Genomic DNA, 111,595 nt, shown 5'->3' with positions numbered 1-111,595 from the left:
CCCAGGGCCCGTGGACATCAGTAGGAGAAGTCGAGCTAGCCACCCTGCGGTGGGTGCACTGGTGGAACACCAAACGTCTTCACGAGGCGTTGGACTACGCCACCCCACAAGAAGTAGAAACCGAGTATTATCTCACCGAGCCCATCAACACAGGGCCGTAAAAGAAGCGGAACCAAACCCAGGACGCTTCAGAGGCGACTGCGGTGAAGCCGGAGCTGATTCTTGATCCGACCCCGGGCGAGTCCGGTCTGGACGAGGGCACCTACAACTTCGCACGGGACAAGAGCTAGTACGTCGACTTGAGCCGCGACATATGGGGAAAGACCCGTGTGCCGCGGTTTTGCCGTGCGTAGATCGATCTGAGTGTGTGCGATTGTCGGGAACTGGATTGTGGGAGTGACCCTGCGATAATGGGCAGAACCCTTCCGATCCAGAGGAGTGAGTATGAGCCAAGAAGCAGTCCTGGGGTTTGACGTCGGTACCTCGAGCTCGAAGGCGGTGCTCGTAGCGTCGGACGGCACCGTCCTGGCCAGCGAGACCTGCGAGCACGCGGTGTCGCGCACCCCGGACGGGATCGTGTCCATGGACGCGCGCATCTGGTTCAAGGAGTTCGGCTCCCTGGCCGCGAAGCTGCTGGGCAGCGTCGATGTGCACCTCGCCGGCATCGGGGTCTCCGGCATGGGCCCGTGCGTCGCGCTCACGGATTCCAGCGATGTCCCGGTTGCGGAGGCCGCGCTCTACGGCGTCGACGCGCGCGCGAGGACGGACATCCAGGAGCTGACCCAGCGGTTCGGCGCCGACTCGCTGCTTGAGGCCCGCGACTCGTGCCTGACCACCCAGGCGGCCGGCCCCAAGTTCGCGTGGTTCTACCGCCATTTCCCGCAGCTGCGGGAGCGGGAGTCGCTGTTCTATATGCCGGCGAGCTACGTCGTTAAGCAACTGACCGGCGAATACGTGCTTGACCGCCAGTCTGCCAGCCAGTGCACCCCGCTGTATGACCCGCAAACCCGCGAGTGGGACAAGGCGGTGTGGGCCGAAATCGCGCCGAACACGCTCCCGCCGACACTGCTGTGGAGTAGCGAGATCGCCGGCACCACCCGCGCCGACCTGGGAATTCCCGGCATCGAGGCCGGGGTGCCGGTCATCGCAGGGACTATCGACGCCTGGGCCGAGCAGGAATCAGTCGGCGCAGTCAACGCCGACGAACTGTTCCTGATGTACGGCACCACGCTCTTCCTCGTGGGCAACGCGGACCACCGCGTCCGCCACGCGTCTATGTGGGGGACGACGGGCACGCGCCCGGGCATCTACAACATGGCCGGGGGCCTGGCCACCTCCGGCTCGCTCACGGACTGGATGCGCCAGCTCACCGGCGAGACGGACTACAGCGTGCTGACCAAGGAGGCGGCGGCCGTGCCCGCGGGCTCAGAAGGCCTGCTGGTCCTGCCCTACTTCGAGGGCGAGCGCACGCCCATCCAGGACCCGGACGCGCGCGGCGTCATCGCGGGCCTGCGGCTGCACCACACCCGCGGGCACCTGTACCGCGCGGCGCTCGAGGGAACAGCGCTGGCGGTGCGCCACAACATCGAGGTGATGGAGCAGTCCGGCCTGCGCATTGACCGCATCGCCTGCGCCGGCGGCGGGCTCACCGCGGACCTGTGGCCGCAAATTGTCACCGACGTGACGGGGCGAGTGCAGACGCGCCGGAAGTACCACATTGGGGCGTCGCTAGGCGATGCCTTCATGGTCGCCCAAACCATCGGGATGGCGGACAGCATCGATGCGTGGAACCCGGTGAGCAAGGAGTTCGTGCCGTCCGCGGACTTCGACTTCGATGCGCTGTACCAGGACTACAAAAAGCTATACCCGAGCACGGCAGGCATCATGCACAACCTGGCGGCTCGGGGGTAGGGGCGAAGCCGGTTTAGCAGCCAGCCTCAAAGTCGGTAATGACCTGGACCTTCTTGGCGGACGGGGAATTGACGTCAAAGACGTAGCCGATCCACTCGCCCACCAGACGCTTCGCCAACTCAATACCCACAACGCGCTGCCCCATGCACAGCACCTGCGCGTTGTTGGACAGGATGGAGCGCTCCACGGAGAAGGAGTCGTGCGCGGTGACCGCACGGATTCCCTTGACCTTGTTGGCGGAGATTGCCACGCCAAGGCCGGTTCCGCAGATGAGCACCGCGCGGTCAGCATCGCCCTTCGCAATCCGCTCGCCGGCCTCGATAGCTACGGACGGGTACGGCGTGTGCTCGTCTTCGTTCACTCCGATGTCCGTCACAGACTCGACGCGCTCATCAGCCTCGAGGAGCTTCCTGATCTCCTCCTTGTACTGCAATCCAGCGTCGTCGCATCCGACGATCATGCGCAGCTTTTCTGTCATCGTTCGCTCCTATCAGTTTGCTTCTTGGGTGAATTCTTCAGCAAGACGCTGCGCGATCATGGAGAATGAGATCGCACCTGCGTCGGGGTGTCCAACGGACTTTTCGGCAAGGGGCGCGGCGCGGCCCTTGCGCGGCACCAGATCAGAGGTCGCCTCCGCGGCCTTCACCGCGACATCCGCAGCATCGCTGAATGACGATCCAGCGGCAAGCGCATCGCGGAACGGGATGAGTGCGTCAAGCAGCGTCTTGTCACCGACCTGCGCCCCGCCAAGCTGCTGGACCGTGTCTGCAAACGCGGCGACTCCTTCTGTCACGGTGGAGGTACCGGCGGCGGCCTCCAAACCAGCGCCCCACAGGACGCCAGACGTGCCTCCGGCTTCGAGAGCCCACGCAGCACCGGCGGTACGGAGCTGGTCCGACGAGGAAGGGGTGAAGCCGGCTTTTGCCACCAGCTTGTCCACCGCGTTCTGTGCCGCGGAAGTGCCGCGCACCATGCCGCGGCCGTGGTCGCCGTCACCGGCGATGGCGTCGATCTTGCCCAGGTGAGACTCCTGATCCTTCATCAGCTGGGCGACGATGCCGATGCCGCGCCGTACCTGCTCGGCCACCGCGACAGCATCGCCCTCCGGTTCGGTGAGCTCCACCTCAGCCTCATTGGTCGCGGTACTGACGGCAGTCGGATCGAGCGTCTTCAGCGGTGCGTGGCTCTTGCGGTAACCGCAGGCGTATGCCTCCGCGTGCCACGCTGCTTCAAGCTCATCGTCGAGCCACATGAGCGTCAGCGAGATTCCACCCATGTCCAGGCTGGTCACAAGCTCGCCCACCTCCGGCTCGACGATGGAAAAACCCGCGGCGCGAAGCTTGGCCGCGACCTTGCCGTACGTGAGGAACAACTCTTCGTACTTCGTCGCGCCCAACCCGTTGAGGATCACCGCGACGCGGTCAGACGCAGCGTCGCTCGGCTCAGCGTCGAGGACGTGGCTGACCAGCAGATCAGCGATCTCCTCAGCGTCTCCGATCGTTTCGTCCTTGATTCCCGGCTCGCCGTGAATGCCTAGACCGACTCCCATTTTTCCCTGTGGGACGTCGAAAAGCGGTTCAGTGGCGCCAGGCATCGTGCACCCGGAGAACGCCACACCCATCGTTCGGGTCATGTCGTTGGCGTGGCGGCCAATTCGCTCTACCTCGTCGAGGGACTTGCCGGCCGCGGCAGCTGCACTCATGGCCTTGAAAACAGTGAAGTCACCGGCGATACCGCGTCGGTCTTCGGGCGTGGAGGCAGAGGCGACGTCATCAGTGACAACGACAATGCGGGTATCAATCCCCTCTGCGTTGAGACGCTTGGCCGCGATGCCAAAGTTCATGTTGTCGCCTGCGTAATTGCCAAACGTAAGGATGACGCCCTTGCCTTGGTTCGCAGCCTTTGCCACGGAATAAACGTGCGCAGCAGACGGTGAGGTAAAGATGTTTCCCACCACAGCGCCGGATGCAAACCCCGGCCCAACTAGGCCTGCGAAGGCCGGGTAGTGGCCAGAGCCACCGCCCACGACCACCGCGACTTGAGGTTCCTTCGGCGGATGCGTGACAACTCCGCCAGTGACGCGCGTGAGCCGGTCTGAATACAGGTCAACAAACCCGTCGAGTTGGTCCTCCGAGAACTCGGCAGGGTCCAGGAAAAGCTTGGTCATTGGAACCTACTTCTGCGGCAGAATGGACACCTTCACCGATGCCCCGCTGGAGTCGCCGACCAGATCAAGCGCGTCCTGGAACTGTTCCAGGCCGAATTGGTCGGTGCAGATGTCGTCGAGTGGCAGCGTGCCAGACTCGATGAGCTTGATCGCGGCGGGCCAGGTGTGGGGGCCGAGGTGCGCGCCGTAGACGTCGAGCTCCTTGTCATCAGAGATGATCGACCAGTCCACGGAGGTCTCGGAGCCAAAGACGGAGTACTCCACAAAGCGGCCCAGCTTGCGCAGCATCTCCAGGCCCTGCACCACACCGGACGGGTGGCCGGTGGCCTCGATGTAGACATCGGCGCCGTAGCCGTCGGTAAGCTCCTTGACCTTCGCAACAGCGTCCTCGTTACGGATGTTGATGGTCAGGTCCGCACCGCAACGCTTCGCCAGCTCAAGCTTCTTGTCGTCCATATCCAGGGCGATGATGCGCAGCGGGTTCTTCTGGCGGGCACCTGCGATGACGCCGAGGCCAATCGGGCCTGCACCAGCGATGACCAGGGTGTCCTCGAACTGGAGCTGCGCGCGCTCAACAGCGTGCAGCGCGCACGAAAGCGGCTCTGTGAAGGCGGCGTGATGGGCCGGGATCTCATTGGAGATCTTATGCACGAGGCCTCGGGTTGGGATCAGCATGTATTCAGCCATGCCGCCGTCGAAGTTGCGGAAGCCGAACATGTCGTGGGGACCGCACATCCAGTACTCGCCACGGTTGCAGTAGCGGCACTCGCCACACGGAACGATCTGCTCGACGACCACGCGGTCACCAACCTCGACACCGTGGAAGTTCAGCCCCGACTCGGAGCCCTTGACCACAGTGCCGGTGATCTCGTGGCCAGAGATGACGTTTTCCTGGGCCCACTGCTCGCGTCCATCTCCGCCCCAGAACTTGGCGGCGCCGTGGTAGCACTTCAGATCCGATGCGCAGACGCCCACGGCCTCGACCTGAATCAGAATGTCGTCTTCCCCGAGGGTAGGCACCGGGCGGGTTTCCAACCGGTAGTCCTCCGGGCCGTGGCAGACCACGGCGCGCATTTCAGAAGGTAGGTTCATTGCGAGGCCTCTCATTTGAGATGAAAAAGTGTTGCAGATAACACACTATGACCTGCTTGAACGCATGTCAAGCACTTTTGTGCGTGCGCTTTCGCTGTGTCCGAAGACCCCATAGAATCCCAGGCATGGAAGACGCAGATGAGGGCAAACTCTATGAGGCGGCACGGCTCTACTACGAGGTTGGATTGGGGCAATCCCAGGTCGCGGCTGCATTAGGTGTCTCTCGCCCAACCGTGTCGCGCTTGCTGTCACGCGCCCGTGAAGCCGGAATTGTGCAGATCCGGGTGGTGCGTCCCAGCGCGACGACCATGACTCCACTGGCGCGCGAGCTGGCGGATGCGCTTGGGCTGCGTTGCGTCTACCTGGCTCCAGGTTCGCAGTCTCCCGCGTTTGATTACGGCATGGAGCCTGCGGTGCAGACTGCGCTGAAAGAGATGAACCTACGTCCGGGCGATTCCGTCGTGGTTGCGTCAGGAATGGCAACAGCGGGGATAGCAAACATGCAATGTAGCGGCCTGGATTACACCAAACTCGTCCCCGCGGTGGGAGGGGCCCACGAACCCGAGGTGTGGTACCAGACCAACGAAACGGTGCGACGCCTCGCCTTGAATTCCAACGCGGAATACACGGCGCTCTTCGCGGAGGCGATCCCGTCTGCGCCGGTGTTTGAAGCGCTGCAAAAAGACGAGTCTTTCCTGAATGTCCGAGCACAGTGGGAGCGAGCGCGTGGAGCCATCGTTGGCATTGGTTCCCGCACGACGGGCCGCGTGTCCATCTCTCAGGCCATTCCGAAGGATGCGCTCCCCTCGGCCGTCGGGGACGTGTGCCTCCACTTCTTTGATTCCCAGGGGCGCGAACTGAGCTTCCCAAACTCGGAACGCACGGTGCACATTTCGCGCGAGCAATTGATGGCCATCCCGGAGACACTGGGCTGCGCAGTCGGCCCCAAGAAAGTGGAAAGCATCATCGTGGCCGCCCGAGCGGGCTTCTTTAAAAAGCTAGTGACCGACGTGGCCACCGCAGAGTTGATCCTTCGCAGGATGTAGCGGTAACCAGTCGGCCACTATCGTGTGCAGGACTTCGCCCGGCTAGGCGGCATCGACTAGAGCGGCGTCCTTGCGCTTCAATTCTTTCCGGTACTCGGGGTCGTCCTGTCGCGTGCGCAGGCGTCCCACCAAGATGAAGGCGACGGCGTACAGTGCCACGAAAGCCCAGACAACGGCTGTGTTTTGTGCGTAGCTGCCGAGGTTGAACCAGCCGGTCACGTTGAGTACCACGGCGACTACAAGCGAACCAAGGAAGGTCGCGCCACCGGCGGCGGTAGTGTACATCGCCATGGCGCCGCCCTCCTGGCCAGGCGCGTTCGCGGCGACGATTGCTCCCATCGGGACAAACCCCGCCAAGAAGATGCCGTACGCGGTACCGGCAATGACGGCAAGGACGTAGCCGGAGGTGGAGCCGGGCTCAACCCAGTGCGGAACGTACCACCAGGCCAGGAGTGCAATGGACGAGGCCAAGATGCCAAAGTAGCGGACCGTGGACACCCAACCGTGCTTATCTCCAATAGCGCCGAACACTGCGTTGAACAGGATATTGCCGGCGTAGACGATCACCGTCATCATCAGCCAGCGGGATTGGCCCCATCCGAGCTCATCGGAGATCACGGCGGGGAGGATGATGAACATGCCGAACTGCGGTGCCGTGTTGATCATGCGGACAAGGAAGCCGTCGCGGACCTTGCTGTTGGACACTAGCAGCTGCAGGCCAGACATGAGTACCTCGGAATTGGACATGGCAGGCTCTGCGAGTCGGCGCAATCCTGTCTGGTCCCGGCACCCGAACCACGCGAGGGCTGTGCCGACGGCAGCGAGCGCGATGGACATGTAGAGGGCAGCAGTCTCACCGACAAAGCCACCCCCAAAGGCCGGAATAACACCGAAGGCGACCAGCGAGCCGAGCGTGGGGAGCCCGCCCGTGAACATGACGTAAAACCAGCCAATCGCCGTGCCCAGCTTTGATGGTCGGGCAAGGTGGTTGATCCAGACGAGGAACGCGAAGGCGAACAGGGGGAACCCGAAGCCGCGGATGAAGTACGTCAGGCCGACCAAGTGGAGGTTGCCGGTGCTGATAGCAAAAATGAATGCGAATTGGAAGACGATGAACACTGCCGCTCCGGCGAGCATGACTCGCTTCGGGCCGAAGAGGTCGGCCAGCGCACCGGACAAGTAACTCGCGACGAGAACGGTCAAGGAGTAGCCGGTGATAACCCAGGAGACCGTGGCTTCAGAGGTGTTCAGACCGGCGACGAGGTGGGGTGTGAGGAAGTTGGATTCCACACCCACCGCCGTCATGAAGAGTAGGACAGCTGGGAAGCCCCACTTAATTGGATCTGGAATGCCGGCCAGGTCCCATTTAGTGACTGGCCTCTCTTCGTGTTGTGTGGCTTCCACTGTCACTCCTTTGCAATGCATGTGATGCACGTAACTATGGGGTGGAAGTATAGGGCAGTCGGAAGTTCATGCACAAGCGTTTGTGACATTCGTTCACGCTTGGGGGTAGTCGGCAGGCCCGGAGGATACCGCCGACCTCATCCTCCGGCGCCTCTAGGACTCCTGGCCGAACTCGTCGAAGTGCTCGGTGGCGTCGCGAAGCGCTTCGTACTGCGCAACGGCCTGCTCGGAGTAGGTCCCCTCGTAGGTCTGTGCATCATGCACGCCCCATTGCGGCGGCTCCGCCTCGTCCGAGAGCGCCCACGCTGCCTGGCGGGCCGCGCCGAGCGCGACGAACTCGGACGCCTTGGGCACCACCACCGGGGCACCGAAGATGGTCGGGGCGATCTTTTGCACCGCCTCGCTCTTCGCGCCGCCGCCGATGAGCAGGACGCGCTCCGTGGTCACGCCGGTGGCGCGCTGCAGCGCCTCGATCGCGTCGCGCATGGAGCACAGCAGGCCCTCCACCACGGCGCGCGCGATGTCCTCGCGGCTGGTGGTTGTGGTGATGCCGTAGAACTGGCCCTTCGCGTTGGGCCGGTTCGGGGTGCGCTCGCCATCCAGGTACGGCAGGAGCGTCACACCGTGCGCGCCGGGCGTGCCTGCCAGCGCCAGCTCCGCCAGCTGTTGGTGGTCCACGCCCAGCATGGTCGCGGCGAAGTCCAGCACCTTCGCGCCGTTGAGGGTGCAGGCCAGCGGCAGGTAGTTGCCGGTGGCGTCGCAAAAGCCCGTCACGCCGCCGGTCTTGTCGTGCACGCTCTTGGTGGAGACCGCGCTGGCCACCCCTGAGGTGCCGATGGACACGCACACGTCGCCGGGCTCCAGGCTCATCCCCAGCGCGGCTGCCATGTTGTCGCCGGTGCCGGCCGCGACCTTGGCGCCGCTCGCGGTGGTGCCCACGATCTCGCTCGGCTCCGCAATCCGCGGCAGCGCCACCTGGGAGCCGAGGTACCGCTCCGCCAGCTCGGGGAGGAAGACGCGGTCGCGGGTGGAGTAGTAGCCGGTGCCGGAGGCGTCGCCGTGGTCCGTCGTCAAGCACTCGCGCCCGCCCAAATGCCAGGTGAGGTAGTCGTGCGGCAGGCAGACCGAGGCCGTGCGCTGGGCGTTGTCCGGCTCGTGGTCGCGCATCCAGCGCAGCTTCGTGCCGGTGAAGGATGCGACCAGCACGCTGCCCACCTTCTCGGCGGAGGCCCGGGGTCCGCCGAGCTCGTCGATAAGCGTGCGTGCCTGCGGCGCCGACGAGGTGTCGTTCCACAACATGGCCTTGCGCACCACCTGGTTGTCGCGGTCGAGCGCGACCATGCCGTGCTGCTGGCCGCCCACGGGCACGGCGTCGGCGCGCTCGAGCAGGCCCGCGGTGGCCTCGCGCATCGCGTCCAGCCAGGCGGTCGGATCCACCTGCGTGCCCGTGGGGTGGGCGGCGCGGCGCTGGTTGATGACCTCGCCCGAGGCGGCATCCACAAGCAGCGCCTTCGTCGACTGGGTGGACGAATCAATTCCGAGTACAAATGACATAGTGGCTCCTAGCTTGCGGTTGTGGTGGCGCGCGCGGGCTCGTCGGTGCGCACGACGTGGATCGTGGCGCCGGACTCCTCCAGGACGCGGTTGTGTTGGTCGGTGGTGTGTTGGTCAATGACGATGTCGTCGAAGGCAGAGAGCTTTGCGACGAAGTGCATCCCCTCCACCGCGAACTTGGAAGAATCCACCACGAGGACCTTGCGCTGGCCCAACCCGATGAGCGCCGTCTTGGTCACCGCGGCGTCCTCGTCCGGGTGGCAGAGCGCGTCGCCGTTGATGGCGGTGGTGGAGACAAAGGACATCGACGCGGTCAGCGTGTCCATCGCCCGGCACGTGGAGGCGCCGAGGAAGGAGTCGGTGGCGGCGACGTAGCGCCCGCCCAGCCCGGTGAGCACCAGGCCCTCCTGCGGGCGGGCGGTGGTGGCGATGTGGCTGAGCACCGACAACGAGTGGGTGATCAGGCCGGCCGGGTGGGCGTCCAGCGCCGCGTCGACCATCGCGCCGACGGTGGTCGAGTCGTCGAGGGCGATGACCATGCCGGGCTCAATGAGCGCCGCGGCCCGGGTGGCCAGCGCCTGCTTGACCTGCGTGTTGGTGGCGCGGCGGATGGCCACGTCGCGTTCGCGGAACTCGCCGTGTTTCAGGCGCGCGCCGCCGCGGAAGAGCTCCACCTTGCCCACCGAGGCCAGGGCCCGGAGGTCGCGGTGGACCGTCATCGAGCTCACGCCCAGCGTGTCGGCGAGGTCAACCGTCTTTGTGTCGCCCCGCAGGCGGAGCTCGTCCATTAGCGCCGCCTGGCGGAGTGTTTGTTGGCTCATGTGCGTACTTTCGTCCTGGGGTGGGTCCGCAGCTGCCACAAAATCTAACATTGGCGTGTTACGCAATGTTGCTTTCGGTGTGGCAATACCCCTGTGCGGGGGCGGATATTTACAAAATATTTCACAGGATGTTGCATTAAATGTGAAAGCGGTGCTACCTGTTGATCTAGGTCACACACATCCGCAGTCATGTGATCTACACCATTCACATTCTTACTGCAGGCTGGAGCAAATCTTGCAAACACAAGCAACACGGCCCAAAGACTGGGCCGATCGGCTTGGCTTCCCCCGACCGCTGCTGTGGGGCTTTGTTGGCCTCACCATCTTCATGATCGGCGACGGGGTAGAAACCAACATCCTGGAACCGTTCCTCTCCGGCGAGCACGGCTTCAACGTCTCCCTCGTGGGCACCCTGGTCACCGTGTACGGCGTGAGCGTGGCCATCGCCGCGTTCTCCGCCGCCGCCCTGTCGGACCTGTGGGGGCCGCGCAAGGTGATGATCATCGGCGCCGCCATCTGGGTAGTGCTGGAGGTGCTACTGCTTACCGTCGCACTGCCGATGAACAGCAAGTTCCTCATCTTCGCGCTGTATGGACTGCGCGGGTTCGGCTACCCGCTCTTCGCCTACGCCTTCCTGGTGTGGATCACCGCCGTCTCCGCGCCGGAGCACCGCGGCGCGGGCACCGGCTGGTTCTACGTCGGCTTCTCCGCGGGCCTGCCCACGCTGGGCGCGCTCGTGGCCACCGTCTCCATCGGCGTCTTCCACCTCTCCTTCTATCAGACGCTGTGGATTTCGCTGGCTCTCGTCGTTATTGGCGCGCTCATCGCGCTGCTGGGCGTGAAGGAAGCGCGCGGCCGCAAGCCGCTGGTGGAGAACCCGGACGACATCCGCGACACGCTTGGCGAGTCCTTCCGTCTCCTCGCCCGCGACAAGCGCGCCATCTACGTCGCCGTCATCCGCACCATCAACTCCATCCCCACCTACGCCATGGCGGTGTTCTTCCCGGCGTACTTCTCCGAGCGGCTGGACTGGCCGCTTGAGTGGTTCCTCATCATGACCACGGTGATCTACCTGGTCAACCTGCCGTTCAACCCGCTGTTTGGCATCGTCGGCGACAAGATCGGCTGGTCCAAGACCGTCGTCTGGGCCGGCGCCATCTCCTGCTGCATCGCGCTCGCGCTGGTGTACTTCGTCCCGATGCTCTCCGTGGACGCGGGCCTGCCCGACGGCGTCGGCTTCGCCCTCTCGCTGGTCGCGGCCTGCCTCCTCGGCGTGGCCCTGGCCGGGTTCGTCCCGCTCTCCCCCATCGCCGTCTCGCTCAACCCGGAGCGCCCCGGTGCCGCCATGGCCGCCTACAACTTGGGCGTCGGCGGGGCGGTCGCGGCCGGCCCGCTGCTGGTGGCCGTGTTCTACCCGCTCGTGGGCGCCACCGGCCTGATCCTCATCTTCTGCGCCCTGTTCCTCCTCGCCGCCTGGATGGGCACCCAGCTCAAGGGCACGCAGCCCGGTTTCGACGGCGTCCCCCACACCACCTCACTTGCTTAAGGAAGCACCATGACCATCCACCTCTCCAACGACACCCTGCAGCAGATCGCTGAAAGCACCGACGTCGCCGTCCCCACCTACGACCGCTCCGCCGTCACCCCCGGCATCGTCCACTTCGGCGTCGGCGGCTTCCACCGCGCCCACCAGGCTCTCTACCTGGACAAGCTCCTCTCCCAGGGCCTGAACACCGACTGGGGCATCGTCGGCATGGGCGTCATGCCTGGCGATTCCCGCATGCGCGACGCCCTGAAGTCCCAGGACTGCCTCTACACCGTCACCGAGAAGGCGCCGGACGGCTCGGAGCACGCGCGCGTGGTCGGCTCCATCATTGATTACGTCTTTGCGCCGGACGACCCGCAGGTGGCCGTCGATAAGCTTGCGGATGAGCAGATCAAGATCGTCTCGCTCACGGTCACCGAGGGCGGCTACAACTTCGACCACGTCCGCGGCGAGTTTGACCTGCACAACCCGCACATCGCGGCCGACATCGAGGCGCTGCAGGCAGGCGACTTCGCCTCCCTGACCACCTTCTACGGCCTGATCACCGCGGCGATACTCACCCGCAAGGAGCGCGGCACCCGCCCGTTCACCATCATGTCCTGCGACAACATCCAGGGCAACGGCCACATGGCGCAGCGCATGTTCCACGCCTTCGCCACCGCCGTCTCCCCGGGGCTCGCCGAGTGGATCGAGGACAACGTGACCTTCCCCAACTCCATGGTGGACCGCATCACCCCGGAGACGACGGACGGCGACCGCGCCGACATCACCCAGAAGTTCAGCTACGTCGACGAGTGGCCCGTGGTGTGCGAGGACTTTACCCAGTGGGTGCTGGAGGACAATTTCGTCGCCGGCCGCCCCGACTACGGCAAGGTGGGCGTTGAGCTTGTCCAAGATGTCGTGCCCTACGAGCTGATGAAGCTCCGCCTCCTCAACGCCTCCCACCAGGGCCTGTGCTACTTCGGCCACCTCGCCGGCCACGAGTTTGTCCACGATGTGATGGCGGACAAGCGCTTCCGCGACTTCCTGCTTGCCTACATGGAGCGCGAGGGCACCCCGTCGCTGCGGCCGCTGCCGGGCGTGGACCTGGACGCCTACCGCCACCAGCTCATCGCCCGCTTCGGCAACGCCGCGGTGAAGGACACCGTCGCGCGCCTGTGCGCGGAGTCCTCGGACCGTATCCCGAAGTGGCTGCTCCCGGTCGTGCGCGAGAACCTGGAATCCGGCGCGGCTCCCGTGACGCTGTCGGCCGCGATCGTTGCGTCCTGGGCCCGCTACGCCGAGGGTGTGGACGAGCAGGGCAACCCGATCAAGGTGGTCGACCGCATGGCGGATCGCCTGCAGGAAACCGCGCAGGGCACCCGCGAGGATGTCCTCGCCTTCCTGCGCGACCGCGAGGTCTTCGGCGACCTTGTCGACGACGAGCGTTTCACCGAGCCCTACGCCCGCGTGTTGAAGTCGCTCCACGAGGTTGGCGCTGAGGCGACGCTGGATGCGTTGCTGGCTGAGTTGGATTAGGCAGGGAATTTTGGGGGTTGGGGCCCTTGGGGCTTCGGGCCTTTGGGGCCTTGGGGAGTGACAGATTTCCCCGGGCCCTCGCTTGAGCCCTGGGAACCCCCAGGTGGGAGGGTCTAGTAGTTCCCTGTTGTCTGCAAGAATCGAAGCGTTGTCCAAGAATCTAGCGTAAGATGTAGCCATTAATCTAGTTGGAATTTGAAGTTGACGCCTGCATTTTGAGGACATGAGGTGGTTTAAGAGTGCCGATTACACACACACCACTGCGCTATCCGGGTGGAAAATCGCAGGTATATGAACAGATCGCTTCGATTCTCCGCGTTAACGAAATGTCGGATCGGACATATGTAGAGCCTTTCGCTGGTGGTGCGGGATTGGCACTCAAGTTTCTCTTCGAAGGAGATGTGCCTTCGATTATTTTGAATGATGTTGATCCCGCCATTGCGAATTTTTGGCGAACGGTACTTGCAGAGCCTGGTTACCTTTGTGATCGCCTATTTGATACGCCCGTCGACATGGAATCATGGGTTATGCAACGTGCTATCTATGAAGACGAGTCTAAGCAATGGACTCCAGAGCATGCGTTCGCAACCTTATTCCTTAACCGTACAAACCGCGCAGGAATTTTGCGTGGCGGGCCAGTTGGGGGGAAGTCGCAAAGTGGTGTGACGAAACTTGATGCGCGTCTGACGCCCACAACAATTGACAATCTGTGTAAAAAAATCGAAAAAATCTATCAACATCGTGAGCAAATCCAGGTATTTTCTGATGATGCCGGCATCTTGCTGGAGAAATTAAGGTTGGTATCGGATCAGCATTTTGTTTACGCTGACCCTCCGTACATTGGCAAAGGCTCCGCCCTTTACCACAATAGTTTCTCCCAAAAAGACCATTGTGTCTTTAGCAGGCAGATTGTAGACAGCGGATGCGCGTTTATCGTCTCTTACGACGAACACCCATTGGCCCGAGAAATCTATCGTGAATTGCGCATGCGCTACCTGACACTTCGCTACTCCTTGAACAGTAGGCAAAGCAAGAGGGAGTACCTCTTTTTTTCAAAAGATTTAAGAATTCCATCGGAATTGGAGAAAGCATGACTGAGACCTCGAATAGTGAAAACGCTAGTTCTGAACAAGCAACTCCAAATTCTAAAGAACCCTGGTCCGGACACGTTGAGTCAATAAAAATAGTTTCATACAGAAGCTTCACGGACATCGAGATCCCTTTTTCTCCCGGACTAAACATCATTAGTGGAGCTAACGGCATCGGGAAAAGCAGCATTTTATATTTGCTTAGCAATGCTTTTCAACGGCCAGTGGGTAGTCTGCCCTGGATGGAGGAGGTAGCACGGAATAAGCTATTGTCGGGATTCTCGAAAGTACTTAATCTTAAAGTCGAACAACTGATCCGAGACTCAAAATATAGCGACCCCTCGCTAGGTACTGTCGGCACGCTTTTTACTGTCCGTTATGAAGGCGGAAGGAGTTTGGATTTCAGAAGGCACAACTCCAAACAGGACGCGCGACATCGCCTTATTCCCTACTACAGTCAATCTAAGCCGTGGGGCCTTCCGTCGGTGCCTGCGATCTACTTAGGGCTTTCGAGGCTGTCAGCGCCAGGGGAAATTGATGATCAAATTAGGTTCAAGAAACGGCATGTTCTATCTGACGAGTCGATGGAAGAACTTAAGAAAGCGTACAGCCGTATTGCGAGACTAAAATTGCTGCAAACTGAGACGGGTTCGTGGGATGGGGGAAAGCTAGCAGGTAGTTTTGACACCACGACGGATGGTGTTGATTCAAACACAGTTTCAGCAGGCCAAGATAATGTATTCGTAATACTATATGCGTTTCAAGCTCTGAAAGAGTACGCGACGAAAACCGAGAAAAGTCCATCAGTTCTGTTAATTGATGAATTTGACGCAACATTGCATCCGGCGATGCAAATAGATCTCATGAGCAAGCTTCGTAAAGAGTCCAAAGATTGGAATATCAGAGTCTTCTTTACGTCACACAGCTTTAACGTGTTAGAGGAAGGCTTGCGTCATAAAGATAATATTCTGTACTTTAGGTCGCTTGCGAATGGAAGCGCAGAGTTGGAACAAGAGCCGTCGATGGCTAGTTTTAGAATGGATTTAAGTACTTTAACTAGAGAAGCTCTCCTAAGTAACAACGAGATTTTTGTACTGATGGAGGATGCTGAGGCGCGGACTGTATTCAATGAACTCGTTAGAATTCTGTCGCAGGTTGATCCAGGATTCACTCAAATTGCCGCCAAGTTGAGATTGGTGGAAGTTAACATGGGGGCATCTATTCTGAAGCAGTTGTTTGCTGTGAGAGACCTCTGGGCTGAAACGCCCGCCTTCGGTGTGCTTGACGGAGACCAAAGCAACTCAGCCAATAAATCAAATAAATTGATATTTCTTCCTGGGGGGGATTCGCCGGAGAAGTTTCTTGTAGAATACGGGAAAAAGATTAAGGAAGATGAGCGAAGCTTCTGGGATAGCCGTCAAATGCGTCACGAGGGCTATTCCTATAGCGTGTTTGAAAAAGTGGTTCTCGACTACCTATCGGATAATTTAAATAAACCCAAAGGTCGTGCGAAGCGTGAGGTCTATAAGCAGGTTTGGAAGAGATTTGAAAGTGGGTTTACTCGGCTAGCACGCGCTTGGGTTTCCGATTTGAGGAATCGGAAGGAAGTAATTGAGTTTTATAAGCAACTTGAAGTAATGCTGAAGAAGAATAATTCATTGATTGGTCTGGCTAGTGAAACGTGGGAATTTGACGAGTCATTGCTTGTCAACCTGCCGAATGAAGGATGTTGAGTCTGATTTAGAGTTGGCTGCAACCCAGATAGCGAAGATTGAGCATGTCAGTGATGAATTGCAGAGAACATCTTCATTGAATTGTCTAATCAAAGGTGTTCTGGCTTGGGTTTTTCGCGCTAGCGGACACAGGACAGGCACTCGAGCCACAATTGCAGGCGAGCGATTGGATTGCTCGATCTTGTAATTATTCAACGAATTCCTGTTCCCCATTAATGCACGGTCTTTAGTTGGCCAATACAGTAGGAAGACGTGTCTACTCTTCTTCCCGTCCACGCGTCCGCGCACGTCCTTGAGGGCGTCACTGAGTACCTCACCACGACGTTCTCGCTGGCCAACCCGGATACTGCGAAGGCGCTGAGGTCGTTTCTGGACGACACCGAGACCGGCATGTTCCGCGGCCCCTACGTGCGCACCCGCCTGCCGTATGCGCGCGCCACGCAGTGGGAGGGGCTGCTGGGGTGGCTCCCCGCCTGGTTTACTCCCTATCACCACCAGGCAGAAGCTTTTCAGCGCCTGCGCAGCCGCACCCAGGCGGGCGAGCGTCGCCCAGAGCCCACCCTGGTGATCACGGGCACGGGCTCGGGTAAGACGGAGGCCTTCCTCTACCCCATCCTCGCGCACGCGAAGCGGATGCGGGAGAAGGGCCAGCGCGGCGTCAAAGCGCTGTTGCTCTACCCCATGAATGCGCTGGCCAACGACCAGGCCAGCCGCCTGGCCGCCCTCCTCACCTCGGAGGCGGGGCTGGAGGGCGTGGACGCCGGCATCTACGTCGGCGACCAGAACACGGGCGTGACCAAGGTGACGGAGGACTCGCTGATCACGGACCGCGACACCCTGCGCAAGAACCCGCCGGACATCCTGCTCACCAACTACAAGATGCTGGATGAGCTGCTCCTGCGCCCCGCCGACCGCGACATCTGGCGTGCGAGCGCCACCTCCCTGCAGTACCTGGTGCTCGATGAGTTCCACACCTACGACGGCGCGCAGGGCACCGACGTCGCGCTCCTCCTGCGCCGCCTGGGGCTCATGCTGAAGTCGCACCAGCCGGACGGGTTCCTGGGCGAGTACGCGGACAACCCGCTGGGCCGGGTCACGCCGGTGGCCACGTCGGCCACGCTGGGCGGCGAGGGCGATACGGGCCGCATCCTGGAGTTCGCGCGCACCATCTTCGGCGAGCCCTTCCCCGCCGACGCGCTGATCGGAGAAACCGCGCTGACCTTCGACCAGTGGCAGGCGGAGATGGCGGGGACGTATGGGGGGAATGAGGGGGCGTCGATAGGCGAAATGCCCAGCGTAGACGCCATCCGTGAGGTGCTGGGCGCGATCGCGGGGGACGCGACGGGGCGCGAGCACGCCGAGGTGGTGCTGGACGTGTTTCGCAGGCGCGTGTGGGGCTGCGGCGAGGCGCTCGAGGCGACGATCGCCGCGTACGCGCAACACCCGCTGACCAGGGCGATCATCGAGGCAGCGGCGCAGGCGCGGCCGATGGTGGCGCGCGCGGGCGAGGCGACCGCCCTGCCGGAGGCGGTGCTGGGGCAGGCAGTGGTGCGCCAGCTCAGGGGCGACGAGGCCGCCGAGTTTGTCACGCACCTGCTCACGGCGGTGGCGCACCTGCGCGCGCTCGCGGGCGAGAAGTACGGGTTTGAGGGCAAGCGACTGCCGGGTGTGGATACGCACCTGTGGGTGCGCGAGGTATCGCGCATCGACCGCGCCGTGACCCCCACCGCGGACGGCAAGGAGTTCCGCTGGTACGACGACGGCGTGGTCGGCGAGGGCGCCGACGTCACCGCCGAAGCCACGGACGAGCAAGCCCCCGCCGTGTGGCTGCCCGCCTGCTACTGCCGTGCCTGCGGGCGCGCCGGGTGGATGACCAGCCTGGAGCCGGGCACCGAGGCGCCGATGCTGGACCCGGCGGAGATCCGCACGCAGTCCATCGAGCACATCGAGCGCCAGCGCCCCCTGATCACCGCCATCAACGAGCTGCGCCAGGCCACCACCGACGGTGTGGACTTCACCGCCACCCGCGACCCCGAGGGCAAGCGCACCCCCATGTGGCTGCACACGGAGACCCGCGCGCTGTCCACCGCCGCCCCCAGCGCGGAGGAGCTCTTGCGCGGCACCTCCGTGCCCGTGCTCACCTACTCGGGCCAAGACGCCGCCGACTACGCCAAGGACCAGGTCTGCCCGTCGTGCGGCGAGCCGGACACCATCCGCTTCATCGGTTCGCGCGTGGCCACGCTGCTGTCCGTGGGGCTGTCCAACCTCTTCGGCATGGGCGAGCTGGATCAGGACGAGAAGAAGACGCTCGTCTTCGCCGACTCCGTGCAGGACGCCGCCCACCGCGCCGGCTTTGTCCAGTCCCGTTCCCACGCGTTCGCGCTGCGCACCTTCACCTACGCGGTCGTGGGCGATGAGACGGTGAGCCTCGCCGAGATGCCGCAGCGCATTATCGACGCCGCCGTGTACCACTCCCCCGACAACGACCCCGCCCGCGCACGCTACGAGCTCCTGCCCCCGGAGCTGGCCGACACGGTGAACTACCGCCCGTTCTGGGACTTCAGCGCGGATGCCCAGGCCCGCCGCAGCGCCACCCGTGAGGCGAAGCAGCGCCTCGCCTTCGACGTCGCCCTGGAGTTCGGCCAGCGCGCTGACCTGGCCCGCTCGCTGACGCTCACCGGCGCGCTGAACGTGGGCGTGGACATCCCGGACGCCGTGCTTGCCTCCGCCGCCCGCGAGGCCGTATCTCACGCCGCCGAGCAGTCCACCATCAGCGGCGACGCCGACGTGCAGCTGCGCTGGGCGCGCGGCCTGGTCGAGCAGGTCCGCGAGCGCGGCGGGATCAACCACCCGTGGCTGAAGTCCTACCTGCGCGACGACGGCAACAGCTGGCACCTGCACAACCGGCTGGCCAAGTCCAAGGGCGTGCCCGCCTTCCCCCGCGGCGGTGCGCCCGAGTTCCCGCGTGTGGGCGAATCCTTAAACGACAAGGACCGCGGCATTACTCCCCTGTCCAGCCCGCGCGGCCGCTACGCCCGCTGGACCTCCACCATGCTGGGGCTGTCCCCCCACGATGCCGCAGCCGTCCTCCGCGACTTCTTCAAGGCCCTGGCCAGCAGGAATGCGGTCACACCCGTGCAGACCAAGACCGGCGGGACCATCTACGCGCTCGAGCCGGAGCAGGTCGTGGTCTCCAGTGAGGCCGCACCGAAGCTGTTGCGGTGTGGGATCTGCCACGCGCAGTTGGGCGTCGATAAGCATGCGCGAAACCTTATGCAAGACCAGCCCTGCGCAACCCCCGGCTGCTCCGGCACCTACGAGGAACTGCCCGTCGAACCCAACTACTACTGGAGCCTCTACACCTCCGCCCAACCGCGCACCGTCGTGGCCAAGGAGCACACGAGCCTGGTCCCGCCCGAGGAACGGCTCGCGCTCGAACACGCCTTCCGCGGCGGCGCGAACCCCGCCGCCGACGCCCCAAACGTGCTGGTAGCCACCCCAACCTTGGAGATGGGTATTGACATCGGCGACCTGTCCACCGTCATGCTCGCCTCGCTGCCCACCACCGTGGCCAACTACGTGCAGCGCGTCGGGCGCGCCGGGCGACTGACCGGCAACTCGCTCGTCCTCGCCTTCGTCCAAGGCCGCGGGCCCACTCTGTCCAAGCTCAACGAGCCGCTCAGCGTGATCGCCGGCGCCGTCGCCCCGCCCGCCGCCTTCCTCTCCGCCACCGAGATCCTGCACCGCCAGCTCGCCGCCTACCTCATCGACGCCACCGACCTGGAGTCCCTCGGCGTCGACCCCACCGACGCGAAGTCGGTCTTCGGCTACGCCGATCGGCCCCTGGTCTCCGTGTTGCAGGAGGTCATCGCCGCGGGCGTGGAAGACAAGGTGGACCAGTTCCTGGACTCGCTGTCTGGCGAGGAGCTCGACCCGGAGCTGTTGGAACGCGTCCGCGCCTGGGCTACCGGACAAGGCCCAGAGACGCTTACCGCGGCGCTGACCGCCGCGCGCGAGCAGTGGAACGCCGAGGTACGAGTGCTGCAAGATCGCGCCGCCGCGCTGCGCGACGTGGAGGCCGAGCTGAAGAAGCGCGATGCCAACGCCGCCGCATCTCTGGACACCGAATTTGTCGACGAGGACCTCGAGCGTGAAAAGCGCAGCGTCAGCGCCGCGCTCAAGCGCACCCAGCGCGACCTGCACGAGCTCGCGCTCCGCGAGCGCTGGGTCTCCGCCCTGGAACGCTACGGGCTGCTGCCCAACTTCACGCTTATCGACGACTCCGTAGAACTCGCCGTGGCCATCTCCTACCTCAACCCCACCACCATGGAGTTCATGCCGGAAAGCTTCGAGCTCCAACGCGGCGTGTCCTCTGCGTTGCAAGAACTCGCACCGGGCGCGACCTTCTACGCCCGCGGCATCGCCGCGACCATCGACTCGGTGGAGATGGGCTTCGACGGCCAGAACGTGGAGCAGTGGCGCCTGTGCCCCGCCTGCTCCTACGGTGAGCGCGTCGCCGTCGGCGGGGCGAGCGCTGCCGCTACGGGTGGCGCTGGCGTTGTGGGCGCGTGCCCGCGGTGTGGTGCGGCAGCGTTCGCCGATAAGGGCCAGCTCATGGACGTGATCCAGATGCGCAAGGTGGCCGCCGAGGTGGACCGCAGCAACGCCACCATCGACGCCTCCGCCGAGGAGCGCCGCACCACCTTCTTCCACACCGCCATGTCCTTCGCGGTGCCCGAGCACGCCCCCGACGGCGGGCACTGGTACTTAAGCGGCGGCTTCGGCGCAGAGTACCTGCCGCAGGCGGACCTGAGCTGGTTCAACCTGGGCAAGGGCCAGGCGCAGCCGCGCATGCTCGCCGGGCGCGAGGTGGACGCTCCCCTGTTCACGCTGTGCCGGATCTGCGGCCACGTGGACTCCGCCCGCGGCGAGAACAGCAAGTGGGACCACCGCCCCTGGTGCCCGCAGCGCAAGGAGCGCGACGAGGACACGGTCACCACCGCGCTCGGCCGTTCGCTGCGCACCCAGGGCGTGCTGCTGCACATCCCGCGCACGCTCACCGCCGGCGACAAGGCCACCGTGCCCAGCCTCACCGCGGCACTGCGCCTGGGCTTCAAGGAGGTGCTCGGCGGCGACCCGGAGCACCTCAAGGTGGACACGGTGACAGTGCCCAACCCGGCGGGCGGCGGCGTGATCGAGGCGCTGCTCCTGCACGACAGCGTGCCGGGCGGCACCGGCTACCTCTCCCAGTTCGCGTCCCCGGCGCAGGTCCGCGGCCTGTTCGAGCAGGCCTACCGGCGCGTGGCGGCGTGCGAGTGCCACAGCGACGAGCGCCTCGCCTGCGCGCACTGCCTGCTCCCCTACACCGAGTTCCGCCACAAGGACGTGACCTCGCGCGGCGCGGCCGAGCGCGCCATCCGCGCCATCCTGCGCAACGAGGCCCACCCGGCCGACGGCGCGGACGCGCTCGCGGTGCCGTGGGAGCCGCAGACCACCCCGCCCGCGCCCGACGAGGGTTCCACCCTGGAGCTGCGCTTCCGCGAGGTGCTGCGCGCCGCGCTCGAGGCGCGAAACGTCACAGTGGCGGATCGCCCGAACGCCGGACGCATGGAGCTGGAGATCACCTTCCCCGGCGCCAGCGGCGAGCAGTGGGTGATGAAGGAGCAGGTGAACAAGGGGCACACGGTCCCCGACTTCCTGTTCACCCACCGGCGCCGCGGCGACGTCCGCCCCGTCGCCGTGTACACGGACGGCTACGCCTACCACGCCAGCCAGGCGCACTTCCGCTTCCCACAGGACATGATCAAGCGCGCCACCCTGCACTACGAGGACGACACGATCCCGTGGAACCTCACCGACGCCGACCTGGACAGATTCGAGCGCGAGGGCGCCGACGCCGCCGCCCCCTGGTGGGTCACCGCGGAGCTGCGACGGACGATCTCGGGCCTGCCCAAGCTGGACAGCGACGCCGTGGACTTCCTCCTCGCCTCCCCCATGGAGCAGCTGCTGCGCTACCTCAAGGCGCCGCGCACCGCCACCTTCCCCGCGCTGGGACGCGGGCTGGCCGAACTGCTGCTGGGCGCGCCGGGCAGGCAGCAGAGCGTGGTCGATTCCATGGTCCGCGTTGCCCTGCCGAGCGGGGCGTGCCTGGACCTGCGCCCACTTTCGCCAACCGAGTTCGCGCCCGAGCGCCTGTTCATGGACACCTCCGCGGGCGTGCTGGAGGCCGACGCGTGGAACGAGTACCTGCGCATGGCCAATGTGCTCTGGCTTGCGGGTCAGGGTGTGCGTGTGGAGACGAGTGCGGGGGGCGTCGAGAAGCGAACCCTGCCCGCGGAGCCCGCGCCGCAGGTCGCTGGGGCCTGGGCCGAGGCGATCGAGGAATTCGAGGACGAGGAGGCCGTGGTGGCGGCGCTGCGCACGCTTGCCGCTCAGCACGCGGCGCCGGCGAGCGAGATCGGCGAGGAGCTGGGCAGCCTGCCCACCGCGCTGATCTGGCGCGAGGCGAAGGTGGCGCTGCTGCTGGAGGCGGACCCGTCGTACGCGGAGGCCGAGGCGGACCTCGTGCGCGGCGGGTGGACCATTGTGCATCCGGAGGGGCTGACCCCGGACGCGATTCCGCAGGCACTGCTGGGCAACTAGCATCGGACCAGGACATGAAGGAGTAGCAGCATGGTGACCTTTTCGCTGTACGGCGGGTTGAAGCTGGACGGCAGTTTGATGAAGCCCACGATGGACTTCCTGCAGACGCTCGCCGCGGATCCGACGAACCCGTCGCTGAACATCAAGACCATTAAGAACTCGGTGGACAAGCGCGTGCGCACCGGGCGCATCAATGACCAGTTCCGCGCCGTGCTCTTTGAGCTTCGCGACGGCGACGTGCACCACTTCGTCCTCGTCCACGTCGACTCGCACGACGAGGGCATCGAGTCCGCGCGCCGCTTCGACCCGGCCCGGCTGGAGCTGCGCGCCAACGCGGTCAACGGCATCACGGAGCTGATCGAGCGGACGGCGCCGGATGGTGCGGACGATTCGGGCGCCCATGAGCCGGAGGTGTCGGACTCGCAGCGCAAGGCCGAGGAGGCGGCCCGCGAGGCCGAGGAGCTGGCCAAGGCGCAGGCGGCTGTCACGCCGGTGGAGCTGAAGCCGGAGGAGGTGCCGCCGCGCACCGAGCTGGAGAAGCACGGGTACACGCCGGCGCTGCTGCACGACGAGCTCGGCGTGGACGAGACGATCGCGGAGATGCTCTTCGTGCTCACCCGGGAATCCCAGCTGGTGGCGCTCATGCAGGGCCGCCCGAAGTGGGAGACGGAGGCCGTGGAGGGGCTCGTCGCCGGCTACACGATTGACGACGTCAAGGAGATGCTCAACCTCACCACCGACGCTGCGGGCAAGGCCGCTGACCAGCCGGGTTCCGAGGACGCGCGCATCCTCGCCGGCCTCAAGCAGGACGCCGCCCAGCTGGAGTTCGCCTACGTAGACGACGTGGACACCGACTCGCTGCGCGCGGTCATCGAGTCCGGCAGCTTCGACCAGTGGCGCGTGTACATCCACCCGGAGCAGCGCCGCATCGTCGAGGGCGACCACAAGGGTTCGGCCCGCGTCTTCGGCGGCGCCGGCACCGGCAAGACGGTCGTGGACGTCCACCGCGCGAATCACCTGCTCAAGCGGGGTCAACCCCGCGTGCTGCTCACCACCTTCACGGACGGTTTGGCGGGCGGCCTGCGCCAGCAGATGGCCGCGCTCAACCCCAACTACCCCGCCGCGGAGCCCGGCGAGCCCGGCCTGTGCGTCACCAACATTGATAAGCTGGTCCGCCACGTGATCACCGCCGCCGCGCCCGCCGACGTCGAGGAGGCCACCCGCCGCGTCCTCGGCACCGGCACCTCGCGCGTGCGCCCGTACAGCAACGACGAGGCCGCCCGCGTCTGGGGAGGGCTCTTGCTTATCGACGCCACCGTCGCCGATTCCCTCCCCGCCGGCACCACCAACGAGACTTTCCTCCAGCGCGAGTACGAGGGCGTTGTGCTGGCCAACTCCATCACCACCAAGGCGGAGTACCTCAAGGTGGCCCGTACCGGCCGAGGCACGCCGTTGAGTAGGGCTCAACGAAAGGTGGTGTGGACGCTCCTGCAGTCCGCGATGCAGACCCAGGCGGTGGACGGCAAGCTGTTCTGGCCCACCATGTCCGCCGTGGGCGCCGAGCTCCTGCGCATCCAGCGCGACCGCACCGACCGCGCCCTATTCGACCACGTCGTGGTTGACGAGGCCCAGGACTTCAACGCCGGCCACTGGCGCTTCCTCCGCGCCTGCGTGGACCCGGGCCCCAACGACATCTTCCTCGCCGAGGACTCCCACCAGCGCATCTACGGCCAGCCCCTGGTGCTCAGCCGTTTCGGCATCTTCACGCGCGGCAAGGCGTCGCGCAAGCTCACGCTGAACTACCGCACCACCAAGGAGAACCTGGACTACGCCGTGCGCATCCTCAACGCGGCGGGGGAGTTCACCGACTCCGCGGGAGAGACCGATGACACCCGCGGCTACCGATCCGCCCGCTCCGGCCCGAACCCCCAGCTCCTGCGCTGCGCCACACCGGACGAGGAGTTCGACGCAGCGGCCGCCTACATCAACTACTGGCTGGATGCCGACGAGGTCCACGAGCCCCGCATCGGCGTGATGTGCCGCACCCGCGGGCAGCTGAGCCGCATTGTCAGCGGGCTGGCCGACCACGGCATCGACGCCGTGCAGACCAAGGACGCGGCGCACGCGTCGGGGGAGCAGGTGGCCGTGATGACCATGCACGGCGCCAAGGGTATGGAGTTCACGCACGTCATCCTGATGAGCGTGGGCCGCGACATCCTCCCGCAGCCCTTCCGCCTCGCCGGGCTGTCCGGCGAGGACTACGCCGCTGCTTTGCAGCAGGAGCGCTCCCTGCTTTACGTCGCCGCCTCGCGCGCCCGCGACGCGCTGGTGATCACGACGGTGGGCGAGCAGTCGGAGCTGCTGCCGGAGGTGTAGGGGAGACCGCCCCTAAACAAGGTCCTGCGGGAACGGAAAGCCGACCGACTACCGAGTTACGCGGGACCTTTGTTCTTTCAGTACATGGATCGATGCTTGTTTGACCCTTTCTTCTTCCTTGTGAAGGTGATAACACCCGCCCGAAGAGCGAGCTACCTCACTGTGGTGTTTAAAGTAATCGTGTTCACAAATGATGAAAGAGGGTGACATATGCAAATTGAGATAGGACTGATCAGCTCGGCAGCGATCACACTGCTTTTGCTGTTGTTTGGCGCTTGGGCGGCGAGAAGCTGGAAGGTATTCAGCATGTTTGCCATTCCGGGGCCCGTGGTTGGGGGTTTTCTCTTTGCCCTTGTGGTGCTTGGGCTGCGGGAGTGGGGATCGGTTGAGCTCACGGTTGACACCACGCTGCAGTCGCCCGCAATGTTGGCGTTCTTCACCACGATTGGTCTGGGAGCATCGCTCAGCCTGATTAAGACTGGCGGGCGTTTTCTCATGGTGTACCTGCTGGCGTGTTGGTCGGTAGCGATTCTCCAGAATCTCGTTGGAATTGGCCTCGCCAAGGTCTTGGGGCTCAACGAGCTTCTGGGCATCATGGCAGGAGCTGTTTCACTCGAAGGTGGCCACGGCGCTGCTGCGGCGTTCGGTCCAACGGCAGAAGAGCTTGGCGCGCAAGGTGCTACCGCTGTCGCTATTGCGGCGGCAACATTTGGGTTGATCGCCGGATCGCTCATTGGCGGCCCCTTGGCAACCTGGCTCATCAAGCGAAACAACCTCGCGGTGGAGACCCACGATATCGGCAACGTCGAAGAGCGCGGAGTGGACAACGACTCAGACATCAGCGAAGGGTCCGTCACCGCGACTGCGGCCGTTATCGGCGTAGTGGTCGCGATCGGTGTCTACCTGGGCGAACTCTTCGGTGAATGGACCGGGTACTCGCTGCCGGGATACGTCGGGGCCATGCTCATTGCGATTGTCTTGCGCAACGTTAACGACGCCCTTGGGTGGGTGAAGATTCACGGGAAAACCCTCAAGCTGATTTCTGACGTCTCCTTAGGCTATTTCCTCACCCAAGCCATGATGAGTCTCAAGATTTGGGACCTCTACGATCTCGCACTGCCGCTCCTGGTCATCTTGCTTGTACAGGTTGCTGTACTTGCTGCTTTGGTCGTGTTTGTCGTTTTTCGGGTTCTGGGCAGAAACTACGATGCCGCAGTCATTTGCGGAGGCATGATGGGGCACGGCCTTGGCGGCACTCCGAACGCGGTTGCCAACATGGATGCGGTTGGCCGCAAGCACGGATTGCAGTCAAAGGTAGCAATGGTGGTTGTCCCACTTTCGGGTGCCGTGCTGATTGACATTGTTGCGCTGCCATGGATCGTCTTCTGCCTCAACTGGGTAGCGTAACCACCGGGGATGGGGGGGGGATTCGCTTTGGCTCCATTGATACGGAGAGGCGGGGTTCCCGCCCAACACCCAGGGCGCGGTGGCGTCGATAAGCGAGACCGCCCTGGTTTAGGGTAGGGGAATGCGGATTGAAGAGGGGCCGGTGGCGTCGGCAAGCGAAGTGGAGCGGGAGGCGCTGCTGCCTCGGCACGAGGACGCGGTGGTGCGCACGATGCTGGGGCTGCTGCCCAAGGATGCGGCGGACTGGCAGCTGGTGGGGATCGTGAACAAGGACGGGGACGTGTTCACGTTTGGGAATGACTCGAAGATCGTGGGGCGCGCGTTTGAGGTGGTGGCGACGGCGTACGTGAAGCAGCTTGCCGATGCGCTGGGGTACACCTTCCGCGAAAGCGAGGTGCAGACCCAGTACCCGGACTTCGTGCTGGAGAAGCCGAATGGGCGGCTCATTGCCATTGACGTCAAATCCACCTACCGCAGCGTGGGCAAGCGCGGGGCGACGCGCGCGTTCAGCTTCACCCTGGGCAGTTTCACCAGCTACCTGCGCAACGACGGGACGAAGAACATTTACCGCACGTACGACGATTACGACGCGCACTACGTGCTGGCGTTCCTGTATTCGCGGACGAACCGCTTCGAGACGACCCGCGTTCCCGTCGCCGACATCGACAGCATCCGCCCCGCTTACGAGGACGTCGAGGTGGCGTTCATGGAGAAGTACCGCTTGGCCGGGGACAAGACCGGCAGCGGCAACACCGACAATCTGGCCACGTTCAAGGCGACGTCGATGGAGCCGTTCCAATACGGCGCCGGCCCGTTCGCCCTGCTCGGCCACGACGTGTTCGAGCACTACTGGCGCAACCACCCCAGAAACGCCGACTCCGCCGAGGTCAAACGCGCGAAGTTCAAGAACCTGCCCGCGTACTTCGACTGGCTGGAACGCCAGGACAGCGCCCCGTTCGACCCCGCGCAGCTGCGCGCGTCCTACGCGCAGTACAAGGACTTCGTGGCCGATCGCGGCTGGGCGATTCGGCTGAACTAAAACAGCGTTGCCAGGCTCGCTTCGGGGCTTGCTTTGGCGCTTGTCGACGCCACTTCATCCCCCGGCACCGCGTGCCCGGGCGAAATGACCAACGCCTCCGTCATCGCCTTGCGGTTCTGCACCGACGCGCCGACGTGGTAGAAGTGCTCGGTGGTGCGCAGCTCGCCCTCCCAGGCGCGCAAATGCGTGTTCTCGCGGTGGATGTTGGAGTGCCACATGCTCAGCGCGTACCCGGCGGGGGAGTCCTGTACCTGGCGGGCCAGCTGGTCGGCGAGGTCCTGGCTCCAGGTGCAGAAGTACTCGTCATGCCTATCGATGTACGGCGGATCCAAGTACAGAAAGTCCTGCTCCGTGAGCTGGCCGATGATGTCGGTGAAGTTGGCGTGGCGGAACTCCCACTCGGGGCGCTGGGCGAGGAGCGTTTCCACCCAGTGGACCTGGTTCACGATCTTGGTAATCAGCGCAGGCTGGAAGCGCTGCGGCTTCCGGCAGAAGGGGACGTTGTACCTGCCCTTGGCGTTGAACCGCATCATGCCGTTGAAGTTGCTGCGCTGCAGGAAGAGGAAGTCGAAGGGGCTGCCGGTCTCATTGAAGCGGTCGCGGACCTCGTAGTAGTAGGAGTGCTTGTCCGCCGGGGTTGCGGCCAGCTTCGGCGCCGCCTGCTCCAGGTAGTCGCGGACCTTCCAGGCGGTGAGCTCCCCGGATTGGATGCTGCGGTAGAAGTTGACCAGGTGCGGATTGATGTCCACAAACACCGCGCGCTGGGGCGCGAGGTTGAACCCCACGACGCCCGAACCCATAAACGGTTCGTAATAGGTTCCTGATCCGTCCCACCGAACGTTCGCCGCGATGAAGGGGACAAGTTTGGTCTTGATCCCTTGGATCTTCAGCGGCGGCACGTTCACGTGACCTATCTGCTGTGGCAGGAGCATGGCGGGGCCTTTCGGGCGAGTGGCGGTTGTGTGGTGAGTGTAGCAACCGCGCCGAACACGCCCGTGCGCTGCGGAAAGGGGGATCCTGTAGCATGACATGCACCCGACGGCCGTCACGTTTTGCCATGGTGGCGCCGGTGAGACCAGGAGCACTTGAGTGACAACTTCACACGGAATTGATGAAAAGCTCACCAACGAGCACAAGCGCGTCCTCGGCGGCGCGCTGGTTGGTACCACGATTGAATGGTTCGACTTCTTCATCTACGCACAGGCGGCGGGCCTGATCTTTGCCACGCAGTTCTTCAACCCGGTGGCCCAGGAGTCGCCGGGGCTGGCCCAGATTATCGCGTGGGCGTCGATAGGCATCTCGTTCCTGTTCCGCCCCTTTGGGGCGATTCTTGCGGGCCACCTGGGCGATCGCCTTGGGAGGAAGCCTGTGCTCGTGCTCACGCTGGTGGGCATGGGCTTTGCGACGTTCCTCATGGGGCTGCTGCCCAACTACGAGTCCTGGGGGATTGCCGCGCCGATCCTGCTCGTGGTGCTGCGGATCGTGCAGGGCATGTCTGCGGGCGGTGAGTGGGGTGGCGCCGCGCTCATCGCTGTCGAGCACGCGCCCGGCCTTCGCAGGGGCTACTTCGGCGCGTTTCCGCAGATCGGCGTGCCGCTGGGGATGATGCTGGTGACCATCATGATGCTCACGCTCACCGCCGCGATGACGCCTGAACAATTCGAGGCGTGGGGCTGGCGCATCCCATTTTTGTCCTCGCTGGCACTCATCCTGGTCGGTGTATTCATCCGCCGCTCCGTCGAGGAATCGCCCGTGTTCACCGAGATGGAGCAGCTGTGCGAGCGCTCGTCCGCGCCGCTGAAGGACCTGTTCGCGGGCCACTCCAAGCTGGTCGGGCAGTGCGCGCTCATCTTCGCCGGCAATAACGCCGCCGGCTACCTGCTCATCGCGTTCTTCGTCTCCTACGGGTCCAAAACGCTCGGCTTCCCTCGGCCGGTGGTGCTGGGGATCATGCTGCTGGGCAGCGGCGCGTGGTTCATCTCCACCCTGGTCAGCGGGCATATTTCCGACGTCATCGGTCGCCGCGCCGTCTTCATCTGGGGCTACGCCGCGCTCATCCTCTGGTCGCTACCGCAGTGGGTGCTTGTTGACTCCGGCGAGATCTTCCTCTTCGCCCTAGCCACCATCGTCCTCGGCATCCTGCTCGGCGTGACCTACGGGCCGCAATCCGCCCTCTACGCAGAGATCTTCCCGGCCTCCGTCCGCCTGTCTGGCCTGAACATCAGCTACGCGCTCGGCTCCATCATCGGCGGCGCGTTCGCTCCGATGATCTCGCAATTGATCCTGGAACGCACCGGGAACGCCATCTACATCGGTGCGTACATCGCCGCACTGTGCGTGTGCTCGATGCTGGCCGTGGTGGCCGTGCCGAAGGGGATCCAGGGGCGCGCGCTGGGGGAGTAGGCGGTGGCAAGCGGAGCTAGCAGGAGCGTGCTAGTAGAGGCGGGAACAGGATGCCGGCATCCACTGCCGTCCCAAACAGCGTGAGCACCCAACTCTAGGCCGTTCCTTCGGATTTGGTGGCTGCACTGCTTATCGACGCCGCCCCGGCATCACTATCGTCGCTTCCATTTGTGTGGGGCTTGGAAGTAGCCATCAACTTTGCTTCCTAACGCTCCACCCCGTTGCGGAAATCGAGTAGGTCAGAAAGAGGCTGTGCTATGGTCGCAAAGCTCTGGCGAGAAGGAATAAAACCTCCTATTAACTAGCAGACAATTTGGAAAGCGGAACCAAGTCATCGACATCTTCCAAGGCCCAGAACTCTTCGCCCTTGAGGTTCGTTACGCCGAGGGAGTGCGCGGCTTCATCCAACGAGTCAAAAACATTGACGCCATCGATGACAAGATGGCCGTCCTCATTAACGACGGCATCAACAATCCAATCTGGATCAACCGGATCGAGAAGGTCGCCAGGTTTCAACAGTCCGGCCTCAAAGAACTCCTGCAGGGTTCTAGACCAGGAACGTTCTTCAACGTCAGACGTAGAAATCACCGGTGCAGAGTCAGCTGTGATGTGGGCGAAAGCATCACGGATAACCTGGGAAATGAGCCTACGGCGGTTGGAAAGGAACTCGTCGTAGGACATGTTTTCCCAACCTTCTGGAATGGCATGCCAGTACATCTGTTGCTTCAGCCATTCCTCGCCTTGCGAGCGCTTCTCGACGAGTTCTTGCCAATAGTCCTTCGGGGCGCGATCTGAAATATGGATGTTGGTAGCCCAATCAGTGGGAGCGAAGTTAGCCACCTGGTTGATGCGCTTGAAGTCCGTAATCCCCAAAACCTTTTCCTGGTATTTGCGTGGAAAAAGATGGTGGCCTTCGGTGCCCTTAGCCGCGGGCTGGTTGGGATCCATCCAATCACGCACGCGCTCGTTGAGCATGAACATCTTTGCATCCAGGATGTTCAGCGCAGCGAGGTAGCACTGGTAATGCGGCGATAGGGCAGCGCCGGAAGTAACCAAGTTCTGGGGCAGATTGAAACGCCAGTAGTCTTCGGTGAGTTGAGTGCTAATCGTACGGTTAAGCAGCTCTTCGAAGCCATCCGCGTCGCCTTTGTCCAGCGCAGCAATCTGGTCGAGGTCCTTCTGGATTTGGGATTCCGATGAGCCCGTGTAGCGGGCAGTGAGTTGCGACATGAAGAGCCAGCGGGCAACCAGCGCGCGAAGGCGAGCGAGCTCGACGCCGAAATCATTGCGTCCAAGCAAGAAGATCACGTAAGAGTAGATGATGTTCATGTGCGAGGTGACGTTCCGGTTGGTTCGGAATCCAGCCGCCTGAATCGAACGAATGAATTCCGTCCAGTTCGTGGGATCCAGGACGACCGGAAGAGCATCTTTGAGGAGCCCTAGTTCGCGTTCTTGACGCTCAGAGTTCACGCGGCCGGTGTGCCGTTCCTTTGCTTGAAGGGCGGCGTACGCATCTTGCAGTCGGCCTCGTCGCTGCCCGACAGCAACCATTGCACGAACAAGGTGGCCGTTCTCAACTTCAATATAGGGGTTGTGAGCCGTCCACCGGATTTCTTTCCTCAGTGCGGAGCTCGCGTGGGCTGGGGACATACGGGAGTTGCGTGAAAACTCCTCGATTTGTTCACGGCCTTCAGGCCAAAAGACGCTGAGCCACGTCAGAATATAGTCGTATGCCTTCAGCCGAACTCCTTCTGAGTTGATGCGCACGAAGACGTCAGCAACGAGGCGCTTGTCCGCTTCGCTCTGAAGGTGGACGACGTTGAACTGATATTTCTCTAGCCCAGACAGTTTGCTAAAGACATCATGAATTGCCTCTTCTTCTTCATCGCTAAGAGTTCCGCCGGATTCTTCATACCTCTTGAAGAATGCTTTTGTTGCCTTGAAGGGGCTGGCGAAATAGGTCGAAATGTCTTCGATCCACTCCGGGGATTTGGCAATAGGTGGTGTACGAACCTCAAACTTCTCACTAAATGGATTGAACGCAATACGGATCTGTTTCTCGTTATAGTTAACGTCCCGGACAGGAAAGCCTTTTATTGCGGCATAAAGACTGGTCAAGCGCTGCTGGCCGTCGATAATTTGGTGCTGGCCGATGAAATTCGCGTCACCTGAAATTGATCGAGACTCACCATCGGCAGCAACGTCCCAAAACATAAGTTCGCCTACTGGGTAGCCGCGGTACATCGAATCAAAAAGGTCACGAACCTTCGACGTGGGCCAGACAAATGGCCTCTGGAGATCTGGAAGTTGAATCTTTCCAGAGTGAACATCATTGACAAGTTGCTGCACTTCCCACGAGACAGTGCGGAAAATGGAGGCCATGGAGAGAGACCTTTCTAGAGTGACGAGAGAGAATTGATACCTCTTTAGAGTATCGCGCGCTTCTGACACCTCTGCATGCGATTGCGCTGATGTGTTCGAGTGACGAAACTGCACCTGAAAAAGGCTCCGAACTTTGGGAAAAGCTCGTTAGAGTTTCCGCCTCAGGATGGAAAGCCGAATCACCGCAGGATCATCACAGTAGAACACGCTTTGCCACAAACCCCGAGTCCGGGTGGCTGGCAGGGACAACGATCAGGGTGCGACGTTTACGCTCCGCCCAATACTGCGTAATAACAATGCCCGCCTCGATCGTCTTACCGAGGCCGACCTCATCCGCCAACACGACGCCCCTTGCCGCGTTGCCCTTCAGTGCGAATAGTGTTGCCTCAATCTGGTGAGGTTTGGGTTCCACCTGGGCGTCGAAAAGCAGTCCTGTAAGCTTGCCGACATGGTCATTAGCGTAACTTCGCTCAAGCTCATGCGCGAAATACTTCGCTTGATGGTTGGAGAGGTGCATCCCGAAGGAGAGGGCCCTTGTCCTACACATCGCCGACGCTGAGTTGCAGCTGCGCCCTGAAACGCTTGCAGCCGTGGATCGAGCGACCATCGCGGTGGCACGTTTCGACGCTTCTGCTGTCACCAGCATCCCGCTCTTGCAGCGCGGTGAATCCGTCGAATCGAGTCGGATTGAGCAGCTGACTTCCTTGTCAAGGAAAATTTTTGAGGCGGAACTTTCTGGTGTCGGGTCGGCGAATACCAAGTTGATCGTGGCGAACGTTCGACAGATGCAGCGGGCAATTGAAGTTGATGCGGCGACGACTGAAACGTTGCTCGCAATGCATGGCGTTCTGCTGCGAGACTCCGTGCCAGAGTCGCTGGCCAGTTGCGCGACCAAGCAGTGTGGATCGGTGGGCCGGATGACCACCATCCGGGAGGTGCGCTGTTCGTTCCACCGCACCATGCGCATGTGCCGGTACCGTTGGCGGACTTGGAAGCATTTATGCGCCGCGAAGACGTTCCGGTGCTAGCACAGGCAGCTATCGCACATGCCCAGCTTGAAACCATCCACCCCTTCGCTGATGGTAACGGTTGAACGGGCCGTGTGCTGATGCATGTGCTGCTGAAGTCGCGAGGGCTCAGCGTGAACGGCCCAGTGTCAATTTCTGCAGGGCTCCTATCGCGGGTCCGATGATTACTTCGCGGCCTTAGATACGTATAGGCAAGGTGACGTGGACCAGATGGTGGCACTGTTCGCAGAGAGCGTTGTCGAGGCAATCGCGCACGGAACATGGATCGCAGAGGAGCTGGACTCACTGCTAGGGGAGAGGCGACAGCGGTTGACAGCCCGCTCCGACGCCTTGGCTTGGAAAGTCCTTCCCCTGCTGCTGCAGCGTCCTGTACTCACGACGCGCATCGTCGTCGACGAACTGAGGGCTTTCGTGGTGTCAGCAGGAACTGCCTTGGAGGCGCTAGAACGAGCCGACATCGTTGCTGGGGCGCAGCTGGATAAGCGGACCCGCGCCTGGCGAGCGCCTGACGTATTGGCGATATTGGACGAGTTCGCCGAGAGGAGACGGTGCCTATGACCAAACGGCGCTAGCTCCGTTTACACCGGCCGCGAGGACAAAACCCCAGGTCGCGAGAAACCAGAAACCCTAAACGGAGCTAGCTCGCCCGCTTCCTTACCCACCCCGCAACCGCTCTACGGCGTAGTCGAAAACGATGCGTTCCTGTTCGATACGCAGGCACCCGCCTGCGGAGTGGCTGCGTAGGTAGTCCAGGGCGTCGGCCTCCCCAGAAGTAAGTCGCGCTGGGGTGAAGCGGCTGGGGTTTGGCTCTTCGACGGCGAGGGCGTCGTGGTCGCGGGCGGTGTCGATGTCCATGAGTACGGACCGTGTATGCGGCAGGTGTGCGCGTACGAGGTTAAGGATGTAGAAGCCGTAGGAGTCCAGGTCTTCCCAGTACAGCACCACTTTCGAGGCAAGCCACCGATGCGAAGGGGGCAAGCTTCCCGCAAACTATCATGGCTTTCGCCTGTGGAGACACATGGACCAACCAGATTCAGCCGTTCTGGGCGCTTCCGCTGCTCGGGGTTGCTGGCCTGAACGCGCGGGGCATAGTGGGGTACCGCATCTTGAGGCTCCTAATTGCCGGCGTGATCATCTGCGCCGGGTTTGTGCTCCTGACGTTGTTTTAGCAGGGCGTTTTGGTTGAGTGAGCGCAGTCCGCCTGGAGCGAAAAGCTCCGGGTACGGCCCCAAAACTTTTGGGGTCGAAGAAACTTAACGAACTTAGGAGCCCAAACTTCAACCTCTCAGCGAGTTCAACGACTTAAACGCCGAAGCTGAGTGCTTGAATGACCGCTACTTATATGCCTCGGCGAACCGGCCGTTCGGATTGTACGGGCTGTTCCAGCCGATTGACCACAGCATGAAACCGAGGAAAATGACAAAGGCGATGAAACCGCCGACCTTGCTGCTCAAGTCGGTGCTCTCGCCCTTGCTCTCGCGCTTCGCAAGTGGGATTACCGATGGTTCCTGTTCTGCCGCCGTCGTGAAATCTGTGGTTGCGGAGTTCCCGGTGGTCTGCGCATGGGCGGTGGCGGGATTCGCTGCTGCAGCGAAAGAAACCGTAGTGACAGGGGAAAGCGCAACCGCAGCAGCGGTCGCGATACCGACGAACTTCTTTTTCACGGGAGTGGATCCCTTCCTGTTGACCACCTCCACTTTAGCTCGAGGAAAGCGTAGATCGATGTGCTTTGACCAATAGCTAGTGAGCAAGCTTTAGGATGCTGTCGGAGGGTAGCGGATTAAGCTTTAGGGTTTTTGCAGACGTCAAAACTTAGGCATATAAACTTTAGCGTCGAATAAAATCATAAAGCTTCGCGTGCTAACTTTGCTTCATGAGTTGGCCAAGTATCTCTTTTGAGACATTGCCGTGGCGTGCTGTGGCTGAGAACCTGTCGCGGCGCGCTCAGCTGCGCACGCCCAGCCAATACGAGAGCGCTATCGTGCCGCATATCGCTGGCGAAAAAATGCAGCTTCGTCCTGAGACACTTGCCGCAGCGGATAAAGCGACTATCGCAGTGACGCGCTATGACGCTACGCATGCCACAGATCTTTTTCCCTTCATTCCATTATTGCTGCGCGGTGAATCCGTCGCATCGAGCAGAATCGAACAGCTGACCTCCTCGTCCAGGAAAATTTTTGAAGCTGAACTTTCCGGCGCCGGGTCTGCGAACGCCAAGTTGATCGTGGCGAATGTTCGGCAGATGCAGCGCGCGATTGAGGTCGATTCAGCCACGACTAAGACGCTTTTGGCAATGCACAGCGTGCTTCTGCAGGACTCCGCGCCGGAGATCGCGGGTAAGTTGCGCGAGCAAGCGGTGTGGATCGGTGGGCCGGATGATCACCATCCGGGTGGTGCACTTTTTGTGCCGCCACACCAAAAGCATGTTCCAGCACTGTTGGAGGATTTAGAAGCCTTCATGACTCGCCGTGATGTCCCAGCGTTGGCGCAGGCGGCGATCGCGCACGCCCAGCTTGAAACGATCCACCCCTTTGCAGATGGCAACGGGCGCACGGGGCGTGCGCTGGTACACGTGTTGCTGAAGTCGCGAGGGCTTAGCGTGAACGGGCCGGTGCCGATCTCTGCGGGGTTGTTGTCCAGAGTCGATGACTACTTCGCCGCCCTTGATGCGTATAGGCAAGGCGATATTGATCAGATCGTGGCACTGTTCGCAGCAAGTGCGCTCGAAGCCGTTGAACATGGGACGTGGATTGCGCATGAGTTGGACTCGGTGCTGGGGGAGTGGCGGCAGAAGCTGACTGTCCGCTCCGACGCCCTGGCGTGGAAGGTCTTGCCGTTGCTTTTGCAGCGTCCAGTGCTTACGACACGGATCGTGGTCGACGAGCTTGGAGCGTCTCTGGTCTCGGCAGGAAATGCGCTGGAAACACTCGAGCGGGCTGGCATTGTTGTCGGAGCACAGCTGGATAAGCGGACGCGCGCCTGGCGAGCCCCCGACGTGTTGGATCTGCTCGACGAGTTCGCCGAGCGGCGGCGGCGCACTTAGCGCGCGGAGTTCAGCGCCGCGATATCCTCCGCCAGGATCGCTTGGTCGACCTTGACGCCCACAGTCGCGCCGGCGCCCATCGCTTGCGAAACCTGGTCAGGGGAGCTCACCACGTTGCCAGCTGCCCAGAGGCCGCTTATCGACGTCCCACCGTCCTCCACCCGCACCCAGCCGTCAGCCGTGCCGTCGACGGTAGCGCAGCCGGCCTGCTTGAGCAGCGCGTCGTTGGGGAGGAAGTCGGGCCCGGTGAAGCAGGCGTCGAACGCGGTGGCGTCGTCGCCGGCGCGCACGACCACGCCGGTTGCGGAGGCGGCGTCGGGGTCCACGCGGGTGACCGGGGCGTCGCTGATGGTGGCGCCGAGGGCGTTGAGGATGCCGCGCTCTGCATCGTCGAGAAGAAGCCCGTTGGGGTAGAAGGTGAGCTGATCCGTCCACTTGGACAGCAACTTGGCAATGTTCGTGGTGAACGGCGGGTTGGCGCCGCCAACCAGCGCGACCTTCTGGCCACGGACCTCGTATCCATGGCAGTACGGGCAGTGGAAAACGCGCGTGCCCCACAGATCTTGCAGGCCGGGTACGTCGGGGAGACGGTCGGTGATGCCGGTGGCGACGACGACGTGGCGGGAGCGAAGCGTCTCGCCCGTGGAGAGCGTGGTGAGCCAGCCGCCGTCGATGGCGGAAAGCGCGTCCGCAGTCGCGCGCACGAGGGAGCCACCGAAGGACGCGAACTCGGCGTGGCCCCTTTCCAGGAGCTCCATCGGCGAAACACCGTCCATGCCGAGAATGCCGTGTGCGTGCTCGCTGAAACGATTACGAGGCTGGCCAGCGTCGACGAGTACTACTTGGCGGTTAGCGCGCACGAGTGTGATCGCAGCGGCAGTGCCGGCGAAGCCACCGCCGATGACGATGACGTCGGGGTGAGCGTAACTGTTTGGATACGGGTTGGGTCGGTTGTGCGGCATACGGTTCCTCGTGGAGCGTGTTTGATGTGGTGCCTTCGTCACGATAATGATTCGGGATGCCAGCGCAAACGGAGCTAGCTCCATTTGCGCCGACTTCGGCAGTAAAACCCCAGTTCGCGCGAAGCTGGAAACCCCAAATGGAGCTAGCTCTGTTTAGCCCCCGCCTGTTATGTCCATAGAGTTTTTGGACAAGGAGTCCAATGACTTTTTGGACAAAACGCAGCTAGCTCGCCCGCTTCCTTACACACCCCGCAGTCGCTCCACCGCGTAGTCGAACACGATGCGTTCCTGCTCGATGCGCAGGCACCCGGTGGAGGAGTGGCTGCGCAGGTAGTCCAGGGCGTCGGCTTCGGCGGCGGTAAGTCGCGCCGGCGTAAAGCGGCTAGGACTCGGCTCTTCAACGGCGAGCGCGTCGTGGTCGCGCGCGGTATCCAGATCCATGAGCACGGACCGTGTATGCGGTAGGTGCGCGCGCACCAGGTCCAGGATGTAGAAGCCGTAGGAGTCCAAGTCTCCCCAGTACAACACCTCTTTTGAAGCAAGCCAAGGCAGCTGCTTCGCCAGCACTTGCGCCAGCAGGCCGCCACCGAAGATCGCGACGGTGTCCGGCAGCTCCGGCAGCGCAAGGAACGTCTGGTGGTTTTCCACGAACAACACGCGGCCCCCGGGCAGTGCCTTCAGCTCGGAAAGAGGGCAGGACCAGTGCCGCACCCCGCAGAACGCCACGCTTGCGTCAAGGCAACGCAGCTCCATCAGGACCGGCTTGTCGCGAAACGTCAACTCGCCGACTACGGCAGTCAGTACTGCGCGGTGGGCCTCCACCCACTTAGAATCCACGCCGAAGATCGGGAGTTCACGGACGTAGTAGTCAGACGCGTCGTGGGTGCGCAGCCACCGCACCACGCTGACAAAACGGGCGACGGTGGCATCATCCCACGCCTCCCACGCAGCGAGCTTGCTTATCAAGGGGCTACGGACGTCGTCGCCAAGCGAGGCGCACAGTCCGTCGAGCAGCGAGTTGATGCGCAGCCAATGCTCAGCGCGGCCGGCGACCCGCGCGGCGGTGTCCGGGCTGTCCAGCACTACGCGCGCCGGGAGTGCGTAGGTGCCCAGGTAGCCGAGCTTCTTCTCCTCCCACTCCGCGGTGATGCGGCTGCACTTCCATTCCTGGATCCAGGCCTGCACCGCGCGGCCGCTATCAAGCTCGGCAGCACGGCCCGTCGGTGGCTGCAGGTTCACCGTGAGCGGCGAGAAATCGCCGGCAAGCCAGGCCCGGTGGTTGCGGGCATAAAACGTGGCAGCGCGTGTGCGTACCTGGTCACAGGTCTTCATCGAGGGCCTCCTCGATGGTGAGTGTGCTGGTCTGCGAGTGCTTGCGGTCCGGGCACTCCACCATCAGCACGCCGCCGATGTAGTCCTGCACCGTCTGCAAAAGCTTCTCGGGCGTGGCGAGGATCATGTGGAATCCGAACTTGCGGAATGCTCCCATGGCCGCGCGCGTGAACTCGGCGTCGGCGCGGTCGAAGGCTTCATCCAGCACGATGGTGCCAAAGCGGGGGTACATCGCATCCTCAACCTCGACCACGGATTTGTTCGCTTGCGACGGGTTCGCGCCCATCCCCGTGAGCCGGTAGCGCAGCGCGGCGGCGAGGCAGAAGGAGGAGAGCTTCTGGGCCTGGCCGCCGGAGAGTCCTTCGGCAGAGTCGTATACCGCGCCGCGGACGCCGTCGGTGCCGTACTCCACGCCCAGGAACTTCACGTGCTGACGCGTGTCCAGGCGCAGCTTCTGTTCGCGGGCGCTCGTGGTGTCGGAGATCGTGACCGCCTCGATCACCTCGCGGATTGTGTGGAAGCGGCGCTCGCTGTCCTCTAGATCGGCCTCGTTGATCATGCCGTCGAGCGTGGCGTCGATAAGCTCGATGAACTTGCGGGCGATCTGCGGCTGCGCCTCGCGGACCTCAATTTGCAGGTGCGTGTCGGGGTAGAACTCGACCTGTGCCAGGGAATCGTTGATGGTTTGGATGGACTTGCGCGTATTGCTCGCGGCCTCGCGGATGAGGCGGCGGAGGCGGCCGAAGTGCGTGCGCGTCTGCTCCTGGAGGAGGTCCTTGAATTCCTGCTCAAAGCTCGGCAGGTTCTCGGTTTCGAGGCGGTCCAACTCGGACAGGAACGTCTGCTGGTAGCTCTTGTCCGCCTGCAGGTCGCCCTTGCGGCTCTCCCACTTGTGCAGGTAGCGGTGCATTGCGTCGAGCATCCGGCTCTCGCACTTGAGGTCGCGGCGGTTGAGTTCGTCGAGCTCGGCGGTGATGGCCTTGCGCAGCTGCTCGTGCACGCGGTCGATATTCTTCTCGTCGATGGTGCCGGCACGCTTGGACAGCCTGCCGTGGACCTCCTCCGGTGGGGCTCCGCGCTCGAGGCGCGCCTGAGCCTCGGCAAGCGCCTGTTCCGCCTGCTCGAGCTTTTGGCGCAGCCCGCCGCGCTGTTCAATCAGCCCGTTGAGGTGGCCTTGGGCCTGGCCCAGTCGCTTCTCGCGGACTTTGAATTGCTTCTTCAATTCGGCGACCTCCGCGTTGCCGTCGGTGAGCCGGTCCACCAGCTCCTGCGACTCTGCGAGCAGGCGGGCCGCGGTCGCGGTGTCGATCTCGCTGAAATCTGTTGTCTCTTGGAGACGCTCCACCGTGGAAATCTGGTCGCGGGCCGTCTTCATACGGCGCTTTGCGGTATCGCGCGCCTGCTCCGCCTGCGCTAGCTCCTTGCCCACGCGTTGCAGCTCTACGTGCAGTGCGTCGATCTTGTCGTCCAGGTTGCCCCACAACACCCACGTGCTCGTGTCGTCGATGCGCCGGCGGTCGTCCTTCACGTGGTCCGCTTCGCTGTGCTTGACCTGGCCATTGCGGGTTACCGCGCGACGGGCGCGCCGGAACTCATCCAGGGACTCGCAGCACTGGTGGTCGAACCGGCGGGCGAGCTGCGACTGCACCCAGTTGTAAAAGCGCCCGTCGGCCACGTCGATCTTCGTGCCGAGCGTGCCGTGTTGAAAGCTCCGGGGCGCCGCGAACTCCTGCTCCGGTGTGATGCGGGTGTACTGCAGCTTTGCGCCAAGGTGCGTGGCATCAATAGCTGTCGAGACTGCGCGGTAGTGCTCTTCGGGTACCAAGAGTGTGCGGGCGAACCCGCCCATGACGCGCTCGGCCGCGCCCTGCCAGGCGCCTTCGCCTTGACTGACAGAGATGAGGTCGGCCACAAACGGCAGGTCTTTCTCGCGGATGCCGGCCGCGTCGGCGATTATGGCGCGAGCTCGCAGCAGCCGAGAATCCATCGCTGAACTGTACTTGTGCAGCGTTTGCAGCTCGGTCTTGAAGGCTGTCTGGGTCTCCTGCAGCTTGCCCACGAGCTGGATCGCGGTGGTAGCTTTGGCGTCTTCTGCGTCGTGCTGCGCGCACAGGTTGTGCAGGTCCTTTCCCAGCTGGTGTGAAATGCGCGCAAATTCCTCCGCTGAGCCAGGTGGCGTGAGTTGGAGCACCTGCAGCCGGGAGGCGAAGGCTTCCGCGGCCTTGTTGACCTGGTCGAGGCGTGTGCGGCGGCTGTCGCGGGTCATTTCGGCCTTCGCCAGGCCGGTGTCCTGTTTGCCGTCGATAAGCTGGCGCAGCTCCTCGCGCTCGCTGCGAAGCGTTTCTACTTCAGCCTCGCCGGCCGTGATCGCGCCGCCCAGCGCTTCGAGGTCGTTGCGGTGCCGCTCGCAGGCGCGCTCGGCGAATTGCGCCTTCCAGCCGAAGACGAAGGGGTCGAGCCACGCCTGTTCCTCGGCCACAACCGCGGTGGCACGGGCGATCTCCTCGCGAGCATGCGCGGCTTCGCGGACGGGAACGAGGTGCTCGATCTGCTCACGCGCGTTTACCACTGCGGTGTAGGCGCCGTGCAGCGCGGTGAAGTTCTCGGCCGCCTGTTTGGCCACGGCAAACGTGTCGGGCTCCGGAAGCATGAAGGTGCGCATGAGGTGGTTGAGATCCCCCAGCGTCTTCGCTGATTGCGTGCGGTGCAGGAGCTCGAGCGCGCCACTGTCGGCGATGCCCAGCGCTCGCTGCAGCGCGGCGATGAACTGCGGGTGCTTGCGCCCCACGTTCAGCGCATCGCCGTAGTCCTGCTTCGCCTGCGTGATCGGCAGGTTCTTCACCGCAAGCGTTTCAAACTCCGTGAGATCCGCATCGCGCGGCAGTAGCAGATACAGGTCCGTGATGTCCTGGTCAGCGTGCGCGTTGGCGGCGAGGAACATGAGCCTGCAGGCGGTGATCGTCTCGCCCGTGCCGTTTTCGTAGCGAAGGAGCACGCCGCTCCAGGTGGCGCCGTTGCGGAGGTACGAGCGGGTGAGCTCATCCAAGTCCTCGGAGTGTTCGCGGCGCCACGCTCCGCGGCAGTACGTGATCATGGTGCGCCCGGAGCGCTTTTGGTTGTCCGCAGCGGCGTTGAACGAGCGCTTGCTCGGCGGGACCAGGATGGCGGAGATGGCGTCGATGAGCGTGGACTTGCCGGAGCCGGAGGGGCCGGTGATGAGGTAGCCTTCGCGGGCAATGTCGACGCTGTGCAGGCCGTTGAAGGTGCCCCAGTTGTAGACCTGGACACGGGAGAGGCGGAATTGGCCGGGGATGGTGGTCATGGCTGCTGCTCCAGAAGGGTGCGGAAGGATTCGGTGATTGCGGCGATTTCCTCGCCGGAGAAGATGATGCGCAGGACGGGGGAGACTTCGTATCGGCCTTCGGTTGGGGTGTCGATGACGATGGAGTTCCGCTTCATCTTGTTCCACGACGCCGTAAACTGCTTGCGTGGATTCGACTTATCGGTTGTGGATTTCCCCTGGTAGGGCATAGTGGCCTCGAAGACCTCGTCTTCGTTGACAATCGTGCGCTCGGTGGGGCTGGTGGAGACGAGCTCGCGCCGCAGGTGCAGAATTATGACCGTATCCATGAAGGTCAGCGAGGTCTTGCGCAGCATCGCGCGCTTGTCGGGGACGTCCACCTCCCACGCTTTGGTGTAGGCCACGCCCGCGTCATCGTCCACGATGAGCGTGAGGAAGAGGTTGTCCAGCTGCTGCGCGAGCACTTCGCGAGACCCGGACACGGTCTGAAACACCTCCGGCGTCTTGATGCTGGACACGTACGGGCCGCGGATGAGCTCCGCGAGCGCCCTGCGCTGCGGGCCGGTGAGCGTACCGGTGTCGCCGTCGTAGAGTGTGTTGTGCATTTATGGCCGTCCAATCGTTGTGTCGAATTCAAACCGTTCGTATCGCGCGCGCAGCCTCGTGCCGTCCGCGCGCGTCCAGTGCAGCAGCTCGGTGCCGTCCCTTCGCTCGCCGTGCCTGCGCGCAAGTTTGATCAGCCCCACCACGCTCGCAAGCCCCTGGGTCGCAGGGTGCGCGGAGAGCACATCGCTTATCGACGCCCTGCCATCCCGCTCCACCACGTCGTTCACCGCCCCGCGCAGCTCCTCCCAGTCGATCTCGTTCTCCCGGATGCGCTGGCGCATCGCCTCCATATCGATCGACCCCTGCTCATTGATCTCCATGCCGCGGTCGATCTTGTACTCCATCGGGTCGTGCAGCTTCCAGCTGGACAGTGACGTCGGCTGCATCGTTGTTAACTCCAACTCAACACCGACCGGGCTGTGGGTGCCGATGCCCTCCTGCGCGAGCTGCAGCGCCATCTGCTGCGCGGCGTTGATCGACTTGATCAGTGCCTGCTGGGACTCGGCTTCACGGGATTGCACAAAGCGTCGTAAAGAGCGCGAAAGGTTGGTCATGGAATCGTGGACTTGGCCCGACGACACGTCCAGCGTGTCCACGAATTGGCCCAGCTCAGCGCGCTCCATCGGCGAGAGCTTGCGCACGAAGTCGCGCGACAGGACGGTACTCACGGTGGCGTCGAGCTGCTTCGACTGCTCCGGATCCAAGAAGACCTCGTAGAAGCCGCTAAACGCTTTGCCAGCCTCGGACTGCGTGATGAGGTCCACGCCACGGAACACGTTTTCCAGCACGTCGCGCGCGTGAAGCTTCTCCTCGACGATGGACTCACGAAGCGCCCGGTCCACGTCCTCGATCTCCTCGCGCACCCGCGAAAAATCGGTGGGAAGGTCGCTGACCAGCGACAGGATCTCTCGCGCCTTCTCCACCGCTTCCTCGTCCGAGATGGAGACAACGCCGTTCATACGAACCTGGTCGATCCGGTGTTGGATCGCATCGCGCTGCGCCTCCAACCTGCGGATCGCGTTCGCCTCGTCTTCGTCGGTTTCGGCGGCGAGGTCGCGCAAGCCAGTAATGAGGGTGCTCAGCCGCGACTTTGTCACCGACCGCTGCGGATTGGTGAGCTGCTGCACGTAATCGATCGCCACGTGGGCGTCGGTGGACAACTCGTACAGTTCCTCGCGGGTGCCCTGCGGGCTGCGGCGCACCAAGTACCCATCCTTGACCCAGTCATTGATGTAGGCGACACCGGTCTTCGGCAGCTCCATGTCGGTCTGCTCCCGGATGTCCACCAGCATGGCGTCGACGGCGAGCGCGAAATCGGAGCCGGCGACCTGGCGATTATCCCCTTCAAACACCGACCGCAGGATGGCTAGGACGGCGGGGGCATTCTTCGCGCGAAGTATCACCCAGGCCGGGTTCGAGGTGGATAGCCTGAGCTGCTCAAGCGTCGTGGCAACCACTGAGATGCTGTTCATGCCTTCAACTTAGCAACGGCACCGGACATGACCTGCGGTTTTCTCGAACGGGTGGGCGGTTGGCCTCGATGGAGCTAGCTCCATCTACAACAGCGCCGCCCGGAAAACCCCAGGTCGCGGTCCGGCTGTTCGGCCAAATGGAGCTAGCTCCGTTTGCACCAGCGCCGCCCCTGTCGCCTGGCCTGGTGAAACGCCCGCGAAGCGCCAGCCAAGCCAGCCAGCTACCCGCCCATCCCAGACTTCCACGCTGCGAGCGTCGTGTGCAGCGGGCGCGGCGCGAAGTTCACCGTGTACGCCCCCGGCTCCGCCTCCGCCTTGAAGCACAGCACCCCGCTGTTGGTTTGCCCGTGCTCAAACGTCAGGTTCAAGTGGTTGAAACCGGGCGCGTAGCTGGGCTCCACGGTCTTCCCGCTCGGCATCGTGAGCATGAAGTCGCTCTTGGAAATCCACTGCTCGTCGTTGGTCATGTTGAGGATCGACACGTCGTTGCAAAGGAAGCTGTCCTCGCCGTATTTCCCCATGTCGCGCACTGGCCCGACGCCGATGCGCAGGCCCCCGACGTTCGCCACCTCGCCGGCCTCGAGTGGCGTGAGCTCGAAGGCGCTTTTCGACGGAGCCTCCATCCCCCTCGGACTCACCGGAACCGGATCCTGCACCCCGGATCTTGGGTCGTAATCGTCCGGGCGGTACATGGCGGGCTCCTCGCCCGCCTCCTTGGCTTGTGAAATCCGCTCATCCACCGCCCCGAAATTCGGGAACTCAGCCTCTGCCGTCGGCGACTGTTCCCGACCCTCCGTAGTCTCCGCCCCGCTGGGGCCATTGGTCATCGAGGTGTAGATCAACCCGATCGCCCCGGCCACCGCCAGCGCCAGCACGATGACGACCCACCAGTTCTTGAACTCAAACAGCGTTCTTTCCTCCGGGTCGGAAGGGACGTCGTCGCGCCAGTGCTGCCCCGACCCGAACTCGCCCGGCCCAAACACACCGGACCCGCCGGCCCCAGGCTCGTTCGAACTCGGCTGGTACGAGAAGTTCTTGTACGGATTCGGGTTCTTGCTGCTCATGTGCTGGTCCTTTCGGGAGGGCCGGCGAGGCCGCGCCGGGCGCGGCAACGCTTCGAACACCCCTTACGATACCGGCCGGCGCGCCCCCGCACGCGCCCATGACAATTGTCATGCCCACCTCATGACAAAAACCAGTGCGCGCCGAGTCGCCCATACATAGGCTGCGAATCATGTCCACCGCAGCAGTCGCTTCCAGCTCCCGCCCCGTCGCCATCCACGTCGCGGACGTGACGAAGACGTTCACTCCGCGTGGCAAGCATCCGGTCCACGCGCTGCGTGGCGTTTCCTTCGACATCCGTGTCGGCGAGATCGTCGCTCTGCTAGGGACGAACGGCGCGGGCAAGTCCACGCTCATCGACATCATCCTGGGGCTCACCACGGCCACGTCGGGCCAGGTGAGCGTCCTTGGCGGCACGCCCAAGCAGGCTACGGGGAACGCGCGCATCGGCGCAGTGATGCAAACGGGAGGCCTGCTCACGGACATCACCGTCAAGGACACGCTCAACCTGGTCGCCGCAGCGTTCCCCACGCACCGGCCGCTGGATAGCGTCGTCGAGCGGGCGAATCTGGAACCGATTCTGAGGCGTCGCGTCGGCAAGTGCTCTGGCGGCGAGCGCCAGCGACTCCGGTTCGCGCTCGCCTTGCTGGGCGACCCGGACATCATCATCCTGGACGAGCCCACCGCCGGGATGGACACCGGCGCGCGCCACGCATTTTGGGACGCGATGCGACTCGAGGCCGCCGCTGGACGCACCATCATTTTCGCCACCCACTACCTCGAAGAAGCCGACCAGTTCAGCGAGCGCGTCATCCTCCTCGACCAGGGCCAAGTGCTTATCGACGCCCCCTCGCACACCCTCGTGGCCACCTCCCCCACCCGCCTGCTCACCGCCGAGTTCCCCGCGGGCATCCCCGACGACCTCCACCTACCGGCCGACGCGGAGCTGGAGCGCGAAGGCAACATCCTGCGCGTGCGCACCGCCGACGCCGACTCGCTCGCTCGCGCCCTGCTTACCTGCACCGACGCCTGCAATCTCACCATCGCCGCCCACACCCTCGAGGACACGTTCCTCGAGCTCACGCGCAAGAACGCCAACCACACGGAGTGACCCATGACCACCACGCACACCCCGACGTTGTCCAACACCCTGTCCTACATCGGCCACGACCTGCTTCGCCTGCGCCGAGAGCTCACCGTCCTGGTATTCAGCGTAGTTCTACCCATCTTCTTCTATCTCTTGTTCGGCGCGATGGACGATTACGCCGACGAGCCGGTCAACGGCGGAAACATCTCCGCCCTGGTCATGCTGGGGATGGCGGTCTACGCGGGCGTGACCGGCGCGGTCGGCGCCGCGGGGTCCACGATCACCGAGGCGGAGAGTGGCTGGTCCCGGCAGCTGGCGCTCACCCCGCTGCGCCCGTGGCAGCTCACGCTGTCCAACATGTGCAACGTGGCGTTGCGCGCCGTCTTGCCCATCGCCTCCGTCTTTATCGTCGGGGCGCTGACCAGGGCGGAGATGCAGCCGCACCTGTGGCTCCTCGCGTTCATCACCTGCGTACTGGTGTGCATCCCCTTCGGGTTCTATGGGATGGCCTGCGCGATGGCGGTGCCGGGGAGTAATACGGTGGCGATAGCGTCAACGTCGATAGTCTTGCTCAGTTTTGCCGGCAACCTGTTCATTCCGCTGAAGGAGCCACTGCTGGAAATTGGCCGCTTCACCCCGATGTATGGCGCGGCGTCACTGGCGCGTTGGCCTGTCTCGCGCGGCACGCAGCAGCTGGCCAGCGGTACAACCACCGACCCAATGTGGTGGGCCTGGGCTAACATCGCGGTATGGACAACGGTGTTCGTCACCGCGGTGTTGCTCCTCCGGCGCCGCGACAAGAACCGGAAGTAGCCGGGGTGTTGTCTGCGCCGTTGCGTGGCTTCAACACCAGCAACACCCTGTTTGCTGGCGTGTGGCTGGTGTTCCTCGCGCCCGCCATCATCGCCGTGACCGCGGATCATGCGCACGCGCCAGGGTTCCTCTCGGCAGAGGCCGGCGTCGTCCTCATCTTCTGTGTCGCCTACCTGTTCAGTTTCGGCTCCGCCTCCTACTTCCCGCGCGGCTGGTCTAGCCGCAGTCGCGTGGCTGCGCGCTGGGCTCTCCTGGTGCTTGTTGCGCTGGCGTCGATCCCCGTGTTCGGCGTGCAGGCAGTGATCTTCGTGCCGTACTTGGGCGCCCTACTGGCGTATCTCGCGCCCGTCCGCGCCGCGCTGCCCGCGATCCTGGCCACCGGTACCATCGTCCTCGCGGTGGTGTGGCGTACTTCGCCTGCCGACGCCCCCGATACCGCCATCATCGCATTCGGACTACCACTCCTGGTGCTGGTCCTCGGCGTGCTCACGCACCGCAAGGAAGCCACCACCGAGCTCGAGCGTGACCTGGACCTGGCTCGCCAGCGCGAGGACATCGCTACCGACGTCCACGATCTCCTCGGTCACACACTCACCGTGATCAACCTGAAATCGGAGGTGGCTCGCCGGGCCGTCGATAATGACCCCGAACAGGCAAAACACGAACTCGCGGAGATTGCGCAGCTGTCCCGCCAATCCCTCGCTGAGGTCCGCGCTACCGTCACCCGCATGCGCACGCCCACCCTCGCCGGCGAGCTGGAGGCTGCGCGCCGGGCGCTGTCCACTAGCGGGATAGCCGCCCACCTGCCCGAGTGCGCGCCCACGAACCACGACGCCCTCTTCTCCTGGGCGCTGCGCGAGCTGACCACGAACGTGATCCGCCACTCTGGAGCCCGCAACTGCTGGGTCACGCTGACCCCCGATACGCTCACGGTTGCCGACGACGGCGCCGGCTTCACTTCCACCACCGCCGACCACGCCGGCGGTCTGGCCGGCCTGCAATCCCGCGTCACCGAAGGCGCGCTCCTCATCACCCGCGAGCCGGGGCGCACTACAGTCACCCTGTCGATGGGCCGCCCATGATCCGCGTCCTCATCGCCGAAGACCAGGCGCTCGTCCGCGGCGCACTCGTCGCGCTCCTCGGCGCCGAACCGGACATCGAGGTCGTCTCCCAATGCGCCACCGGCACCGAAGTCGCGGGGTTGCTAGAACAATCGCCTATCGACGTCGCACTCCTGGACATCGAACTCCCCGGCCGCAACGGCCTCGACGTCGCCGCTGACCTCGCCAGTCACCCCTGTCGCACGCTCATCGTCACCACCTTCGGCCGCCCCGGCTACGTGAAGCGGGCCTTGGACGCGGGCGTTGACGGGTTCGTGGTGAAGGACACCCCGCCTGAGGAACTGGCCTGCGCCATCCGCCGCGTCCACGCCGGCTACCGAGTCATCGACCCCCAACTCGCCAGCGAAAGCCTCTTCGCGCCGAACAATCCACTCACAGACCGCGAACAAGACGTCACCCGCCTCCTGCTCCGAGGCCTCGGTGCCTCCGACGTCGCCGCCACGCTGCACCTTTCCTCCGGCACGGTGCGCAACCACGTGTCCAGCATCATTGCTAAGACGGGTGCCGGAAACCGTTTCGAGGCGGCCCGGCTTGCTGAGGACAACGGCTGGGTGTGACGTCTCGCCGGCAGCCGGGGCCGCCGCCCAAACGGCGCTAGCTCCATTTGGCGACAACGCACCTGCAAAACCCCAGGTCGCCGCTCGGCCGCTGATCCAAACGGCGCTAGCTCCATTTGAGTGATGCGCACCTGTAAAAACCCAGGTCGCGACCCGGCCGCCGCCCCAAACGGCGCTAGCTCTATTGGCGGCCAGCCACAGCCAGCCCCACCACCCACGCACCCCCAGATATTCCACGCCCCGCCCCGGTAAAATTGCCCACAACAACCAGAGCAACCCCCAGAAACCACCCCAGGAGCAGCGATGAACCAGGATCTCCCCGTCAATCGCCCGGAAGTGTTCGGCGACGCCGACTCCACCGACGACGCCGACCGCGCAACGCGCATCGATACCGTGAACGCCGTGGAACCGAAGCCGGGCGGCGCGCGCCCCGCGGTCAAGCGCATGTTGCAGGGCGACGGCGCGAACCTCATCGTGTTCAACTTCTGCCCTGGGCAGGCGCTTCCGGACCACAAGGCGGCGCACCCGATCACGGTGCAGTGCGTCAGCGGATCGCTCGAGTTCGAGTGCGGCGGCGACCGCTTTCCGCTGCAGCCGGGCGAGGTCGTTCACCTGCGCGCATACGTGCCGCACGCGGTGTATTGCCCGGATGACGCCCCGGAGGAGGGCAACGTGCTCCTGCTCAGCATGCTCACCGGAGAACGCCACTAAATTACAGGTGCACGACCTCCACGTCGTCCCACGCCTCCGCGAGGTACTCGGCGGCGACGAGCCGGTGGCAGGTGCTGGGGTCGGCTTCGGAGCAGAGGAGTACGGCGTCGCTGAAAAGCGAGCGATCGAGCGACGAGACCTCGCCGTCGTCGTACTCCGCGCGGAGCTTGCGCGCGAACTCGTCGAACTCGATCTCATCATGCCGGTAGGCGTGCATGAGGTCGGCGCTGGGCGCGAGCGACACCTCGTGCGTGTACGGCATATCCAGGATGACCTTCAGGAAGTAGCGCAGGTCGTCCTTCTTAGTAAAGCCGGCGAGTTGGTTCGTGTTGGAGCGGCGGATGTCCACCACGCGCCGCGCGCCGGACTCGCGGAGGATGTCAAAGAACTCCTCCGCGCTCTTGTGGGAAAATCCAAGTGTGTACAGGCGCATTAGATGATGAATCCTTGCCAGCGGGCGGCCTGCAACGATTCGTCGAGAAGCTCGCGCTTGGGCGTGAGCTGCTTGACCACCTGGTTGATGTAGCTGTCCACGCGCTGGTTGGCGTTGCGGAGGTCGTAGTACGTGGTCATCTCCTGGTCATAGTCCGCGAGCGCCTCGGACCAGCTCGTGCGGTGCTGGTAGCCGTTCTCCATGACGCGGAACTCCGGCGCCATGCGCGGCTTGAGCTGCGGGTTTTGCCCCGGCCAGCCGAGCGTGAGGCCGACGACGGGGAACGTGTAACGCGGCAGCTTCAGCGTCTCGATCACCGCGGCCGTGTCGTTGTGGATATTGCCCAGGAAGTTCGCGCCGAGCCCGAGCGATTCGGCGGCGTTGACCACGTTTTGCGCCATGAGGCACGCGTCGGTAAACCCCTCCACGAACACCTTCGTCTTGCCCGCGCCGGTCGGGTCGTAGCCCTGTTCGCGCAGGATGGCGGCGTTGCGCGCGGAATCCACGATGAACAGCAGGTACACCGGCGCGCGCTTCACGTACTCCTGATTCCCGATCTCCGCGAGCCGCTCCCGCAACGCCGGATCCGTCACCCGAATAATGCTCGCGTGCTGCATCCCACGCGAGCTCGCCGTGCGCATGGCCACGCGGTACAGCGTCTCCAGCGTCTCGTCGCTCACGGGCTGGTCGGTGAATTCGCGGATCGTGCGGTGCGTCAGCTGCGCGCGCACCGCCGGCGGCGCGTCAAGAGAGAGGTCTTCGGGCTTAGGCGCGAGTGCATCAGTCATGCAGCCCACGCTACCGCAGGGCCAATCGCTTATCGACGCCCCGTTGTCCCCACCTCACGCTTTTTAGAGCAAGACGGATCTTCTCAGCCTCCAGGCTCTTGGGCCCACTTGTGCAGACGTTCGTTAGAAGCAAGAGCAAAATAAAGGATGATTGGGTAAATTAAGGATGCAATGGAGATGCCATCGTTAAAGTACCCAATAACGCTAGGTATGTGGGCCACGAACAATATCGGAAAAGAGTTGTTCATGAATTTTTTCGGAGTTCTCCGATTGTATTTTGGAACAAAGTAAATCAATGCCCCAAAAACCAGTGCATCGGTGAGGATGCCGAGTGCATAGCCAACGCTTGATTCTGCGTTAACTATGCATGAATAGGACAAACCTAGAGCAGGTATTGACAGTGCCAGGAGCCATATAAGGTTGAGGATTTTCTCTCTACTGGTCATTCCTGCAAAACTCCCTGTTGAAGCGTCTTCTTTACGCACAACCCTCTGTATAGTGCTCAGGGGTTACACCTACTGACGGAGGGGTAACTGATCCTGTGGCACCGACCTTAAGTGCAAGACATTTATCTTGTGCTGTTGCCGCCGTTGCCCAGACTGTAACATTTACCATGTTATTTGCCCACCAAGTACCGAGTACTTCTCCGAACGGTGGGGGTACCAGAACCCAAAATGGGGTGATAGCAGCACCTGCAGCGGAACCCGACCGGCCCACGACCAAATGACCTCCTGATTCCCGATCTCCGCGAGCCGTTCCCGCAGCGCCGGATCCGTCACCCGGATAATGCTCGCGTGCTGCATCCCGCGCGAGCTCGCCGTGCGCATGGCCACGCGGTACAGCGTCTCCAGCGTCTCGTCGCTGACGGGCTGGTCGGTGAACTCGCGGATCGTGCGGTGCGTCAGCTGCGCGCGCACCGCCGGCGGCGCGTCGATGGAGAGGTCTTCGGGCTTAGGCGCGAGTGCATCAGTCATGCAGCCCACGCTACCGCAGGGCCAATCGCTTATCGACGCCCCGTTGTCCTCCAAGAAGCACGACCCTGGAGCTGCGGCGGCAGTCACCAGGATGATTCATGCCACTGCCTTCAATGAGTGGCAGTCCCGTAAAAGACGGTGTTGTCCATACCTCTCATGCGTCGACACCACCACTGGCTATGATCACCCCCAATGAAAGGCCGCCCCCCTAAGGGACGGCGACCGCGCACGGGCGCAGATGGGAGATCGGCTCTCCTTCCTCCCTCAATGAAAGGCCGTCCCGTAAAGGACGGCGACTCCACAGCGCCATACGACTGTTCGGCCTCGGCAGCCCCTCAATGAAAGGCCGTCCCGTAAAGGACGGCGACCTTTGGAGACAGTCATCTCCCACGAACTCGCTTGCACCCCTCAATGAAAGGCCGTCCCGTAAAGGACGGCGACCCCAAGTCGAAAGCGCACGCGTACCCGCCCCTCGCCCTCCCCTCAATGAAAGGCCGTCCCGTAAAGGACGGCGACTTCGATTTGTATTTGCGGGACTACCGCGCGCTAGAGACCCCTCAATGAAAGGCCGTCCCGTAAAGGACGGCGACCGTGCGCCGAGACGGCATAATCGTCGAATACGCCACAACCCTCAATGGAAGGCCGTCCCGTAAAGGACGGCGATGTCACCGTCCTTACCGGGCACAGGACAGGCAGGACGTTTCCCTCAATGAAAGGCCGTCCCGTAAAGGACGGCGACCACGCGCCGAGTAGTCGTTGTCGTTCGCGGCGCATCCCTCAATGAAAGGCCGTCCCGTAAAGGACGGCGACCCGGTGTGGACGGCGTTTAGCGACGGGCTGCAATGGCTCCCTCAATGAAAGGCCGTCCCGTAAAGGACGGCGACCTCTGCGAGCTCCTGGCCACGGTTCAGCTCCTCCTCCCTCAATGAAAGGCCGTCCCGTAAAGGACGGCGACCGGCACACCAGGAAACCGTGCGATCTGCCACGCTGCCCCCTCAATGAAAGGCCGTCCCATAAAGGACGGCGACTCTACGACCAGGCGCATGTACTCGTCTTCGAGCAGCCCTCAATGAAAGGCCGTCCCGTAAAGGACGGCGACACGCTTCCGCAGCTGCTGTCTGGGTTCCCGAACGGGACCCTCAATGAAAGGCCGTCCCGTAAAGGACGGCGACCTTGTGATCATTGAGCGAATCGTAGGTGGCGGCGCGCCCTCAATGAAAGGCCGTCCCGTAAAGGACGGCGACGCCACGTTCGGCCCTGGCGTTCACGACCATCCCTTGGTGCCCTCAATGAAAGGCCGTCCCGTAAAGGACGGCGACGTGCCGTTTTTCAGCCGGAACCGTTCAACGTTGGTCCCTCAATGAAAGGCCGTCCCGTAAAGGACGGCGACACCTCCGCAGACGCGGTGCCACCTTCGTTAATCGGACCCTCAATGAAAGGCCGTCCCGTAAAGGACGGCGACTCACGCTCGGCGGCTTTCACCGCATTATCGCGCTCAACCCCTCAATGAAAGGCCGTCCCGTAAAGGACGGCGACACCAAGCGCATCACCATCGACGCAGAGACGTATGAACCCTCAATGAAAGGCCGTCCCGTAAAGGACGGCGACCCATCTTGCCGCCGAAGCCGTCAGCGCCACGGGCCCCTCAATGAAAGGCCGTCCCGTAAAGGACGGCGACCTCATGCCGCACCTCCGAAAATCGCCCATACGGCGACCCCTCAATGAAAGGCCGTCCCGTAAAGGACGGCGACGCCATCCGGTCTTTGGGAGATGCGAGCGACTGGTGGTCCCTCAATGAAAGGCCGTCCCGTAAAGGACGGCGACTCACACCAGTCCGACCACTCATCGTTGTAGGCGTACCCTCAATGAAAGGCCGTCCCGTAAAGGACGGCGACTCACACCAGTCCGACCACTCATCGTTGTAGGCGTACCCTCAATGAAAGGCCGTCCCGTAAAGGACGGCGACTCCCCAGCCTTAAGCGGGGCCGCGCCGGGCAGGTACCCTCAATGAAAGGCCGTCCCGTAAAGGACGGCGACTGTTCGATGAGTGCTTTGACCTCCCAAATGAGGTCCCTCAATGAAAGGCCGTCCCGTAAAGGACGGCGACTCCCAGACCGACATGACCACCAACCAACCTTTCCTTACCCTCAATGAAAGGCCGTCCCGTAAAGGACGGCGACCGGCATGTCAAGTGTCCTTTCGGTGCGGTGCGGTGACCCTCAATGAAAGGCCGTCCCGTAAAGGACGGCGACTTTTCGTCGGGGTGCTTTGGTGGCTTCTTCATTTTTTCCCTCAATGAAAGGCCGTCCCGTAAAGGACGGCGACCTACGGCGTTCATGACCCCGTCGATGCCGCGGAAGTTCCCTCAATGAAAGGCCGTCCCGTAAAGGACGGCGACAGCTCATCACGCTCGCCGCAGACCTCTCGAGCATCCCTCAATGAAAGGCCGTCCCGTAAAGGACGGCGACGATTGCTTCTTGCTTCGCCTCGCGCACCCATTGGGCCCTCAATGAAAGGCCGTCCCGTAAAGGACGGCGACACAAGCTCTAGGCGTTCACCAATGACCGCTAGGCTATCCCTCAATGAAAGGCCGTCCCGTAAAGAACGGCGACCCGCCGCTTCGAGATTGCCCGGAGCACTTTGTACAACCCTCAATGAAAGGCCGTCCCGTAAAGGACGGCGACGCCCTGCAAAATGTTGATAAGCGTGGACTTCGATTTCCCTCAATGAAAGGCCGTCCCGTAAAGGACGGCGACCCCGTGTCTCGCGATCACGGGGAGCACCTGGCGGCTCGTCCCTCAATGAAAGGCCGTCCCGTAAAGGACGGCGACACCGCTGGCGCGCTCGCTTGGCCAAAGTGCGACACACACCCTCAATGAAAGGCCGTCCCGTAAAGGACGGCGACACCCGCGCCTACATGCGCGCGAAAGCCCCGTGGATCAGACCCTCAATGAAAGGCCGTCCCGTAAAGGACGGCGACGGATAAGACCAAGCTGTACTCGGGGGAAGTTAAATTTCCCTCAATGAAAGGCCGTCCCGTAAAGGACGGCGACACGCGGGAGAAACGCGGATCCATCAGCAGCGCAGACCCTCAATGAAAGGCCGTCCCGTAAAGGACGGCGACACTGACCTGCTCGCCGCTTGGCAGCGATGCCAAGTGGCCCTCAATGAAAGGCCGTCCCGTAAAGGACGGCGACTGCGCAGAACAGCAGGCAGAACCATGTCCCGTTTCGGCCCCTCAATGAAAGGCCGTCCCGTAAAGGACGGCGACTCACCAGTTATGCGTGTCATGCGGTTCTCCTTTTTGGGCCCTCAATGAAAGGCCGTCCCGTAAAGGACGGCGACTACCTCCGCCAGAACGGGCCGGGACGTGGCATGTCCCCTCAATGAAAGGCCGTCCCGTAAAGGACGGCGACATAGGCTCACGTGCTTGCTCGCGCAGTTGATCTTCGCCCTCAATGAAAGGCCGTCCCGTAAAGGACGGCGACGCAAGGTCGCTGCGGTCGCTGACCCGGATGCCTGCTATCCCTCAATGAAAGGCCGTCCCGTAAAGGACGGCGACATTTAGCACTCCTGACCTGCTGTTTCTCAATTTCTGCGCCCTCAATGAAAGGCCGTCCCGTAAAGGACGGCGACCCTCCCCAAAGGACGCAACCGTTCTTCATTCGAGCCCTCAATGAAAGGCCGTCCCGTAAAGGACGGCGACAGGGGCTGAAAGACAGCACCCGTGAACAGGGCAAATCCAGCGCTTTGCGAGCGCGAAGACAATGCTACAGTACGTTGCGCTTTAAAAGTCATCCACTGTTGAGTTCTCGATGCTGAGCAGGCAATTCACTGCGCGAGCGCAAACCGGGTTTTGCGTGACACCGGCGTGCTCGCAACTTTGCCGCCAATTTTGCTAGAGAATCAGTGCGTCATTGTCTGTGACCTCCCGTGACTTTCCAAGATACCCAAACTTTGTTTCGCTCAGTTCAGCTACTCGGCCTAGGTCGCAGAAAAGAATGGAATCTTCGCCTGGTTCGATAATCGTGTTCAGTCGGGACTTCGCTTGTAGGAGTCGGGCGGGTGAGATGTCCACTACAAAGACGCTGTACTGCACCCGGTCTCCGAATTCTGCCAAAGTATCCGCGACGCGTGTGCGTCGACGATCATTGATGATGTCGTAGCAGATAAGAGTTCTACGTGTATCGTCCCGACTCATCGAATCTTCACTCCTTCGTAGTACGGCTGGGAGCCAGTGATCACGCCGAGTACCATCCTGGCCTGGATTTCTATTACCCGCCGCCAAGTCGCGTCGTAGCCAAAAAGAGGATGGCGAATGCTTGTCTGTACCCGCCTTTCGAAGGCTGCAATCACTTTTCTTCTTGCCTTGTCACGAAGGCGAGCAGCCCCGTTGACATAGGTGAAATCGCTAGTCTTAATCTCCCGCCGATTCACAAGGGAAAGCACTACAGAGTCAGCTAGCGGGGCTCGAAACTCCTCCATGAGATCCAGCGCAAGCGCGGGCTTGTTACGGCCGCTGCTATGCAAGAAACCGGCGTGCGGGTCTAAACCACAGCTGAGAATTGCTCGGAGCACTTCCGCCCTGAGCAACCCATAGCAGTAATTCAGCAAGATATTGAGCGGATCGCTTGCGCCACGACCATGGCGGCCTTCCCACTGCCAACCAAGAGCTTCCATTTGTGCTGGACGCAACATCGACACGAATTCATGGAAATAGCGTGCAGCGGCATCTCCTTCGATCCCAAACAACTCTGGTATATCCGCGGCTTTTGCTGCGCGCTCTGCTTCGGCATGCAGATATCTGACAGCGTCAGGTGCCTCGCCGTTCCTCCGCAGGAGAGTCGCTTGGTTCCAAATCTTCGCTTGGACCATTCCACGCGCAATCGGCAGACAACCCCGGCTACTCAAGACGTGTTGCTCCACCCGAGCTGCGCCATTGGGTCCGTCAGCCGGTTTTGAGAAACCGTAGACTCGCCCCGTCGAAGAACACCATACAACTGGCACGTTGTCCCAGAGTAGGTTTCGGTGCAAAGCGCTAGAAAGATCGATGTTGCCATGGACAACAACTCCATGAACTCGCGCGAGCGGCGCGTCTGCGAGTCGCTCACCAGATTTTTCTACGATGACTCTTCCCCTGCGAATGCTAGCGCGAGATCCCTGCACAGTGAGGTGTAGCACTTGACCATCAGGGTCAGCAGCATGGATTCGACGTCTCGCGTTCCCGCCGTGGTGCTCATCGGGTAGGCAGATAGAAAAGTGGGAGCAACGGGAGCACCGTTCATCGTCGAGAAGCGGAACAGGCGCAATCGCAGAATCAACGATCTCTCGAGTGCGCGCGATCGTCTCAGCGGCGGCTTGGCTGTCGTCGTCGGTAAGCTCCACCACGACCCGTCGACGGTGATCGGTGAAATATATCGTCTGCTCGATCACATCAAAGCCTGCATCACGCAAGCACTCGCGTTGCAGCGCCAGCTGCAGGCGATTCGCCGGGGTCACCTGCGCCTTGCGCCGAACCGGTGTTGCCTTATGCTCGACCAGTCCAACTTCGTTTCCCTCGAACACCTCGACTACGTCAGCTTTACCAACGATGCCGAGACGCTCTGAACGCAAGGGATAAGACGTCAAACGGTGCGTGCGTGAGTGAGCTACGGTATCGACCGCTTCGTGAGCATTATCCCCAGCCTGCATTTGATACGTCAACGTTGACTCGCCATTTGCCTCCAGCCAGGCCCTTCGCTCGCAAAACACTGTATGAAGGACGAGGCTAATTGGCAGAAAATCTTCTTCCCGTGTCACAACAGACGGACCTTTCCTCTTTCGAAATACCTCTCTGGCGCTTGCTCGCTACCTATGCGTTGGACACGAAAAACGGCTGCAGCGGGTACGTTGAACTGCTGAAGTGCAGTAACTGCGCTGTCATGCAGCAAATTCTCCGGAGTTCGACCGATTTCTTTGGCACCTAAGTCGTTGACCACGGACGCCCACTCCTGAGAAAGCACGATGCCCTCGAATCTCTCGGGGGTAAGAGGGGCGATCGGCACTGGAAGCACGGCCACCTTCGTGTGCAGTGCTGTGTCCGGATACGCACATGGAGTGAGCGCCATGAGCTGTGCTCTGGCACTCACCGGGAATTGACCGATGCCGATGAGCGCTGCAAACGCAAGAGCCAAGTCTGTACGCGTCGGGGGAGTAAAGCCCGAAGGCGTCCTGGAAGCATCTTCGCCGAAAGGATCTTCAACGCGCTGGCCTGCTAACCCAGCAAGAATGTCTTCGGTATCCCAATCGCTGAGAGCCTCGACATATTTGAAGAGCTTCTGTGAGACAAACTCTTCACCACGATTGCGGGTCTTCATTTCCCACCGGGAAGCACCGTGATCAGGGCGAGGGTCTTTTCCTACGAACCTCCAGTAGGCGGCTTCGCCTAAGGATTGAATGAGCTGCAGCGCCAATTGGTCATTCTCGGCGCACAGTTTATCGAGAGCAGCGGTACGTGCTTGCTGGTGTTTAGACCAATCACCTGGGTTCTTGCGCGGATCAATCCGCATGAATCTGGGGCTGAACGGGGAAAACTCTCCTCCTGCATAGTGGACTCGGATGCTCGTCCACCCCTGGAACCAAGACCGGCTTAGGCGCTTCATCGCTACGGCGATGTCCTCAGGAGCAATGTCCTCTGTTTCCAGGACACCTCGAGGCGTTGGTTCGTTGTTCCAATGTGTGGTGACTAAACCGTCACTCAGCGACCGTGCGAGGAGACTAAGCCCAGCAAGGGCGAAATGAGATAATCCGGAATAAACATTCCCTGCGACTAAGAGACTGTGTTTCATCGTCCTTCTCCTGAAATCTGCGTGTCCGCTGCGCGCTCGAGCGCCTCAAAAGCGGCGAGGGCGTAGACACCGTATTCCCTCGTGAGCTTGCGTACTTGGCTTTCCCATTGGCCCTGTGTGAACAACTTGTGCGCGGTTGCGGATTCAGCAAGGAGCTCTTCTCCAACTTGAGGGAATAAGTCGCGTCCTCGGCCGTGGCTAGCGCCAACAACGTGTACAACCAGTTCATCGACGCGCTCGTCTCCTTGAAGACGAAGATCCTCAGCCATCGCTGCGGAGAGCTGTTCATGTCGCCACCCAACAGGCAAACCGCTTCCTGCTTTTGCTCGCTGGATCTCTTGTCGGCTCCGGGTGCGGCTCTTAGCCCATGGTTGCTCAAGGCCGAGGTTTCCCAGCATCTGCTGAAAGCGGGGATCACGTTTGCCTTCGTCGTGAAGCAAGCTCGCTGTAACCACCCGGTCTGCAAAGGCGGGATCGACCCCCAGGGAATCACAGATAATCCGTGCTCGCTCAGCCACGTCAGTTTGGTGCTGTGCCAGAGATGGTGGCGGGGTGTTTTTGTCTACACGGGGTGACCACTCCTGCACCGTCTCGGCATCAGTGCGCAGCGTTTGGGAATCACGGCGAAGAATCCAGGCGGCAAGGTCGCCTCGAGGATCCTCGATCGAGGATGCAGAAACTTCAATGCTCATCCCAGCTTTGGCGTCATCAGGAAAGCGGTCGTACCATAGCTCTAGAAACTCAGCTGGGGTCGTCGAGTTTGCTGTTCGGAAGAGCTCCAGGTCAAGGTCGTTCTCGTCGGGTAAGTAAACGGTAATTCCGTCCGCGGGAACTTCATCTGGCAGTTGCTCATCCTCAGCTGGAATCGTCAGCACACCCTGGGTAGTGAACGGGAGCTGATCGCTTACGATGAGAGTATCGCCGGGCTTGATCTGATTCGGCTCGTCAAGGAGCTCAATGTCGCCCGCGCGATACACCAACAGCAACGTAGACGCGTGACGTTCTTCGCTGTCTTGCCGGAGCTTGACGGCGAGTTCTCTGACGGTTGATATCACCCCAGGGAAAACTTCTTCAGCTCGAGGCGGCAAGGCCTCAAGCAGTTCTACGGTTGCTTCCTGAGTTTTCGGGAGCTGTTTGCGCAGAACTACGCCAGCGGTAGGGGCTTCCGTCTCTAGAGAGTCTCGGAGCCAGAAATCGAGCTCGATTGGGTTTGCCCGGCGCTCGGATGATTTCGCGAGTAGCTCGACATCGCGGTACTCCAAACGCTGATAGAGCAGTCGTGAGGGTGTTGTTGCAGGGGCTGGGTTCGAAGCGAGCAGCGCAGGATTCATGTCAGTGCCGTCGTCGAAAGCCGTAAGCCATTGAAAAGCACCGTGGAGATCGGCTCCTTTGTATGGCGCGAATTCTTTATTTGCTGCAGGCGGAGCAACCGGCTCAAGGATTGCTAACTCAGATGTGTCGTATCTTCCGAGGCGGTTGACACGTCCGCTGCGCTGTTGAATTGCAGTAGCGGGGGCTAGCTCGGTAACCATGTATTGGAAATCAACGTCTACTCCAACCTCAAGCGTCTGTGTTGCGACAATGACGTCAACCTGCTTGTTTCCAGCAGGAGTAAGTACGCCCGGGTGGTCTTTCTCGAGTTTTTTGAGATCAAATGGGCGCAGGCGGCCGACGAGAAGGATGTATCGTACTTTCTTCCTCTTGAGTGCGTTGGCTATTTTTAGCGCCGTATCTACATGGTTCACGATGCAACCAATCGGACCTACGCGATTGTCTTTTTCCAGCCACGCGTGAATTTGTTCGAGCGCACCGTCTACAACGCCACGGTTTGCCTTCCTGCCATTCCACTTGGAGGTTTGGACGTGTTTCAACTGCTTAGTCGCATAGAGCCTGCGTTGCAGGGCTGCGTCTCGGCTTGCGTCGACTGCATTGGGGTCTACCCCGATCACTGACAAATCTTCAGACTGGTTTGCGGGAGTTGCCGTCGTCTCGACTATTTGGAGGGCGGGGAGGCCAGTATCTGCACCAGTCAACTGAATTTCCCTAATGCGGCGTGCCGTGGTGAGTAATTGACGGTTCAAGTGCGCCTCGTCAAGCACAATTACCGAGTCGCTGGTGACCAGAGTGGTTTCCCTGGGGCGGGCGTATCTGGTCGAACCATACCCTTGGAAGAGCGCGCGTGAACCCCACATGTCTGGCGTTGAGGCAATCACAGCACAGCTCGCAAGGTCACTTACCGGCAGCGACCGTGAGCTGAGCCCGCCGCGTAATACAGATACGATGCACGGTGCGTTACCGCCTGCGGGTACCAAGCTACGCAGTGCATCCGCGACCTTGCGTACTACGTCTGGGTGGTTGCCGTTGCCAGCGATGCTTTCTAGCAGCGCCTGCTGTATCTCGAGGGCACGTTGGTACTGGTTGTCTACGAGTCCGCGTCGATTCACCACTGTGTGTAACCTGCGTGGGACTCGGGGCGCTTCTCCTGCGGCAAACAGAGCATTTGCGAATATGTGGACGTCGACAACTGAGGATTTTCCTGCACCAGTTGGGGCCGCGATTTGGTCTGGCCATCGCCCAGTACGAGCAATGTATTCGAGAAGCTCGCATTGCCATGAAAATGGGACGTGCCCGTCATTCATGGCGGCGAAAAACTCGTCGAAATCACTCAAAGTTAACTGCGTCATGACTTTTCTCCTGGGATTTCTGAAGAAGTGAGGCTGATATCCAATGGTCGGAGGAGGCCACCGCCAAGGTGCCTAGATTGGCCCAGCATGACTGCGGCCTGAGGGCCTGCGAGATCACCTAAATCGAGCACAGCGCGGTAAGGCTGCACGGGAACGTTTTCGTGCGAATGGTGCGCAAAGTCACGAACGTGTCGAGTAACTGGGTACGTGTGGAGAGCGGTGACTCCCCTGTGCGCGGCCTGATCGCGGAGATTTATATAACGCGCTGGTCCGCTACCGCTAAGAGCGAAGTCGTTCCGCCACACGTACGCTGTGGAAAGCAAAGCGGAATCGCCCAGCGACCACTCGCTGCCACTGCGACGGATTCGTCTCACCTCAGGCACGATCGGCATTTCAGTTTCCCATAGTCGGTACGTGCCGGGTTCTGGATCCGGCCAAAAGCGCGTACCTGAGCGTGTCTCATTGGAAAATTGAATACGGATCTTCCCGAGTCGCCTTGACCAAAGCTCGCGAATATCCACTGCTCGCTGGACTTGGAGAAGCTCCTCCGGTGCCGCAGCAGACGGCACGAATAATCCAAGAAGAGGACCATCCTTGTTCAGTAAGTGAGCGAGGCGTGGTGGCAGATACTGGATGGCAAGCCGATTTGGAGGCTGTTTGATCCCGTCGTTGTACTTACCGGTAATGAGGGGCGCAGCGCCGTAGCCAAGGCGAGCGATGAGCGCCTTGTGCATGCTCAGCGCCAACGCGACACGGTCGCGCTTTTCAACCTCACGATCCAGCTTAAAGAGATAGACGGTGCCCCATGGTGCGTCCTCGGGGGGAAGTTCTGCAGGCTCATACCATGACTCCGCAATGCCAATCTCGGTAGGGCGTTCACTGTGGGGGACTTGGCTTTTCTTAAACCCGTCGCGTGCCAGCGTCGGTGGCTTTGCTGCGAAGCGGGCTTTGTGGTGTGCAATCAGAGCGGCCGTACGTCCCTCTGCGGCAACTGGCCGGGCGAAAGCCTCTTTGGTGAAGCAGTTCGCAGTTGGCGATAGCCACAGGTTCGGCGTAAAGCTCTGCGCGCTTAACGTGACAACGCTATGGCTTTCCCCCAAGTAGGGCACGTCCTCAGCGAGCTGAGTAAGCGTAGCGACGATTTCCTCCGGCACGTCGTGCCACAAATACCCGTAGGAAGATTGCACTGCCACGCCATTTGAAATGGGGCGGGCGTCTACTTTCTTCCGCATGCTCGTAGAATCGAAAGTTCCGACGTCCCGGTACCCAATTCGCTGATTACCATGATTGAGGAGGCGAGTTTCCGGTTGATAGATCCCGTTTGGTGGATGTCTTTCAAGCCATTGAAGCGCGTCGAGCGATGCCTGTGAAGGCTCACCATCCTCCGAGAGGTGGCCCTGGGCTGCAGCGCTAAGAAGGGCTGCGTGCAACCGCAGGGGGGAAGGGTAAGGCTCGACAGAGCCGTCGCTTCGATGCCCGTAGTAAGTGCCCAACGGGAACGTTGCAGTCAACGCTAATTGGGGCATTTTGGTTATTCCTTATCTTCTGCGTCGTCCACCGCGCCGGCGATAATGGCAGGATTCCCGATTACTTCGCGAACCTGTCCGTGCCAATCGGCAACACCCAACTTTTCTGCGTGCTCGAGCGCTGCCTTCAGAAGAGCGTCAGCCGCATCGATGCTCAGTGGAGGCAGCTCCTGGAAATTGCCATATCGCTGATCAAGCTTGACTACAGGAGCAGAAACCTCGACGAGGTCACAGTTCGAGCGGTAGTACAGCTCCTGCTCGGCCCTGGCGATGAGTGCGAGGCCAAGGGCTGCGATGAGGGCTCTTGCGGCAACATTCTGCTCCGGGTTGTCGCCGAAGTTCAGCTGGCGGAGGGCAGTAAAGCTCATTACCCAGGAGCGGATGATACGAGAGCACGACACGCCTCCGAGGGGGTCTAGCTTCGGAGGAAGCGCTCCCACTCCCACTCCCGACCCGGAGAAGGTTTCGCCCTTCTTCGCCTTCTTGATTTTCGCAGTGATGTCATCGACCTTGTTTTTCGAAAGGTCATCCTCTTGGTCGGTGATGATTTGCTGTAACGCGGCTGGGTTAAGGTAGACCGCTGCTCCGACGGGGTCGACGCGAGCGCCGCTTCGAGCCCCCTGCTGCTCACTACCTGGACGCGTCTGGTCCGCGAGGATACCAATGGTTTCCCCGGTGATGGACCTACGTAAGCGGACCTGGTTGGTGGGGCGCGGCGAGTCCCAAGCGCCGGCGAGGAGTGCTATCGGGGCAGTGTTGAGGATGGCACGGTAGTCCCTCGGGGTTGCATTCCTCATGTCGCGGTACCAGTCGGCCTTGGTCACGGGTTTCCCGTCGTAGCTTCCGGCGCGAATGTGTCCGTCGGCGAAGCGGTGGGGGAGCTCGATGTCGGTGTAGCTTTCATTTCCATAGCGAACGAGGATGCGCGGGATGCGGGACAGCAAAGGGTCGCCGCCCTTGATGGCTTGCGAGATGGCCTGTTCTCCTCGGTTTACTGAAGAAGGAACGGTGTCGATGATGACGCTCTCTGCGGGGGCACCGTCGATGAAACGTGGTTCGTAGCCGAAGCAAGGGGTGTTGCCATCCTTGAACTTTGTGGGAGTGACTGAAGCGTGCGGACCGGCAGCGGCGGAAAGTTCAGTGACGGAGGTGAGCACCGACGCGCCGCCAGGGGTGCAGGCGTCGAGCAAATCTTGGAGTTGCATTGCAGCTCTTCCTTTCGAATGGGTGTGCGGTGTGAGGCTTGGGGCGTTCGGGCGAACGTCTAATTTGAAGCCGTGGCCAATGATCTTGGCTCGCGTACAACGGTAGCATAAGATAGCTCTAACGCTACGCGAATAGAGAGTAGGGTTAAAAATAGATGGCCATGCGGCGAAGTGCTCGGCCCTTGGCTTCGCTACGCGTAGAGAGATCCTCAATGAAAGGCCGCATGGCTAGGGCCAGACTACAGCTTCCGGCAGTAGGGTAGCTGCTAGCACTACCACATCCGTGCCACAATGTACGTATGACCATTTACTTCTCCTCCGTCTACGGTTCCACGAAGCAGTATGCCGAGGAGCTCGCGCGTCGCCTCAGCACGACCGCGCAGGAGATACTCAACCACGCTGAAGTGCCCGACACGGCAGCAGAGGGCCCCATCATCGTCCTGGCCCCAGCGCACGGCCCGATGAACGCGGCAGCCAAGTTCGTAAAGTCGCTCCCGGAAACAACGATCCAGGCCCGCCCCACCTGTGTGGTCACCGTCGGGATGACGCTAGACCATGTAGTCCGAGAGGCAGACCCCACGGCGGAACTGCTCGGCGACCGGGCGGACCAGGTACAGCGTTTCTACCTCCCGGGCCGACTGAACTACTCGGAGCTCACCACTGCGCACCTCGGCGTGATGCGCGGGATCATTGGCGCGCTCAAGTTGAAGCCGCGGAAGTCGGAAAACGAGCGCTCGATGATCGAGATGTATAAGAAGGACACCGATCGCGTCGACCTCTCGCGCCTCGACGAGATCGTGGCGTGGGCGGAAGCAGCCAAAGGCGCATAAAACAATTAAATAAGATATCGAAACAATTCGTCTACCAGCACAAACGCCAGAAACCAGGCCCTGAAACCCGTCCTATCTCTTTCCGATATCTTTTCCGGTCCGAAAATCGCGCCGAAAAGAATTCCCTGGGGAAATGCGTCGTCGGAACACGAGCGCCGGGCGTCGATAAGCAATAGTCCCTGACCGCGCAAGGCCTACTACACTGCTTAACTATGACTGACGCGACCCCGCACCGCTATTCCGCCGAGCTGGCCAACGACATTGAGCAGAAATGGCAGTCGTACTGGCGCGAGCACGGCACGTTTAACGCCCCCAACCCGGTCGGCGACCTGGCTACCGGCGAGGAGCTGCCGAAGGAGAAGCTCAACGTCCAGGACATGTTCCCGTACCCCTCGGGCGCGGGCCTGCACGTGGGCCACCCGCTGGGCTACATCGCCACGGACGTGTACGCCCGCTACAACCGCATGCTGGGCAAGAACGTCCTGCACACCCTGGGGTACGACGCGTTCGGTCTGCCCGCGGAGCAGTACGCCATCCAGACGGGCACGCACCCGCGCACGACTACGGAGAAGAACATTGAGAACATGACCCGCCAGCTGGACCAGCTGGGCCTGGGGCACGACAAGCGCCGCTCCGTGGCCACGACGGACCCGGAGTTTTACAAGTGGACGCAGTGGATCTTCCTGCAGATTTACAACGCCTGGTTCGACGAGGAGCAGCAGAAGGCGCGCCCGATCGAGGACCTGGTGCGTGACCTCATGACCGGCGCGCGCACGACCAAGGACGGCCGCAACTTCCGCGACCTCACCACGGCGGAGAAGCACAAGGCTATCGACGAATTCCGCTTGGTCTACCTCGACGACTCGATGGTCAACTGGTGCCCCGGCCTGGGTACCGTGCTGGCCAACGAGGAGGTCACGGCGGAGGGCCGCTCGGAGCGCGGCAATTTCCCGGTCTTCCGCAAGCGCCTGCGCCAGTGGATGATGCGCATCACCGCCTACTCGGACCGCCTGCTCGACGACCTTGACCTGCTGGACTGGCCGGAGAAGGTGAAGAGCATGCAGCGCAACTGGATCGGCCGTTCGCGCGGCGCGGAGGTCAACTTCGACTCCGCCGCAGGCGACATCACCGTCTTCACCACCCGCCCGGATACGCTGTTCGGCGCCTCCTTCGTCGTACTCGCCCCCGAGCATGGGCTTGTCGACGCCCTCGTGGCCGACGCCTACCCAGAAAACACCGACGAGCGCTGGACCAACGGCCAGGCCACCCCGCGCGAGGCCGTCGACGCCTACAAGCGCTCCATCGCCGCCAAGTCCGACGTTGAGCGCCAGGAGAACAAGGAAAAGACCGGCGTCTTCCTGGGCGCTTACGCCACGAACCCGGTCAGCGGCGAGCAGGTCCCCATCTTCATCGCGGACTACGTGCTCACCGGCTACGGCACGGGCGCGGTCATGGCGGTGCCGGCGCACGACGACCGCGACTACGAGTTCGCCAGCGCCTTCGGCCTGCCCATCGTCCCGGTGATCGAGGGCGACGTCTCCGAGGCCGCGTTCACCGGCGATGCAACGCACATCAACTCCGCCAACGCCGATGGTCTTGACCTGAACGGGCTGGGGAAGGCCGAGGCGATTGAAGAGGCGCTGCGGTGGATCGTCGAGAAGCACAAGGGCGCCGAGAAAATCCAGTACAAGCTGCGCGACTGGCTGTTCGCCCGCCAGCGCTACTGGGGCGAGCCCTTCCCCATCGTGTACGACGAGCACGGCCAGGCGCACTCCATCCCGGAGGACCAGCTGCCGGTCGAGCTGCCGGACGTGGAGGACTACAAGCCGGTCTCCTACGATCCGGACGACGCGGACTCCGAGCCCTCGCCGCCGCTGGCCAAGGCCAAGGACTGGGTCGAGGTGCGCATGGACCTGGGCGATGGGGAGAAGACCTACTGGCGCGACACCAACGTCATGCCGCAGTGGGCCGGTTCTTCCTGGTACCAGCTGCGCTACGTCGATCCGACCAACGAGAACGCCTTCTGCGACCTGGAGAACGAGCGCTACTGGACCGGCCCGCGCGGCGAGAACGACCCGGGCGGCGTGGACCTGTACGTCGGCGGCGTCGAGCACGCGGTGCTGCACCTGCTCTACGCCCGCTTCTGGCACAAGGTGCTCTTTGACCTGGGCTTTGTTAGCTCCAGGGAGCCGTACCGCCGCCTGTTCAACCAAGGCTACATCCAGGCCTACGCCTACACGGATTCCCGCGGCGTGTACGTCCCGGCCGCCGAGGTGGAGGAGAAGGACGGCAAGTTCTTCTTCGACGGAGCCGAAGTCAACCGCGAGTACGGCAAGATGGGCAAGTCGCTGAAGAACGCGGTCGCCCCGGACGACATCGCCACCGACTTCGGCGCGGACACCCTGCGCGTCTACGAGATGTCGATGGGCCCGCTGGACACCTCCCGCCCGTGGGCGACGAAGGACGTCGTGGGCGCGCACCGCTTCCTGCAGCGCCTGTGGCGCCTGGTGGTCAGCGAGGAGACTGGCGAGGCCAACGTCACCGACGCCGAACTTTCCGAGGACGACGCGAAGCAGCTCCACCGCACCATCGCCGGCGTGCGCGACGACTACGAGCACCTGCGCGACAACACCGTGGTGGCCAAGCTCATCGAGTACGTCAACTACCTCACCAAGGCGTACCCGCAGCAGGCCCCGCGCGCCGCGGTGACCCCGCTGGTGCAGATGGTCGCGCCGGTCGCCCCCCACATCGCCGAGGAGCTGTGGGCCAAGCTCGGCCACGCCGACACCATCACGTTCGAGCCGTTCCCCACCTTCGACGAGTCGCTGCTCACCGATGACACCGTGGAGATCCCCGTGCAGATCAACGGCAAGGTCAAGGCGCGCATCAACGTCGCCGCCGACGCCTCCAAGGAGGACATGGAACAGGCAGCGCTTGACGACGCCCGCGTGACCGAACTCACCAGCGGCAAGCAGATCATCAAGACGATCGTCGTGCCGGGCCGCATGGTCAACCTGGTGGTGAAGTAGGGAAGTCCTGACGGTCCCCTGCCGAGGCGGGCGTTATCGGTGGGGCGGCTGTTATCATCGGCCGCATGACTACACCGAACAATGGAAACACCCCGGGCGACAATAGCCCGAGCGGGGACTCCCCGTACGGCTACGAGCCGTACCCCGATAACCCGGCGGGGAGCCATCCGGAGAACACTGGCTCCTCCGCGTGGAACCCGGACAGCGCCGGCTCCGCCGGCACCACCGGTTCCGGTCAGTCCGACTTCGGCCAGAACAGCGCTGACGCCTACGGCGCGAACGGCTACGGTTCCAACGAGTACGGCTCCAACAGCTACGGCGCCAGCGGCTCCAACACGTACGGCCAGGGCGGCTTCGGCCCGAACGGGTACGAACAGTTCGATGTGAACGCCGCGGCTGGTGCCGCCGGCGCGACCGCGCTGCGCTACCACGGCCAGGAGCTCACCGACGGCACTTACGGCGACGGCGCGACCCCGCACCCGATCAATGACCCGGCCAACAACGGCTGGACGCACACCAAGGGCAACGGCAAGCTGAACATTACCGACGCGTTCTCCTGGGCCTTTAAGACCACGTTCTCCAACTGGAAGGTCTGGATCGTCCTTGGCCTCATTGCGTGTGCCTGGCAGTGGCTCACGATAATCATCCCGACCGGGGTACTCGGCATTGTCCCGTTCTTTGTGTACCCGGTGATCTTCTCTGCCGCGTTGCAGCAGACGCTGGCCCGCTCGTTTGGGTGGGGCGACATCAAGACTCCCGCGTACGGGAAGACCCTGGGTGTCCTGGCGGTCTTTTCCGCAGTTGTCACCGTCGGCTTGATCGTGTTCCTCACCATTGGCATGGTTGCCGGTTTCAGCAGCGCGGACCTCAACGCATTGCCAGAGAACCCGTCGAGCCCGGAGGACTTCGAGGCGCTGCTTCCCCTGCTCGGCCCGCTCCTCGGCTCCATGGGCCTGCTCATGCTCATCGCATGGTTCGTATCTCCGTTCCTCATGATGACCGTGTGGTACGCCTCTGAGAACAACGGCTCCTTCGGTCAGGCGTTTAGCAAGGGCTTTGCCGACGGCAAGCGAAACTACCTGCCGCTGCTGGGGCTGGCTGTGCTTGCTGGCCTGCTCAGCTTCGTGGGCTACGTCCTTGCGTTCCTCGGCATGATCATTGCCACCCCGGTCGTGCTCCTCGCGCAGGCGCACGCGTACCGCCAGATCTCTGGCGGCCCGGTCCCGGTGGAGGACGAGTTCCCGGCGCAACTCTAAGCGTTTAACCCCGCACCGCCCCGCGCAGCCCACCCGGCTGCGTGGGGCGTTCGCTATGTATCACTCACATTGCATTGTGACACAACGCTCACTTTCTGGTCGCGCAATGGTCCGCACCTTGTTACGCTCCGAACTATGACGAGACCGGAACCCCCGTACGGCCCCGATAACAACCCAGCGTTCCACGGCTACGACCAGTACCCCGCGACCGGTTCGAACGCACCGCAGCCCAGCATCCTCTCCCATTCCGTGAACGCCATGAAGTTCCACGGCAAGCGGCTTATCGACGACACCTTTGGCGACGGCCGCACCGCGCACCCCATCAACGCCCCTGAGCGCAACGGGTGGATCCACATGAAAGGCACCGGCAAGCTCAATATCGGCGAGGCGCTCACCTGGGGCGTGAACACCACGTTCTCCCGCTGGAAGTTCTGGATTCCGTGCGGGCTCGGGCTGCTGTTGGCCTTGTTGGTTGGCCTGATCCCGTTCGTCGGGGGGCTAGTCATAGCCGCCTTGTACCCGCTCTGCATCTCCTTGGGGCTGAAGCAGACGCTGGTGTACAAGAACGAGACATCGGAGCAGGGCACATCCACCTTCTGGGTGACACTCGGCATGTATATGCTGACCGGGATCATGTCGCTTGGCGCCCTCGCGCTGATCGTCGCCATTGCTGAGCTGCTGCGCCTGGCCACTGGCAATCCTGCGCCTCCTCTACCTGCGGGGTACCCGGTTGTGGAACCGGAGTTGACCCCCTTTGATTACGTCGCCTTCTTCTTGTTCTTGGCCACCCTGCCGTTCTTCTGTCTGCAGGTCTGGTACGCGGCGGACAACGGCGCCGATTTCGGCGGCTGCATCGTCAGGGGGTTCAAGGCGGCGCAGCGCAACTACCTGCCGTTGCTGGGGCTCATCGTGGTCTCGTTCCTCATCTTTGTCCTCGGCGCGGTAGTGGTGGGCGTCGGCCTCATCGTCGCGGTGCCCGTCGTCATCCTCACCTGGGCGCATGCCTACCGGCAGATCTCGGGTGGCCCGGTGCCGTCGAAAAGCACGCTCTCTGTACGCTAACGGTGCGCTAGCGGCAAAGGGCTGAGGTCACGGATTGGTATCGATCCCAAACATTTCCCCAATCGCTGCTAGTCTCAGGCGCATGAGCACCCCGAATGGTGGGCAGAGTCCGTACGCGGAACACAGCACCCCGCCGCCGATGCAGCCCGCGGACGGGCTGCGCCTCCTGCCCGCCTACGCGTGGGCGGTGCGCGCCTGGGTAACCAACCTGATCATCTGGGGTCCGCTGAGCCTCATCTGCTTCATCGGGTTGTCAACGCGGTTTTGGCAAACGTTCGCTCTCCTGGTGGTGCCGGTGTTGATTTCGCTCGCGATGCAGCAAACCGCGGTGCGGCGCCTCAAGCTCGATGAGATCAGCCTGCCCGGCTTTGCCAACCTCCTGGTCCTCGCGTTCCTCTTCGGGCTCTTTGTCGGCGGTTTCGCCATCACCTTGTTCTTCGTGTTCCTTGGCGCGTCGATGTGGAGGTTCGACCCGAGCGGGCTTACGCCGGAACAGCCCTGGTACGAGGCCGGCACGACATACGTCTTGCTCGGCGGCGTACTCATCTTCACTGCGGCGACAGCCTTCGTCGCGTTCGTCCCGTTCGCCGCGGCGGACGGCCGCACCAGCTTCGGCTCCGCGGTCACACTGGGCCTACGCGCGTCGGTGCGGAACTGGTTCAAGGTATTTCTCGCGGTCGCCGCCCCCTACGCCTTGATGATCGTGGCGGTGTGGAATGATCTCACCATGTTCCCCGGCTCCAGGTACCTCACCTGCGGCCTCGCCGCGCTCGTCTTCCCGCTCCTGTTCCTCGCCCTCGCACACGGGTACCGCCAGGTCACCGAGGGCTTCCCGCTTATCGACGCCACCGCCAACCCCCATGACCGCTAACCCCAAAACCATCAACGCCCGCGCCGCCTTCGAGTGGTCGATCCGCACCGTGCTGAACAACTGGGCGATATGGGTGCCGCTCACGCTCGTCACCTTCCTCGTGTGGGTCGTCCTGTGGGTCCTGCTGCAGTTTTACGGCCACCTGATCGTGTTCGTGCTGGCGTCGGCCCTGTTTGCCATCGTCGCGCTGCAGCAGACGCAGCACCCCCGGCTGCGCCTGACCGAGCTGGAGTTCCCCCGCGCCTTCCAGACGCTCGGCGCGACGGCGGTGGTGGAACTCATCGGCTTCCTGTGCTTCGCCCTCTGGCTGGGTATTGCGGCCCCCTCCTTCGCCGCGTTGGTGGACCCGTACGGCGAGCGACCACACACCCCGCTCTACGCTGACCCGGCCGCCTGGTTTATCCTCGGCGGATTCGTGGCCTTTGTTGTGCTTGCGCCCCTGTGCAGCTTCCTGCCTCTCGCCGCCGCTGACGGCTACGGCCTGCTGGCCGCGACGAAGCGCGCCGCCGCGAACTGGCTGCGCCTCATGGCCCTCGAGGCTCTGTCGCTGCTCACCCTGCTCGCAGGTGCGGTCTGCATCGGCGTCGGGTTGCTGGTGGCGGTGCCGATCGTCGTGTGTGCGCTCGCCCACGCGTACTGCCAGGCCGTAGGTCGCCCCGTGGCGGAGGAGCCCACAGGACCAACAGAGCCCACAGAGCCCGAAAAACCCACACCCGCCCCCACACCAGCCCCCGGCGAAAACCCGTACGCCCAGGCCAGCAACACGTACCTCGACCCGCAGGCCTGGCCTACCGAGCCCGGCACCGGGCGGGTCCGGGTGGGCCGCGCGTTCTCCTGGGCGTGGGCCGCGTTCACCGGAAACTGGGCCACGTGCGTGCAGCTGACGTTCGCGTTCCTCGTCATCAGTGTCGTGGCTGGCAACCCGCTGCTTTTCATCGTTGCGCTGTTCCTCTTCCCCGCCGTGTGGTTTGTCGTGGTGGTCCCGTTTGCCGTGTCGGCGGCGCTGCGGCAGACGGACCGCATCACGTTCTCGATCGGGGAGGCGAAGCCCCTGCACTTCGCGCAGACCGTGGTGGTCGGGCTGTTCGCCGCCGCGATTTCGTGGCCAGTGCCCTCCGCCGTGCGCTGGGCGCTTCACCAGACGTTGCCGTGGGACGTGCCGGAGGGGACGCCGATGGGTCCCATCATGCTGGGCATCGGTTTGCTGTGCTACCTTGCCGTATCGCCGCTGTGGGCGCTCATGCCGTTCTTCGCGGCGGACGGCAGCGGGATCGGCCAGGCGATCGGCCGCGGGTTCCGGCGCGGCGTGCGCAACTATTTCCCGCTGCTCGCCCTTGCGCTGGCGTGCACGGTCCTCAACATTCTCGGTGCCGCGGTTCTTGGCCTGGGCATTTTGGTGACGATCCCGCTCTCACTGCTGGCGTACGCCCACGCGTACCGGGAGGCGTCGCGGGGACCGGTTCCCGTCGATAAGCACAGCACATACCGCGGCAGAAATTAATAGGGGACGTACCCGTGCAAACCCTGGGAACTTTGGTAGCGTGCGGTGTATGCAGGAGGAACATTCACGCGCGGGCACGGTCCGCATCCGCCCGGCGCTGACGTGGGGGTGGGCGGCAGCGACGTCCAACTGGCGGCTCTGGGTCCCATGTACCGCCGTCGCGCTGCTCATCACGGCGGCCAGCCTCGCGCTGTGTTACTACGTCACGCCGCTGGTCGTCGCTGCGCTCGTGATCCCCTTTGCCACGGTCACGGCGCTGCGCCAGACCCGCGAGCGCGCCCCTCGCCTGCGGAAGATGACCACCCTCTTGTACAAGGAGACGCTGCTCACCGCGCTCCTCGTCGTCTTCGCGTTCGTCGCCTGCTTCACGCTCTGGTCCACGGCCGTGGCGTTCTCCGGCAGGGCGGACGGCTTCTTCCCGTCCGGGGCCTTGTGGCTGGGCTGCGGCGCGATCGTCCTGCTCAACGTGCTCGCGCCGTGGCTGACGCAGATCATCTACTACTCTGCAAGCGGCATGACCATGTGGGACGCCACCCGGCCCGGCATCGTCGCGGGCTCGCGCAACTACGCCCCGCTGCTGGGGCTGGCGGTGCTGCTCACGCTCCTCAACGCCGCGGGCGCGCTGCTCGCCGGCGTCGGCCTGCTGGTCACGCTGCCGGTGGCGCTGCTCGCGTTCGCGCACGCGTACCTGCAGGCCTCGGGCGGCCAGGTCCCCAGCAACCACGCAGCCAACCCCCAGTAGCAGGGCAATGCGGGGCGCTAGTGTTGCCCGGGTGAAAATCTCGCCCGCCCTGTACACGCTGAGCCTCACGGTCGCGGCCGCCTTCGTGCTCGCCTTCACGGTGGGCAAGGCCTACATCTCCGTCCCCGGCCTGTGGGACGCCGCCGCGCACCAGATCCAGCAGATCCGCCTCGACCCTTTCGTCTCCTTCCAGCACTACCGCGTGTGGTGGGGGCCCTGGTTCAACCTCTTTGGCAACCTCGCCCTCTTTGTCCCCGTGGGCTATATCGCCTATCGACGCTCCGTCGCCGCCACCACCTGCTTCTGCTTCCTCGCCAGCCTCACCGTCGAGTCCCTGCAATTCCTCCTCGCGGCGGGCTACAGCGACATGGACGACCTCATCTTCAACACCACCGGCGGCCTCATCGGCGCTGCCGCCGCCTCCCTGCACAAGTCGCCCACCGCGATGTGGCTGTTCAACGCCTGCGCCGTGGTCATCCTCGTGCCGTATCTTTCGCTTGGCGCGAACCAGCTGGCCGCGTTCATCGCCTAGGGTAGGGGGCATGAGTCAGGACACGCAGCGCGGTTGGTTGACGCGCCGGGTCTTCCCGGACGGCACCGAGCCGGACCCCCGCTTCACGCTTGCTAACGAGCGCACCTTCCTCGCCTGGACCCGCACCGCCCTCGCGTTTCTGGCCGGGGGCATCGCGCTCGAGGCCTTCGACCTGCCGGGGATCGACCCCGCCACGCGCTCCATCATCGCCGCCGTGATCGTGGTCATCGCGATGGCGATCTCGCTGGGCGCGGCGGTGCGCTGGGCGCGCCTCGAGCGCGCCCTGCGGCACGGCCGCCCCCTCCCGGCCCCGGCGATCGTGCCCGTCCTCGGCGTGGGCATCTTCCTCGCTGCCGTCGTCGTCCTGGTCAGTCTGACCTGATGGGGCAGCAGACGCGGCCGATCCCGCTCGCCGACCCCGGGCTGCAGGCCGAGCGCACCTCCTTGAGCTGGGGGCGCACCGCCCTGGCCATGCTCGTGTGCGCATCCGTGCTGCTGCGCTGGTCCAGCGCCTACCCGGGCGTCATCTTCACCGTCATCGTCCTGCTCACGGTGATGGGCGCGGTGACGATGCTGCTGCAGCGCCGCGCGTACCGGCGCGAGGCGATCCACCTGGCCAACGAGCGCTCGGCGCCGAACACGGTGGGCGTCGCGGCAACCACGCTGGCCATGTGCGTGCTCGGCGGGTTGGGGCTTTACGTGGTACTGGCGGCTGCGTGAGCGTCGATTAGCGAGCCCCAGGGGCAATCACCGCGAGCAACTCCTCCGTGATCACGTTGACGTCGCCCATCGCGTAGATCCCGCCCAGCACCATGAGGGTGTCCAGCGTGTGCTCCGCCATCGGTGAGGCCCCGGACGAGTCGGTGCTGCGCAGCACCTCGACGGTCTGCCGCCACACAAACGGGGAGAAGTAGTCGGCGAATACCGCGTGGATCATCGCCTCGTGGCCGGCCAGGGACGGATTGTTGAGGAACCGCTCGCCGGCCGCGGTGCGCACCAGGTTGGAGCCCTCCTGGGCCACGAGGCCGAGCTCCTCGAGCAGCACGCGACCCAGATGGACCGCCTCCCACGTGTCTTCTCGCGGCTGGGTGGGATAGACCGGCAGCCCCAGCATGCGCACGAGCTCGCGCACCACGGCGACCTTGAGGTTGCCGCGCACCGTGAGCGGTGCCTCCGGTCCGAGCACCTCCAGGTACTGCGCGAGCACCGGCGAGAACCCCTTCGGGGCGTGCATGTCCGCAGAGCGCGGGCCGGGGACCTCAGCGCGTTCCACGCCGAACGCCTCCATCGCCGCGTCGACGCCGCCCATCTCGGCGATCGTGCGATCAAAAAACTCCGAGAACGCCTCCACGAGCACCGGGTTGTCCTGCGCGTTCGGGTCCGTCTCCAGGATCTCCTGCAGGTCCGGGCGGTCGTCGAGGAACTTGTGGATCAGCTCGCGCATTGGCGTCGGCTCCGGCTCCTCCCCGAAGCCCGCCGCGAACCCCTGCTCGAAGGCGTCATCGAAGGAACCGGGGTCGAACGTATCGGCATCGAACGGCCCACCGGGGAGCCCACCCAGGTTGGTGCCCAGCTCCTCGCTGACAAAGCCCATGCGGGTGGCCACCGCCACGGGGTCGACCACGCTGAGCCGGTCCAGCATCCGCTCCGGCGTCATCACCGGCAGGTAGCTGAGCAGCAGGGGCGTGACCTCCATGTTCGGCGGCAGCCCGGCGGCCAGGTTCCGCGCCTCCTCGTGGAAGCGCGTCATCATCTCCGGCCCGTTCGCGGTCTCCACCACGTCCGGCCCCTGCGCGTGGATGAGCAGGGGAGTGGGCCCCTCCAGCTGCGACTCGCCGAGCCGCCTGACGTGCACGTTCCAGTTGGCGGCCGGGTCGTAGACGTACAGCATCGGCGGCATCTCGCCCACGGTCATGGAGGTCATGGACCGCTCCCCGGCGCCCGGGTTCTCGGCGTAGACCTCGTTGTCGCTGGAGTGCTCCCCCTCCTGGTGAATAAACAAGTGACCGGCCACCCCCGAAAACCCGAGTGATGCGTCGATAATCTGCGCCAAACGGCTCAGATCAATGTGGGACTCCACGTTGACACACCGGCTGATCTCGGGCTGGGACCCCTCCACGGTGAACAGCATTGTGATGATCATGCTCTTCACCTTACGTGGGCCGGGCCACCCTTACCCGCTAATGGCCGCACCGCCACGACACGAAGCGCGCCGCGCACAACCCCCAGTGCAGCACCAGCAGCGCGGGGAGCATCGTGGCTACCGCGTTCATCCAGTCGATGCCCCACGCCTGCGCGAGCGTGTAACCGCCCACCCCGATCGCGCCCGTGGGGAAGGTGGAGGCCCACCACGCCGGCGAGTAGTCCACCCACCGGGCCACGGCGGGGTAGAAGTGCCACATGGCAAACAGCATCATCGGCACCGCCAGCGCCACCAGCGCGCTGCCCACGAGTATCTCCGCGCGGGCGCCGAAGAGCAGGGCGATTGCCGACGTCGACTGCCCCACCACACCAAGCGGAATCCACGTCGTCGCCGCGCTCGGACCGCTGATGTCGGCCTCCCCGCGCAGCGCGGCCACGTACACGCGGGCAAAGACCGGGTAGGCGGCGAGCACCGACATAGCCATGAAAACAATGCCCAGCACGGCGTACCACCGACTGCCCGTCAGCGCGCTGATCGTCCCCGCCGTATTGGACGCCATAATGGGCCCGACCAGTGGCAGCCCCCACGCAAAGTTGGGCACCCCGGAGAACCTGCGCAGCTGGTTGACGTAGGCCACCACGCACAGCGGCGCGCCCACCCAAAACCCGAGCAAGATGCACCACTCGGCGCCAGTCAGCTTGGTCCACGCGGTGCCCAGCGCCATCGTGCCGATGAACCACATCGCCCACGGCGCCATGAGGTCCTGGCGGAAGCGGGGACTGCGGTAGACCAGGAAACCGCCCAGCAGCACCAGGAAGATCAGCGCGCCGAGCACGGCGAACACCCAGGCCACGGCCGGGTAGCCGCTGGTGACCATGAGCGTGGCCATCAGCGAGGTGCCCATCACGCTGCCGCCCCACGCGGGGCCGGGCGGCGGGAGCGTGCCGCGCACTTACTCGGACGGACGGGCTGCGCCAGCGCGGTCCGCCGGGTTGCCGCCGAGGAGCACCGCGTACGCGCGCTCCTGCGAGGTGTTCGCCACCGCGTGGGTGGACGCGCCCGCCTGCGTGCGGCCGCAGGACCCGGCCGGGACCGGGGTGTGGTCGTACTCAATGCCGCCCGAGCAGGCGACGACACCGTACTCCAGTGCCTCGTCGCAGGCGAAGGCGACCTCCGCGCCGGGCTCCAGCGCGAGCACCGCCGCGACCAGCGAGTCCGGGGTGGGCAGGGGAGAGGTCTGGCCGAACAGCGAGCCGGCCACCACGCGCGCCTCCCCGGAGACACGGGTAGTCACGGAGCGCAGCGTGAACGGCTCCGGGGTAAACGGCTCGGCGCCCCCAGCAGCCCCCGCAAACTGCAGGGCCAGCTCGCCGTAGCGCAGCTCGCCGTCGGAGAGTTCGACGGAGGCGGCGGCACCCAGCGCCTCGGGCGCCTGCGGTACCTCGATGGAGCGCCACGCGCCGACTACGTTGCTCATCTCAGTGCTCATACAGGTATGGTACCTGCGTGCAAAAACTTTCACCCGGGCTGCTTGTCGCCCTCGCGTTCTTCTCCTCTGTCGCCCCCTTCGGTATTGATATGTACCTGCCGGGCATGCCGTCGCTGGCCAGCGAGCTCGGCGCGTCGCCCGCGGTGGCGCAGCTGACCATCACCGGGTTCATGCTGGGCATGGCGGTGGGCAACCTCCTGTTCGGCGCGATCTCGGACGGCACGGGCCGCAAGCCCCAGATCGTCGGCGCGGCGTCCGTCTTCCTCGCCGCCTCCGTCTTGTGCGCGGTGTCCCCGAGCATCTGGCCGCTCGTCGCCGCCCGCTTCGTGCAGGGCCTGGCCGCTGGCTCGCTCGAGGCGGTCTCGCGCGCCGTGGTCGCGGACGTGTCCAAGGGCCGCCAGGCCGCCCGCGCCCTGTCGGGCCTCATGGCGCTGACCGGCTTTGTCCCCGCGATCGCCCCGGTCCTCGGCGGCGCGCTCCTGCCGGTCGTCGGCTGGCGAGGCCTCTTCTGGGTCCTCACCGCCATCAACGTCGTCCAGGCCATCATGGCGTTCCGCATGCCGGAAACCCTGCCCGCCGAGGGCCGCTCCACCGGCACCCTGCGCAGCCTCTTCCCCCGCATGTGGCAGTGCCTGCGCCGCCCCGCCTTCGTCGGCTTCATGCTCGCCGGCGGCCTCGGCTTCGGCGCCCTCTTCGCCTACATCTCCGCGTCCCCGCTGGTCCTCCAGTCGCAGCTCGGCCTGGGCGCCACCACCTACGCGCTCATCTTCGGCGGCATGGCCCTGCTCATCCCGGTGTCCAACACGATGAACATGCGCATGCTCAAGCGCTACCACCCCCGCACGCTGCTCATCGGGGCATTGCTTATCGACGCCATCGCCGCCCTCATCCTCCTCACCTTCGCCTTCACCACGCCCTCCCTGTGGGCACTTCCCTTCCTGGCGGTCCTCTCGTTCATGGGCGGGTTCGTCATGGCCAACGCCTCCGCCCTGGCGATCGAGGAGGTCCGAGACATCGGCGCCGGCGCCGGCTCGGGCGCCCTCGGCTTCTTCCAGTTCCTCGTCGCCGGCGCGGTGCCCCCGCTCGTCGCGCTGGGCACGAACCACATGAGCTCCATGGGCCTGGGCACCCTCATCTGCGCCGGCCTAGCGCTCGCCGCGGTGCTGCTGCTCACCACCACCCACGAGCTCAGCGAGGACGCCGCCTAAATAATCCGGCGCTCGCGGGCCTTCTCCACCGCCGCGGTCCGGTTGTCCACGCCCAGCTTGGAGTAGATGTGGATGAGGTGGGTCTTCACCGTCGCCTCCGAGATGAACAGGCTGGCCGCCATCTGCTTGTTGGAGGCGCCGGTCTGCAGGGCTTTCAGGATCTCGATCTCGCGGGCCGACAGCGCCTCCTCCGGGCGCATCACGCGCTCCGCCAGCACGCCCGCCACCTGCGCGGAAAGGACCCGCTCGCGCCTGGCGGCCTTGAGCACGGCGTCGTGAAGCTCCTGCTCGGGCGCGTCCTTGAGCAGGTAGCCGAGCGCGCCCGCTTCCACGGCGGCGACGACGTCGGCCTGCGTGTCGTAGGTGGTGAGGATGAGCACGGGCGGGCCGCCCGCGGCGACGGCGCGCCGGGTGACCTCGATGCCGTCCACGTTGGGCATCTGGATGTCGGAGACGATGACGTCCACGCCGTCGGGGACCTCGGCGGTGCCGTCAGCGCCTTCGGCGACGACCTCGATGTCGCCGAAGGAGTCGAGGACGGCGCGGAGTCCGGCGCGGACGACCGGGTGGTCGTCGATAAGCATGACCCTGATCATGGTGCCTCCTTGCGTTGGATCGGGAGCGTTGCCGCGAGCACGTTGCCCTCCACCGAGAGCTCGCCGCCGGCCTCCTCCACGCGGGCGCGCAGGCCGCGCAGGCCGAAGCCCTCCTTGCCGGACATGCCGCGGCCGTTGTCAAAGACGTCGACGGTAACGGTGTCGCCCAGCTTATCCACCGTCACGACGGCTTTCGAGGCGTGCGCGTGGCGCACCACGTTACTTAAGCCCTCGCGGACCACGCGCTCGACCACCTCCGCCGCAGGGCCGACCACGTCCACCACGTTGACCTGCACCTCCAGCGGCTCGCCGAGGGCACGCTGCCGGTCCTGCGCGGACTGCGCCAGCGCCCGGACCTGCTCCGGCAGGGTGCGGCGCGGCGGCTCGGCCCCGCCGCCCTCCGCGTTCACGGCCACGAACCGGCGCGCCTCCGCGAGGTTGTCCGCCGCCACCTCGCGGATGGTGGTGAGGGTGGCGCGCGCGGTGTCGTCGTCAAGCTGCTTGTCCAGCGCCCTGCCCAGCAGCACGATGGAGCTCAACCCCTGCGCCATCGTGTCGTGCACCTCGCGCGAGAGACGGGCGCGCTCCTCCGCCGCGCCGCGGTAGCGCTCCGAGACCTCGAGTTCGAGCGCGAGCGCCTTGTAGTGCTGCGCCTCGGCGCGAAGCATGTTGTAGATCTGCACGGTGACCACCGCGACGACCGTGCCGATGGTCGGGCCGATCAGCCCGCCCACCCCGGAGGCGGGCACCGTCACGCTGAGTGTGAGCGCTAGCATCGCGGCGGCCACGACCAGGCTCGCGGCGGTGGGCAGGAGGATGGCGGCGAGGATGACCAGCGGGAACTCCAGCCACACGTACGCTTCGGAGCGCAGCGCCAGCGCCACCCACAGCCCCGTGATGATGGCGAGCCACGCCCACGACGCGCGCGCCGAGTACTCCGTGCCGCGGTTGTGCGCCACGGTGCCCGCCAGGTAGACGGCGGCGAAGAGGAGCGCGAGCGGCGTGAAGTCGCCCAGCATGCCCACGAGCAAGAGGACTGCGACCAGCAGGTGCAGACTGACGCGGAGCACGGCGAGGATTCGGCTGGTGGTTTGCACGCGCACAAGCCTAATCAACTGATCGGTTGACTCAAGGTTCCACCGCTCGCCCGATGTGGAACGGTGCAGGTCCGACAGAAAATGGGGGCATGTTCGTTGGATTGAGAGAAATTGGAAACGCCAAGGGCCGCTTCGGCCTGATCATTGGCGTCGTGGGGCTGATCACGCTCCTCGTCGTCATGCTCACCGGTCTGACGGCTGGCCTTGGCAAGCAGAATACGTCGGCGCTTGAGGCGCTCAACCCGCACTCGGTCGTGTTCAAGGATATGGAGGAGCCCTCCTACACCACGTCCCGCGTGGGCCCGGAGGACGCACAGGCCGGCGACGTCCCGCTGGGCACCGGCCAGACCCTGCTGTCCCGCGCGGACGGCACCGAGGAGTCCGTAGCCATCTTGGGCCTGCCGGAGGGCACGAGGCTGCCCAACGGCGAGGTGGTGGGCACCGACGCCATCGCCTCCGAGTCCCTGGGCCTGACCCCGGGCGAGGAGCTCACCGTGGGCGGCGCGCCCGTGACCGTGGGCGGCACCGCCGAGGACCTGGAGTACTCGCACTCCCCGGTCCTGTGGGTGCCCACCAAGGATTGGCAGGCCGCAATGCACACCGATGCCGAGGGCACGGTCCTCCTTGCCAGCGACGACCGCGGCATGAAGCTGTCCGACTCCTTCAACGCCCTGCCCGCCTACGGCTCCGAGCGCGGCTCCCTGCTCATGATCCAGGGCTTCCTGTACGCCATCGCGGCGCTGGTCATCGTCGCCTTCCTCACCGTGTGGACGATGCAGCGCACCCGCGACCTGGCCATCCTCAAGGCGATCGGCGCGTCGAACGGCTACCTGCGCAAGGACGCGCTCGGCCAGTCCGCGATCATCCTGGCGGCCGGCGTCATCCTCGGCGCCATCATCGCCACCGGCCTCGGCGCGCTCGTGGGCGGCACGGTCCCGTTCGCGCTCTCCGCGCTGTCCACGGTCGGCCCGCCGCTGCTCATCTGGGTCCTCGGCCTCGCCGGCGCCCTGTTTGCCACCCGCTCCATCACCAACGTCGAACCGCAACTCGCACTCGGAGGTATCGCCTAAATGCTCACCATGGACAACGTCACCGTCACCTTCCAGGACGGCCGTGAACGCCTCACCGCCCTGGACAACATCTCCTTCAGCGCCACCCCGGGCCACCTCACCTTCATCGTCGGCGAGTCCGGCTCGGGCAAGTCCACCCTGCTCTCCGCGGCCGCAGGCCTGCTCACGCCCGACTCAGGCACAGTGCTTGTCGACGATACCCCGGTCTCCACCCGCGTCCGCCTCGAAAAAATCGGCATGATTTTCCAGCAGGCCAACCTGATCGGCGCCCTCAACGTCCGCGACCAGCTCCTGGTCACCGACCACATCCGCGGCGTCAAGCCGCGCAAGGAGCGCGCCGACGAGCTGCTCGCCACCGTGGGCCTGGAGGGCCTGGGCGACCGCAAGATGCAGCAGCTGTCCGGCGGTCAGCGCCAGCGCGTCGGCATCGCCCGCGCGCTCATGGGCGAGCCGTCGCTGATCCTGGCCGACGAGCCGACCGCGGCGCTGGACTCGGAGCGTTCGCACGAGATCGTCGCCCTGCTGCGCAACCTGGTGCAGGAGCGCAACATCGCCTGTGGCTTTGTCACCCACGACACGGAGCTCATCTCCTCGTCCGACGAGGTCGTCCGCGTGGCGGACGGGCAGGTTACCGCAGCTTTGGTCGCGAGAGCAGCGTAAGTACGCCGAACCCGCACGCGGCGAGCAGCATCGTGATCAGGAGGGTGCCGGAGAGGTAGCCCGCGTCCACTGCCGCCGCGCCGAGCGCGGAGCCGGAGGCGATGCCGACCTGGAACGTCACCACGTAGATGGAGCTGGCCAGGTCCTGGTTGCGCTTGCCGGCGAACAGGAAGATGGTGGTGGCCACGGTGGGCAGCGCGCCCGCCGCGGTACCGAAGATGGCGATCATGATGAATATGATCACGCCCGAGCCGGTGTGCAGACCGATCAGCCCGACGAGCGCGGCGACAATGAGCAGGGTCCCGGCGAAGCCGTTGAGGCGGATCATGCGGACGTCGACGCGGTTGCCCGCGAGCACGACGCCGACGAGGCCGAACGCGCCGTACGCGCCGAGCCCGATGGGGACGAGCGCGTGCCCCGCCGTGTTTTCCACGAGCAGCGCCAGGTAGGTGAAGGTGGCGAAGACCGCGGTGACGGAGAACGCCAAGTAGAAGACGAGCGAGGGGATGGCGGAGCGCTGCTGCTGCGCGGTCTCCGCCGGCGTCGGCGGGATGGCCGGCATGCTGGGCAGCGTCTTGAGCAGCAGCAGGAAGGCGAAGAGGACCGCGACGCCGAGGACCCAGGTGGAGCCGCGCCACCCGATGAGCCCGCCGAGCGAGGTGGTGAGCGGGGAGCCGACCACCAGCGAGAGCGTGGAGCCGAGCGAGACCGCCGCGACCGCTTTGCCCGTCATCCCGCGCGGTGCCAGGCGCGCCGCCATCGGGTTGACCAGCGACCAGAACAGGCCGTGGGTGAGCGCAGCGGCGACGCGGCCCACCACGAGGACCCAGTAGGTGTGCGCGATCGCCTGCAGGACGATGCCCGCGAGCAGGAAGCCGAGCGTGGCCATGAAGAGGGGACGTCTGTTCACGTTGCGGGTCGCGGCCATGAGCGGGATGGTCACGATGGCGACGAGGCCGGCGTACACACTCATCAGGAGGCCGATCTGGCCCTCGGAGACGTTGAGATCCGAGGCCATCGGGGAGATGAGGCCGACGGCGAACATCTCAAATGTGACGTAGACGAACGCCGCGAAGCTCATCGCCGCGAGGGGGACCACAGGGAATTTCTGGGATTGGGGTGTCTGCAGATCGGTCACACGAACAATCTAGGCGTAGAAATGCGTGTACGCGAACGCCCCGTAGCCGAAGATGCCCAGCAGCATGAGGACCCCGGCGATGATGGGGATAATGTCTGTTTCCGGCTCCGGCGTTTCGGTCGGCTCCGCGTGGTCCGCCTCGCACTGCGCGTCCTGCTGGTCAAAGTAATTGGCGTAGCGGTCGACGGCGCGCAGGTTCTCGTACGTCGCGGTGGAGGTGAGTGTGTCGGCCCAGCGCGTGGCGTCGGCAAGCGTCAGGCCCGGGAACTCTTGGGTGAGCTGCTCGGCGACCGCCTCCGGGTCGGTGGCCACGCCGGTGGGGGCGAACCAGTCCGGGGCGTCCTTGCCCACGGGCACTTCGCCGTCGGTGGCGACGAAGTTCTTGTAGTGCTCGACCTCGGTGATTTGCGGGTTGTGGGTGGTTTGCGTGGGCGAGTGGCGCTGCAAGTACCAGTTGGCCACGGACTCGGGCAGGCCGAGGTCGGCGAACGCCTCGAGGGCGTACGCGTGCTCGGTGGTGGTGGGGTCGGCGAAGTGGGCGTCATCGATGTAGATGCCCAGCGCTTCCTCGAGGATGCGGCGGCGCACGCCGGACTCGATGGTGCGAACCTCGGGGAATGCCTCGACGAAGGATCCGTAGCGGGCGTAGATGAGGTTTGCCTTGCGCTCGAGGTAGAGGTGCGCGGCGTCGCTGGCCGCACCGAAGGCCTCCGGCTCCATGGTGAGCGTGCAGGTGGCCGCGCTCGCGGCGGGAATGGGCGCAACGGCAACGCCACCGCAGACCAGTGCGGTCGCGGTGGCGAGTGCGGCGAGCGTTTTCATCGGTGCCCTGCTCGGGGTCTAGCCAAGGAAGGAGAAGACTGCGCCGCCGATGGTCGCCAGCAGGGCGAGCACGATAGCGGCGATGATGCCGGAGTCAACGGAGATGTGCTTGCCGGCTGCGGCGGCGGTGTCCACCTTGGGCTCGTCCTCCTGCTTGTTGTCCGGCCTGTCGGTCGGCTCCGATGCGGTGCGCGACTTGGTGCGCGAGGTGACGGAAACGTTGACGGTGGTCTTGCCGTGCTCGCGCACGACGGTGGTCGTCGTGCCGTTCTCGTGCTCGGTGTGTTCAGGCTGGTCGGTCGGTTCAAGCTGCTCAGTGGTCAGCGGGTTCCGTTCCGCCGAGGGAAGCACGTCCGCGCCCTGGTCGGTGTTCTCTGCTGCGCGCTGCTCGTCGGGGTTTGCGCCCTCGGTGGGGAACAGGACGATGGCATCGCCGCCCTCTGCGCATTCCTGGCGGGCCTGCTGGAAGACGGATTCGAATGCGGCACCCTTGCGGTAGTCGGCCAGGGCCTCCGACTCCACGAAGGCATCGGTCCACGCGGCCGCGTGCTCCGGGCTCAGCTCCGGGAACTGGGCCTTGCGTTCCTGCTCTAGGACGGCCAGCGGGGCGACCGGGCGGAAGGCGGATTCAGACGGGGCATCGTGTTCCGAAGCGGTGATGGTGCCCGCGTCGAGGGAGTTGTGCACGTCGTTCCAGAAGTTGACCAGGGCGATGTCCGGCTCGGTGGAGACAGCGAGGCTGTTCCACAGGTGGGAGAAGTACCAGAAGGACGCGTCGTGCGAGACGCCGGTTTCTGCGGAAATCCGGTCGGCCCACGCGTTCAGGTTGTCCATCAGGTTGCTGTTGAAGGACTCGCGGCCGCCGTTCTCGTAGACGTCCTGGAACTCGGCGGCGATGTCGCCGGCGGCAGGGAACGCGACCTCGAAGGCCTGGCGCCAGTTGTCATCCTGGTTGAACTTGGTGGAAGCGAACGCGACGCGCTCGTATTCCTGCTGCTCCTGGCTGTTCAGCTGGATGTGGCATGAACCAGAGTCGTTACTACCAACAGTTGCGCCCTGCGCTTGTGGCGCAATGACAGCGCACGCGCCCAGGGCGACGGCGGTGGCTGCTGCTGCGAATCTCTGATTGTTGAACACGCTGATTATGTTACCTGAGGAATACATAAATGGAAGCATTTGCGTGAGCCGTGTTCGCTTTATAAAAACGGTAATGACCGTGTATATTGACATTATCCCAGGCAGGAGCTGTGTATTGATATGGTATTATTAAATATCGCCTGTCAATAGTTTAAAAAGCGCCCCTATATGGGGGTGGCTCCTTAATGGTCCAGATCGAGGTAGACGGGCTGAACCTGAGAAGTTACACCATTGTAATTCTTAGACACCCTAACCGCGGTACGCTTACTCGCATGCAGCTACAGCCGCTCCAACCGCCCGACTGGACGTCGCGCAACGGGAACACCTACCGGACGATGACACAGTACGACGCTCGGCACCTCTCCGTACTCGTGGTCCTCATTCTCTGCTGTGGCATCCTCGTCGTCGCGGCCCGCAACCTGCCCCGCAATGTGGTCAAAGCTGCGCGAAAGGTCGCCGGCGCCGTCCTGGGCATCCTCGTTTTCGCCTACTACTGCTGGGTCCTCGCGCCGAGCAACATCGTGTGGGACGAAACCGCCCCCTTCCACATCACGGACTTCCTCCGCGTTATCACCCCGACGGCGCTGCTCACCGACAATCCCACCGCAGCCGCCCTGTCCTTCTACTGGGGTTTCCTCCTGAACCCCATGGCACTGCTCTTCCCCGACATGGCGTACGTCCAGGATTTCCCGGGCCTGCAGGAATTCGCGTACTGGTTCTTCCACAGCGCCGCCCTCGTCGTCCCGACGGTGCTCACTTTCGGTCTTGGCTACCGCCCCACCTGGCGCGATTGGCGCATCACCACCGCCATCACCGTCGCTTGGGCCGGTTTCGCCGCCACCGCCAACCGCATCACCGGCGGCAATTATGGTTTTCTCGCCGGCTACCCGCGCGGCTGGTCCATCCTCGAGCTCTTTGGCAAGTGGCCCTACTACCTCCTCATCGTCGTCCCCGGCGTCCCAGCGGTCTGGGCCGCGATGACCTGGGCGAGTGCTTATCGACGCCCCGCCACCGCCTGAGCCACGTCCCTGGCAAAAGGACTCACGCCACCCAGCGTGGCCGCGCCCGGCCCGTTGATGCGGTTGTAGCCCACAAACCACAGCCCCGGGGTGTTGCGGTCCAGGCCTCGCACCGGCCCGAGCGCCGGGCGGAACCCCGTGGCCCACACGATCGCCTCGACCCCAAGCGCCGAAACCTCATCAAGCGTGTCCGGCATCGTCTCCGTGCGCATCAGCCCGGCGTCGCGGGCGCGGCGTACCTCGGGCACCACGACGATGTCGCCGCCGAAGTCGGCCCCGCCCGGGTCCGGCTTGCCCTGTGAGATAGCGACGAAACGTTCACGGTTGCGGCGGAACAAGTCCGAACCATCCACGTCATCCGGCATGAAGCGCGGCGCGTGGCGGGTCAGCCACACCACATCAACCCCGCCCAGCGCCAGGTCAGCGGTGATCTGCGCACCGGAATCGCCGGATCCCACCACGGCGACGCGTTTGCCCGCCAACTGCTGCGGGTTGCGGTATTCGGAGGCGTGCAGCCGCTCGCCGTCGAAGCGACCAGGGTAGTGAGGCACGAACGGAACGTTACCGGTGGCCATGATCACGTTGCGGGCGGTGACGCGTTGGGGGTGGAGGGTAAACGTGGCGTCGTCAAGCGAAATGCGCTCCACGCGCTCACGAACGACGGGGAAGCGGTAGCGCTGCTCGTAGCGCGTGAGGTAGTCCACGACGTGGTCGCGCGGCGGATAGCCGTCGAAGGCGGGCATAGGCCAGCCGGGCAAGTTGGAAAATTCCGCGCGGGAAAACAACGTGAGGTTATCCCAGTACGTCGGCCAAGCGCCGGCAGCACGGTCGCCGAAGATGGTGAAATCCACCTTGTACTTGCGCAGGTAGTAAGCGGTCGCGAGTGCAGATTGGCCACCACCGATGATCGCGGCATCAAGCATTGTTCGCCTCCAGAGTCGTTGTGGTCAGTAGAGCGGTAGCTTCGCGGACACGTGCGGCGATGCGGCTCGCGGGCGCGGTGGCGTCGCCGTATTCGGTGGCGGCGGCCAGCTTCGCGGCCACGGCGTGCACGGTCGCCGCGGCGATGAGCGAGGAGGTCTCCGCGCGCCGGGCCAGATGTGCGCCCGCAATGCCGGCGAGCACGTCGCCGGAACCCGGGGTGGCGGCCCAGGAGTGCCCGGCGTCGAGGCCGTAGACGAGGTGGCCGTCGGAGATGAGTGTGGCGCGCCCCTTGCGCAGGACGTCGCAGGCGAGGTGAGTGGCGAGGGCGAGCGTTTCCTCCATCCGCGAATCCGCAGGAAGGCCCGCGGCCTCGCGCAGCCGGGCGAACTCGCCGTCGTGCGGGGTGAGCGCCGTGTAGGCGTCGCGCTCGCGCAGGGCGGACAGGAGGTCGGGGTGGGTGGATAGCAAGGTGAGCGCGTCGGCGTCGAGAAGCAACGGTTCGGGGGCGCTGAGCAGGGCGCGCAGCTCTGCGGCCTCCCCCTCGCCGGTGCCCGCGCCGGGGCCGAATACCCAGGCCTGGACTCGGCCGGACGCATCCACGGAATCCGCGACGACGACCTCGGGGTGTGCGCGTACGACCTCGGCGGCCTGCGGGCCTGCGTAGCGCACCATCGCCGGGGTGGCGTTGACCGCGCCCGCCGTGCACAGCAGCGCCGCGCCCGGATAGGTACTACTACCTGCGCGGATGCCCACCACGCCGCCGGAGTATTTGTCGTCGGACGCGCTGGGCTCCACCGACGGCACGGGTGCAGGGAGCAGGGTGCGCATCCCCTCAGGGAGAGGGAAGTCCGGGGTGACGGCGCGGTTCGCGGTGAGCAACGGCGGGCCGTCGGCGGACCACTCGGGCAGAGTGTCGGAAAGCGTTTCGTAGAGGTGGCGGCCGCCGATCCCAATGTCCGCAATCAGCTGCACCCCGCACGCGGCGGAAAGCACGTGGGCGCGGCGGAACCCGCCGAAGGTCACGGTCGCGTCCGCGGTGACGTGGAGCTCGCCGCCCTCGCCCGTGTCGGCGTCGATGCCGGAGGGCACGTCCACCGCGAGCACCCGCGTATCCCGCAGCGCCTCCACCACCTCCGCGTATTCCGCGCGCAGTCCCGCAGTACCACCGACACCGGTCATGCCGTCGATGGCCAGGTCATACGCGCGGTCAACATGGTCCACCACGGTCCCGCCCGCGTTGCGCAGCGCCGCCAGCGCCCGCTCCTGCGCGCGGCCCGCCACCAGCAGCGCGTCCACCCGGTAGCCGGACATGGACAGCTCCGCGGCCGCGTAGAGCGCGTCGCCGCCGTTGCCGCCCGGCCCCGCCACCGCGAGCACCCGGCTACCGGGCTCCACCATCGCGCGGGCGACCTGGGCCACGGCGTGCGCGGCCTGTTGCATGAGCTCGTCCGGCGAGGTTTGCGCGTCCAATAATGGCTGCTCGGCGGCGCGGACTTGGGCGACAGTAAAGGTGCAGGCGTACATACCGGCCAGGCTAGTCGCGCTGGCAGGTGGGGCACCAGAACAGGTTGCGCCCCTCCACCTTGCGCAGTGCGATCTCGTCGCCGCACACGTAGCAGGGCTGGCCTGCCCGGCGGTACACGTAGACCTCGCCGCCGTGGTCGTCCTTGCGAGGCTCGCGCCCCATCGCCTCCGGCGCGTGCTCGTCGCGCACTGTGTCGATGCGGCCGTGCTCGACCCCGTAGTGCATGAGCTGCACCAGGTCCGCCCACAACGCGTCGAACTCGGCGCGATCCAGCGCCCGCCCCGGTGTAAACGGGGAGAGGCCGAGCCGGAACAGCGGCTCTGCGCGGTAGATGTTGCCCACCCCGGCAAAGTAGGCCTGGTCCATCATCAGCGAGCCGATCGTGCGCTTCGAACGGTGCACGCGCGCCCACAGCGCGTCCGGGTCCGCGCCCGCGCCCAGCGGGTCCTCTCCGGTGCGCTCCACGATGGCGGCGACCTCCGCCGGGTTGAGGTAGGCGCAGGTCTGCGGCCCGCGCAGGTTGGCCGCCACCGCGCCCCTCCCGCGATCCGGCACGAGCCGCAGCCGGATCTGGCCCCACACGTCCTCGGCCGGCTCGAAGCGCAGTGAGCCGATGAGGCCCAGGTGGATGTGCACGGTCGCCGGCGCAAACTCCAAAAACAGGTGCTTGCCGTGGGCGCGTGCGGCGAGGAGCGGGTGGGCGTCGATAAGCGATGCATCGAAGCGTCCCTGGGGCGAGGAGGCGGCGATGGGTGCGCCCCGGAAGTCGTCGTTCAGGCGCGTGGCCAGACGGTGGATGACGTGACCTTCAGGCAAAGTGCCGCTCCGCAAGATTCATGGCGCAGATTGTAGTATTGCTTCCATGCCGTACAAGATCGGGTTTGACCGAGAGAAATATATTCAGATGCAGTCCGAGCACATCACCGCCCGCAGGCGGGAAATCGGCGGCAAACTCTATCTGGAGATGGGGGGCAAGCTTTTCGACGATCACCACGCCTCCCGCGTCCTCCCCGGGTTCACCCCGGACAACAAGATCGCCATGCTGGACCGGATCAAGGACGAAGTGGAGATTGTCATCTGCTTCAACGCCGGCGACGTCGTGCGCCAGAAGGTGCGCGCGGACCTGGGCATCACCTACGAAGATGACGTGCTGCGCCTCGTGGACGTGTTCCGCGACCGCGGCTTCCTCGTGGAAAACGTGGTGGTCACGCAGCTGGAGGGCCACAACGAGAACGTCGAAGCCTTCCTCGAGCGCCTCGGCCGCCTGGGCCTGAAGGTGTCGCGCCACTACATGATCCCGGGCTACCCCAACGACACGGCGACGGTGGTTTCCGACAACGGCTTTGGCCGCAACGACTACGTGGAGACTTCCCGCGACCTCATCGTGATGACCGCGCCGGGGCCGGGCTCCGGCAAGCTGGCCACCTGCCTGAGCCAGGTGTACCACGAGCACAAGCGCGGCATCCCCGCTGGCTACGCCAAGTTTGAGACCTTCCCCATCTGGAACCTGCCGCTGTCGCACCCGGTGAACCTGGCCTACGAGGCGGCCACCGCGGACCTGGAAGACATCAACGTGATCGACCAGTACCACCTGGAGGCGTACGGGGAGAAGGTCACCTCCTACAACCGCGACATCGAGGTCTTCCCGCTGCTGAAGACGCTGCTGCGCGAGGTCACGGGGGAGACGCCGTACCAGTCGCCCACGGACATGGGCGTGAACATGGCCGGCTATTGCATCTCCGACGACACCGCGTGCCGCCACGCCGCGGAGCAGGAGATCATCCGCCGCTACTACAAGACCCTCGTGGAGGAGCGCCGCACCGAGGCCGATTCGACCGAGTCGGACCGCATCTCCAACGTCATGCGCAAGGCGGAGGTGACTACGTCGGATCGCCCGGTGGTCGCGCCGGCGCTCGCGGTGGCGGAGGCGACCGGCCAGCCGGGCGCCGCGCTGGAGCTGCCGAACGGGAGCGTCGTCACGGGCAAGACCTCGGACCTGCTCGGCCCCTCGGCCGCAGTGCTGCTCAACGCGCTGAAGGAGCTCGCGGGTATCGACGATTCTGTGCACCTCCTCTCGCCCGACTCCATCGAGCCGATCCAGACGCTGAAGACGAAGCACCTCGGCTCGGTGAACCCGCGCCTGCACACGGACGAGGTGCTCATCGCCCTGTCCGTATCGGCGGCTTCGAGTGCGGACGCCGCCGCAGCGCTTGAGCAGCTGCGGAATCTGCGCGGCTGCGACGCCCACACGACGACCATCCTCGGCTCCGTGGACGAGGGAATCTTCCGTAACCTGGGCGTTCTGGTGACCTCCGAGCCGACCTACTGGAAGAAGCGCCTGTACCACAAGCGCTAGGTTCGGTAATTCGAGCAATTCGGGTATTGCGCCCGTTGCGTCTTGTTCGTATGATGTTGGGCATGGAACAAGACGAGAAGCTCTCACCGGTGGAGCAGGCCCTGGCGGACCTCAACGGCAACCTCTCTCGTGCCCGCACCCACTCTGAGGACAGCGTCACGCTGCCCAAGGAGACCGCGGTGTGGCTGCGCGACATTATTGAGGATATTGCGGAGGGGCGCCTCATCCCCGCCCCCGGCCCGGAGGAGGAGATGACGACGCAGCAGGTGGCCAACCTGCTCGGCGTCTCCCGCCCCTTTGTGGTCAAGCTTATTGACGATGGCCGCCTTGCCGGCCACAAAGTGGGTACTCACCGCCGCGTCTACACGCGCGACGCCGTGGCGTACAAAGATCTGATGGCCGGTAACCGTGGCCAGCGTTAGCAAGATCCTCCTGTACTACAAGTTTCAGCCCATCGCGGACCCGGACGCGGTGCGCCTGTGGCAGCGCGACCTGTGCGAGGGGCTGGGCCTGTACGGGAGAATCATCGTTTCCAAGGACGGGATCAACGGAACCGTCGGCGGCCCGATCGACGCGTGCAAAACCTACGCGAAAAAGACGCGCGAGTACTTCCGCGGCATCGAGTTCAAGTGGTCCGAGGGCGGTAAGGAGGACTTTCCCAAACTCTCCGTCAAGGCCCGCGAGGAGATCGTGTCCTTCGGCGCGCCGGGCGAGCTCAAGGTGGACAGCCACGGCGTCGTCGGCGGCGGCACGCACCTCACGCCCGAGGAGGTCAACGAGCTAGTTGCCAACAACCCGGACGTCGTCTTTTTTGACGGCCGCAACGCCCGCGAGGCGGAGATTGGCAAGTTCAAGGACGCCGTCGTGCCGGACGTGGAGACCACCCACGACTTCATCAAAGAGCTGGACAGCGGCAAGTACGACTGGATGAAGGACAAGCCCGTCGTCTCCTACTGCACCGGCGGCATCCGCTGCGAGGTGCTGTCGAGCCTGATGAAGAACCGCGGCTTCGAGGACGTGTACCAGCTCGACGGTGGCATCGTCCGCTACGGCGAGAAGTACGGTAACTCCGGGCTGTGGGAGGGCTCCCTCTACGTCTTTGACAAGCGCATGCACACCGAGTTCGGCGGCGGCGCCGACGATCCTAACTACGTCCAGCTGGGTCACTGCGTGCACTGCGGTGCGGACACGAACCAGTTTTACAACTGCGCCAACGAGCCGGAGTGCCGCGTCCAGTACTTGAGCTGCCCCGAGTGCCGGGAGGAGAACCCGTACTGCGCGGAGTGCGCTACACGGCGAGCTTCCCAATCGTGATGATCAGCCACACCATGGTGAACGGTACGAGCGGCAGCCAGAACACGCCCATCCACGGCACCCACCGCTCGTAGCGGTTCAGCTTGCGCACCATGATCACGGCGCAAGCGAGCAGCGCCGCCACCGGCGGGATGGACGTGAGCACCGCCCACCAGGTTTCGCTCACGCCCGGAATCCACCACAGCACCAGGCCAAAGAGCAGGCAAAAGCTTATCGACGCCACCGTGAACCCCAGCGCCTGCCGCGTCGACTTCCGGTTCCGCTCCGCCACCTCGGCCGGGTCCGGCTCGTCCGCGAGCGCGTCGAAGTCCCGCGGCTCCGGCCGGGTCCTGCTGAACCGGTCGGCTCCCGAGTGCAGGTCGTTTTCTGGGTGGTCCTGCATGGTCTAGCCCTCCGCGTCCGAGCGCGGGTAGATGACTACGGGCACCGGAGCGAAGCGGATGAACTCGCCCTCGCGGGTGCCCACGAACACGCGCTTGAGCTGGCCCGACGGCTGGGAGCCGAGGCACATGATGTCGCCCTTCTTCCACTTCACGCTGTCCACGGCGCGCTTCCAGCCCCGCCCGGACGCGAGCAGCGTCTGTACGTCCAGCGAGTCGGAGACCTCGAAGGCCTGGTCGCGGACGCGGTCGAGCAACCCCAGGGTGGATTCGTTCCAGGCGGCGAGCTCGTGGGAGAACTCGGAGCTGCGCTCGTCGGGGGAGAACGCGACAATGCGCAGCGGCACGCCGATGACGGAGGCGAGGGAGGCGGCGTAGGCGAGGCCGGGGAAACGGTCGCGGGTGCCGGTGCCGGAGATTTCGTCGGAGTCAATAAGCGCGTAGGTCACGCGGGTGATGCCCTTCTTGGACAGCTTCACGTGCTTCGGCGCCAGCCCGAGCGGCAGGGTGGAGGAGTGCATGAGCTCCTCGGCCACGGAGGTGGGGCGGAAGCGCTTCTTGGAGGTTTTGGCGCGTGAGCCCATGACGATCATGTCGGCGTTGAAGGCCTGCGCGGCGGCGTAGAGCGGCTCCGTGCTGCTCGTCTTCTCAATGAGCCGGGCGACGTGCTTGGCGCGCTGCGAGCGGGGGACCACACCGTCGAGGGCGTCGTCGACGTGGTCGCGGAATTCCTCGCGCGCCCGCTTGAGCCATTTCTTGTGCTTCTTTTCAGACACGGAATTGGTCCACGAGCTCTTGGTCGCGCTCATGACCTGCACCTTGACGGGCAGGGAGCGGCCGAGCCAGGCCGCGAACTCGAGGGCCTCGGTGTTGTTGGAGTTGCTTGAATCCCAGCCAACAACGATGCGCAGCGCCTCCCGAGTCTCGGGGAGCTGCGCGAGGTCTGTGGAGAACGAACGTGCTGACACGCCGCCCAGTCTACGTTGTGGTCTGTTCCTTATTCACGTAGGCATCGGCAAGGAGGTTGATGGTATCCGCGACGCTGGCCAGTCGGCGCAGTGAATCGGCGTCTAGCGTGCCGAGCATCTCGCCGAGGTACTTCGTGCGCTCGTCGCCCACGCGCTCGAGTTCGTCGAGCCCCAGTTGCGTCGTCTCCACGCTCACGCCGCGGCGGTCGTCCTCGCTGCGGATGCGTTGCACGAGCCCGCGCTTCTCCAGCTGGTTGACGGTGTTGGAGGCAGTCGGCATGCGCACGCCCTCCGCCTCCGCGAGGTGGCTGATGCGGGACGGGCCGACGTCCGCAAGCCGGCGCAGGATGGACAGCTGCGGGCCGGTCAGGTCGGAGTGCTCGGCCGTGCGGAAGTAGGTGACGTACAGCGAGGTCATGGCGGGGCGAATGCTCCGCGCGATCTCGTACGGATCGGGTGTTTCATGCATAAGAAATCTCCTCCACGCTTTTCGAAGACTAAATAGTACCAGCTTCCGTACGACTATGATGGGGCGAGTGTTTGCGTACAGATACGAGGTGTCACACGAGTGGGCTCGCCGCACCACGCTGCGGGACCTCCGCCAGGGCAAGATCACGCTTGACGACGTCTGCGACGCCGATTTCCTCCTCCGCACCGCCAGCCAGTACCACGGCGCCAAGGCCGACCGTCCCTGCCCGATTTGCGGCTCCGAGCTGCGCGAAGTGAAGTGGGTGTACGGCGAGAACCTGGGCCGCCGCGCCAACACTGCCCGCAGCGCGAAGGAGATTGACCAGCTCGTCGCGGAGGTGGGGCCGATCACCGTGCACTTCGTCGAAGTTTGCCTAGAGTGCAAGTGGAATCATCTACGAAAGGCCGTGACCGCTGTTCCCGTCTCGGACGGGTAGTGTGTCCTATTAATAATGCGCAGTGGGCTTCGAGGTCTGAGGCCTGCCGCACGTCCGCACGTCTTGAGGGAAAACGAGTGACAAACAAAGAGAACGCCTCGGAAAGTGGAAGCACGGTAGCGTCGTCAAGCAAGCGAGCGTCGAAAGGCGCAAAGCGCTCGCGGTGGTGGCAATGGCTGCTGGCGCTGCTTCTGCTGCTGGTGCTGATCGCCGCGATCCCGGCGATCTGGTTTGCCTGGAACTACAAGCAGGCGGAGATCCCGGAACCCAACGACATTGAGGCGGCGCAGATCTCCAACATCTACTTCAGCGACGCCCAGACTGAGCTGGCGCGCGTCGTGCCGCCGGAGGGCAACCGCGAGCAGATCCCGCTCGACGCGGTGCCCGAAGAGGTGCAGAACGCGGTGCTCGCCGCCGAGGACCGCGACTTCTGGGACAACTCCGGCTTTTCCTTCACCGGCTTCGGCCGCGCCGCGGTGGGTCAGCTGACCGGCAACACCTCCGCTGGCGGCGGCTCGACGATTACGCAGCAGTACGTGAAGAACTCGATCGTGGGCAACGAGCACTCCTACGAGCGCAAGGCGAAGGAGCTGGTCTACTCCATCAAGATGGCCAACTCCTGGTCCAAGGAGGAGGTGCTCAACGCCTACCTCAACACCGTGTACTTCGGCCGCAACGCCTACGGCATCGAGGCGGCGGCGCACGCGTACTTCTCCAAGCCCGCCTCGGAACTCACCGTGGAGGAGGGCGCGGTGCTCGCCGCGCTGATTCAGCGCCCGAGCCAGCTTGACCCGTGGAACAACGAGGCCGGCGCCCAGGACCGCTGGAACTACGTCATGGACGGCCTGGTGGAGATGGGCGCGATCGACCAGGCGACGCGAGCGGGCGCGCAGTTCCCCGAGACGCGCGACCCGGCGACGTACTCCGCCTACACCGAGGCGACGGGCCCGAACGGCCTGATCAAGAACCAGGTGATGACGGAGCTCGCCGCGATTGGTATCACGGAGGATGACCTGACCAACCGTGGCCTGCAGATCACCACGACGATTGATAAGAAGACGCAGGACGACACGGTCCGCATCTCCGAGGAGCGCATTTCCGCCCTGCAGGACGACGCCCGCACCGGCGTGGTCGCCGTCGAGCCGGGCACGGGTGCCGTGCGCGCCTACTACGGCGGCAACGAGGCCTCCGGGTGGGACTATGCCAACGCCGGCCTGCAGACCGGCTCCACCTTCAAGATCTTCGCGCTGGCGGCGGCCCTGCAGCAGGGTATCCCGCTGACCGCGAACTTTGACGCCTCCCCGGTCACCCTGCCGGGCGGGTTCTCCGTGACCAACTCCGACGGCGGTGGCGGCGGCATCATCAACATGACCGAGGCCACCCGCACTTCCTCGAACACGGCGTACATGCGCATCCAGGACGACCTGGACAACACGACGCAGGACACGGCGGACATGGCGCACGCCCTCGGCGTCGCGCGCTCCATCCCGGGCATCCCGGTGACGCTGCGCGAGAACGGCGGGCAGCCCTACGAGGGCATCGTGCTGGGCCAGTACCAGTCGCGCGTGCTCGACATGGCCGCCGCGGTGGCAACGCTCACGGACCGCGGCGTGTACCACCCGACCCACTTCGTGCAGCGCGTCACCGACGCGCAGGGTGAGGTGCTCTACGAGAACGATGACAAGTACGCCGAGCGCCGCGTCTCCGCCCAGGTTGCGGACAACGTGATCCAGGCGATGCAGACCGTGATTCCGTACTCCTATGCCAACCTGGCGGGCGGGCGTCCGTCGGCGGGCAAGACGGGTACCGCCCAGATGGGCGACACCGGCCAGAACAAGGATGCCTGGATGGTCGGCTCCACCCCGCAACTGTCTGTCGCGGTGTGGGTCGGCACGGCCGACAACACCTCGCCGATCTTCAACGAGTACGGCGGCCTGATGTACGGCGCGCAGACCCCGGCCAAGATTTGGAAGGACGTCCTGGACACGGCCCTGGAGGGCCAGGAGATCCAGAACTTCCACGAGGCATCGCCGGTGTACTGGGGTGTGAACCCCTACGGCGGCGGCGCGAACCTGGGCGGCAACTCCTGGGCGTACTACAACCAGCAGCAGGGCACGACGCAGTCCGGGAACGGCGCCGCGGCGGCTCCGGCCGAGCAGCAGCAGTCCGCTGCCCCGTCGCAGCCCGAGCAGGCGCCCGCACCGGACCCGGCCGCACCCGCCGCACCGGCTCCGCAGCAGCAAGCGCCGGCGCCGGCCGCGCCCGCCCCCGCCCCCGCGCCGCAACAGCAGCAGCCGGCGCCGGCGCCGGACCTGGGGCTCGACCAGGCGGTGGACGACTTCTTCAACGGCCTCGACAACGCGCTGCAGTAAGCGAAGGGGAGCAATGGAACAGCACACTCAGGACGTGACGGACACGGCGGCGCAGCGAGTCCAGCCGGGGCGCACCGAGCCGGTCGCTCGGGGATTCGTGGAATATCTGGGCGGCCCGATGGGCAAGTTTGCCCAGATCGGGCGGGCGAAGTTTTGGACGCCGCTGCGCACCATCTTCGCGGTCGCCTACACCTTCCTCTTCTTCGGCGCGCTTTCTAAATCCAACTGCGCGCTGGGCAAGGCCGACGAGAACGGTGTGCTGCAGCTGAACTGGGACGGCAACCGCCAGTACACGTCGTTCTGCTACAACGACATCGTCCCGCTCTACGGCGCGCGCGGCCTGGACCAGCCCGGCTTTGTGTACGACTACTCCTGGGTGGAGGACGGCCTGACCCGCTACATGGAATACCCGGTGCTCGCCGGGCTGTTCCAGGGTGTTGCCTCGTTCATCTCGCGCAACACGTACTTCCTCGTGGACCGCGTCCTTCCCGAGGTCGGCTGGTACTTCTACGTCACCGTGTTCATCCTGTCCGTCATCTGGGTCGCCACCGTGCGCATGGTGGCGGAGCTCGCGGGCAACCGCATTTGGGACACGCTGCTGGTCGTCGGCTCCCCGCTGCTGATCATGCACTCGTTTACCAACTGGGACATCCCGTCCATTTTCTTCGCGGTGGCGGCGATCTATGCGGCGCGCAACAAGAAGTTCTGGCTGGCTGGTGTGATGATCGGCCTCGGCACAGCGTTCAAGATGTGGCCCATCTTCGCCCTTGGCGCCTACCTGGTCGTTGCGCTTCGGAAGCGCGACCTCGTCCCGTTCCTCAAGATGGTCGCCGCGACCGTGGTGAGCTGGGTCGCGGTCAACCTGCCCATTTACCTGCGCGACCCCGAGGCGTGGGGCGAGTTCCGACGCCTCAACACCGACCGCAGCTGGGAGTGGACCACCATCTACGCGGTGTTCAGCCGCATCACCGGGTGGGCCGGATTCGACTCCGGCGACGGGGCGCCCGTGATCCTCAACGCGGTCACGCTCGTGCTCTTCCTCGCGGGCTGCGCTGCGGTCCTGGTTATGGGGCTCAAGGCGCCGCGCACGCCCCGCATCGCCGAGCTGCTCACCCTCATCGTCGGCTTCTTCCTCCTCTTCAACAAGGTGTGGAGCCCCCAGTACTCGATCTGGCTCATCGTCCCCGCGGTGCTCGCGCTGCCGTACTGGCGCCTGCTGCTCACCTGGATGACCGTGGACATGATGGTGTGGCCCATCCTCATGTGGCACATGATGGGTACCGATAACCTCGGGGCTCCGGGCTGGCTTCTCGACGCCACCATCATCGCCCGAGACGGCCTCATCATCACCATCATGGTGCTGGTCGTGCAGCAGATGTTTGGCAAGCGCACCGACAAGGTCGCCGAGGCCCACAACGGCCACGACCCGCTGCTGAGCACACCCGACGAGTGGAGCGAGGAGGCAGCGTGGGCACCGCGACGGTCGTCGGCATCTGCTCCATTGCAGTCGGTTTCCTCCTAATCGCGGGCGCCTTCTGGGCGATGGCCAAACTGCAGCGCCCCATGCTCTCGCTCGGTCTTGGCGTCCTCGCGTTCGTCTTCATTACGGTGATTCCCGTTTTCCTTGCATTATTTGTGGCGGCACCGCGACCGGTTTAGGTAGGGCGGCCAAAAAGTTCGACGACGCTAAGGAAAATATGCAACGCCTTTCTATCTTGGCCACCACCGTCGCGCTTGCGGGCGCACTGACCGCTTGCGGCACCAGCGAGAGCGAGCCGACGACGGAGACCGTGGAACAGCCGAGCCAAGAAGCAAAGCAGGAGCCGCAGCAGGGGCCGGAGCTGCCGGCGTCGATAAGCGGCTACAGCGAAGAGGCTCAATCCGACATGGCGAAGGAGGGGCGCGCCGAGGTGGAGTTCGATGACGAGCACTGGGAGCTCGAGTTCAACGACATAGACGTTGACATCACGCCGGACGGGTTGGTCACCGAAGCGGACCGGTAGGCATTTGGCCTGGGGGATTGTGTGGGGTAGCCTGGACGGGTTGCTTGACGCAACGACCCTCCTGCCACCGCAAAAGTGCGGTGGCCGAAACAAGTTACTAGACCATAGGAGGTGATGAGGTCCGTGCGTCACTACGAAGTAATGATCATTCTTGACTCTAAGCAGGATGAGCGCACCGTTGCCCCGTCCCTGGACAAGTTCCTGGAGATTGTCCGCAAGGAAAACGGCAAGGTGGAGAATGTTGATGTGTGGGGCAAGCAGCGTCTTGCTTACCCGATCAACAAGAAGGAAGAGGGCATCTACGCCGTTGTAAACCTCGAATGCGAGCACGCAACCGTCGATGAGCTCGACCGTGTTTTGAACCTGAGCGATAACGTCGTGCGTACCAAGGTGCTGCGCACCGACAAGTAGGAACAGGTAGGCTCAAACCACACGTAAACCAGCTGGTAGGAGAAGAGCATGGCACAGAACGAGACCCCGATCACTGTTGTCGGCAACCTGGTTGCTGACCCGGAACTGCGTTTCACCCCGAGCGGTGCCGCGGTGGCGAACTTCCGTATCGCTTCCACGCCCCGTTCTTTTAACCGGGAAACGAACCAGTTCGAGGACGGTGAGGCACTGTTCCTGACCTGCAACTGCTGGCGCCAGATGGCCGAGAACGTCGCAGAGTCCCTGACCAAGGGCATGCGCGTGATCGTGCAGGGGCGTTTGCGGCAGCGTTCTTACCAGACTCGCGATGGCGAGAATCGTACCGTGTTTGAGGTCGAGGTTGATGAGGTCGGCCCGTCCATCAAGTTCGCTACGGCGAGCGTGACGCGCACCCCGCGCGATGGTGGCGGCCAGCAGCGGAGGCCACAACAGCAGCAGGCCCCGCAGCAGCAGTACCAACAGCAACCGCAGCAGGCCCAGCGCCCGCAGCAGCAGGCCCAGCCGGATAACGATCCCTGGAACTCCGCCCCACCGGCAGGTGGTTTCGGCGGGATGGATGACGAGCCCCCGTTCTAAACGTTGTTCCCACCCACACAAGATTTTTCATCATAAGGAAGGTTAGGATTCATGAAACTGATCCTCACCGCTGCCGTTGATAACCTTGGCGAGCCCGGCGACATCGTCGAGGTCAAGGACGGCTACGGACGTAACTTCCTGCTCCCGCGCGGCCTTGCCATTACGGCCACCCGCGGTGCAGAGAAGCAGATCGAAGACATCAAGCGTGCACAGGCAGACCGTCAGGTCCGCGACCTGGATCACGCAAAGGAGCTGCGCGATCAGCTGGACCAGCTCACCGGCGTGAAGGTCCCCGTGCGCACTTCTGAGAAGGGCAAGCTGTTCGGCTCCGTCACCGGTGCCGACATCGCCGACGCAGTGAAGGCTGCCGGCGGCCCGTCCCTGGACAAGCGCCGCATCAATGTGCCGAAGGGCCTTGTGAAGAAGACTGGCGGCTACCAGGTCAAGGTCAACCTCCACGACTCCGTGGAAGGCAAGATTAACTTCGAGGTCGTCGCAGCGTAAGAGCTTTACGCTTATCGACGAGCGACAACAGCATTTTCTGACGCGCACCCCTTTGTGAGGAGGGGGTGCGCGTTTTTTGCGCGCTGCGTGGGCTGCTGCGCAGGGACGTACCCTGGTGGGAACGGGCAGGGCTCGCGTTCGGGCTCGGGGTAGGGATCCGGGTCTGGTTCCTCCGGGATGACTGTTGAGTCTTCGGTCGGCGGTTCAGGGGCCAGGTCGAAGCTGTGCCCTGTGGCGTGCTCGAGTGCCTGCAGGTCCGCCATCAGCCGGTAGTAGTCGCCGTGGTTGTCGTACTCGTCCAGCAGGTGGTGCGCCCGGGCGAGGAAATCTGCGTACGCGTCCCGGTTTCGGGCGACGTTGGGCAGGGAGCTGCGCCATCGGGTGGTGGTGGGCGTGGTTTCGTCGAAAAGCGGGCCCTCGTGGCGGCTGAGGAGGTAGGTGCCGTCTTCGCACAGCCACACGATGTCCCCGGTGACGGGGTCGGGGACGTAGAAGATGCGCTTGTCGGTCTTCATGTTGTGGTGGTGCGGGCAAAGGCAGAAGAGGTTGTGAGGCGTGGTCTCTCCACCGCGGTCGAACGGGATGCGGTGGTCCAGTTGGCAAGCGGTCGCGGGTCTGTCGCAGCCGGGGAAGATACAGTTGCCGTCTCGGGCGTGCGCGTAGTGTTTCATTCCCTCCGTCGGCGCGTAACTGTCCGTCTTGGTGGTGGCTGTCTCATCCAGGTTGACCGTTTCAGGCGGGTGGTTGCTGAGCAGACTCTCGAGCTCCGCGGTGGCGAGGGCGTCAGTCCATCCGTAGCGAGGAATGAATACGGGGGCGCCGGCCGCCCGGGTGCCGTCGGCGCCCGCGGGTGCGTAGACATGGATGCGGACGTTCGCGGCAGGCTTGAAATCGCCGTTGAGGAGCTTTACAGCGGCGTCCGCGAGCGAGACCTTCTCCTGGCGGGCCGTGGCCTGCAGCGAGGCGCGAAGGACGGCCATCGTGGTGGCGTCGGTGCTGAGCGTCATTGTTGCGATGCCCGCGCTGCCGTGGTCCTCCTGCGCAGAGAACTCGATGTTGCGCGCGCGGTGGTTGTGCTCTGCCTCGCGCTTTTTGCGCTTTTCCGGGTTGTGGCTGAGTCCGACGTCAAGCTTGGCAATCATCGTGCGGATGCGGCGGGCAACTGACGCGCGGGAGGGGAGCTCCTGGTTTGCGCGCTTCGGTGTGAAGATCCGGGTGAGCATGTCGTCAAAAGCCGCCCACGTTGCTTCGTCCGCGGAAGCGCCGATCTTGCACAGGGCAGTATCTATGCCGGTGAGCATGTGCACGGAAAGGAGGCAGGTCTGCTCTTGCAGAGCGAGCAGCTTGGGCAGGCTGGCGAGCCGGAAATACGCCAAAACCGCAGCTTCGACCTCATGTTTGGGGCGGCTGGTAACCTGAGCTAACTCTTCGACCTCCAGGTCGAAGTCTTCAACCGCGGTCGAGGCTGCGTAGCCGCGGTAGAGGGCAAACTCGGCCTCCCGCATACGCTGCGAAAGCTGCGCGCGATGGTCCGTCGAGTTTTGGCATCTGAAGTAGTGAGCGGGTGGCACGATTCCCCCTTACTGCGGTGAGCGGTCATTGTGGTCATTGCGGACAATTATACCGAACATATAAACGACGGCAACGTCTGTAACCATATTGTTACGCTGTGTTCTAGTAGGTGTGTGCGAGTCACGTCCCGCGCTGTACCGGTGGCGCCCCTACTGCTGTGGATAACTCTGCGGAATAAGCCCTGCTCAACGGCAAAGTTTAGGTTACTAGCCGGTGAACTTACGCCTGTCAAACCTGGTGGTGAACGGGGTTTTTCACAACCTGCACACACAACTCAAAAAGTCCCAAAACTCCTGTGACCAGCAGCGATGCGCCGTTTCCCCAGGTCGCTGATGCTAGTTATCCACAAGTTATCCACACCCTGTCCTGGGCCGTGTGTACAAGACGTCGATTCATCCCCAAGTTATCCACACCTACCTGTGGAAAACGCAGTGTTTGGCGCTCGCGGTACGCTGTAGGCCTACGAAACAAAGGGGTGACGACGATGGCCGACGATGCACTTCACGGCTTTGATGATGACTACGTCCTGCCGCCAGAGCCACGCGACGAGTTCAGCGAATTTGGCGACTTTGATGACTTCAGCGGAAATTCGCGGCGAGGGCGCGGGAATCAGCGGTATCAAGGACAGAAGGGGCAGCAGGGGCAGCGCAACGGCCAGGGCGAGTACCGCCAACCGCCGCACGATGAGCGCGCGGAGCGCTCGGTGCTCGGCGCGATGCTGCTCAACCAGGAGGTCGTGCTCGACGTCGCGGAGGGCCTGCAGCCGGAGGACTTCTACTTTCCGGCTCACCAGCTGATTTACCAGGCGATTATCGAGCTGTTCTCCTCGGGCAGCCAGATCGACGTGCTCATCGTCTCCGGGCGGTTGGACCGCCTGAACCAGCTCGAGCGGGTGGGCGGGGCGCCGTACCTGCATACGCTGATTTCGGAGGTGCCGACGTCGGCAAACGCCCGCTACTACGCGGAGATCGTGGAGGAGAAGTCGCTCCTCCGGCAGCTTGTCAACGCCGGTACGCACGTGGTGCAGCTGGGCTACGAGGGCGAAGACGGCATGGAGATCGAGGCGCTGGTGGATCGCGCGCAGCAGGAGGTCTTCGGGATCTCGCGCAACAACCAGGGCGAGGACTACCGCGTCCTTTCGGAGCTGCTCAAGCCGACTATCGACGAGCTCACGCAGATCGCTCAGGGCGGCGCCCTCGACCAGGGCGTGCCGACCGGGTTTACGGACCTGGACAACCTCACGAACGGCCTGCACGCGGGCCAGATGATCATCATCGCGGCCCGACCTGGCGTGGGTAAGTCGACGCTCGCGCTCGATTTCATGCGCTCCTGCTCCATCCAGCACGGCAAGACCTCAGTGATCTTCTCGCTGGAGATGAGCGCCTCGGAGATCATCATGCGCATGCTGTCGGCGGAGACGGAGATCAAGCTGTCCGCCATGCGTGCGGGCAACATGGAGGAGCGGGATTGGGAGAAACTCACCACCCGCCTCACCGAGATCCAGGACGCCCCGCTATTTATCGACGATTCCCCGAACCTCACCATGATGGAGATCCGGTCCAAGGCGCGACGCCTGAAGCAGCAGCACGGGCTGGACCTGGTGGTGCTGGACTACCTGCAGCTGATGAGCTCGGGCAAGCGCGTCGAGTCGCGCCAGCAGGAGGTCTCGGAGTTCTCGCGTAACCTCAAGCTCCTGGCAAAGGAGCTGGAGGTGCCGGTGATTGCGATTTCTCAGCTGAACCGTGGCCCGGAGGCGCGTACGGATAAGAAGCCGCAGCTGGCGGACCTTCGCGAGTCAGGCTCGCTGGAGCAGGACGCCGACATGGTGTTCCTGCTCTACCGTCCGGACTCGCAGGATCGTGACGACGAGCGCGCGGGCGAGGCGGACATTATCGTCGCGAAGCATCGCGGCGGCCCTATCGACACGATCCCGGTGGCGCACCAGCTGCACTACTCTCGCTTTGTCAATATGGCGCACGGCTAAACCCTGCTAAACCCTCTTAAACCCGCGTAGACGCAGCGAGTTGGACACCACAAACACTGAGGACAGGGCCATGGCGATGCCGGCCAGCATCGGGTCGAGGAGCCCGAACGCGGCGACCGGGACGAGCACGACGTTGTAGGCGAACGCCCAGAACAGGTTGCCCTTGATGGTGCGTAGCGTGCGGCGCGAGAGGCGGATCGCGTCCGCCGCAGACATGAGCGTGTTCTGCATGAGGGTGATGTCGGAGGCCTCGATCGCCACGTCCGTGCCGGCGCCCATGGCCAGGCCCAGGTCGGCCTGCGCGAGCGCGGCTGCGTCGTTGACGCCGTCGCCGACCATGGCCACGTGGCGCCCCTGCTCCTGAAGCTCGCGGACCACGCGTACCTTGTCCTCCGGCAGGACGCCGGCGGTGACGTTGTCCGGGTCGATGCCTACTTCCTCGGCCACGGCGCGCGCGGCGCCCGCGTTATCGCCGGTGAGCAGGTGCGGGGTGAGCCCCAGCTCGCGCAGCTTCGCCACAGCGCGGGCCGAGTCCGGCTTCACCGTGTCCCGGACCGCGACCATGCCTTCCGCGTGCCCGTCGACCTCCACGGCGATCGGGGTGGCCCCGGCCTGCTCAGCCTCGCGGAACGCGCGGGCCAGTGGCCCATCGAGTTCCGCGCTGGGCCGGCCCACGCGCACGCTGTGGCCCTCCACGGTGGCGGACGCCCCTCGGCCCGGCTCATTGGTAAACTCGGACGCTTCCGGGACGTCGTCGCCCGCGGCCTTGACGATCGCGCGGGCGATGGGGTGCTCGGACCCGGCCTCCACGGCTGCGGCGAGGCGCAGCGCGTCGTCGCGGCCGGTGACGTCCACGACCGCCATCTCGCCGCTGGTCACGGTGCCGGTCTTGTCCATCACCACCGTGTCCACCTGGCGTGTGGATTCCAGCATCTCGGGGCCCTTGATCAGTAGGCCCAGCTGCGCGCCGCGCCCGGTGCCCACCAGGATCGCGGTGGGGGTGGCGAGGCCGAGGGCGCAGGGGCACGCGATGATGAGGACGGCGACCGCCGCGCGGAACGCCTCGCTCACGCCGTTGCCCACGAGCAGGTGCCCGACCAGGGCCACGACGGAAATGGCGATGATGGTGGGGACGAACACGCGCGAGATCCGGTCCACCAGCCGCTCGACCGGGGCCTTGCCGGACTGCGCGTCCTTGACCAGCTTGCCCATCTGGGCGAGCGTGGTCTCGCTCCCCACGCGCGTCGCCTCTACCACGAGGCGCCCGGACGTGTTGAGCGTCGCGCCCGTCACGCTGGCGCCCTCATCCACTTCGACGGGAACGGATTCACCGGTGAGCATGGAGGCGTCGATAGCCGAATGCCCCGACACCACGCGCCCATCGGTAGCAATCTTCTCACCGGGGCGCACGACAAAACGGTCGCCGACCTGGACTTCCGCGATCGGGACGCGGACTTCCTTGTCGCCGCGCAGCACGCTCGCGTCCTTCGCGCCCATGCTCAGCAGCTCACGCAGCGCGGCGGAGCTTTGCCCCTTCGCGCGCGTTTCAAACCACCTGCCGAGCAGCAGGAACGTAATCACGACGCAGACGGATTCGAGGTAGATCTCGTGCGGACCGCGCTCCGCAAACAGCGCCACGATGGACCACACGTACGCCGCGGTCGTGCCCAGCGTAATGAGGGTGTCCATAGTGGTCGCGCCGTGGCGCAGGTTGATCAGCGCCGCGCGGTGGAACACGCTGCCGGCGGAGAAATACACCAGCGTTGTCGCGGCGAACGCGGCCCATTGCCAGTTTGGAAACTGCAGGCCGTGCACCATCGACGCCAGCATGACCGGCACCGTCACCAGCGCCGCCCAGATCGTCGTTCGCTTGAGCCGTTCGGCTTCGTCGTCGCGGGCCTCGCTTATCGACGCCCCCTCGTCCCCGCCTTCCTCGCCTCCCATCACGAAGGCGTCGTAGCCGGCGGTGCGGACGACGTCGATAAGCTGCTCCGGCGTCGTGGTGGCCTCGTCGAAATCGACGGTCGCCGTCTCCGTGGAGTAGTTGACGGCGGCGGTGACCCCGTCGACCTTGTTCAGCTTGCGCTGGACGCGCGATGAGCACGACGTACATGTCATGCCGGTGACGCCCAGCTCGATATGGCTGGTCATGACGCTACCTCAGGGTGTAGCCGGCCTCGGCGACGGCCTTGGCCACGTCCTCGGCGGAGAAGCCTTCGCCGGACACGGAGACGGCGCCGGTGGTGTGATCGGCCTTGACGTCGGTGACGCCCGGGATCTCGCTAATCTCCTCCTGCACACTGAGCTCGCAGTGGCCGCAAGTCATGCCTTCAACAGTGAATTCGCGGGTTGCCATGATGCTGTCCTTTCGGTTGGCGGTTCACGTACACCCGCGACTATACCCCTAGGGGGGTATCTGGCGAAAGGATGGTGAAGCCGGCGTGCTCCGCCGCAGCCACGATGTCGGCGTCGGTGAAGTTTTCGCCCGAGACCGTCATGCGGCCCTCGTTCGGCTCCACGGTGACGTCGAAAGTGCCCTCGACCAGGCGTACTTCGTCGATCAACGAATCAACTGCGACCTCACTGGACTGGCCTGAAATGTTGTAGTTCTTCGTCATGATTTCCGCCCCTACCGGCTCGGCTGAGACTGCAAAGGAATGCAGTCGCGCTTGTTACTGTTGCACCGAGGGTAACGTTAACAAACCCCTGTAAAGGAGTATGCAATGAGCACTATCGATGTGACGAAAGAGAACTTCGACGAACTCATCCAGAAAGACGGCATCGTCTTTGTCGACGCTTGGGCGGAATGGTGCGGTCCGTGCAAGGCCTTCGCGCCGACCTTTGCTAAAGCATCGGAAGAGCACCCCGACGTCACCTTTGCCAAGCTGGACACCGAGGCAGAGGAAGAGCTTGCTGGCAAGCTCGGCGTGACCGGTATTCCAAACATCATTGTCTTCCGTGACGGCATCCCCCTTTACCAGCAGGCCGGAAACATGCCGCCGGCGGACTTTGAGTCGCTCATCGGACAGGTCAAGGCATTGGACATGGAAGAGGTCCGCAAGCAGTACGAGAAGATGCTGGCCGAGCAGGGCAAGCAGGGCGAGTAGCCCGAAAACCTGCGTACACTGGGGCGGCGACCATTTTGCGACGACGGAAGGACACGACACATGGCAAACCCGTTTTCTAAGGGCTGGAAGTACCTGATGCAGTCGTTCGACACCAAGATCGACGAAAACGCTGACCCCAAAGTGCAGCTCCAGCAGGCGATTGAGCAGGCGAAGAAGAACCACCGCGACATCTCCGAGCAGGCGGCCACCATCATTGGTAACCGCAACCAGCTGGAGATGAAGCTGGACCGCCTGATCAAGTCGCAGGAGGACCTGCAGCAGAAGGCCCGAGTGGCGCTCCAGGCCGCCGACAAGGCGCAGGGCGAGGGCGACGCGCAGAAGGCGCAGGAGTTTAACAACACCGCCGAGGTGCTCGCGTCCCAGCTGGTCGCTGTGGAGCAGGACCTGGAGCAGACGAAGCAGGCCCACGCGTCGGCCGATCAGGCGGCGCGCGAGGCGCAGGCGCAGCAGCAGCAGTCCGAGGCGCGCCTGCAGGAGCAGCTGCAGCAGGCGAAGCAGCTCGAATCCCAGCTGGGCCAGGCGAAGATGCAGGAGGCCACGTCCAAGACGATGGACTCCATGAACAACTTCACCGCGGACCAGAACGTGCCCACCATGGACGGCGTGCGCGACAAGATTGAGAAGCGCTACGCCACCGCGCTGGGCCAGCAGGAGCTGGCCAAGGACTCGCTGGGCGACCGCATGGCGGAGATTGAATCCGCTGGCACGGACGTTGCTGCGGCAAGCAAGCTGGACGAGATCCGCGCCTCGATGGGCTCCGGGAGCGCCGACAATCAGCTGGAGGCCCCGGAAGCTCCTGAGGCGTCCGAGGAGTCTGGGGAGTCCAGCAAGGACGACTAGTTGCGGCTGATGCTAATCAGCACGCCGCGAATGCCCGAGTGAAACCCATCGCGGAGATTGACGCGCTGGGTTTCACTCAGCGTGTACTCGTGCAGCGTCTCGCACGCGAATTGCAGGAGCGGGCGATCAATTTCGGGCGGGAGGCCGCCTCCGGAAAGCATGTGCGCCTTGTCGCGCTGCTCCGAGGAGGCGGCGTTTTCGTACCACCAGGACGCATATTGCTGGCCCACGTCGTACGGGGTCTGGAAGCCTGCGGAGGTCCACACTTCCTCCGGGAGAGGGACGTAGCGCGAGCGTAGCTTGCGCCGGGGCGCCATCATCGACGGCTTCGGAGCGGGCTTCGGCTTCGGTGCCGGCGCTTCCTCCGGCTCGGGCTCCGGTTCCGGCTGCGCCTCGGGTTCCTGCTTTTCCGGCTCCTCCTGCGCCTCCGGTTCTTCGGGTTCCTCGGGCGCCAGCGGGTCCGGGCCGAGCGGGACGGGGGACGGCCCCTCCGCCTCGTCGAGCGGCTCGGCGTCCGCGAGCGGGCGCTCCCGGATCGTCGGCGGCAGCGGGCCTTCGAGGACCTGCAGCTGCATCGCGTCGGCGAAGTCCTCGCGGGGGTCCAGGATCGTCGTCGTGTCGCACGCGTGGCGCAGGGCGGAGGACATGGAGTCCCAGCCGAACCCGTAGAGGTGCACGCGCATCCCGTTGACGGTCGCCTCCTCGACGCCGGGGATCATGTCCGCGTCGCCGGAGACCAGGACAAAGTCGGTGAACTGCCCGCGCATGGCGTGCGCGACCAGGTCCGCCACCAGGCGGGTGTCCACGCCCTTCTGCGTGCGGCGGTCGCCCCACTCGATGAGTTGGCCGGTGCGCAGCTGGACGCCGTCGCAGGTCCGCAGTGCGCGCTGGTAGCGGTGCGGGCCCGAATCCGGGATGCCGTCGTACCAGAGCTGGCGGTGGATGGGCTGGTTGAGTTGCTGGCTGATCATGGTGCCGAGGGTTGCCACGACCTCGGGCAGGTCAATTTCTAACTGGGATCGTGCGCCGATTTCCCACGAGTTGTAAAAGCTCGCGAGCAGGTAAGACGTGTCGACGAACACCAATGTGCGTTCAAGCATGGCTCCTAAATTCCGATTCTTTTCGTTGCTAAGTGCTATTTACTTCCCCAGTGTGCCTGAATTGGCCTGCTGGGTCCACCCCTTTCAACGATCCTTGACGCCCCAGTGTTCCGCAGTTACCGTGTTAGTTACTCAAGTAACCAACAAACGCACCAGGGCAGCTTTTCGACGCCACGGGGCAGGGAAGGAACCGCAGGACCCATGCCATGAACGCTGAATCAGATCCCCTCTTCGTGCAGGTAGCGCGCTTCGTGGAGGACCTCGTCGTTGACGGCTCTTTGGAGCCCGGCCAGCGTGCCCCCTCCACCAACGAGCTTGCCGCCTTCCACGAGATCAACCCCGCCACCGCCCGCAAAGGTCTGGGAATCCTCGTCGACGACGGGATCCTGGAAAAGCGCCGCGGGCTCGGCATGTTTGTCACCCCCGAGGCACGCGAGCGGGCCGTGCAAGCGCGCCGCGAGCGCTACGCCGGCGAGTACCTCGCCCCAGCCATCGACGAGGCCGTCCGCCTCGGTTACGACCGCGCCACCTTGCACACCCTCATCGACCGCGTCGCAGAAAGCAGAGGAATGTACCAATGATCACCGCAACGCACCTGGAAAAACAGTTCCGGAAGCAGCCGGTCCTCACCGACATCACCTTCGAGCTCCCCGGCTCCGGCATCCACGCCCTGCTCGGCCGCAACGGCGTGGGCAAGTCCACCTTGCTCGCCATGATCGCGGGCCAGCTCAAGCCGACCAGCGGGGAGCTCACCGTCTTCGGTGAGCAGCCCTTCGATAACGCAAGCGTGATGGACCGCGTCTGTTTTACCGGCGTCGACACTGCGTACCCCGCCTCGTGGTCGCTGGCGGACATCGTCGCCGCCGCGGCGAAGCGCTACCCGCGCTGGTCGCAGGACCTCGCGGACACGCTCATGCGCGACTTCGCCCTCGACGAGCACGCGCCCACCATCTACAGCAAGTGCTCCCGTGGCCAGCGCGCGATGATCGGCATCGTGGTCGGCCTCGCGTCCGGCGCCGAGCTCACGCTTCTCGACGAACCCTACGTCGGCCTCGACGTCCACAACACCTCCGTCTTCTACCGCCACCTCCTCGAGCTCGCCGAGTCCCAGCGTTGCTTCATGATGGCGACTCACCACATCGAGGACGCCGCCAAGATCCTGGATTCGGCGCTCGTGCTGGGGCGGCAGGGGAGCGTCGATAAGCATCTGCTCGCTGAGGACGCCGACGGCTACGTCATCGCCACCGGCGACTTCGACGAGCCCGCAGGGGCCATCGCTTACCGACGCCACGCCTCCGCTGCCCGCGCCATCCTCCCCGCCCCAACCGCCGCTGAACTGGGCTTACGCGGCCAGGCCGCGGACCTCGGCGACGTGCTCGAGGCGATCCTGGAGGTGCAGGCATGAGCGCAATGACGCACCTCGACCGCAGGTTCCTCTGGCACCAGTTCAAGGCGGGGCCGTGGATGCGCTTCCTCGGTGTCGCATCGCTGCCGCTCTTCGTGCTCTTCGCCATGGATGGGGCGCAATGGATGATTCTCTTCGGCAGTTTCATGAGCGTGATGACGCTGTCGTGGATCGCCATCCCCGAGCCCAGCGCATTCAAGGCGCTCGGCATGAACCGCGCGCGCGTCCGTCAGCAGGTGCTCACGCTTGTCGTGCCCTTCGCGGTCGTCGTCTTCGCCGTCTTTTGCCTCATTAATCCGCACCGGGCGGTCATCTCCAGCGCCATTGGTGTGGTTCTCGCTGCAGTGACGTTCCTGGTCTCGGCGCGGCCGTCGGGTGAGCCGGTCGACCTCACTCGCACCGGAGGCATTAGCTTGGCGCGGCGACGCGGCGGCTTCGCCTTCGAGGTCTTCTGGCGCCGCATGTGCGTGTGGGCGGTGCCGGTCGGCGTGATCACGGGCATCCTCTACGCGCTGTGCGCCCGGTCCGCCAGTAGCTGGGTCACCGGAGTGCTGCCCTCTGGCGCGTTGCTCTTCTACTGGCTCTGGGGTGTGGGAGGCGGTATGCCGACGGCGGCGGTGGCGCAATCGTTTGGCACAACCCGCAAGTTCTGGGTCGCAACAATGGTCGGCGTCGCGACGGTCGCATCACTACTGGTCACCGGGTCCGCGATCCCCGTCGCATTGCTTATCGACGCCTCCGTGCCCCTCACCCCACTGCTCCTCCAAGGCGCCGTCGGCCTCGGCGTGCTCCTGGTATCGAAGCAGCTGCAGACGTGGATGCCGTCCGCGGTCTTCTTTATCGGCTACATGGCGTGGATGTTCACCCGCGACATCATGGACGTATCCGGCAACAACACCGAAGTCGGCAGCGGTGAAGTTGCGGTGGCGCTCGTGTTCTCCGGCGTATGCCTGCTCTCGGCTGCAGTCGGCTTCGCGCTCATGCTTACTGGTCGGCTTGACCCCAAGCGGCCGCGCGAAGTCAAGAAGTAAGTAACGTTACGTTCACCCAAACACCGCCCGTACGCTGGGGATTTGTGTTGGTGTTTGGGTGTGTGTAACTTTATGTGAGTCAGCGAGACCGACAGCGCCCCGCCAGACAGACTCCGCAAGGGAGTGGAGCTGGTGAGATGGCGGTCAGGAAAACGATCGCTGGCCGACATAAGAAAATATGGACTTCGGTCCGGTTGGGTCAAGGATTTGACTTTCGGATTGTGGTTTATGTAGTGTCGACAAAGTCGCTTTTTACAGCTGCTGGGTGATTCGCCTGGTGGTGGGTGAATGTGCGTGTGTTGTTTGAGAACTCGATAGTGTGCCAATGTACTTTTGTTTGTGGATTGGTTGCGTGCCTGTGTTGTGCTGGCTGCACGTTTTGTGTGGTTGGTGTGTGCCGGTGGCGCTGCTTGTGA

Annotated in this window: 98 protein-coding genes, 2 pseudogenes and 1 CRISPR repeat array; of the genes and pseudogenes, 53 read left to right on the top strand and 47 right to left on the bottom strand. The window is 63.9% G+C overall.

Features of this window, described 5'->3' with window-relative positions; translation table 11 throughout:
* Both FPP74_RS09165 and FPP74_RS09155 read left to right on the top strand, forming a co-directional pair.
* On the top strand, window positions 1-161 hold a 161-nt coding region (locus tag FPP74_RS09165), incomplete at its 5' end, for an integrase core domain-containing protein (RefSeq protein WP_144717423.1).
* A gap of 283 nt (window positions 162-444) precedes the next feature.
* Window positions 445-1,911, top strand: coding sequence for an FGGY-family carbohydrate kinase (locus FPP74_RS09155; RefSeq protein WP_095553835.1), 1,467 nt, complete (start codon window positions 445-447; stop codon window positions 1,909-1,911).
* Between the two features lie 13 nt (window positions 1,912-1,924).
* Here FPP74_RS09155 and FPP74_RS09150 read toward each other — a convergent pair whose 3' ends face one another.
* Genes FPP74_RS09150 through FPP74_RS09140 form a run of 3 tightly spaced genes read right to left on the bottom strand, consistent with a single transcriptional unit; the run spans window position 1,925 to window position 5,170 of the window.
* Window positions 1,925-2,389 carry a ribose-5-phosphate isomerase gene (locus tag FPP74_RS09150; protein WP_095553834.1) on the bottom strand — a complete coding sequence of 155 codons (465 nt, stop codon included), beginning with the start codon at window positions 2,387-2,389 and terminating at the stop codon, window positions 1,925-1,927.
* 12 nt (window positions 2,390-2,401) lie between these two features.
* Window positions 2,402-4,078: a dihydroxyacetone kinase family protein gene (locus FPP74_RS09145; RefSeq protein ID WP_095553833.1), complete on the bottom strand. Its 1,677-nt coding sequence runs from the start codon at window positions 4,076-4,078 to the stop codon at window positions 2,402-2,404.
* A 6-nt stretch (window positions 4,079-4,084) separates the two neighbouring features.
* Window positions 4,085-5,170 (bottom strand): alcohol dehydrogenase catalytic domain-containing protein, encoded by a 1,086-nt coding sequence (locus FPP74_RS09140; RefSeq protein ID WP_304441676.1) that lies wholly within the window; start codon window positions 5,168-5,170, stop codon window positions 4,085-4,087.
* Window positions 5,171-5,295: 125 nt separating this feature from the next.
* On the opposite strand from FPP74_RS09140, the pseudogene FPP74_RS12530 reads away from it, so the two are divergent.
* Window positions 5,296-5,442 (top strand): annotated as a pseudogene (locus tag FPP74_RS12530) (helix-turn-helix domain-containing protein); the annotation flags it as partial.
* A gap of 36 nt (window positions 5,443-5,478) precedes the next feature.
* Entirely contained in the window at window positions 5,479-6,216 is a 738-nt protein-coding gene (locus FPP74_RS09135) for a sugar-binding domain-containing protein (protein WP_369801161.1), read from the top strand.
* A gap of 42 nt (window positions 6,217-6,258) precedes the next feature.
* Here the strand turns inward: FPP74_RS09135 and FPP74_RS09130 are convergent, their stop codons facing one another.
* The 3 genes from FPP74_RS09130 to FPP74_RS09120 all read right to left on the bottom strand — a co-directional run bounded on the left by FPP74_RS09130 (window position 6,259) and on the right by FPP74_RS09120 (window position 9,995).
* The gene (locus tag FPP74_RS09130; protein WP_095553831.1) at window positions 6,259-7,641 is read right to left on the bottom strand and encodes an RbtT/DalT/CsbX family MFS transporter; all 1,383 of its coding nucleotides are present in this window, start codon (window positions 7,639-7,641) and stop codon (window positions 6,259-6,261) included.
* A 132-nt stretch (window positions 7,642-7,773) separates the two neighbouring features.
* Window positions 7,774-9,174: a xylulokinase gene (xylB, locus tag FPP74_RS09125; RefSeq protein WP_144718128.1), complete on the bottom strand. Its 1,401-nt coding sequence runs from the start codon at window positions 9,172-9,174 to the stop codon at window positions 7,774-7,776.
* 8 nt (window positions 9,175-9,182) lie between these two features.
* Window positions 9,183-9,995 carry a DeoR/GlpR family DNA-binding transcription regulator gene (locus tag FPP74_RS09120; RefSeq protein ID WP_095553829.1) on the bottom strand — a complete coding sequence of 271 codons (813 nt, stop codon included), beginning with the start codon at window positions 9,993-9,995 and terminating at the stop codon, window positions 9,183-9,185.
* A 232-nt stretch (window positions 9,996-10,227) separates the two neighbouring features.
* Here FPP74_RS09120 and FPP74_RS09115 point away from each other — a divergent pair, with 232 nt between their 5' ends.
* The 8 genes from FPP74_RS09115 (at window position 10,228) to FPP74_RS09080 (ending at window position 27,344) form a co-directional block, all read left to right on the top strand.
* Entirely contained in the window at window positions 10,228-11,541 is a 1,314-nt protein-coding gene (locus tag FPP74_RS09115; protein WP_369825030.1) for an RbtT/DalT/CsbX family MFS transporter, read from the top strand.
* 9 nt (window positions 11,542-11,550) lie between these two features.
* Complete coding sequence (locus FPP74_RS09110) at window positions 11,551-13,059, top strand: mannitol dehydrogenase family protein (protein WP_095553827.1); 1,509 nt, start codon at window positions 11,551-11,553, stop codon at window positions 13,057-13,059.
* A gap of 239 nt (window positions 13,060-13,298) precedes the next feature.
* A complete protein-coding gene (locus FPP74_RS12270; protein ID WP_095553826.1) occupies window positions 13,299-14,153 on the top strand; it encodes a DNA adenine methylase in 855 nt (284 codons plus the stop codon).
* Window positions 14,150-15,880 (top strand): ATP-dependent endonuclease, encoded by a 1,731-nt coding sequence (locus FPP74_RS09100; RefSeq protein ID WP_095553825.1) that lies wholly within the window; start codon window positions 14,150-14,152, stop codon window positions 15,878-15,880. The genes FPP74_RS12270 and FPP74_RS09100 overlap by 4 nt, the downstream gene beginning before the upstream one ends.
* Before the next feature lie 252 nt (window positions 15,881-16,132).
* Window positions 16,133-22,522: a DEAD/DEAH box helicase gene (locus FPP74_RS09095; protein ID WP_144718126.1), complete on the top strand. Its 6,390-nt coding sequence runs from the start codon at window positions 16,133-16,135 to the stop codon at window positions 22,520-22,522.
* Window positions 22,523-22,552: 30 nt separating this feature from the next.
* Entirely contained in the window at window positions 22,553-24,898 is a 2,346-nt protein-coding gene (locus FPP74_RS09090) for a 3'-5' exonuclease (RefSeq protein WP_144718124.1), read from the top strand.
* Window positions 24,899-25,108: 210 nt separating this feature from the next.
* Window positions 25,109-26,305, top strand: coding sequence for a sodium/glutamate symporter (gene gltS, locus FPP74_RS09085; RefSeq protein ID WP_144718122.1), 1,197 nt, complete (start codon window positions 25,109-25,111; stop codon window positions 26,303-26,305).
* A gap of 121 nt (window positions 26,306-26,426) precedes the next feature.
* Complete coding sequence (locus tag FPP74_RS09080; protein ID WP_144718120.1) at window positions 26,427-27,344, top strand: type II restriction endonuclease; 918 nt, start codon at window positions 26,427-26,429, stop codon at window positions 27,342-27,344.
* Here FPP74_RS09080 and FPP74_RS09075 read toward each other — a convergent pair.
* Window positions 27,341-28,276 (bottom strand): Dam family site-specific DNA-(adenine-N6)-methyltransferase, encoded by a 936-nt coding sequence (locus tag FPP74_RS09075; RefSeq protein WP_144718118.1) that lies wholly within the window; start codon window positions 28,274-28,276, stop codon window positions 27,341-27,343. The two genes, FPP74_RS09080 and FPP74_RS09075, sit on opposite strands and share 4 nt — an antisense overlap.
* Window positions 28,277-28,433: 157 nt before the next feature.
* On the opposite strand from FPP74_RS09075, the gene FPP74_RS09070 reads away from it, so the two are divergent.
* Window positions 28,434-29,747 (top strand): MFS transporter, encoded by a 1,314-nt coding sequence (locus FPP74_RS09070; protein ID WP_144718116.1) that lies wholly within the window; start codon window positions 28,434-28,436, stop codon window positions 29,745-29,747.
* A 297-nt stretch (window positions 29,748-30,044) separates the two neighbouring features.
* Here FPP74_RS09070 and FPP74_RS09065 read toward each other — a convergent pair whose 3' ends face one another.
* Window positions 30,045-32,129, bottom strand: a complete 2,085-nt coding sequence (locus FPP74_RS09065; RefSeq protein WP_144718114.1) for a DUF262 domain-containing protein — start codon at window positions 32,127-32,129, stop codon at window positions 30,045-30,047.
* A 235-nt stretch (window positions 32,130-32,364) separates the two neighbouring features.
* Window positions 32,365-32,676, bottom strand: a pseudogene (locus FPP74_RS09060) (SNF2-related protein); the annotation flags it as partial.
* Window positions 32,677-33,027: 351 nt separating this feature from the next.
* On the opposite strand from FPP74_RS09060, the gene FPP74_RS12525 reads away from it, so the two are divergent.
* Together FPP74_RS12525 and FPP74_RS09050 are read left to right on the top strand one after the other, a co-directional pair.
* Window positions 33,028-33,222 carry a Fic family protein gene (locus FPP74_RS12525; protein ID WP_370511802.1) on the top strand — a complete coding sequence of 65 codons (195 nt, stop codon included), beginning with the start codon at window positions 33,028-33,030 and terminating at the stop codon, window positions 33,220-33,222.
* A 136-nt stretch (window positions 33,223-33,358) separates the two neighbouring features.
* On the top strand, window positions 33,359-33,715 hold the full coding sequence (locus FPP74_RS09050) for a hypothetical protein (protein WP_144718110.1): 357 nt from the start codon (window positions 33,359-33,361) through the stop codon (window positions 33,713-33,715).
* Window positions 33,716-33,811: 96 nt separating this feature from the next.
* On the opposite strand, the gene FPP74_RS09045 is transcribed toward FPP74_RS09050, so the two are convergent.
* On the bottom strand, window positions 33,812-34,135 hold the full coding sequence (locus tag FPP74_RS09045) for a Wadjet anti-phage system protein JetD domain-containing protein (RefSeq protein ID WP_144718108.1): 324 nt from the start codon (window positions 34,133-34,135) through the stop codon (window positions 33,812-33,814).
* A gap of 17 nt (window positions 34,136-34,152) precedes the next feature.
* On the opposite strand from FPP74_RS09045, the gene FPP74_RS12520 reads away from it, so the two are divergent.
* A complete protein-coding gene (locus FPP74_RS12520; protein WP_370511801.1) occupies window positions 34,153-34,326 on the top strand; it encodes a TIGR00366 family protein in 174 nt (57 codons plus the stop codon).
* A 165-nt stretch (window positions 34,327-34,491) separates the two neighbouring features.
* Here FPP74_RS12520 and FPP74_RS09035 read toward each other — a convergent pair whose 3' ends face one another.
* Window positions 34,492-34,821: a hypothetical protein gene (locus tag FPP74_RS09035; RefSeq protein ID WP_144718106.1), complete on the bottom strand. Its 330-nt coding sequence runs from the start codon at window positions 34,819-34,821 to the stop codon at window positions 34,492-34,494.
* 254 nt (window positions 34,822-35,075) lie between these two features.
* Between FPP74_RS09035 and FPP74_RS09030 the strand changes: the two genes are divergently transcribed.
* Window positions 35,076-36,200: a Fic family protein gene (locus FPP74_RS09030; RefSeq protein ID WP_240510554.1), complete on the top strand. Its 1,125-nt coding sequence runs from the start codon at window positions 35,076-35,078 to the stop codon at window positions 36,198-36,200.
* Here FPP74_RS09030 and FPP74_RS09025 read toward each other — a convergent pair.
* From FPP74_RS09025 to FPP74_RS09000, 6 genes are all read right to left on the bottom strand, one after another.
* Window positions 36,197-37,162, bottom strand: coding sequence for an NAD(P)/FAD-dependent oxidoreductase (locus FPP74_RS09025; protein ID WP_144718104.1), 966 nt, complete (start codon window positions 37,160-37,162; stop codon window positions 36,197-36,199). The genes FPP74_RS09030 and FPP74_RS09025 overlap by 4 nt on opposite strands.
* A gap of 240 nt (window positions 37,163-37,402) precedes the next feature.
* Window positions 37,403-38,494, bottom strand: a complete 1,092-nt coding sequence (locus FPP74_RS09020) for a DUF3322 domain-containing protein (protein ID WP_144718102.1) — start codon at window positions 38,492-38,494, stop codon at window positions 37,403-37,405.
* Window positions 38,481-41,816 (bottom strand): ATP-binding protein, encoded by a 3,336-nt coding sequence (locus FPP74_RS09015; RefSeq protein ID WP_144718100.1) that lies wholly within the window; start codon window positions 41,814-41,816, stop codon window positions 38,481-38,483. Before FPP74_RS09015 ends, FPP74_RS09020 begins: the two co-directional genes overlap by 14 nt.
* Window positions 41,813-42,400, bottom strand: a complete 588-nt coding sequence (locus tag FPP74_RS09010) for a DUF4194 domain-containing protein (protein WP_144718098.1) — start codon at window positions 42,398-42,400, stop codon at window positions 41,813-41,815. Before FPP74_RS09010 ends, FPP74_RS09015 begins: the two co-directional genes overlap by 4 nt.
* Window positions 42,401-43,873 carry a DUF3375 domain-containing protein gene (locus FPP74_RS09005; protein ID WP_144718096.1) on the bottom strand — a complete coding sequence of 491 codons (1,473 nt, stop codon included), beginning with the start codon at window positions 43,871-43,873 and terminating at the stop codon, window positions 42,401-42,403.
* Between the two features lie 221 nt (window positions 43,874-44,094).
* Window positions 44,095-44,937: a DUF4352 domain-containing protein gene (locus FPP74_RS09000; RefSeq protein ID WP_144718094.1), complete on the bottom strand. Its 843-nt coding sequence runs from the start codon at window positions 44,935-44,937 to the stop codon at window positions 44,095-44,097.
* A 170-nt stretch (window positions 44,938-45,107) separates the two neighbouring features.
* Here FPP74_RS09000 and FPP74_RS08995 point away from each other — a divergent pair, with 170 nt between their 5' ends.
* From FPP74_RS08995 to FPP74_RS08975, 5 genes are all read left to right on the top strand, one after another.
* Complete coding sequence (locus tag FPP74_RS08995; RefSeq protein WP_144718092.1) at window positions 45,108-46,046, top strand: ABC transporter ATP-binding protein; 939 nt, start codon at window positions 45,108-45,110, stop codon at window positions 46,044-46,046.
* Window positions 46,047-46,049: 3 nt separating this feature from the next.
* Window positions 46,050-46,835 (top strand): ABC transporter permease, encoded by a 786-nt coding sequence (locus FPP74_RS08990; RefSeq protein ID WP_144718090.1) that lies wholly within the window; start codon window positions 46,050-46,052, stop codon window positions 46,833-46,835.
* Window positions 46,836-46,840: 5 nt separating this feature from the next.
* Window positions 46,841-47,917 carry a sensor histidine kinase gene (locus FPP74_RS08985; protein ID WP_370511800.1) on the top strand — a complete coding sequence of 359 codons (1,077 nt, stop codon included), beginning with the start codon at window positions 46,841-46,843 and terminating at the stop codon, window positions 47,915-47,917.
* Window positions 47,914-48,513: a response regulator transcription factor gene (locus FPP74_RS08980; protein ID WP_144718086.1), complete on the top strand. Its 600-nt coding sequence runs from the start codon at window positions 47,914-47,916 to the stop codon at window positions 48,511-48,513. The genes FPP74_RS08985 and FPP74_RS08980 overlap by 4 nt, the downstream gene beginning before the upstream one ends.
* Window positions 48,514-48,816: 303 nt before the next feature.
* Entirely contained in the window at window positions 48,817-49,224 is a 408-nt protein-coding gene (locus tag FPP74_RS08975) for a cupin domain-containing protein (RefSeq protein WP_144718084.1), read from the top strand.
* Window position 49,225: 1 nt separating this feature from the next.
* Here FPP74_RS08975 and FPP74_RS08970 read toward each other — a convergent pair whose 3' ends face one another.
* The 10 genes from FPP74_RS08970 to cas7u form a co-directional block, all read right to left on the bottom strand.
* Complete coding sequence (locus FPP74_RS08970) at window positions 49,226-49,657, bottom strand: DUF488 family protein (protein WP_144718083.1); 432 nt, start codon at window positions 49,655-49,657, stop codon at window positions 49,226-49,228.
* On the bottom strand, window positions 49,657-50,445 hold the full coding sequence (locus tag FPP74_RS08965) for an NADPH-dependent oxidoreductase (RefSeq protein WP_144718081.1): 789 nt from the start codon (window positions 50,443-50,445) through the stop codon (window positions 49,657-49,659). The genes FPP74_RS08970 and FPP74_RS08965 overlap by 1 nt, the downstream gene beginning before the upstream one ends.
* Before the next feature lie 83 nt (window positions 50,446-50,528).
* Complete coding sequence (locus tag FPP74_RS08960) at window positions 50,529-50,930, bottom strand: hypothetical protein (RefSeq protein WP_144718078.1); 402 nt, start codon at window positions 50,928-50,930, stop codon at window positions 50,529-50,531.
* A gap of 123 nt (window positions 50,931-51,053) precedes the next feature.
* Window positions 51,054-51,419, bottom strand: a complete 366-nt coding sequence (locus FPP74_RS08950) for a nitroreductase family protein (RefSeq protein ID WP_370511799.1) — start codon at window positions 51,417-51,419, stop codon at window positions 51,054-51,056.
* Window positions 51,420-51,606: 187 nt separating this feature from the next.
* Window positions 51,607-55,125: direct repeats of the CRISPR family, unit length 36 nt; unit sequence CCCTCAATGAAAGGCCGTCCCGTAAAGGACGGCGAC.
* A gap of 192 nt (window positions 55,126-55,317) precedes the next feature.
* On the bottom strand, window positions 55,318-55,620 hold the full coding sequence (cas2, locus tag FPP74_RS08945) for a CRISPR-associated endonuclease Cas2 (protein WP_144718076.1): 303 nt from the start codon (window positions 55,618-55,620) through the stop codon (window positions 55,318-55,320).
* Window positions 55,617-57,218, bottom strand: a complete 1,602-nt coding sequence (gene cas1, locus FPP74_RS08940; protein WP_144718074.1) for a CRISPR-associated endonuclease Cas1 — start codon at window positions 57,216-57,218, stop codon at window positions 55,617-55,619. Before cas1 ends, cas2 begins: the two co-directional genes overlap by 4 nt.
* Window positions 57,215-58,246 (bottom strand): hypothetical protein, encoded by a 1,032-nt coding sequence (locus tag FPP74_RS08935; RefSeq protein ID WP_144718072.1) that lies wholly within the window; start codon window positions 58,244-58,246, stop codon window positions 57,215-57,217. Before FPP74_RS08935 ends, cas1 begins: the two co-directional genes overlap by 4 nt.
* The gene (gene cas3u / locus FPP74_RS08930; protein ID WP_144718070.1) at window positions 58,243-60,930 is read right to left on the bottom strand and encodes a type I-U CRISPR-associated helicase/endonuclease Cas3; all 2,688 of its coding nucleotides are present in this window, start codon (window positions 60,928-60,930) and stop codon (window positions 58,243-58,245) included. Before cas3u ends, FPP74_RS08935 begins: the two co-directional genes overlap by 4 nt.
* Entirely contained in the window at window positions 60,927-62,456 is a 1,530-nt protein-coding gene (gene csb2 / locus FPP74_RS08925) for a type I-U CRISPR-associated protein Csb2 (protein ID WP_144718069.1), read from the bottom strand. The genes cas3u and csb2 overlap by 4 nt, the downstream gene beginning before the upstream one ends.
* 5 nt (window positions 62,457-62,461) lie before the next feature.
* Window positions 62,462-63,661, bottom strand: a complete 1,200-nt coding sequence (cas7u, locus tag FPP74_RS08920) for a type I-U CRISPR-associated RAMP protein Csb1/Cas7u (protein WP_144718067.1) — start codon at window positions 63,659-63,661, stop codon at window positions 62,462-62,464.
* A 299-nt stretch (window positions 63,662-63,960) separates the two neighbouring features.
* On the opposite strand from cas7u, the gene FPP74_RS08915 reads away from it, so the two are divergent.
* From FPP74_RS08915 to FPP74_RS08870, 10 genes are all read left to right on the top strand, one after another.
* The gene (locus tag FPP74_RS08915; RefSeq protein ID WP_144718065.1) at window positions 63,961-64,491 is read left to right on the top strand and encodes a flavodoxin domain-containing protein; all 531 of its coding nucleotides are present in this window, start codon (window positions 63,961-63,963) and stop codon (window positions 64,489-64,491) included.
* A 212-nt stretch (window positions 64,492-64,703) separates the two neighbouring features.
* Window positions 64,704-67,520: a leucine--tRNA ligase gene (gene leuS, locus FPP74_RS08910; protein WP_144718063.1), complete on the top strand. Its 2,817-nt coding sequence runs from the start codon at window positions 64,704-64,706 to the stop codon at window positions 67,518-67,520.
* Window positions 67,521-67,585: 65 nt separating this feature from the next.
* Window positions 67,586-68,776 (top strand): hypothetical protein, encoded by a 1,191-nt coding sequence (locus FPP74_RS08905; RefSeq protein ID WP_144718061.1) that lies wholly within the window; start codon window positions 67,586-67,588, stop codon window positions 68,774-68,776.
* Between the two features lie 135 nt (window positions 68,777-68,911).
* Window positions 68,912-69,838 (top strand): hypothetical protein, encoded by a 927-nt coding sequence (locus FPP74_RS08900; protein WP_144718059.1) that lies wholly within the window; start codon window positions 68,912-68,914, stop codon window positions 69,836-69,838.
* A gap of 82 nt (window positions 69,839-69,920) precedes the next feature.
* Window positions 69,921-70,709, top strand: coding sequence for a hypothetical protein (locus tag FPP74_RS08895; RefSeq protein ID WP_144718057.1), 789 nt, complete (start codon window positions 69,921-69,923; stop codon window positions 70,707-70,709).
* Entirely contained in the window at window positions 70,699-72,210 is a 1,512-nt protein-coding gene (locus FPP74_RS08890) for a hypothetical protein (RefSeq protein WP_144718055.1), read from the top strand. The genes FPP74_RS08895 and FPP74_RS08890 overlap by 11 nt, the downstream gene beginning before the upstream one ends.
* A 49-nt stretch (window positions 72,211-72,259) precedes the next feature.
* The gene (locus tag FPP74_RS08885) at window positions 72,260-72,952 is read left to right on the top strand and encodes a hypothetical protein (protein WP_144718053.1); all 693 of its coding nucleotides are present in this window, start codon (window positions 72,260-72,262) and stop codon (window positions 72,950-72,952) included.
* A gap of 31 nt (window positions 72,953-72,983) precedes the next feature.
* Window positions 72,984-73,484, top strand: a complete 501-nt coding sequence (locus FPP74_RS08880; protein WP_167457448.1) for a VanZ family protein — start codon at window positions 72,984-72,986, stop codon at window positions 73,482-73,484.
* Window positions 73,485-73,494: 10 nt separating this feature from the next.
* Window positions 73,495-73,866, top strand: a complete 372-nt coding sequence (locus FPP74_RS08875; RefSeq protein ID WP_095555621.1) for a YidH family protein — start codon at window positions 73,495-73,497, stop codon at window positions 73,864-73,866.
* Window positions 73,866-74,204, top strand: coding sequence for a DUF202 domain-containing protein (locus FPP74_RS08870; protein WP_095555622.1), 339 nt, complete (start codon window positions 73,866-73,868; stop codon window positions 74,202-74,204). Before FPP74_RS08875 ends, FPP74_RS08870 begins: the two co-directional genes overlap by 1 nt.
* Window positions 74,205-74,211: 7 nt before the next feature.
* Here FPP74_RS08870 and FPP74_RS08865 read toward each other — a convergent pair whose 3' ends face one another.
* The 3 genes from FPP74_RS08865 to FPP74_RS08855 are packed head-to-tail and all read right to left on the bottom strand — an operon-like array spanning window position 74,212 to window position 77,116.
* Complete coding sequence (locus FPP74_RS08865; RefSeq protein ID WP_144718049.1) at window positions 74,212-75,627, bottom strand: hypothetical protein; 1,416 nt, start codon at window positions 75,625-75,627, stop codon at window positions 74,212-74,214.
* Window positions 75,628-75,664: 37 nt separating this feature from the next.
* Window positions 75,665-76,579, bottom strand: coding sequence for a hypothetical protein (locus FPP74_RS08860; RefSeq protein ID WP_095547099.1), 915 nt, complete (start codon window positions 76,577-76,579; stop codon window positions 75,665-75,667).
* The gene (locus tag FPP74_RS08855; RefSeq protein ID WP_144718048.1) at window positions 76,580-77,116 is read right to left on the bottom strand and encodes a hypothetical protein; all 537 of its coding nucleotides are present in this window, start codon (window positions 77,114-77,116) and stop codon (window positions 76,580-76,582) included.
* Window positions 77,117-77,133: 17 nt separating this feature from the next.
* Between FPP74_RS08855 and FPP74_RS08850 the strand changes: the two genes are divergently transcribed.
* Window positions 77,134-78,324 carry a multidrug effflux MFS transporter gene (locus FPP74_RS08850; protein WP_122086573.1) on the top strand — a complete coding sequence of 397 codons (1,191 nt, stop codon included), beginning with the start codon at window positions 77,134-77,136 and terminating at the stop codon, window positions 78,322-78,324.
* Here the strand turns inward: FPP74_RS08850 and FPP74_RS08845 are convergent.
* The gene (locus FPP74_RS08845) at window positions 78,321-78,920 is read right to left on the bottom strand and encodes a response regulator transcription factor (RefSeq protein ID WP_095278383.1); all 600 of its coding nucleotides are present in this window, start codon (window positions 78,918-78,920) and stop codon (window positions 78,321-78,323) included. The genes FPP74_RS08850 and FPP74_RS08845 overlap by 4 nt on opposite strands.
* Entirely contained in the window at window positions 78,917-80,017 is a 1,101-nt protein-coding gene (locus FPP74_RS08840; protein WP_186439422.1) for a sensor histidine kinase, read from the bottom strand. Before FPP74_RS08840 ends, FPP74_RS08845 begins: the two co-directional genes overlap by 4 nt.
* Window positions 80,018-80,106: 89 nt before the next feature.
* Between FPP74_RS08840 and FPP74_RS08835 the strand changes: the two genes are divergently transcribed.
* Both FPP74_RS08835 and FPP74_RS08830 read left to right on the top strand, forming a co-directional pair.
* On the top strand, window positions 80,107-81,087 hold the full coding sequence (locus FPP74_RS08835) for an ABC transporter permease (protein WP_144718046.1): 981 nt from the start codon (window positions 80,107-80,109) through the stop codon (window positions 81,085-81,087).
* On the top strand, window positions 81,088-81,747 hold the full coding sequence (locus FPP74_RS08830; protein WP_144718044.1) for an ABC transporter ATP-binding protein: 660 nt from the start codon (window positions 81,088-81,090) through the stop codon (window positions 81,745-81,747).
* Here FPP74_RS08830 and FPP74_RS08825 read toward each other — a convergent pair.
* From FPP74_RS08825 to FPP74_RS08815, 3 genes are all read right to left on the bottom strand, one after another.
* The gene (locus FPP74_RS08825) at window positions 81,716-82,828 is read right to left on the bottom strand and encodes an MFS transporter (RefSeq protein ID WP_144718130.1); all 1,113 of its coding nucleotides are present in this window, start codon (window positions 82,826-82,828) and stop codon (window positions 81,716-81,718) included. The two genes, FPP74_RS08830 and FPP74_RS08825, sit on opposite strands and share 32 nt — an antisense overlap.
* Before the next feature lie 66 nt (window positions 82,829-82,894).
* On the bottom strand, window positions 82,895-83,707 hold the full coding sequence (locus FPP74_RS08820; protein ID WP_144718042.1) for a hypothetical protein: 813 nt from the start codon (window positions 83,705-83,707) through the stop codon (window positions 82,895-82,897).
* An 18-nt stretch (window positions 83,708-83,725) separates the two neighbouring features.
* Window positions 83,726-84,871 (bottom strand): hypothetical protein, encoded by a 1,146-nt coding sequence (locus tag FPP74_RS08815; protein ID WP_144718040.1) that lies wholly within the window; start codon window positions 84,869-84,871, stop codon window positions 83,726-83,728.
* A 245-nt stretch (window positions 84,872-85,116) separates the two neighbouring features.
* Here FPP74_RS08815 and FPP74_RS08810 point away from each other — a divergent pair, with 245 nt between their 5' ends.
* Window positions 85,117-85,863 (top strand): TIGR02206 family membrane protein, encoded by a 747-nt coding sequence (locus FPP74_RS08810; protein WP_144718038.1) that lies wholly within the window; start codon window positions 85,117-85,119, stop codon window positions 85,861-85,863.
* On the opposite strand, the gene FPP74_RS08805 is transcribed toward FPP74_RS08810, so the two are convergent.
* Genes FPP74_RS08805 through FPP74_RS08795 form a run of 3 tightly spaced genes read right to left on the bottom strand, consistent with a single transcriptional unit; the run spans window position 85,839 to window position 89,128 of the window.
* Window positions 85,839-86,786 carry an NAD(P)-binding domain-containing protein gene (locus tag FPP74_RS08805; protein ID WP_144718036.1) on the bottom strand — a complete coding sequence of 316 codons (948 nt, stop codon included), beginning with the start codon at window positions 86,784-86,786 and terminating at the stop codon, window positions 85,839-85,841. The genes FPP74_RS08810 and FPP74_RS08805 overlap by 25 nt on opposite strands.
* Window positions 86,779-88,311, bottom strand: coding sequence for a bifunctional ADP-dependent NAD(P)H-hydrate dehydratase/NAD(P)H-hydrate epimerase (locus FPP74_RS08800; RefSeq protein ID WP_144718034.1), 1,533 nt, complete (start codon window positions 88,309-88,311; stop codon window positions 86,779-86,781). Before FPP74_RS08800 ends, FPP74_RS08805 begins: the two co-directional genes overlap by 8 nt.
* Window positions 88,312-88,321: 10 nt before the next feature.
* Window positions 88,322-89,128: an Fpg/Nei family DNA glycosylase gene (locus FPP74_RS08795; RefSeq protein ID WP_144718032.1), complete on the bottom strand. Its 807-nt coding sequence runs from the start codon at window positions 89,126-89,128 to the stop codon at window positions 88,322-88,324.
* A 46-nt stretch (window positions 89,129-89,174) separates the two neighbouring features.
* Between FPP74_RS08795 and FPP74_RS08790 the strand changes: the two genes are divergently transcribed.
* The 3 genes from FPP74_RS08790 to FPP74_RS08780 all read left to right on the top strand — a co-directional run bounded on the left by FPP74_RS08790 (window position 89,175) and on the right by FPP74_RS08780 (window position 91,982).
* Window positions 89,175-90,668 (top strand): DUF1846 domain-containing protein, encoded by a 1,494-nt coding sequence (locus tag FPP74_RS08790; RefSeq protein WP_144718030.1) that lies wholly within the window; start codon window positions 89,175-89,177, stop codon window positions 90,666-90,668.
* 62 nt (window positions 90,669-90,730) lie between these two features.
* A complete protein-coding gene (locus FPP74_RS08785) occupies window positions 90,731-91,090 on the top strand; it encodes an excisionase family DNA-binding protein (RefSeq protein ID WP_240510767.1) in 360 nt (119 codons plus the stop codon).
* Entirely contained in the window at window positions 91,077-91,982 is a 906-nt protein-coding gene (locus tag FPP74_RS08780) for a rhodanese-related sulfurtransferase (RefSeq protein ID WP_095535632.1), read from the top strand. Before FPP74_RS08785 ends, FPP74_RS08780 begins: the two co-directional genes overlap by 14 nt.
* Here the strand turns inward: FPP74_RS08780 and FPP74_RS08775 are convergent.
* Genes FPP74_RS08775 through FPP74_RS08765 form a run of 3 tightly spaced genes read right to left on the bottom strand, consistent with a single transcriptional unit; the run spans window position 91,957 to window position 93,799 of the window.
* Window positions 91,957-92,364, bottom strand: coding sequence for a hypothetical protein (locus FPP74_RS08775; RefSeq protein ID WP_095535633.1), 408 nt, complete (start codon window positions 92,362-92,364; stop codon window positions 91,957-91,959). The two genes, FPP74_RS08780 and FPP74_RS08775, sit on opposite strands and share 26 nt — an antisense overlap.
* A 3-nt stretch (window positions 92,365-92,367) precedes the next feature.
* Window positions 92,368-93,330 carry a universal stress protein gene (locus FPP74_RS08770; RefSeq protein ID WP_144718028.1) on the bottom strand — a complete coding sequence of 321 codons (963 nt, stop codon included), beginning with the start codon at window positions 93,328-93,330 and terminating at the stop codon, window positions 92,368-92,370.
* A gap of 10 nt (window positions 93,331-93,340) precedes the next feature.
* Window positions 93,341-93,799 (bottom strand): MarR family winged helix-turn-helix transcriptional regulator, encoded by a 459-nt coding sequence (locus FPP74_RS08765; protein ID WP_095538194.1) that lies wholly within the window; start codon window positions 93,797-93,799, stop codon window positions 93,341-93,343.
* A 58-nt stretch (window positions 93,800-93,857) separates the two neighbouring features.
* Between FPP74_RS08765 and FPP74_RS08760 the strand changes: the two genes are divergently transcribed.
* The 8 genes from FPP74_RS08760 (at window position 93,858) to rplI (ending at window position 100,119) form a co-directional block, all read left to right on the top strand.
* On the top strand, window positions 93,858-94,235 hold the full coding sequence (locus FPP74_RS08760) for a DUF5318 family protein (protein WP_095546366.1): 378 nt from the start codon (window positions 93,858-93,860) through the stop codon (window positions 94,233-94,235).
* 77 nt (window positions 94,236-94,312) lie between these two features.
* Window positions 94,313-96,607: a transglycosylase domain-containing protein gene (locus tag FPP74_RS08755; RefSeq protein WP_144718026.1), complete on the top strand. Its 2,295-nt coding sequence runs from the start codon at window positions 94,313-94,315 to the stop codon at window positions 96,605-96,607.
* A 13-nt stretch (window positions 96,608-96,620) separates the two neighbouring features.
* On the top strand, window positions 96,621-98,129 hold the full coding sequence (locus tag FPP74_RS08750; protein ID WP_095278348.1) for a glycosyltransferase family 87 protein: 1,509 nt from the start codon (window positions 96,621-96,623) through the stop codon (window positions 98,127-98,129).
* A complete protein-coding gene (locus tag FPP74_RS08745) occupies window positions 98,075-98,266 on the top strand; it encodes a hypothetical protein (protein ID WP_095278346.1) in 192 nt (63 codons plus the stop codon). Before FPP74_RS08750 ends, FPP74_RS08745 begins: the two co-directional genes overlap by 55 nt.
* A 38-nt stretch (window positions 98,267-98,304) precedes the next feature.
* The gene (locus tag FPP74_RS08740; RefSeq protein ID WP_144718024.1) at window positions 98,305-98,610 is read left to right on the top strand and encodes a DUF2442 domain-containing protein; all 306 of its coding nucleotides are present in this window, start codon (window positions 98,305-98,307) and stop codon (window positions 98,608-98,610) included.
* A 114-nt stretch (window positions 98,611-98,724) separates the two neighbouring features.
* On the top strand, window positions 98,725-99,021 hold the full coding sequence (rpsF, locus tag FPP74_RS08735) for a 30S ribosomal protein S6 (protein WP_095278341.1): 297 nt from the start codon (window positions 98,725-98,727) through the stop codon (window positions 99,019-99,021).
* A 48-nt stretch (window positions 99,022-99,069) separates the two neighbouring features.
* Window positions 99,070-99,615: a single-stranded DNA-binding protein gene (locus tag FPP74_RS08730; protein ID WP_095278339.1), complete on the top strand. Its 546-nt coding sequence runs from the start codon at window positions 99,070-99,072 to the stop codon at window positions 99,613-99,615.
* A gap of 51 nt (window positions 99,616-99,666) precedes the next feature.
* Entirely contained in the window at window positions 99,667-100,119 is a 453-nt protein-coding gene (gene rplI / locus FPP74_RS08725; RefSeq protein ID WP_095278337.1) for a 50S ribosomal protein L9, read from the top strand.
* A gap of 11 nt (window positions 100,120-100,130) precedes the next feature.
* Here rplI and FPP74_RS08720 read toward each other — a convergent pair whose 3' ends face one another.
* Entirely contained in the window at window positions 100,131-101,624 is a 1,494-nt protein-coding gene (locus tag FPP74_RS08720) for an HNH endonuclease signature motif containing protein (RefSeq protein WP_144718022.1), read from the bottom strand.
* A 551-nt stretch (window positions 101,625-102,175) separates the two neighbouring features.
* Here FPP74_RS08720 and dnaB point away from each other — a divergent pair.
* On the top strand, window positions 102,176-103,675 hold the full coding sequence (gene dnaB, locus FPP74_RS08715; protein ID WP_095545669.1) for a replicative DNA helicase: 1,500 nt from the start codon (window positions 102,176-102,178) through the stop codon (window positions 103,673-103,675).
* Window positions 103,676-103,681: 6 nt separating this feature from the next.
* Here dnaB and FPP74_RS08710 read toward each other — a convergent pair whose 3' ends face one another.
* Genes FPP74_RS08710 through FPP74_RS08700 form a run of 3 tightly spaced genes read right to left on the bottom strand, consistent with a single transcriptional unit; the run spans window position 103,682 to window position 106,293 of the window.
* Window positions 103,682-105,826: a cation-translocating P-type ATPase gene (locus FPP74_RS08710; RefSeq protein ID WP_144718020.1), complete on the bottom strand. Its 2,145-nt coding sequence runs from the start codon at window positions 105,824-105,826 to the stop codon at window positions 103,682-103,684.
* Window positions 105,827-105,830: 4 nt separating this feature from the next.
* Window positions 105,831-106,031: a heavy-metal-associated domain-containing protein gene (locus FPP74_RS08705; RefSeq protein ID WP_095278328.1), complete on the bottom strand. Its 201-nt coding sequence runs from the start codon at window positions 106,029-106,031 to the stop codon at window positions 105,831-105,833.
* A gap of 40 nt (window positions 106,032-106,071) precedes the next feature.
* The gene (locus FPP74_RS08700) at window positions 106,072-106,293 is read right to left on the bottom strand and encodes a transporter (protein ID WP_144718018.1); all 222 of its coding nucleotides are present in this window, start codon (window positions 106,291-106,293) and stop codon (window positions 106,072-106,074) included.
* Between the two features lie 105 nt (window positions 106,294-106,398).
* Between FPP74_RS08700 and FPP74_RS08695 the strand changes: the two genes are divergently transcribed.
* Window positions 106,399-106,782 (top strand): co-chaperone YbbN, encoded by a 384-nt coding sequence (locus FPP74_RS08695; RefSeq protein WP_095278323.1) that lies wholly within the window; start codon window positions 106,399-106,401, stop codon window positions 106,780-106,782.
* A 60-nt stretch (window positions 106,783-106,842) separates the two neighbouring features.
* Complete coding sequence (locus FPP74_RS08690; protein WP_144718016.1) at window positions 106,843-107,643, top strand: PspA/IM30 family protein; 801 nt, start codon at window positions 106,843-106,845, stop codon at window positions 107,641-107,643.
* Here FPP74_RS08690 and FPP74_RS08685 read toward each other — a convergent pair.
* Complete coding sequence (locus tag FPP74_RS08685) at window positions 107,640-108,743, bottom strand: NYN domain-containing protein (RefSeq protein ID WP_095278319.1); 1,104 nt, start codon at window positions 108,741-108,743, stop codon at window positions 107,640-107,642. The two genes, FPP74_RS08690 and FPP74_RS08685, sit on opposite strands and share 4 nt — an antisense overlap.
* A 206-nt stretch (window positions 108,744-108,949) precedes the next feature.
* Here FPP74_RS08685 and FPP74_RS08680 point away from each other — a divergent pair, with 206 nt between their 5' ends.
* From FPP74_RS08680 to FPP74_RS08670, 3 genes are read left to right on the top strand one after another with little or no spacing between them, the layout of a single operon-like run.
* Window positions 108,950-109,324 (top strand): GntR family transcriptional regulator, encoded by a 375-nt coding sequence (locus FPP74_RS08680; protein WP_144718014.1) that lies wholly within the window; start codon window positions 108,950-108,952, stop codon window positions 109,322-109,324.
* The gene (locus FPP74_RS08675; RefSeq protein WP_144718012.1) at window positions 109,321-110,148 is read left to right on the top strand and encodes an ABC transporter ATP-binding protein; all 828 of its coding nucleotides are present in this window, start codon (window positions 109,321-109,323) and stop codon (window positions 110,146-110,148) included. The genes FPP74_RS08680 and FPP74_RS08675 overlap by 4 nt, the downstream gene beginning before the upstream one ends.
* The gene (locus FPP74_RS08670; protein ID WP_144718010.1) at window positions 110,145-111,179 is read left to right on the top strand and encodes a hypothetical protein; all 1,035 of its coding nucleotides are present in this window, start codon (window positions 110,145-110,147) and stop codon (window positions 111,177-111,179) included. The genes FPP74_RS08675 and FPP74_RS08670 overlap by 4 nt, the downstream gene beginning before the upstream one ends.
* A gap of 226 nt (window positions 111,180-111,405) precedes the next feature.
* Here FPP74_RS08670 and FPP74_RS12350 read toward each other — a convergent pair.
* On the bottom strand, window positions 111,406-111,595 hold a 190-nt coding region (locus FPP74_RS12350; RefSeq protein WP_222428216.1), incomplete at its 5' end, for a hypothetical protein.

This window comes from Corynebacterium sp. NML180780, assembly GCF_007786415.1.
Lineage (GTDB): Bacteria > Actinomycetota > Actinomycetes > Mycobacteriales > Mycobacteriaceae > Corynebacterium > Corynebacterium gottingense.
Note: the sequence above shows the minus strand (reverse complement) of the source record. Positions and strands in the feature narration are given on the sequence as shown.

Coding starts and splice junctions, on each gene's coding strand:
- FPP74_RS09155 (WP_095553835.1), top strand. CDS start 445: ATGAGCCAAGAAGCAGTCCTGGGGTTTGACGTCGGTACCTCGAGCTCG.
- FPP74_RS09150 (WP_095553834.1), bottom strand. CDS start 2,389: ATGACAGAAAAGCTGCGCATGATCGTCGGATGCGACGACGCTGGATTG.
- FPP74_RS09145 (WP_095553833.1), bottom strand. CDS start 4,078: ATGACCAAGCTTTTCCTGGACCCTGCCGAGTTCTCGGAGGACCAACTC.
- FPP74_RS09140 (WP_304441676.1), bottom strand. CDS start 5,170: ATGAACCTACCTTCTGAAATGCGCGCCGTGGTCTGCCACGGCCCGGAG.
- FPP74_RS09135 (WP_369801161.1), top strand. CDS start 5,479: ATGACTCCACTGGCGCGCGAGCTGGCGGATGCGCTTGGGCTGCGTTGC.
- FPP74_RS09130 (WP_095553831.1), bottom strand. CDS start 7,641: ATGCATTGCAAAGGAGTGACAGTGGAAGCCACACAACACGAAGAGAGG.
- xylB (WP_144718128.1), bottom strand. CDS start 9,174: ATGTCATTTGTACTCGGAATTGATTCGTCCACCCAGTCGACGAAGGCG.
- FPP74_RS09120 (WP_095553829.1), bottom strand. CDS start 9,995: ATGAGCCAACAAACACTCCGCCAGGCGGCGCTAATGGACGAGCTCCGC.
- FPP74_RS09110 (WP_095553827.1), top strand. CDS start 11,551: ATGACCATCCACCTCTCCAACGACACCCTGCAGCAGATCGCTGAAAGC.
- FPP74_RS09100 (WP_095553825.1), top strand. CDS start 14,150: ATGACTGAGACCTCGAATAGTGAAAACGCTAGTTCTGAACAAGCAACT.
- FPP74_RS09090 (WP_144718124.1), top strand. CDS start 22,553: ATGGTGACCTTTTCGCTGTACGGCGGGTTGAAGCTGGACGGCAGTTTG.
- gltS (WP_144718122.1), top strand. CDS start 25,109: ATGCAAATTGAGATAGGACTGATCAGCTCGGCAGCGATCACACTGCTT.
- FPP74_RS09080 (WP_144718120.1), top strand. CDS start 26,427: ATGCGGATTGAAGAGGGGCCGGTGGCGTCGGCAAGCGAAGTGGAGCGG.
- FPP74_RS09075 (WP_144718118.1), bottom strand. CDS start 28,276: ATGCTCCTGCCACAGCAGATAGGTCACGTGAACGTGCCGCCGCTGAAG.
- FPP74_RS09065 (WP_144718114.1), bottom strand. CDS start 32,129: ATGGCCTCCATTTTCCGCACTGTCTCGTGGGAAGTGCAGCAACTTGTC.
- FPP74_RS12520 (WP_370511801.1), top strand. CDS start 34,153: ATGGCTTTCGCCTGTGGAGACACATGGACCAACCAGATTCAGCCGTTC.
- FPP74_RS09025 (WP_144718104.1), bottom strand. CDS start 37,162: ATGCCGCACAACCGACCCAACCCGTATCCAAACAGTTACGCTCACCCC.
- FPP74_RS09020 (WP_144718102.1), bottom strand. CDS start 38,494: ATGAAGACCTGTGACCAGGTACGCACACGCGCTGCCACGTTTTATGCC.
- FPP74_RS09015 (WP_144718100.1), bottom strand. CDS start 41,816: ATGACCACCATCCCCGGCCAATTCCGCCTCTCCCGTGTCCAGGTCTAC.
- FPP74_RS09010 (WP_144718098.1), bottom strand. CDS start 42,400: ATGCACAACACACTCTACGACGGCGACACCGGTACGCTCACCGGCCCG.
- FPP74_RS09005 (WP_144718096.1), bottom strand. CDS start 43,873: ATGAACAGCATCTCAGTGGTTGCCACGACGCTTGAGCAGCTCAGGCTA.
- FPP74_RS09000 (WP_144718094.1), bottom strand. CDS start 44,937: ATGAGCAGCAAGAACCCGAATCCGTACAAGAACTTCTCGTACCAGCCG.
- FPP74_RS08995 (WP_144718092.1), top strand. CDS start 45,108: ATGTCCACCGCAGCAGTCGCTTCCAGCTCCCGCCCCGTCGCCATCCAC.
- FPP74_RS08990 (WP_144718090.1), top strand. CDS start 46,050: ATGACCACCACGCACACCCCGACGTTGTCCAACACCCTGTCCTACATC.
- FPP74_RS08980 (WP_144718086.1), top strand. CDS start 47,914: ATGATCCGCGTCCTCATCGCCGAAGACCAGGCGCTCGTCCGCGGCGCA.
- FPP74_RS08975 (WP_144718084.1), top strand. CDS start 48,817: ATGAACCAGGATCTCCCCGTCAATCGCCCGGAAGTGTTCGGCGACGCC.
- FPP74_RS08970 (WP_144718083.1), bottom strand. CDS start 49,657: ATGCGCCTGTACACACTTGGATTTTCCCACAAGAGCGCGGAGGAGTTC.
- FPP74_RS08965 (WP_144718081.1), bottom strand. CDS start 50,445: ATGACTGATGCACTCGCGCCTAAGCCCGAAGACCTCTCTCTTGACGCG.
- FPP74_RS08950 (WP_370511799.1), bottom strand. CDS start 51,419: ATGACTGATGCACTCGCGCCTAAGCCCGAAGACCTCTCCATCGACGCG.
- cas2 (WP_144718076.1), bottom strand. CDS start 55,620: ATGAGTCGGGACGATACACGTAGAACTCTTATCTGCTACGACATCATC.
- FPP74_RS08935 (WP_144718072.1), bottom strand. CDS start 58,246: ATGAAACACAGTCTCTTAGTCGCAGGGAATGTTTATTCCGGATTATCT.
- cas3u (WP_144718070.1), bottom strand. CDS start 60,930: ATGACGCAGTTAACTTTGAGTGATTTCGACGAGTTTTTCGCCGCCATG.
- csb2 (WP_144718069.1), bottom strand. CDS start 62,456: ATGCCCCAATTAGCGTTGACTGCAACGTTCCCGTTGGGCACTTACTAC.
- cas7u (WP_144718067.1), bottom strand. CDS start 63,661: ATGCAACTCCAAGATTTGCTCGACGCCTGCACCCCTGGCGGCGCGTCG.
- FPP74_RS08915 (WP_144718065.1), top strand. CDS start 63,961: ATGACCATTTACTTCTCCTCCGTCTACGGTTCCACGAAGCAGTATGCC.
- leuS (WP_144718063.1), top strand. CDS start 64,704: ATGACTGACGCGACCCCGCACCGCTATTCCGCCGAGCTGGCCAACGAC.
- FPP74_RS08905 (WP_144718061.1), top strand. CDS start 67,586: ATGACTACACCGAACAATGGAAACACCCCGGGCGACAATAGCCCGAGC.
- FPP74_RS08900 (WP_144718059.1), top strand. CDS start 68,912: ATGACGAGACCGGAACCCCCGTACGGCCCCGATAACAACCCAGCGTTC.
- FPP74_RS08895 (WP_144718057.1), top strand. CDS start 69,921: ATGAGCACCCCGAATGGTGGGCAGAGTCCGTACGCGGAACACAGCACC.
- FPP74_RS08890 (WP_144718055.1), top strand. CDS start 70,699: ATGACCGCTAACCCCAAAACCATCAACGCCCGCGCCGCCTTCGAGTGG.
- FPP74_RS08885 (WP_144718053.1), top strand. CDS start 72,260: ATGCAGGAGGAACATTCACGCGCGGGCACGGTCCGCATCCGCCCGGCG.
- FPP74_RS08875 (WP_095555621.1), top strand. CDS start 73,495: ATGAGTCAGGACACGCAGCGCGGTTGGTTGACGCGCCGGGTCTTCCCG.
- FPP74_RS08870 (WP_095555622.1), top strand. CDS start 73,866: ATGGGGCAGCAGACGCGGCCGATCCCGCTCGCCGACCCCGGGCTGCAG.
- FPP74_RS08865 (WP_144718049.1), bottom strand. CDS start 75,627: ATGATCATCACAATGCTGTTCACCGTGGAGGGGTCCCAGCCCGAGATC.
- FPP74_RS08855 (WP_144718048.1), bottom strand. CDS start 77,116: ATGAGCACTGAGATGAGCAACGTAGTCGGCGCGTGGCGCTCCATCGAG.
- FPP74_RS08845 (WP_095278383.1), bottom strand. CDS start 78,920: ATGATCAGGGTCATGCTTATCGACGACCACCCGGTCGTCCGCGCCGGA.
- FPP74_RS08835 (WP_144718046.1), top strand. CDS start 80,107: ATGTTCGTTGGATTGAGAGAAATTGGAAACGCCAAGGGCCGCTTCGGC.
- FPP74_RS08830 (WP_144718044.1), top strand. CDS start 81,088: ATGCTCACCATGGACAACGTCACCGTCACCTTCCAGGACGGCCGTGAA.
- FPP74_RS08825 (WP_144718130.1), bottom strand. CDS start 82,828: ATGAGCTTCGCGGCGTTCGTCTACGTCACATTTGAGATGTTCGCCGTC.
- FPP74_RS08820 (WP_144718042.1), bottom strand. CDS start 83,707: ATGAAAACGCTCGCCGCACTCGCCACCGCGACCGCACTGGTCTGCGGT.
- FPP74_RS08815 (WP_144718040.1), bottom strand. CDS start 84,871: ATGTATTCCTCAGGTAACATAATCAGCGTGTTCAACAATCAGAGATTC.
- FPP74_RS08810 (WP_144718038.1), top strand. CDS start 85,117: ATGCAGCTACAGCCGCTCCAACCGCCCGACTGGACGTCGCGCAACGGG.
- FPP74_RS08805 (WP_144718036.1), bottom strand. CDS start 86,786: ATGCTTGATGCCGCGATCATCGGTGGTGGCCAATCTGCACTCGCGACC.
- FPP74_RS08800 (WP_144718034.1), bottom strand. CDS start 88,311: ATGTACGCCTGCACCTTTACTGTCGCCCAAGTCCGCGCCGCCGAGCAG.
- FPP74_RS08790 (WP_144718030.1), top strand. CDS start 89,175: ATGCCGTACAAGATCGGGTTTGACCGAGAGAAATATATTCAGATGCAG.
- FPP74_RS08785 (WP_240510767.1), top strand. CDS start 90,731: ATGGAACAAGACGAGAAGCTCTCACCGGTGGAGCAGGCCCTGGCGGAC.
- FPP74_RS08775 (WP_095535633.1), bottom strand. CDS start 92,364: ATGCAGGACCACCCAGAAAACGACCTGCACTCGGGAGCCGACCGGTTC.
- FPP74_RS08765 (WP_095538194.1), bottom strand. CDS start 93,799: ATGCATGAAACACCCGATCCGTACGAGATCGCGCGGAGCATTCGCCCC.
- FPP74_RS08760 (WP_095546366.1), top strand. CDS start 93,858: ATGGGGCGAGTGTTTGCGTACAGATACGAGGTGTCACACGAGTGGGCT.
- FPP74_RS08750 (WP_095278348.1), top strand. CDS start 96,621: ATGGAACAGCACACTCAGGACGTGACGGACACGGCGGCGCAGCGAGTC.
- FPP74_RS08740 (WP_144718024.1), top strand. CDS start 98,305: ATGCAACGCCTTTCTATCTTGGCCACCACCGTCGCGCTTGCGGGCGCA.
- rpsF (WP_095278341.1), top strand. CDS start 98,725: ATGAGGTCCGTGCGTCACTACGAAGTAATGATCATTCTTGACTCTAAG.
- FPP74_RS08730 (WP_095278339.1), top strand. CDS start 99,070: ATGGCACAGAACGAGACCCCGATCACTGTTGTCGGCAACCTGGTTGCT.
- rplI (WP_095278337.1), top strand. CDS start 99,667: ATGAAACTGATCCTCACCGCTGCCGTTGATAACCTTGGCGAGCCCGGC.
- FPP74_RS08720 (WP_144718022.1), bottom strand. CDS start 101,624: ATGCGGGAGGCCGAGTTTGCCCTCTACCGCGGCTACGCAGCCTCGACC.
- dnaB (WP_095545669.1), top strand. CDS start 102,176: ATGGCCGACGATGCACTTCACGGCTTTGATGATGACTACGTCCTGCCG.
- FPP74_RS08710 (WP_144718020.1), bottom strand. CDS start 105,826: ATGACCAGCCATATCGAGCTGGGCGTCACCGGCATGACATGTACGTCG.
- FPP74_RS08705 (WP_095278328.1), bottom strand. CDS start 106,031: ATGGCAACCCGCGAATTCACTGTTGAAGGCATGACTTGCGGCCACTGC.
- FPP74_RS08700 (WP_144718018.1), bottom strand. CDS start 106,293: ATGACGAAGAACTACAACATTTCAGGCCAGTCCAGTGAGGTCGCAGTT.
- FPP74_RS08695 (WP_095278323.1), top strand. CDS start 106,399: ATGAGCACTATCGATGTGACGAAAGAGAACTTCGACGAACTCATCCAG.
- FPP74_RS08690 (WP_144718016.1), top strand. CDS start 106,843: ATGGCAAACCCGTTTTCTAAGGGCTGGAAGTACCTGATGCAGTCGTTC.
- FPP74_RS08685 (WP_095278319.1), bottom strand. CDS start 108,743: ATGCTTGAACGCACATTGGTGTTCGTCGACACGTCTTACCTGCTCGCG.
- FPP74_RS08680 (WP_144718014.1), top strand. CDS start 108,950: ATGAACGCTGAATCAGATCCCCTCTTCGTGCAGGTAGCGCGCTTCGTG.
- FPP74_RS08675 (WP_144718012.1), top strand. CDS start 109,321: ATGATCACCGCAACGCACCTGGAAAAACAGTTCCGGAAGCAGCCGGTC.
- FPP74_RS08670 (WP_144718010.1), top strand. CDS start 110,145: ATGAGCGCAATGACGCACCTCGACCGCAGGTTCCTCTGGCACCAGTTC.